This is a genomic window from Mesorhizobium sp. M1399 (genome assembly GCF_040317735.1).
Classification (GTDB): Bacteria; Pseudomonadota; Alphaproteobacteria; order Rhizobiales; family Rhizobiaceae; genus Mesorhizobium.
This window is the reverse complement of record NZ_JAMYKZ010000010.1, coordinates 162,068-277,410: the sequence shown is the minus strand read 5'-3', so window position 1 is coordinate 277,410 and position 115,343 is coordinate 162,068. Positions and strand designations below refer to the sequence as shown.

General features: G+C 63.4%; 100 protein-coding genes, 1 other RNA gene and 2 pseudogenes (1 of these 103 cut by a window edge). 33 read left to right on the top strand and 70 right to left on the bottom strand.

What is annotated here, in order from left to right; translation table 11 throughout:
* Window positions 1-990, bottom strand: partial view of an autotransporter assembly complex protein TamA gene (locus tag NKH05_RS19665; protein WP_352788499.1) — the 5' portion only. The gene continues 939 nt to the left of window position 1, outside the view; only the first 990 of its 1,929 coding nucleotides appear in the window; it begins with the start codon at window positions 988-990; its stop codon lies beyond the left edge, outside the window.
* Window positions 991-1,263: 273 nt separating this feature from the next.
* Here NKH05_RS19665 and NKH05_RS19660 point away from each other — a divergent pair, with 273 nt between their 5' ends.
* From NKH05_RS19660 to NKH05_RS19630, 7 genes are all read left to right on the top strand, one after another.
* Complete coding sequence (locus NKH05_RS19660; RefSeq protein WP_353025908.1) at window positions 1,264-6,744, top strand: alpha-2-macroglobulin family protein; 5,481 nt, start codon at window positions 1,264-1,266, stop codon at window positions 6,742-6,744.
* Between the two features lie 163 nt (window positions 6,745-6,907).
* Complete coding sequence (pbpC, locus tag NKH05_RS19655) at window positions 6,908-9,004, top strand: penicillin-binding protein 1C (protein WP_353025907.1); 2,097 nt, start codon at window positions 6,908-6,910, stop codon at window positions 9,002-9,004.
* A gap of 54 nt (window positions 9,005-9,058) precedes the next feature.
* Complete coding sequence (locus NKH05_RS19650; RefSeq protein ID WP_353025906.1) at window positions 9,059-9,745, top strand: M15 family metallopeptidase; 687 nt, start codon at window positions 9,059-9,061, stop codon at window positions 9,743-9,745.
* 219 nt (window positions 9,746-9,964) lie between these two features.
* The gene (locus NKH05_RS19645; protein WP_023720879.1) at window positions 9,965-10,993 is read left to right on the top strand and encodes a sulfate ABC transporter substrate-binding protein; all 1,029 of its coding nucleotides are present in this window, start codon (window positions 9,965-9,967) and stop codon (window positions 10,991-10,993) included.
* 18 nt (window positions 10,994-11,011) lie between these two features.
* Window positions 11,012-11,863, top strand: coding sequence for a sulfate ABC transporter permease subunit CysT (gene cysT / locus NKH05_RS19640; protein WP_023720880.1), 852 nt, complete (start codon window positions 11,012-11,014; stop codon window positions 11,861-11,863).
* Window positions 11,856-12,740, top strand: coding sequence for a sulfate ABC transporter permease subunit CysW (gene cysW, locus NKH05_RS19635; protein ID WP_353025905.1), 885 nt, complete (start codon window positions 11,856-11,858; stop codon window positions 12,738-12,740). Before cysT ends, cysW begins: the two co-directional genes overlap by 8 nt.
* Before the next feature lie 73 nt (window positions 12,741-12,813).
* Window positions 12,814-13,854 (top strand): sulfate/molybdate ABC transporter ATP-binding protein, encoded by a 1,041-nt coding sequence (locus NKH05_RS19630; RefSeq protein ID WP_352482922.1) that lies wholly within the window; start codon window positions 12,814-12,816, stop codon window positions 13,852-13,854.
* 14 nt (window positions 13,855-13,868) lie between these two features.
* On the opposite strand, the gene NKH05_RS19625 is transcribed toward NKH05_RS19630, so the two are convergent.
* A complete protein-coding gene (locus tag NKH05_RS19625; RefSeq protein WP_502913243.1) occupies window positions 13,869-14,267 on the bottom strand; it encodes a type II toxin-antitoxin system VapC family toxin in 399 nt (132 codons plus the stop codon).
* Entirely contained in the window at window positions 14,267-14,539 is a 273-nt protein-coding gene (locus tag NKH05_RS19620) for an AbrB/MazE/SpoVT family DNA-binding domain-containing protein (RefSeq protein WP_023721148.1), read from the bottom strand. Before NKH05_RS19620 ends, NKH05_RS19625 begins: the two co-directional genes overlap by 1 nt.
* A 278-nt stretch (window positions 14,540-14,817) precedes the next feature.
* On the opposite strand from NKH05_RS19620, the gene NKH05_RS19615 reads away from it, so the two are divergent.
* Both NKH05_RS19615 and NKH05_RS19610 read left to right on the top strand, forming a co-directional pair.
* Entirely contained in the window at window positions 14,818-15,804 is a 987-nt protein-coding gene (locus NKH05_RS19615) for a sulfate ABC transporter substrate-binding protein (RefSeq protein WP_353025902.1), read from the top strand.
* Window positions 15,805-16,054: 250 nt separating this feature from the next.
* Entirely contained in the window at window positions 16,055-16,504 is a 450-nt protein-coding gene (locus tag NKH05_RS19610; protein ID WP_006202816.1) for an RrF2 family transcriptional regulator, read from the top strand.
* A gap of 8 nt (window positions 16,505-16,512) precedes the next feature.
* Here the strand turns inward: NKH05_RS19610 and NKH05_RS19605 are convergent, their stop codons facing one another.
* Window positions 16,513-16,992 carry an Lrp/AsnC family transcriptional regulator gene (locus NKH05_RS19605; RefSeq protein WP_352483074.1) on the bottom strand — a complete coding sequence of 160 codons (480 nt, stop codon included), beginning with the start codon at window positions 16,990-16,992 and terminating at the stop codon, window positions 16,513-16,515.
* A gap of 90 nt (window positions 16,993-17,082) precedes the next feature.
* Here NKH05_RS19605 and NKH05_RS19600 point away from each other — a divergent pair, with 90 nt between their 5' ends.
* Complete coding sequence (locus NKH05_RS19600; RefSeq protein WP_352482917.1) at window positions 17,083-17,991, top strand: EamA family transporter; 909 nt, start codon at window positions 17,083-17,085, stop codon at window positions 17,989-17,991.
* Here NKH05_RS19600 and NKH05_RS19595 read toward each other — a convergent pair whose 3' ends face one another.
* Window positions 17,992-18,885 (bottom strand): dienelactone hydrolase family protein, encoded by an 894-nt coding sequence (locus NKH05_RS19595; protein ID WP_352788511.1) that lies wholly within the window; start codon window positions 18,883-18,885, stop codon window positions 17,992-17,994.
* 217 nt (window positions 18,886-19,102) lie between these two features.
* On the bottom strand, window positions 19,103-21,415 hold the full coding sequence (locus tag NKH05_RS19590) for a glucose/quinate/shikimate family membrane-bound PQQ-dependent dehydrogenase (RefSeq protein WP_352495137.1): 2,313 nt from the start codon (window positions 21,413-21,415) through the stop codon (window positions 19,103-19,105).
* A 252-nt stretch (window positions 21,416-21,667) separates the two neighbouring features.
* Here NKH05_RS19590 and NKH05_RS19585 point away from each other — a divergent pair, with 252 nt between their 5' ends.
* A complete protein-coding gene (locus tag NKH05_RS19585; protein ID WP_353025900.1) occupies window positions 21,668-24,352 on the top strand; it encodes an ATP-dependent helicase in 2,685 nt (894 codons plus the stop codon).
* A 9-nt stretch (window positions 24,353-24,361) separates the two neighbouring features.
* On the opposite strand, the gene NKH05_RS19580 is transcribed toward NKH05_RS19585, so the two are convergent.
* The 5 genes from NKH05_RS19580 to NKH05_RS19560 form a co-directional block, all read right to left on the bottom strand.
* Complete coding sequence (locus tag NKH05_RS19580; protein ID WP_352482912.1) at window positions 24,362-25,405, bottom strand: ABC transporter permease; 1,044 nt, start codon at window positions 25,403-25,405, stop codon at window positions 24,362-24,364.
* Window positions 25,402-26,193, bottom strand: a complete 792-nt coding sequence (locus NKH05_RS19575) for an ATP-binding cassette domain-containing protein (RefSeq protein ID WP_352857844.1) — start codon at window positions 26,191-26,193, stop codon at window positions 25,402-25,404. Before NKH05_RS19575 ends, NKH05_RS19580 begins: the two co-directional genes overlap by 4 nt.
* A gap of 65 nt (window positions 26,194-26,258) precedes the next feature.
* A complete protein-coding gene (locus NKH05_RS19570; RefSeq protein WP_352482909.1) occupies window positions 26,259-27,266 on the bottom strand; it encodes a substrate-binding domain-containing protein in 1,008 nt (335 codons plus the stop codon).
* A gap of 104 nt (window positions 27,267-27,370) precedes the next feature.
* Window positions 27,371-28,276 (bottom strand): sugar phosphate isomerase/epimerase family protein, encoded by a 906-nt coding sequence (locus NKH05_RS19565; RefSeq protein WP_352858084.1) that lies wholly within the window; start codon window positions 28,274-28,276, stop codon window positions 27,371-27,373.
* On the bottom strand, window positions 28,276-29,310 hold the full coding sequence (locus NKH05_RS19560; protein ID WP_353025898.1) for a Gfo/Idh/MocA family protein: 1,035 nt from the start codon (window positions 29,308-29,310) through the stop codon (window positions 28,276-28,278). The genes NKH05_RS19565 and NKH05_RS19560 overlap by 1 nt, the downstream gene beginning before the upstream one ends.
* A gap of 196 nt (window positions 29,311-29,506) precedes the next feature.
* On the opposite strand from NKH05_RS19560, the gene NKH05_RS19555 reads away from it, so the two are divergent.
* A complete protein-coding gene (locus tag NKH05_RS19555; RefSeq protein ID WP_352589918.1) occupies window positions 29,507-30,532 on the top strand; it encodes a LacI family DNA-binding transcriptional regulator in 1,026 nt (341 codons plus the stop codon).
* Between the two features lie 9 nt (window positions 30,533-30,541).
* On the opposite strand, the gene NKH05_RS19550 is transcribed toward NKH05_RS19555, so the two are convergent.
* From NKH05_RS19550 to NKH05_RS19525, 6 genes are read right to left on the bottom strand one after another with little or no spacing between them, the layout of a single operon-like run.
* A complete protein-coding gene (locus NKH05_RS19550; protein ID WP_352788522.1) occupies window positions 30,542-31,459 on the bottom strand; it encodes a ribokinase in 918 nt (305 codons plus the stop codon).
* A 30-nt stretch (window positions 31,460-31,489) separates the two neighbouring features.
* Complete coding sequence (locus NKH05_RS19545; protein WP_023721163.1) at window positions 31,490-32,365, bottom strand: MurR/RpiR family transcriptional regulator; 876 nt, start codon at window positions 32,363-32,365, stop codon at window positions 31,490-31,492.
* Window positions 32,362-33,339: an ABC transporter permease gene (locus NKH05_RS19540; RefSeq protein WP_352855203.1), complete on the bottom strand. Its 978-nt coding sequence runs from the start codon at window positions 33,337-33,339 to the stop codon at window positions 32,362-32,364. The genes NKH05_RS19545 and NKH05_RS19540 overlap by 4 nt, the downstream gene beginning before the upstream one ends.
* A 16-nt stretch (window positions 33,340-33,355) precedes the next feature.
* Window positions 33,356-34,882, bottom strand: coding sequence for a sugar ABC transporter ATP-binding protein (locus NKH05_RS19535; protein ID WP_352589909.1), 1,527 nt, complete (start codon window positions 34,880-34,882; stop codon window positions 33,356-33,358).
* A gap of 56 nt (window positions 34,883-34,938) precedes the next feature.
* Window positions 34,939-35,997, bottom strand: coding sequence for a sugar ABC transporter substrate-binding protein (locus NKH05_RS19530; RefSeq protein WP_352482899.1), 1,059 nt, complete (start codon window positions 35,995-35,997; stop codon window positions 34,939-34,941).
* A gap of 41 nt (window positions 35,998-36,038) precedes the next feature.
* On the bottom strand, window positions 36,039-37,028 hold the full coding sequence (locus NKH05_RS19525) for a TIM barrel protein (protein ID WP_352495131.1): 990 nt from the start codon (window positions 37,026-37,028) through the stop codon (window positions 36,039-36,041).
* A 246-nt stretch (window positions 37,029-37,274) separates the two neighbouring features.
* Between NKH05_RS19525 and NKH05_RS19520 the strand changes: the two genes are divergently transcribed.
* Window positions 37,275-38,753: an esterase-like activity of phytase family protein gene (locus NKH05_RS19520; protein WP_352482897.1), complete on the top strand. Its 1,479-nt coding sequence runs from the start codon at window positions 37,275-37,277 to the stop codon at window positions 38,751-38,753.
* 147 nt (window positions 38,754-38,900) lie between these two features.
* Here the strand turns inward: NKH05_RS19520 and NKH05_RS19515 are convergent, their stop codons facing one another.
* The gene (locus NKH05_RS19515; protein WP_352481524.1) at window positions 38,901-39,689 is read right to left on the bottom strand and encodes a L,D-transpeptidase; all 789 of its coding nucleotides are present in this window, start codon (window positions 39,687-39,689) and stop codon (window positions 38,901-38,903) included.
* 199 nt (window positions 39,690-39,888) lie between these two features.
* Here NKH05_RS19515 and NKH05_RS19510 point away from each other — a divergent pair, with 199 nt between their 5' ends.
* A complete protein-coding gene (locus tag NKH05_RS19510; protein ID WP_352481525.1) occupies window positions 39,889-41,361 on the top strand; it encodes an MATE family efflux transporter in 1,473 nt (490 codons plus the stop codon).
* Between the two features lie 9 nt (window positions 41,362-41,370).
* Here NKH05_RS19510 and NKH05_RS19505 read toward each other — a convergent pair whose 3' ends face one another.
* Window positions 41,371-42,558: an MFS transporter gene (locus NKH05_RS19505; protein ID WP_352481526.1), complete on the bottom strand. Its 1,188-nt coding sequence runs from the start codon at window positions 42,556-42,558 to the stop codon at window positions 41,371-41,373.
* Between the two features lie 175 nt (window positions 42,559-42,733).
* On the opposite strand from NKH05_RS19505, the gene NKH05_RS19500 reads away from it, so the two are divergent.
* A complete protein-coding gene (locus NKH05_RS19500; RefSeq protein ID WP_023721173.1) occupies window positions 42,734-43,309 on the top strand; it encodes a TMEM175 family protein in 576 nt (191 codons plus the stop codon).
* 122 nt (window positions 43,310-43,431) lie between these two features.
* Here NKH05_RS19500 and NKH05_RS19495 read toward each other — a convergent pair whose 3' ends face one another.
* Window positions 43,432-43,713, bottom strand: a complete 282-nt coding sequence (locus NKH05_RS19495) for a hypothetical protein (protein WP_023721174.1) — start codon at window positions 43,711-43,713, stop codon at window positions 43,432-43,434.
* Window positions 43,714-43,842: 129 nt separating this feature from the next.
* Between NKH05_RS19495 and NKH05_RS19490 the strand changes: the two genes are divergently transcribed.
* Window positions 43,843-44,706 (top strand): SDR family NAD(P)-dependent oxidoreductase, encoded by an 864-nt coding sequence (locus NKH05_RS19490; RefSeq protein ID WP_352481527.1) that lies wholly within the window; start codon window positions 43,843-43,845, stop codon window positions 44,704-44,706.
* Between the two features lie 40 nt (window positions 44,707-44,746).
* Here the strand turns inward: NKH05_RS19490 and NKH05_RS19485 are convergent, their stop codons facing one another.
* The 3 genes from NKH05_RS19485 to NKH05_RS19475 form a co-directional block, all read right to left on the bottom strand.
* On the bottom strand, window positions 44,747-45,178 hold the full coding sequence (locus NKH05_RS19485) for a low affinity iron permease family protein (protein ID WP_031194582.1): 432 nt from the start codon (window positions 45,176-45,178) through the stop codon (window positions 44,747-44,749).
* Between the two features lie 87 nt (window positions 45,179-45,265).
* A complete protein-coding gene (locus NKH05_RS19480; RefSeq protein WP_023721177.1) occupies window positions 45,266-45,907 on the bottom strand; it encodes a DapH/DapD/GlmU-related protein in 642 nt (213 codons plus the stop codon).
* Window positions 45,908-46,003: 96 nt separating this feature from the next.
* Window positions 46,004-46,492, bottom strand: coding sequence for a CreA family protein (locus NKH05_RS19475; RefSeq protein ID WP_023721178.1), 489 nt, complete (start codon window positions 46,490-46,492; stop codon window positions 46,004-46,006).
* A gap of 207 nt (window positions 46,493-46,699) precedes the next feature.
* Here NKH05_RS19475 and NKH05_RS19470 point away from each other — a divergent pair, with 207 nt between their 5' ends.
* Both NKH05_RS19470 and NKH05_RS19465 read left to right on the top strand, forming a co-directional pair.
* Complete coding sequence (locus NKH05_RS19470; protein ID WP_352495129.1) at window positions 46,700-47,278, top strand: SCO family protein; 579 nt, start codon at window positions 46,700-46,702, stop codon at window positions 47,276-47,278.
* A gap of 11 nt (window positions 47,279-47,289) precedes the next feature.
* Window positions 47,290-48,162 (top strand): 50S ribosomal protein L11 methyltransferase, encoded by an 873-nt coding sequence (locus tag NKH05_RS19465; protein ID WP_023721180.1) that lies wholly within the window; start codon window positions 47,290-47,292, stop codon window positions 48,160-48,162.
* A gap of 31 nt (window positions 48,163-48,193) precedes the next feature.
* On the opposite strand, the gene NKH05_RS19460 is transcribed toward NKH05_RS19465, so the two are convergent.
* Complete coding sequence (locus tag NKH05_RS19460; RefSeq protein ID WP_353025895.1) at window positions 48,194-48,538, bottom strand: hypothetical protein; 345 nt, start codon at window positions 48,536-48,538, stop codon at window positions 48,194-48,196.
* Between the two features lie 36 nt (window positions 48,539-48,574).
* Between NKH05_RS19460 and NKH05_RS19455 the strand changes: the two genes are divergently transcribed.
* Complete coding sequence (locus tag NKH05_RS19455; protein WP_023721182.1) at window positions 48,575-50,419, top strand: aminopeptidase P family protein; 1,845 nt, start codon at window positions 48,575-48,577, stop codon at window positions 50,417-50,419.
* Here the strand turns inward: NKH05_RS19455 and NKH05_RS19450 are convergent.
* Complete coding sequence (locus NKH05_RS19450; RefSeq protein ID WP_352589890.1) at window positions 50,409-51,299, bottom strand: LysR family transcriptional regulator; 891 nt, start codon at window positions 51,297-51,299, stop codon at window positions 50,409-50,411. The two genes, NKH05_RS19455 and NKH05_RS19450, sit on opposite strands and share 11 nt — an antisense overlap.
* A gap of 114 nt (window positions 51,300-51,413) precedes the next feature.
* On the opposite strand from NKH05_RS19450, the gene NKH05_RS19445 reads away from it, so the two are divergent.
* Window positions 51,414-51,653 carry a hypothetical protein gene (locus NKH05_RS19445; protein WP_353025894.1) on the top strand — a complete coding sequence of 80 codons (240 nt, stop codon included), beginning with the start codon at window positions 51,414-51,416 and terminating at the stop codon, window positions 51,651-51,653.
* A 141-nt stretch (window positions 51,654-51,794) separates the two neighbouring features.
* Here the strand turns inward: NKH05_RS19445 and NKH05_RS19440 are convergent, their stop codons facing one another.
* Window positions 51,795-53,312, bottom strand: coding sequence for a winged helix-turn-helix domain-containing tetratricopeptide repeat protein (locus NKH05_RS19440; RefSeq protein WP_023721185.1), 1,518 nt, complete (start codon window positions 53,310-53,312; stop codon window positions 51,795-51,797).
* 154 nt (window positions 53,313-53,466) lie between these two features.
* On the opposite strand from NKH05_RS19440, the gene NKH05_RS19435 reads away from it, so the two are divergent.
* Window positions 53,467-53,913, top strand: coding sequence for a cupin domain-containing protein (locus NKH05_RS19435; RefSeq protein WP_502895805.1), 447 nt, complete (start codon window positions 53,467-53,469; stop codon window positions 53,911-53,913).
* 42 nt (window positions 53,914-53,955) lie between these two features.
* Here NKH05_RS19435 and NKH05_RS19430 read toward each other — a convergent pair whose 3' ends face one another.
* Both NKH05_RS19430 and NKH05_RS19425 read right to left on the bottom strand, forming a co-directional pair.
* A complete protein-coding gene (locus NKH05_RS19430) occupies window positions 53,956-54,252 on the bottom strand; it encodes an AzlD family protein (RefSeq protein ID WP_023721187.1) in 297 nt (98 codons plus the stop codon).
* On the bottom strand, window positions 54,249-54,977 hold the full coding sequence (locus NKH05_RS19425) for an AzlC family ABC transporter permease (RefSeq protein ID WP_023721188.1): 729 nt from the start codon (window positions 54,975-54,977) through the stop codon (window positions 54,249-54,251). The genes NKH05_RS19430 and NKH05_RS19425 overlap by 4 nt, the downstream gene beginning before the upstream one ends.
* Window positions 54,978-55,218: 241 nt before the next feature.
* Here NKH05_RS19425 and NKH05_RS19420 point away from each other — a divergent pair, with 241 nt between their 5' ends.
* Window positions 55,219-56,016, top strand: coding sequence for a class I SAM-dependent methyltransferase (locus NKH05_RS19420; protein WP_352495125.1), 798 nt, complete (start codon window positions 55,219-55,221; stop codon window positions 56,014-56,016).
* A 16-nt stretch (window positions 56,017-56,032) separates the two neighbouring features.
* Here NKH05_RS19420 and NKH05_RS19415 read toward each other — a convergent pair whose 3' ends face one another.
* From NKH05_RS19415 to mraZ, 21 genes are all read right to left on the bottom strand, one after another.
* Window positions 56,033-56,725: a DUF2461 domain-containing protein gene (locus tag NKH05_RS19415; protein WP_352894163.1), complete on the bottom strand. Its 693-nt coding sequence runs from the start codon at window positions 56,723-56,725 to the stop codon at window positions 56,033-56,035.
* Window positions 56,725-58,932, bottom strand: a complete 2,208-nt coding sequence (gene ligA, locus NKH05_RS19410) for an NAD-dependent DNA ligase LigA (RefSeq protein WP_023721191.1) — start codon at window positions 58,930-58,932, stop codon at window positions 56,725-56,727. The genes NKH05_RS19415 and ligA overlap by 1 nt, the downstream gene beginning before the upstream one ends.
* 229 nt (window positions 58,933-59,161) lie before the next feature.
* A complete protein-coding gene (recN, locus tag NKH05_RS19405) occupies window positions 59,162-60,835 on the bottom strand; it encodes a DNA repair protein RecN (RefSeq protein WP_352495123.1) in 1,674 nt (557 codons plus the stop codon).
* Window positions 60,836-60,848: 13 nt separating this feature from the next.
* Entirely contained in the window at window positions 60,849-61,718 is an 870-nt protein-coding gene (locus NKH05_RS19400; protein ID WP_352456160.1) for an outer membrane protein assembly factor BamD, read from the bottom strand.
* A gap of 204 nt (window positions 61,719-61,922) precedes the next feature.
* Window positions 61,923-62,870 carry a UDP-3-O-acyl-N-acetylglucosamine deacetylase gene (gene lpxC / locus NKH05_RS19395; RefSeq protein ID WP_352481535.1) on the bottom strand — a complete coding sequence of 316 codons (948 nt, stop codon included), beginning with the start codon at window positions 62,868-62,870 and terminating at the stop codon, window positions 61,923-61,925.
* A 279-nt stretch (window positions 62,871-63,149) separates the two neighbouring features.
* Window positions 63,150-64,820 carry a cell division protein FtsZ gene (ftsZ, locus tag NKH05_RS19390; protein ID WP_023721195.1) on the bottom strand — a complete coding sequence of 557 codons (1,671 nt, stop codon included), beginning with the start codon at window positions 64,818-64,820 and terminating at the stop codon, window positions 63,150-63,152.
* Window positions 64,821-64,887: 67 nt separating this feature from the next.
* On the bottom strand, window positions 64,888-66,195 hold the full coding sequence (gene ftsA / locus NKH05_RS19385; protein ID WP_023721196.1) for a cell division protein FtsA: 1,308 nt from the start codon (window positions 66,193-66,195) through the stop codon (window positions 64,888-64,890).
* Window positions 66,192-67,133 carry a cell division protein FtsQ/DivIB gene (locus NKH05_RS19380; RefSeq protein WP_023721197.1) on the bottom strand — a complete coding sequence of 314 codons (942 nt, stop codon included), beginning with the start codon at window positions 67,131-67,133 and terminating at the stop codon, window positions 66,192-66,194. The genes ftsA and NKH05_RS19380 overlap by 4 nt, the downstream gene beginning before the upstream one ends.
* On the bottom strand, window positions 67,121-68,047 hold the full coding sequence (locus NKH05_RS19375; protein ID WP_023721198.1) for a D-alanine--D-alanine ligase: 927 nt from the start codon (window positions 68,045-68,047) through the stop codon (window positions 67,121-67,123). The genes NKH05_RS19380 and NKH05_RS19375 overlap by 13 nt, the downstream gene beginning before the upstream one ends.
* 314 nt (window positions 68,048-68,361) lie before the next feature.
* Window positions 68,362-69,327 carry a UDP-N-acetylmuramate dehydrogenase gene (murB, locus tag NKH05_RS19370; protein ID WP_031194586.1) on the bottom strand — a complete coding sequence of 322 codons (966 nt, stop codon included), beginning with the start codon at window positions 69,325-69,327 and terminating at the stop codon, window positions 68,362-68,364.
* Window positions 69,324-70,730: a UDP-N-acetylmuramate--L-alanine ligase gene (gene murC / locus NKH05_RS19365; RefSeq protein WP_023721200.1), complete on the bottom strand. Its 1,407-nt coding sequence runs from the start codon at window positions 70,728-70,730 to the stop codon at window positions 69,324-69,326. The genes murB and murC overlap by 4 nt, the downstream gene beginning before the upstream one ends.
* Window positions 70,730-71,854: an undecaprenyldiphospho-muramoylpentapeptide beta-N-acetylglucosaminyltransferase gene (murG, locus tag NKH05_RS19360; RefSeq protein ID WP_023721201.1), complete on the bottom strand. Its 1,125-nt coding sequence runs from the start codon at window positions 71,852-71,854 to the stop codon at window positions 70,730-70,732. The genes murC and murG overlap by 1 nt, the downstream gene beginning before the upstream one ends.
* Window position 71,855: 1 nt before the next feature.
* The gene (ftsW, locus tag NKH05_RS19355; protein ID WP_023721202.1) at window positions 71,856-73,007 is read right to left on the bottom strand and encodes a putative lipid II flippase FtsW; all 1,152 of its coding nucleotides are present in this window, start codon (window positions 73,005-73,007) and stop codon (window positions 71,856-71,858) included.
* Window positions 73,007-74,407, bottom strand: coding sequence for a UDP-N-acetylmuramoyl-L-alanine--D-glutamate ligase (gene murD / locus NKH05_RS19350; protein ID WP_023721203.1), 1,401 nt, complete (start codon window positions 74,405-74,407; stop codon window positions 73,007-73,009). The genes ftsW and murD overlap by 1 nt, the downstream gene beginning before the upstream one ends.
* Before the next feature lie 8 nt (window positions 74,408-74,415).
* Window positions 74,416-75,498 carry a phospho-N-acetylmuramoyl-pentapeptide-transferase gene (mraY, locus tag NKH05_RS19345; protein WP_023721204.1) on the bottom strand — a complete coding sequence of 361 codons (1,083 nt, stop codon included), beginning with the start codon at window positions 75,496-75,498 and terminating at the stop codon, window positions 74,416-74,418.
* 24 nt (window positions 75,499-75,522) lie between these two features.
* Entirely contained in the window at window positions 75,523-76,956 is a 1,434-nt protein-coding gene (locus tag NKH05_RS19340) for a UDP-N-acetylmuramoylalanyl-D-glutamyl-2,6-diaminopimelate--D-alanyl-D-alanine ligase (RefSeq protein ID WP_352855188.1), read from the bottom strand.
* Window positions 76,953-78,407, bottom strand: coding sequence for a UDP-N-acetylmuramoyl-L-alanyl-D-glutamate--2,6-diaminopimelate ligase (locus NKH05_RS19335; protein WP_023721206.1), 1,455 nt, complete (start codon window positions 78,405-78,407; stop codon window positions 76,953-76,955). Before NKH05_RS19335 ends, NKH05_RS19340 begins: the two co-directional genes overlap by 4 nt.
* Before the next feature lie 54 nt (window positions 78,408-78,461).
* On the bottom strand, window positions 78,462-80,189 hold the full coding sequence (locus tag NKH05_RS19330) for a peptidoglycan D,D-transpeptidase FtsI family protein (RefSeq protein ID WP_352481539.1): 1,728 nt from the start codon (window positions 80,187-80,189) through the stop codon (window positions 78,462-78,464).
* A gap of 14 nt (window positions 80,190-80,203) precedes the next feature.
* The gene (ftsL, locus tag NKH05_RS19325) at window positions 80,204-80,581 is read right to left on the bottom strand and encodes a cell division protein FtsL (protein ID WP_023676771.1); all 378 of its coding nucleotides are present in this window, start codon (window positions 80,579-80,581) and stop codon (window positions 80,204-80,206) included.
* A gap of 4 nt (window positions 80,582-80,585) precedes the next feature.
* Window positions 80,586-81,617: a 16S rRNA (cytosine(1402)-N(4))-methyltransferase RsmH gene (gene rsmH / locus NKH05_RS19320; protein ID WP_023721208.1), complete on the bottom strand. Its 1,032-nt coding sequence runs from the start codon at window positions 81,615-81,617 to the stop codon at window positions 80,586-80,588.
* A complete protein-coding gene (gene mraZ, locus NKH05_RS19315) occupies window positions 81,614-82,072 on the bottom strand; it encodes a division/cell wall cluster transcriptional repressor MraZ (protein ID WP_352481541.1) in 459 nt (152 codons plus the stop codon). Before mraZ ends, rsmH begins: the two co-directional genes overlap by 4 nt.
* A gap of 406 nt (window positions 82,073-82,478) precedes the next feature.
* Here mraZ and NKH05_RS19310 point away from each other — a divergent pair, with 406 nt between their 5' ends.
* Window positions 82,479-83,594 (top strand): cystathionine gamma-lyase, encoded by a 1,116-nt coding sequence (locus NKH05_RS19310; protein ID WP_352495118.1) that lies wholly within the window; start codon window positions 82,479-82,481, stop codon window positions 83,592-83,594.
* A 9-nt stretch (window positions 83,595-83,603) separates the two neighbouring features.
* Here NKH05_RS19310 and NKH05_RS19305 read toward each other — a convergent pair.
* The 7 genes and pseudogenes from NKH05_RS19305 to NKH05_RS19275 form a co-directional block, all read right to left on the bottom strand.
* Window positions 83,604-83,896, bottom strand: a pseudogene (locus NKH05_RS19305) (type II toxin-antitoxin system RelE/ParE family toxin).
* Window positions 83,893-84,177 carry a type II toxin-antitoxin system ParD family antitoxin gene (locus tag NKH05_RS19300; protein ID WP_352481543.1) on the bottom strand — a complete coding sequence of 95 codons (285 nt, stop codon included), beginning with the start codon at window positions 84,175-84,177 and terminating at the stop codon, window positions 83,893-83,895. Before NKH05_RS19300 ends, NKH05_RS19305 begins: the two are co-directional and overlap by 4 nt.
* A 151-nt stretch (window positions 84,178-84,328) precedes the next feature.
* Window positions 84,329-84,726: RNase P RNA component class A (rnpB, locus tag NKH05_RS19295), an RNA gene on the bottom strand.
* Window positions 84,727-84,785: 59 nt separating this feature from the next.
* Entirely contained in the window at window positions 84,786-85,529 is a 744-nt protein-coding gene (locus NKH05_RS19290) for a lytic transglycosylase domain-containing protein (protein WP_352481544.1), read from the bottom strand.
* Between the two features lie 185 nt (window positions 85,530-85,714).
* On the bottom strand, window positions 85,715-86,482 hold the full coding sequence (locus NKH05_RS19285; protein ID WP_352481545.1) for an N-acetylmuramoyl-L-alanine amidase: 768 nt from the start codon (window positions 86,480-86,482) through the stop codon (window positions 85,715-85,717).
* On the bottom strand, window positions 86,479-87,198 hold the full coding sequence (locus NKH05_RS19280; protein ID WP_023721214.1) for a J domain-containing protein: 720 nt from the start codon (window positions 87,196-87,198) through the stop codon (window positions 86,479-86,481). Before NKH05_RS19280 ends, NKH05_RS19285 begins: the two co-directional genes overlap by 4 nt.
* Before the next feature lie 319 nt (window positions 87,199-87,517).
* The gene (locus NKH05_RS19275; protein ID WP_023721215.1) at window positions 87,518-87,724 is read right to left on the bottom strand and encodes a hypothetical protein; all 207 of its coding nucleotides are present in this window, start codon (window positions 87,722-87,724) and stop codon (window positions 87,518-87,520) included.
* 172 nt (window positions 87,725-87,896) lie between these two features.
* Here NKH05_RS19275 and NKH05_RS19270 point away from each other — a divergent pair, with 172 nt between their 5' ends.
* From NKH05_RS19270 to NKH05_RS19260, 3 genes and pseudogenes are all read left to right on the top strand, one after another.
* Window positions 87,897-91,778 carry a hydantoinase B/oxoprolinase family protein gene (locus tag NKH05_RS19270; protein ID WP_353025893.1) on the top strand — a complete coding sequence of 1,294 codons (3,882 nt, stop codon included), beginning with the start codon at window positions 87,897-87,899 and terminating at the stop codon, window positions 91,776-91,778.
* Window positions 91,779-91,809: 31 nt separating this feature from the next.
* Window positions 91,810-93,103 (top strand): annotated as a pseudogene (locus NKH05_RS19265) (BtaA family protein).
* On the top strand, window positions 93,100-93,765 hold the full coding sequence (locus tag NKH05_RS19260) for a class I SAM-dependent methyltransferase (RefSeq protein WP_023721217.1): 666 nt from the start codon (window positions 93,100-93,102) through the stop codon (window positions 93,763-93,765). Before NKH05_RS19265 ends, NKH05_RS19260 begins: the two are co-directional and overlap by 4 nt.
* Window positions 93,766-93,974: 209 nt before the next feature.
* Here the strand turns inward: NKH05_RS19260 and NKH05_RS19255 are convergent, their stop codons facing one another.
* Window positions 93,975-95,354 (bottom strand): serine hydrolase domain-containing protein, encoded by a 1,380-nt coding sequence (locus NKH05_RS19255; protein ID WP_023721218.1) that lies wholly within the window; start codon window positions 95,352-95,354, stop codon window positions 93,975-93,977.
* A gap of 318 nt (window positions 95,355-95,672) precedes the next feature.
* Between NKH05_RS19255 and NKH05_RS19250 the strand changes: the two genes are divergently transcribed.
* Together NKH05_RS19250 and NKH05_RS19245 are read left to right on the top strand one after the other, a co-directional pair.
* Window positions 95,673-96,470 carry a glycoside hydrolase family 25 protein gene (locus NKH05_RS19250; protein WP_352481550.1) on the top strand — a complete coding sequence of 266 codons (798 nt, stop codon included), beginning with the start codon at window positions 95,673-95,675 and terminating at the stop codon, window positions 96,468-96,470.
* Between the two features lie 80 nt (window positions 96,471-96,550).
* Entirely contained in the window at window positions 96,551-97,723 is a 1,173-nt protein-coding gene (locus tag NKH05_RS19245; RefSeq protein WP_023721220.1) for a lytic murein transglycosylase, read from the top strand.
* 94 nt (window positions 97,724-97,817) lie between these two features.
* Here the strand turns inward: NKH05_RS19245 and NKH05_RS19240 are convergent, their stop codons facing one another.
* A complete protein-coding gene (locus tag NKH05_RS19240) occupies window positions 97,818-98,711 on the bottom strand; it encodes a LysR family transcriptional regulator (protein WP_023721221.1) in 894 nt (297 codons plus the stop codon).
* A gap of 123 nt (window positions 98,712-98,834) precedes the next feature.
* Here NKH05_RS19240 and NKH05_RS19235 point away from each other — a divergent pair, with 123 nt between their 5' ends.
* Window positions 98,835-99,566, top strand: a complete 732-nt coding sequence (locus NKH05_RS19235) for an SDR family oxidoreductase (protein WP_352589852.1) — start codon at window positions 98,835-98,837, stop codon at window positions 99,564-99,566.
* A gap of 129 nt (window positions 99,567-99,695) precedes the next feature.
* Here the strand turns inward: NKH05_RS19235 and NKH05_RS19230 are convergent, their stop codons facing one another.
* Window positions 99,696-100,916: an alanine racemase gene (locus NKH05_RS19230; RefSeq protein ID WP_352786644.1), complete on the bottom strand. Its 1,221-nt coding sequence runs from the start codon at window positions 100,914-100,916 to the stop codon at window positions 99,696-99,698.
* A 226-nt stretch (window positions 100,917-101,142) separates the two neighbouring features.
* Here NKH05_RS19230 and NKH05_RS19225 point away from each other — a divergent pair, with 226 nt between their 5' ends.
* Window positions 101,143-102,060 carry a DMT family transporter gene (locus NKH05_RS19225; protein WP_352680281.1) on the top strand — a complete coding sequence of 306 codons (918 nt, stop codon included), beginning with the start codon at window positions 101,143-101,145 and terminating at the stop codon, window positions 102,058-102,060.
* Window positions 102,061-102,096: 36 nt separating this feature from the next.
* Here NKH05_RS19225 and NKH05_RS19220 read toward each other — a convergent pair whose 3' ends face one another.
* From NKH05_RS19220 to NKH05_RS19205, 4 genes are all read right to left on the bottom strand, one after another.
* Window positions 102,097-102,786 (bottom strand): RES family NAD+ phosphorylase, encoded by a 690-nt coding sequence (locus NKH05_RS19220; RefSeq protein WP_352855178.1) that lies wholly within the window; start codon window positions 102,784-102,786, stop codon window positions 102,097-102,099.
* Entirely contained in the window at window positions 102,787-103,224 is a 438-nt protein-coding gene (locus NKH05_RS19215; RefSeq protein WP_023721226.1) for an antitoxin Xre/MbcA/ParS toxin-binding domain-containing protein, read from the bottom strand.
* Between the two features lie 585 nt (window positions 103,225-103,809).
* Window positions 103,810-104,727, bottom strand: a complete 918-nt coding sequence (gene metF, locus NKH05_RS19210) for a methylenetetrahydrofolate reductase [NAD(P)H] (protein WP_023676795.1) — start codon at window positions 104,725-104,727, stop codon at window positions 103,810-103,812.
* Entirely contained in the window at window positions 104,727-105,749 is a 1,023-nt protein-coding gene (locus NKH05_RS19205) for an ArsR/SmtB family transcription factor (RefSeq protein ID WP_352495782.1), read from the bottom strand. The genes metF and NKH05_RS19205 overlap by 1 nt, the downstream gene beginning before the upstream one ends.
* A gap of 139 nt (window positions 105,750-105,888) precedes the next feature.
* On the opposite strand from NKH05_RS19205, the gene tsaA reads away from it, so the two are divergent.
* Together tsaA and NKH05_RS19195 are read left to right on the top strand one after the other, a co-directional pair.
* The gene (tsaA, locus tag NKH05_RS19200; RefSeq protein WP_352495781.1) at window positions 105,889-106,413 is read left to right on the top strand and encodes a tRNA (N6-threonylcarbamoyladenosine(37)-N6)-methyltransferase TrmO; all 525 of its coding nucleotides are present in this window, start codon (window positions 105,889-105,891) and stop codon (window positions 106,411-106,413) included.
* A complete protein-coding gene (locus tag NKH05_RS19195; RefSeq protein ID WP_353025891.1) occupies window positions 106,410-106,721 on the top strand; it encodes a DUF2293 domain-containing protein in 312 nt (103 codons plus the stop codon). The genes tsaA and NKH05_RS19195 overlap by 4 nt, the downstream gene beginning before the upstream one ends.
* A 108-nt stretch (window positions 106,722-106,829) precedes the next feature.
* Here NKH05_RS19195 and NKH05_RS19190 read toward each other — a convergent pair whose 3' ends face one another.
* From NKH05_RS19190 to NKH05_RS19160, 7 genes are all read right to left on the bottom strand, one after another.
* Window positions 106,830-107,375, bottom strand: coding sequence for a gluconokinase (locus NKH05_RS19190; RefSeq protein ID WP_352495780.1), 546 nt, complete (start codon window positions 107,373-107,375; stop codon window positions 106,830-106,832).
* A 5-nt stretch (window positions 107,376-107,380) separates the two neighbouring features.
* Window positions 107,381-108,367, bottom strand: coding sequence for an ABC transporter permease (locus NKH05_RS19185; RefSeq protein ID WP_353025890.1), 987 nt, complete (start codon window positions 108,365-108,367; stop codon window positions 107,381-107,383).
* Complete coding sequence (locus NKH05_RS19180) at window positions 108,364-109,344, bottom strand: ABC transporter permease (RefSeq protein WP_023675830.1); 981 nt, start codon at window positions 109,342-109,344, stop codon at window positions 108,364-108,366. The genes NKH05_RS19185 and NKH05_RS19180 overlap by 4 nt, the downstream gene beginning before the upstream one ends.
* The gene (locus NKH05_RS19175) at window positions 109,341-110,882 is read right to left on the bottom strand and encodes a sugar ABC transporter ATP-binding protein (protein ID WP_352595379.1); all 1,542 of its coding nucleotides are present in this window, start codon (window positions 110,880-110,882) and stop codon (window positions 109,341-109,343) included. The genes NKH05_RS19180 and NKH05_RS19175 overlap by 4 nt, the downstream gene beginning before the upstream one ends.
* A 79-nt stretch (window positions 110,883-110,961) precedes the next feature.
* Complete coding sequence (locus NKH05_RS19170; protein ID WP_352855176.1) at window positions 110,962-112,086, bottom strand: sugar ABC transporter substrate-binding protein; 1,125 nt, start codon at window positions 112,084-112,086, stop codon at window positions 110,962-110,964.
* A 301-nt stretch (window positions 112,087-112,387) separates the two neighbouring features.
* A complete protein-coding gene (gene gntR / locus NKH05_RS19165) occupies window positions 112,388-113,416 on the bottom strand; it encodes an HTH-type transcriptional regulator GntR (RefSeq protein WP_352481561.1) in 1,029 nt (342 codons plus the stop codon).
* A gap of 168 nt (window positions 113,417-113,584) precedes the next feature.
* Window positions 113,585-114,817 carry an MFS transporter gene (locus NKH05_RS19160; protein WP_352495777.1) on the bottom strand — a complete coding sequence of 411 codons (1,233 nt, stop codon included), beginning with the start codon at window positions 114,815-114,817 and terminating at the stop codon, window positions 113,585-113,587.
* Between the two features lie 176 nt (window positions 114,818-114,993).
* Between NKH05_RS19160 and NKH05_RS19155 the strand changes: the two genes are divergently transcribed.
* Window positions 114,994-115,281 (top strand): DUF3175 domain-containing protein, encoded by a 288-nt coding sequence (locus tag NKH05_RS19155; RefSeq protein ID WP_352481563.1) that lies wholly within the window; start codon window positions 114,994-114,996, stop codon window positions 115,279-115,281.
* Window positions 115,282-115,343 lie beyond the last annotated feature (62 nt).

Here is a 115,343-nt window from a genome sequence, read left to right as displayed (position 1 = left end):
GTTTGAGAAGCTGCCGCCAATGCCGAAATAGCGCGGCTTACGTTCGCTTACCTGGACACCGATCGGGATGTTGCCCTCGACGTCGAGGGCGTCGGCTTCCTTCACCGTCACGCTGTTGAAGACCTCGAGCCCGAGCAGCCGGTCGCGCGCATCGTCGATCTCATCGGGCGAATATTGGCGGCCGCGCTTCAGGCCGGTCATATATTCGGTGAAGTCGCGGTCGACCTTTTCGGTGCCCTCGACAGTGGTGTCGCCATAGCCGGCGACCGGCCCGGCCGCGACGGTGAGCGTCACGTCGAGCGTCGACCCGGCGTGCTCGGCGACGATCTCGCGGCCCGTCACCTTGGCCAACGGCCTGCCTTCTTGCTTGAGTGCCCGCACGATCGCCGCCTCGGCCTTGAGCACGGCGCCCGAACCGGCGTCACCGCCGGCGATCAGGCCGAAATCGGCACTTGCCAGCCCCGCTGCATCGCCTTTCAGTCTGATGTTGCCAAGCGTGAATTTCGGCCCGGCTGCTATGCTTATCACCACCGGAATCGGCTGCGGGCCGGAAAACTCGGCATCGGGCGGCAGATCGTCGAGCGGCTTGCCCTGAATAGTGATGGTGACGACACCCTCGTAGCGCGCGTCCGCGTAGAGCGCGGCGACAAGTTGCTCACGGTCGCTGCGCGCCTTGGCCAAAAGACCCAGCGAACCTGATACCGGGTGTTCCTCGTCGGCTTTCAGCGCCGAGGCGTTTTCGAGCTTCTCGGCGAGATCCTCGTCGGCGTCGGGCGCTTCTATCGTCACGGCATAGCGCAGTGGGTCGACGATGTCGGCATCTTCGTCCTTTGACGACCCCCAGAGCTTGATGCCGAAAATCTCGAAGGCTGCCGCACTTCCGGTTTCGGCAACAAGTGCCGTCGAGCACAACAAAGCGAAAAGCAGGGCGCGCGAAAGCGCGCGCTGTGGCGCGGTTCCTCCCGACATCTGCCTTTCATACGCCGGCATTATGCTCCTAGCCTAGCTCGCAAACCTAAAATTGGAATGAAGTTCTGAAGCACTCGTAAAGGGGCCACAATCCAATTGCTGAAATAGACAGGGCTTGGAACTCACACCTTCTGCGTCGCCGCAAGAAAGCGTGATCCCCTGTCCTATGGAGCTACTACCGGTCACCGACCGGAAAGCAAACCGTTGGCAGGCGGATCCTGCCGCGTCCTGATGTTGACAAGCGCGACTGAAGCTTGAAGATTTCTGGACGTAAGCACTTGTCTGGAGGGGTTTATGGCAATGCGCGCGGCTCGTGGTCTATCGATTCTTTTCCTTCTCTTTTTCGCCTGGAGCGGTGTCGCGCAAGCGGCCGAAGCCCGGCGGGTGGTGACATCGGATAATTCCGACTATTTTGGTTTCGATCTCAGATCCGACCAGAATGTCAGCCTCGATCAGTGCAAGACCACCTGCCTCGGCGACCCGGCCTGCCGTGCCTTCACCTACAACCTCAAGGCCAAATGGTGCTTCCTTAAATCCGATTACAACTCGTTGAAACCCTTCGGCGGCGCCGTCGCCGGCAAGGTCGTCAACATCGATGGCGATCCCGACATCGGCGCGCCACCCGAACTCGCCTTCTTCCCCAACTGGATGGCCGACCAGGCCCAGCAATACCGCAACAAGCTCACCGGCCCGACCTACACCAAGCCGACAGAGGGGCTGACGGCGCTGAGGGCCGCCGCCGAACAGTCGGCGCTGACGGGCGATCATCGCTCGGCCATGCACAAATACGAAGCGGCGGTTTCGGTGCTGCCGGACGATGGCCAGCTCTGGCTCGAGCTGGCGCGCGAAACGCTTGCCGTCCATCCGACCGCCAACAGTTCGGAGCCGTCGACCCTACCGGCGAACGCCACTTCCGCCGCCTTCAACGCCTACAAATTGCTGCGCACCACCAAGACGCGCGCCGACGTGCTGGCGCTGCTCGGCGACGGCCTTGACCGCCGCGACCTCTACAGGCCGGCCCTGCAGGCCTACGAGGCGAGCCTCGCTTTGGTCAATTCGCCGGCGGTCAGGGCCGCCTATCAGGATCTCAAGGCCCGCAAGGGCTTCCGCGTCATCGATCATACCGTCGATGCCGACACCAGCGCGCCGCGTATCTGCGCGCAGTTCTCCGAGGAGTTGGTCAAGACCGGCGTCGATTATTCCCAGTTCGTCACCGTCGACAACGCCGCTCCCAAGGGCGTCGAAGCCAAGGACAAGCAGATCTGCGTCGAAGGGCTCGAGCACGGCCAGCATTATGACGTGACCTTCCGCGCCGGCCTGCCGGCCGCCATTGGCGAGGTCACCGCGGCACCGGTGGTACTGTCGATCTACGTGCAGGACCGCGCGCCTTCGGCCCGCTTCACCGGCGACAGCTTCGTGCTGCCCGCCGGCGCACGCCGCGGCATACCGGTCGTCACCGTCAACATGAATGCCGCCGAAATGAAGCTCTTCCGCATCGGCGACCGCTCGCTGGCCCAGCTTCTGTCGGGGTATCAGTTCCTGCGCCAACTTGACGGCTACGACATTTCGAACATCTCCGAACAGATGGGCGAGCCGGTCTGGCAAGGCCAGCTCGACATCGCCAACGACCTCAACAAGGAAGTCACCACCTCCTTCCCCATCGACGAGGCGTTGCCGAAGCGCAAGCCCGGCGTCTATGTGCTGACCGCACAAGCCGTCAACGATCGCAACGACGACTATGATTCGCACGCCACGCAATGGTTCGTCGTCTCCGACATCGGCCTGTCGACCTATACCGGACAGGATGGGCTGAACGTCTTTGCCCGTTCGCTCGCAACCGCCAAGCCGATTGCCCGCGCCGAGCTGACGCTGCTGGCCAGGAACAACGAGATCCTTGGCACCGCGACCACCGACGCGGAAGGGCGGGCGGTGTTCAATCCCGGCCTGACGCGCGGCGACAGCGGCATGGCACCGGCGGTGCTGATGGCCAAGCAGGGCGACGACGACTTCGTCTTCCTCGATATGGGCCGCGCCGGGTTCGACCTGTCCGACCGCGGCGTCGCCGGACGTGCGGCGCCGGGCGCGCTCGACGTCTATGCCTGGACCGAGCGCGGCATCTACCGCGCCGGCGAGGACGTCCACGTCTCGGCTCTTGCCCGCGACAGTGCCGCCAAGGCGGTCGAGAACCTGCCGCTCACCTTCATCTTCTCGCGGCCCGACGGCGTCGAGGACCGCCGCATCGTCAGCGACGGAGCATCGGCCGGCGGCCACGCCGTCGACCTGCCGCTGGAACCCAACGCCATGCGCGGCACCTGGACAGTGGCGATCCACACCGATCCCAAGCAGGCGGCGGTTGCCAGCCAGATGTTCCTGGTCGAGGACTTCGTCCCGGATCGCATCGAGTTCGACCTGTCCGCCGACAAGCAGGAGATCGCCCAGGGCGAGACCGCCAACATCACCGTCGACGGCCGCTTTCTCTATGGCGCGCCGGCCGCGGGCCTCGCGCTCGAAGGCGAATTGACGCTGTCGACCGCCCGCGACTGGGACCGCTTCAAAGGCTATTCCTTCGGTCTGGCCGACGAACAGTCGGCCGAACCAACGGTGACGCCCTTCACCGGCCTGCCGGTGGTCGGCGACGACGGCAAGGCGACTTTCCCGGTTTCCGTCGATCAATTGCCATCCACCACCAAGCTGGTCGATGCCAAGGTCACGGTCCGGTTGCGCGAGACCGGCGGCCGTGCGATCGAGCGCTCGCTGAATATCGGCATCCGCCCGCAGGGCCACATGATCGGCATCCGCCCCGATTTCGACGGCGACGAGGTGCCGCAAGGCGGCACGGCCAAGTTCAGCCTGATCGCCGTCGACCCCGACGGCAAGCGTGAGGCGCTCAAGGGTGCGCAGTGGTCGCTGGTCAAGGTCGAGCGCAGCTACCAGTGGTACCGCTCGAGCAATTCCTGGAACTATGAGCCGGTCATCTTCACCAAGGCGGTGGCCAACGGCCAGGTCGACCTGAGCGCCGATGGCGAGGCTACCATGTCGCTGCCGGTCGACTGGGGCCGCTACCGGCTCGATATCGAGACAGCCGATCCGGAAGGCCCGGCGACCAGCTATGAGTTCGACGCCGGCTGGTATGTCAGCTCGACGACCACCGAAACGCCTGACGGGCTCGAGATAGCGCTCGACAAGGACACCTATGCGGCGGGCGAAGTAGCCAAGCTCAAAGTGTCGCCGCACTTTGCCGGCGAATTGCTCGTCACCATCGGCGCCGACAAGCTCTTGAGGACGGTCACGGCCAGCGTGCCGGCCGGCGGCAGCACTGTCGACATCACGGTCGGGGACGATTGGGGTGCCGGCGCCTACGTCACGGCAACGCTGTTCAGGCCGGGCGATGCGCAAGAGACGCGCATGCCGGCGCGCGCCATCGGCGTCAAATGGCTGAAGCTCGATCCCGGCTCGCGTAAGCTTGCCGTCAGCTTGGCGCCGCCGGACAAGACCATGCCGCGCCAGCAGCTGTCGATCCCGGTCGCCGTTGCCGGCGTGCAGCCCGGCACCAACGCCTATGTCATGGTCGCGGCCGTTGACGTCGGCATCCTCAACCTGACCAACTACAAGGTACCGGATCCGGAGAACTGGTTCTTCGGCCAGCGCATGCTCGGTCTCGAGGTTCGCGACATCTATGGCCGGCTGATCGACGGCTCGCTGGGCACGACCGGCAAGCTGCGCACTGGCGGCGATGGCGCCAACATGCAGTCGCAAGGCAGTCCGCCGACCGAAAAGCTGGTCGCCTTCTTCTCCGGCCCGGTCCAGCTCGACGCCGACGGCAAGGCGCGGATCGACTTCGACATACCGCAGTTCAACGGCACCGTGCGCGTCATGGCCGTCGCCTGGACAAAGGAAGCGGTCGGCCATGCCCAGTCAGACGTCATCGTGCGCGATCCGGTGGTGATCACCGCCGGCCTGCCGCGCTTCCTGGCGCCCGACGATTCCGCCGTCATGCGGCTCGACGTCGCCGACACCGATGGCCCCGCTGGCGACTACAAGCTGACCATCGACACGACGGGCGACCTGTCTACCGGCAGTGCCGCCTTGCCTGAGAAGCTGACGCTCGCCAAAGGCAAGCGGCAGACGCTGACCGTGCCGTTGATTGCGCAGACCGCGGGCAACGCCTCGATCACCATCAAGCTTGCGCATGCCGATGGCACCGCCGTCGAGCAGACGCTCTATGTGCCGGTGCGCCCGGCGCAACTGCCGGTGACCACCCGCATGGTCGTCGACCTCAAGGGCAATGGCGGCGCGCTGCGCGTCGACAAGGAACTGTTGGCGGCAAGCCTGCTCGATGGCGCTTCGGTGAGCGTCGGCGTTTCGCAGTCAGCTGCCTTCGATGTGCCGTCGCTGCTGATGACGCTCGACCGCTATCCCTATGGTTGCGCTGAGCAGACCACCAGCCGCGCCATGCCGCTTCTATACGTCAACGAGATGGCTTCCGGCATCGGCATGGCCAGCGACCCCGATCTGCATGGCCGCGTCCAGGACGCCATCTACAAGGTGCTGAGCTACCAGGCCTCGGCCGGCAGCTTCGGCCTGTGGGGTCCGGGTTCCGGCGATCTGTGGCTCGACGCCTATGTCACCGATTTCCTGACCCGGGCGCGCGAGCAGAAATACGACGTGCCGGCCCTGGCGATGAACCAGGCGCTGAGCAATCTGCAGAACGCGATCGGCTACGACCAGGACGTCCAGGATCGCGGCAGTGAGATCGCTTATGCGCTCTATGTGCTTGCCCGCAACAAGAAGGCCTCGGTCGGCGATCTGCGTTATTACGCCGACACCCAGCTCGAAGCCTTTACCAGCCCGATGGCCGTCGCCCAACTGGCGGCCTCTCTCGCTCTCTACGGTGACACGCAGCGCTCGGAGGCAACCTTCCAGGCCGCGTTGCAACTGGCCAAGTCGACGCCGGAATATGACTATTACCGGTCCGACTATGGCTCGCCGCTGCGTGACGGTGCGGCGATCCTGGCGCTTGCCGCGGAAAGCAAGCCGGTGCCGACCATCGTGCCGGCGCTGATCCAGCTGGTGACCAGGGAACGCGCCGACGCCAGGTGGACCAGCACCCAGGACGAGTCCTGGATGCTGCTGGCGGCCCGCGCGCTGAAGGCCGGCAATGATTCGATCGCGCTGACCGTCAACGGCGCACCGCATGCCGGCGGCTATTCGGACCAGATCGCCGGTGGCGAACTGGCCGACAGTCCGCTGACCATCGTCAACACCGGCAGAAATCCGCTGCAGGCGGTCGTCACCACCGTGGCCTCGCCGATCCAGCCTCTGCCGGCCGGCGGCAACGGCTTTACCATCAGCCGTACCTACTACAAGCTCGACGGCACAGAGGCCAACGTGACGGAGGTCAAGCAGAACGAACGCTATGTCGTCGTGCTCAAGGTTTACGAGCAGAACACCTGGCCTTCGCGGCTGCTGATCACCGACCTGTTGCCGGCCGGCTTCGAGATCGACAATCCGGGCCTGGTCTCCAGCGCCCAATTGACGAACTTCTCTTGGCTGGCGCAGACCGATGCTGCCCATCTCGAATTCCGCAACGACCGTTTCGTCGCGGCCTTCAATCCGAACGACGGCGACGGCGACCGCAACATCACGCTCGCCTACGTCGTACGCGCGGTGACGCCGGGCACCTATGCCCACCCGGCAGCAACGATCGAAGACATGTACCGGCCGCAATATTCGGCCCGCACCGCCACCGGCATGATGGAGGTCAAGGCGCCGTAACGATGGAGAGGGACGCAAACTGGTTGGCTGTAGCTAACGACGTGACGCCGCGCCGCCCCTTACCCTTACCCTCTCCCCGTGAAGGACAGGGAGAGGGGGTCGCCAGCGTTGCGGCCATTCACCTTCTCCCCGTCCTCCACGGGGAGAGGGTGCCGGCAGGCGGATGAGGGGCGGCGCCGTGCTCTCCAAAAGATTCCTCCGCCGAGCGGCCATTGCGGGCATTTCCTTCGCCGCAATCACCGCTGTCGCCCTCTGGCAGCTCGACCGCGCTTTTCCGCCGCCGCTGCCGGCTGCGCTGACGGTCTCGACCGAGGTGCAGGACCGTGACGGCCAGCTGTTGCGGGCCTTCGCCACGCCGGACGGCTATTGGCGGCTTGCGACCAACCTGGACCAGGTTGACAACCAGTTCGTCGACATGCTGGTCACCTATGAGGACAAGCGCTTCTGGGATCATCAAGGCGTCGACGTGCTGGCACTGGCGCGTGCGGCCGGCCAGTTCGCGACCAGCGGCCATATCGTCTCCGGTGGTTCGACGCTCTCGATGCAGCTCGCCCGGCTGATCGAACCGCGCGACAGCCGCAGCCTCGGCTCGAAGATCAAACAGATGCTGCGCGCCGTCCAGATAGAACGGCGGCTGTCCAAGCGCGAGATCCTCGAACGCTACCTGACGCTGGCGCCCTATGGCGGCAATCTCGAAGGCGTGCGCGCCGCTTCGCTCGCCTATTTCGGCAAGGAGCCGAAGCCGCTGACGGTCTCTGAGGCGGCCCTGCTCGTCGCTTTGCCGCAATTGCCGGAAAAGCGACGCCCTGACCGCAACCTCGAAGTCGCTCATGCCGCCCGCGACCGCGTGCTGACCCGCATGGTGTCGGCAGGCCTGCTCGGCGAACGCGAGGCCGCGCGAGCCGCGCTCGACGATGTGTCGGGGCTGCGGCGGACCTTGCCGGCGCTCGCTGCTCATGCTGCCTATGCAATGCTGCCCAAGGCCATTCCCGGCCAGAAGCTGCAACTGACGATCCGCAAGAGTGTCCAGGAAGGGCTGGAGCAGGTGGCCAAGGATGCCGCCGCCAAGCTCGGCCCTCGCCTCTCGGTGGCCATAGTGCTGGCCGATGCCCGCACCGGCGATATTCTTGGCGAGGTCGGCTCTGCCGATTTCTTCGATGCCAGCCGTTCGGGCTGGATCGACATGACCAAGGTCGTTCGCTCGCCTGGCTCGACGCTGAAGCCGTTCATCTACGGCCTCGCCTTCGAGCAAGGCCTGGTGGCGCAGGAGATGCTGATCGAGGACAGCCCGGCCGATTTCTCCGGTTACCGGCCGAAGAACTTCGACATGGGCTATCAGGGCGATGTCAGCATCAGGCAGGCGCTGCAATTGTCGCTCAACGTGCCGGCGATCCGCGTGCTCGACGCGGTCGGCCCGGCCCGGCTGATGGCGCGCTTTCGCCAGGCAGGCGTGATGCCGATCCTGCCCGTCAACGAAGCGCCTGGCCTGGCGATCGGCCTCGGTGGCGTCGGAGTGACGCTGCGCGACCTCGTCCAACTCTATGCCGGCCTTGCCAATGGCGGCAAGGCACACACGCTGCATGACGGCACCGAGCCGGCGAACACCGAACGCTCGACCACCACCATCCTCGATGGTCAGGCGAATTGGCAGATCACCGACATCCTGTCGGGCGTCAAGCCGCCCCAGGGTGCCGCCCAACGCGGCATCGCCTACAAGACCGGCACCTCCTACGGCTATCGCGACGCCTGGTCGGTCGGCTTCGACGGCCGTTATGTGCTCGGCGTCTGGGTCGGCCGCCCCGATGCCGGCGCGGTGCCCGGTCTGTCCGGCTATGTCTCGGCCGCGCCCATTCTGTTCGAAGGCTTTGTCCGTTCCAGCCTAGCCGCCGTGCCGCTGCCAAGCCAACCGTCCGGCGTCCGCCGGCCAAAGCGCGAAGAATTGCCGGTGACGCTGACGCGCTTCGGCGCCGGCGTCGACGGGCTGGTGCAGGCGACGCCGACCGAACCTGCACCAACCATCGTCTTTCCGCCTGACGGCGCCCGTGTCGATCTCGGCACTTCCTCGGCCGACGCCTCGCCGCTGGTGCTCAAGCTGCAAGGCGGCCGCGCACCGTTCCGCTGGCTGGCCAACGGCAAGCCGCTGGTCGGCATCGACCGGCGGCGCACCGCGACCTGGCAGCCGGACGGCGCCGGCTATTCCACCCTGACCGTAATCGATGCGGCGGGGCGCGCGGCCAGTGTGAAGGTTTTTGTCGAGTGAAAGTTTCCCTTGAATAGTTTCCGGCAGGTGATTCAGCGGATTGGGTTTTACGCCTTGCTTTCGGCCGCCGGTATTTCCTCGGCCTCTGCTGACGCCCTCCCCGCCGGCTTTGTTCGGCTGGCCGACATCGATCCCAGTATCCGGCAGGATATCCGCTATGCCGGCCTCGAAAACTTCCTGCATCGCAAGGTAAGCGGTTACGATGCGCCGGTATGCGTCCTCACCAGCCAAGCGGCGCAAGCGCTTTCCGCAGTGCAGAAAGCGATTGCTGCCGGAGGGCTGACGCTGGTCGTGTTCGACTGCTACCGCCCTGCGCGTGCTGTCTCCGACATGGGTGACTGGACAAAAACGAGCGGACCACCGGACCCGCAATGGTACCCAAAGGTCAAGCGCAAGGATCTCATCGCCAAGGGCTATATCGGCGAACTGTCCACCCATTCGCGCGGATCGACGGTCGATGTCGCCATCACGCGAGCGGACCGCAAGAGCGCTCCGAAACCGGCCTGCGGCGCGACCGATGCCGACACGCTGGATTTCGGCACCGGTTTCGACTGTTTCGATCCGACGAGCGAAACGGCTCACCGACCGACCGCCAGTGAAGCGGCGGCAAACCGCAAAAAACTTGTCGAGGCGATGCGCGCCGGCGGCTTCAAGAATTACGCACGCGAATGGTGGCACTTCACGCTGGAAAACGAGCCGTTTCCAAGAGAGCGCTTCAACTTTCCCGTCACCGCCGAATAGTCCGCCAAAACCTCGTTCGGACGCGACGCCGCCATTGCCGAAGAGCTAGCCGTCTCTAGATAATCGCGTCGGGAGCGTAGGTCCCGTGCAAGGGAAAATAGTTCCTCCCATCGCCGAAAGTAGGCGAAAAATTGCTTCAATAGGCCAAAAAAGGCAACATTGAATGCATCTAAATTCTATCAATTCGGTAGATTTGGCGCGAGTTCAACGGAGGCGGAAATGACCAAACCTCATTTCAGGAAACTGCTCGGCGCACTGGTCGCCACATCGGTCCAGTTCGGCACGCTCGGTTTCGCGTTTGCCGACACCACCATTCTCAACGTGTCCTATGACCCGACGCGTGAGCTCTACAAGCAATTCGATGAGGCCTTTGTCGCCCACTGGAAGGCCGAGACAGGCGAGACGGTGACCATCCAGCAGTCGCATGGCGGATCCGGCGCCCAGGCGCGCGCCGTGATCGACGGGCTCGACGCTGACGTGGTGACGCTGGCGCTCGAAGGCGATATCAACGCCATTGTCTCGAAAACGAAGAAGATCAATCCCGACTGGCGGACGAAATTCGAAAACAATTCGGCGCCTTACACCTCGACCATCATCTTCCTCGTCCGCAAGGGAAACCCCAAGGGCATTCATGATTGGGGCGATCTGGTCAAGGATGACGTCCAGGTGATCACGCCCAATCCGAAGACCTCCGGCGGCGCGCGCTGGAACTATCTTGCCGCCTGGGCCTATGCCAGCGCCAAGGATGGCGGCGACGAGGCCAAGACCAAGGGATTCGTTGGCAATCTCTATGCGCATGTCCCGGTTCTCGACACCGGTGCGCGCGGCGCCACCGTGACCTTTGCGCAAAAAGGGCTAGGCGACGTGCTGCTCGCCTGGGAAAACGAGGCCTATCTGGCGCTCGACGAGTTCGGCGCTGACAATTTCGATATCGTCTACCCGCCGACCTCGATCCTGGCCGAGCCGCCGGTCGCAGTGGTCGACGCCAATGTCGACGCCAAAGGCACACGCAAAGTTGCCGAAGCCTATCTGAGCTACCTCTATTCCAAGGAAGGCCAGACGATCATCGCCAAGAACCATTATCGCCCTTCGAAGCCCGACCTGGTGCCGGCGGAGGACCTGGCCAAGCAGCCTGAGATCAAGCTGGTCACCATCGACGACCCACTTTTTGGCGGCTGGAAGAAGGCACAGCCTTATCATTTCGGCGACGGTGGTATATTCGACCAGATCTATAAGCCGGCCCAGTAGCATTTAGATCAGGACGACATGACCACAGCACCCGCCAAGGCGGGGTGGCGGTTCAGGCAGCCGAGCGTCATTCCGGGTTTCGGATTGACGCTCGGCTTCTCGCTTGCCTACCTCACCCTCATCATCCTCATTCCCCTGTCCGGGTTGATCTGGCGCTCGGCGGCGCTCGGCTGGACCGACTTCTGGGCGATCGTCACCGACCGCCGCACCATCAACGCGCTTGAAATCAGCTTCGGCACCGCCTTCATTGCCGCCGCCGTCAACGTCGTCTTCGGCACGATCGTCGCCTGGGTGCTGGTGCGCTACAGCTTTCCCGGCCGCCGCATCGTCGATGCCATGGTCGACCTGCCCTTTGCGCTGCCGACGGCGGTTGCCGGCATCGCGCTGACCACGCTTTACGCACCGAACGGCTGGATCGGCAGCCTGCTGACGCCGCTCGGCATCAAAGTCGCTTATACGCCACTCGGCATTGTCATTGCGCTGATCTTCATCGGGCTGCCCTTCGTCGTGCGCACCGTGCAGCCGATCATGGAGGAGATCGACAAGGAGGTCGAGGAAGTGGCCGCAACGCTCGGCGCCAATCGCTTCCAGATCATCAGCCGCGTCCTGCTTCCAGGACTGGCGCCGGCCATCGTCACCGGTTTCGCGCTGGCCTTCGCGCGCGGCGTCGGCGAGTACGGCTCAGTCATCTTCATCGCCGGCAACCTGCCCTATAAATCCGAGATCGCACCGCTTCTGATTGTCATCAGGCTCGAGGAATATAATTACGCTGCGGCGACAGCGATCGCGGCGATCATGCTGGCGCTGTCCTTCGTGATGCTGCTGGTCATCAACCTGGTGCAGACGTGGAGCCGCAAGCGCTATGGCTGACCCGGAGATCAAATCCTACGCGCCGCACCACGAAAGCCAGTCGCCGGCGGTGACCGAAAGCCGCACGGCGAGAACCGTGCTGATGATCGTGACCTTTGCCTTCCTCGGCATTTTCCTGCTCTTGCCGCTGATCATCGTCTTCAAGGAAGCTTTCGCCAAAGGCATCGAGGCCTACACACAGGCGCTGTCGGAACCGGATACGCGCTCGGCGATCCGCCTGACGCTTCTGGTCGCGGCGATCTCGGTGCCGCTCAACGTCGTCTTCGGCATTTCCGCCGCCTGGGCGATTGCCAAGTTCGAGTTCAAGGGCAAGGCGTTCCTGACCACGCTGATCGACCTGCCGTTTTCGGTCTCCCCGGTCATTTCCGGCCTGGTTTATGTACTCCTCTTCGGCGCGCAAGGCCTGCTCGGCGCCTGGCTCAAGGCGCATGGCATCGTCATCCTGTTTGCCGTGCCGGGCATCGTGCTGGCCACCATCTTCGTCACCTTCCCCTTCGTCGCCCGCGAATTGATCCCGCTGATGCAGGAACAGGGCAATGGCGATGAGGAGGCGGCCCTGTCGCTCGGCGCCAATGGCTGGCAGGCGTTCTGGTACGTGACGTTGCCTAACGTCAAATGGGGATTGCTCTACGGCGTCCTGTTGTGCAATGCCCGCGCCATGGGTGAGTTCGGTGCGGTCTCGGTGGTGTCGGGCCACATACGCGGGCTGACCAACACCATGCCGCTGCATGTCGAAATCCTTTATAACGAGTACAATGCCGCCGCCGCCTTTACCGTCGCTTCGCTGCTTGCCGGCCTGGCGCTCGTCACGCTGGTCTTGAAAACACTTCTCGAGATGCGCTACGGCGCCGAGATCGCCGCGACGCGCGGACACTGACAAAATGCATGTCGCCCAAAAGTGGGAACCGGTTTTGAGATAACGACATGCATCAATTACAAAAGGGATTTGCATGGAAGTTCGCGTTGCCAACGTGCGCAAGGAGTTTGAGCGGTTTCCGGCCCTCCACGACGTTTCGCTCGACATCAAGTCGGGTGAGTTGATCGCGTTGCTGGGGCCATCCGGTTCCGGCAAGACGACGCTGCTCAGGCTGATTGCCGGGTTGGAACGGCCGACCCGCGGAAAGATTTTCTTCGGCGAAGAGGATGCCTCGCAAAAGTCGATCCAGGAGCGCAATGTCGGCTTCGTCTTTCAGCATTACGCGCTGTTTCGCCACATGACGGTCGCCGACAATATCGGCTTCGGACTCAAGGTCCGGCACGGGCCGTCACGCCCGTCGGCGAAGGAAATCCGCCGGCGCGCCTCGGAACTCCTCAACCTCGTTCAGCTTTCCGGTCTGGAAAAACGCTATCCGGCGCAGCTTTCGGGCGGCCAGCGCCAGCGCGTGGCACTGGCCCGCGCGATGGCGATCGAACCGGCCGTGCTTTTGCTCGACGAGCCGTTCGGCGCGCTCGATGCCCAGGTGCGCCGCGAACTGCGCCGCTGGCTGCGCGACATCCACGACGCCACCGGCCACACCACGGTCTTCGTCACCCATGACCAGGAAGAGGCGCTGGAGCTTGCCGACCGCGTCGTGGTGATGAGCCAGGGCCGCATCGAGCAGGTTGGCACCGCCGACGAGATCTACGACACGCCGAACTCGCCCTTCGTCTATGGCTTCATCGGCGAATCGAGCTCGATCCCGGTCAAGGTCGAGGACGGCCAGGTCTGGATCGCCGACCGGCCGATCGGGCTTTCCGCGCCGCACGCACCGCAAGGTGAAGCGACGCTGTTCTTCCGCCCGCACGACGTCGATCTGGTGGAAGAATGCAACGGCTGCATCGCCGGCACGGTTGTCGCCAGCCGCCGCGTCGCCGGCACCAGGCGGGTCGAGCTCGAAATCGGCGGCGAACGCCAGCGGGTCGAGATCGAGTTGCCAGTCGACCATCCGGCGGCGCAGAAAAGCCGGGTGGCTTTCAGGCCGCGGCGCTGGAAGCTTTTTCCGGCTGCTTGATCCTCTTTTAGGCGCTACACCAGCCAGTTCTCGACCTTCAGGCCTTTGATCCGGTTGAACTCGCCGGTGTTGGCGGTCACTAGGGTAGTTCCCAGTGCATAGGCGTGGGCAGCAATAAAAAGGTCGTTTTGGCCGATGGTCTGGCCCCTGCCTTCCAGCTCTGCGCGAATCGCGCCGTACTCGGCATCTACCGGCACATCGAGCGGCAAGACAGGAATCTCAGCCAGCAATTCCTCGACCTTCTTGAGCAACTTGGCCGACTCTTTCCTGGCGCAGCCATATCGCAGTTCCGAGGCGACCACGATGCTGGTACACACGGCGGCGTCTCCCACGCGCAGGACGGCGGCGGCGGCTTTCCCGGCCGGATTTCGGATCATGTCGCTGACAATGTTCGTGTCCAGCATGAACCGCATCAAAAAAATTCCTCGGATTTGACAGGCATATCCTCGACTTCGGGAAAGTCCTCCTCGGAACCGGGGGGCGGCTCTTTCGCCCATTGCGCGAGCAGCGCGGTGAGGCCGGGTTTGCGAACCGGCTCGATGATCAGGCGGTCGCCTTCACGACTGATCAAGACCTTTTCGCCGGGAAGTTCGAACTCGACAGGAATGCGCACCGCCTGACTGCGATTGTTACGAAACAGCTTCGCCTCTTTCGGCGGGGTTGTTGAATGGCGGCGTTGAGGCATGACGATAGCTCCTTGTATATACCATTTGTATATGCCAGACCGCGCGGCGATGCAATCGCCATCGCGTTGGCCGGCCGGGAACCATCGTGCACGCCGACGGCATCGGCACCGCTGCCAAGCTGCCCGGAAGACTCTGCCTGAAAGAAAAAACTAGAAATCCTCCACAGCGGGAATATTTCTTCTATCGACAACGTGGAGCGGCCGCTCTGCGTGCCTCGTCGCGCACAATGCCTTGCCGCTATGGTCCGGCAATAAGCACGCATTGGAGCCTTGTTTTCATGAAGCGATTTTTGCTTGGCCTCGCCACATTGGCCGGGCTGTTCCTCGCATCCTCCCAAGCCTGGTCGGCCGACAAATTGCTGAACGCTTCTTACGATGTCGGCCGCGAGCTGTTTGCGCAGGTCAACAAGGCGTTCGTCGCCGGCCACCCAGGCGTCACCATCGATCAGTCGCATGCCGGGACGTCTGCGCAGGCACGTGCCATCGCCGAGGGCCTCGGCGCCGATGTGGTCACCTTCAACCAGGTCCTCGACATCGACTTCCTGGTCAGGAAGGGTCTCATCTCCGCGGATTGGCAGAAAGATTTTCCCGACAACGCCTCGCCCTTCTATTCGCTGCCCTCCTTCCTGGTGCGCGCCGGCAATCCGAAGCACATCAAGGATTGGAACGATCTCGTGCGCGACGACGTCCAGGTGATCTTCCCCAATCCGAAAACCTCCGGCAATGCCCGTTACACCTACCTTGCGGCCACCGCCTACGCCAAGGAAGCCTTCAAGGGCGACGACGCCAAGGTGAAGGAATTCGTCACCAAGCTGTTCAACAACGTACCGATCTTCGACAGCGGCGGACGCGCCGCGACCACCACTTTCGTGCAGCGCGAGATCGGCGACGTGCTGATCACCTTTGAGTCGGAAACGCGCGGCGTCCGCAAGGAGTATGGCGAGGACAAATTCGAGCAGGTGACGCCCTCGGTCAGCCTTTTGGCCGAGTTTCCGGTGGCGATCGTCGACACGATCGCCGACGAGCATGGCACGCGCGACCTCGCCAAGACCTATCTCGACTTCCTTTATACGCTGGAGGGCCAGGACATCGCCGCCCGCAACGGCCTGCGGACCCGCGACGCGACGGTCGCCGCCAAGTACAAGGCTGAGTTTCCCGATGTCCGCCTATTGACGGTGGAGGATGTCTTCGGCGGCTGGGCCAAGGTCCAGGCCGAGCATTTCGCCGCTGGCGGCCTGCTCGACCAGACTTACGGCAGCCGCTGACGTCTGCAACCTCGTGAACTGATTGAAAGCGGGCGTTTGCCGGCTTTCTTCATTTGCTCGCCGAAAACGTGGCCTCCGCCCGTTCCGGACGCCCGCCCTCCAAAACGTTACGAAGAATCAACGCGTTTGCGCGCAATATGTCTTCGGGCGGCCTGTCTGCGCGAACGGCATCGCACGGCCAAACCGTCATTATTTGCACACAAACAGCCGCCAGATGCGGGTGGTTGGGGCTTAATGGGTTGACTCGGGCATGCTTACCAAAAAAGGCAAATACGGCCTCAAGGCTCTCGTGCATCTGTCCGGCCTGCCGGTCGGCCAGCTCGCATTCGTCAACGACATTGCGGTCGCCAACAACATCCCCAAGAAATTCCTGGATGCCATCCTGGGCGAGTTGCGCAATGCCGGCTTCGTCCAGAGCCGCAAGGGCAAGGAAGGCGGTTACCGCCTCGCCCGTCCCGCTTCCGAAATCAAGATCGGCCATGTCGTGCGTGTCCTCGACGGGCCGCTGGCGCCGATCCCTTGCGCCAGCCGCACACAATACCAGCGCTGCGAGGATTGCGACGAGGCGACCTGCCAGGTCCGGCACATGATGCTGGAGGTGCGTCAGGCGATCGCAGAGGTGCTGGACAACCGCAGCCTCGCCGCCATGCGCGACGCCGACAATGACGATTTCCCGGTCGAGCTGACGTCGCAGATTTAAATCTAGCATCAGGCCGGGCGCTTCACCGCCCCTAGCGGCGAGCGTGCCACTACCGGCGTCGACTGGATGATCGCCGTATTGGTCATCGCATGGGGAATGATCCGGTCGATCACCCGCTCGAGCTCGGCGACCGAGCCGACATGCGCCAGCGCGATGAAACAGTCTTCGCCGGTGACCCGGTCGCATTGGGCGATTTCCGGCAGGTCGCGGATGATTTCGGCCACGACGGCGAGTTGCCCCGGCACCGGCCTGATGCGCAGCCATGCCGACAGCTTCATGCCGAGCGCGGCCGGATTAATCCGCACCGTATAGGCCTCGATCACGCCGCTTTCCTGCAGCCGCTTGATGCGCTCGGCGACGCTCGGCGCCGACAGGCCGACTGAGCGCGCCAGTTCGGCAATACTGGTGCGCGCATCCTCCTCCAGCAGGCGCAGGATTTTTAGATCCGCCGGATCCAGATCGGTATTTTCATTTCGAAGGCGTTTCAGCGGAATACTCCTTGCTTTCGAAAAGGGAATAGCCGCAATGCCCGGCCATCATCCATATCAACGGCAAAAATCGCCTGCGATACTGACCCCATGGAAGATCGGACGCAAGCCCCAGCAGCAAGTCCGGCACTCGCCGGCCCGGCTTTTACCTTGGCAAGCTCGGTGCCGCCCCATCTGTGGTTCGGCGTCAGCGCCGTGTTCCACTATCTCGGCCCCGCTTTCGCAGTCCTGCTTTTCTCGCATGTCGGCGTGCTCGGCATGGCGTGGCTGCGCATCGCCACCGCGGCACTGGTTTTTGCCCCGCTGACCCGACCATGGGCGGTCTTCGCCCGCGCCGATCGCTCGACGCGGTTGTTGCTTGTGGGTTTCGGCGTCTGCCTTGGGGTGATGAATTGCTCGTTTTACCTGGCGCTCGACCGGCTGCCGATCTCGCTGGTAGCGGCGATCGAATTCGTCGGCACCATCGGCGTCGCGCTTGTCGGCCTCAGAAGCCCGCGCAATCTCGCCGCCCTTGCAATCGCCGTCGCCGGCACCTTGCTGCTCATCGACGTCAAATGGTCGAGCGATCCTGTCGGCCTGTTCTGGGCCTTCCTCAATGGCGCGCTGTTCGTCTTCTATATCGTGCTCGGCCACCGCGTCGCGCGCGCCGACGCTGGCGATGGCATCGCCGGGCTGGGTGCCGCCATGGCGGTCGCCCTTCTCGTCGTTCTGCCGATCGGTCTTGCCGATGCGCTGCCGGCGTTCTCGACGCCGCCGCTGCTGCTTGCGGCGGTCGGTGTCGGCATCTGCTCGTCGGTCATTCCCTATATTTGCGACCAGCTTGCCATGTCGCGGCTGCCGCGCTCCAGTTTCGCGCTGATGCTGTCATTGCTTCCGGTTACCGCGACGTTTATCGGCGTCATCGTGCTGCGGCAGGTGCCGAGCCTCACTGACTGCCTCGGCATCGCGCTGGTGGTGGCCGGCGTCGCCCTTCACAAACCGGCGCTGGCGCCCGCCTGATCAGGCCAACTTCTCCTTGAGGAAAGCGATCGTCCGCCCCCAGGCGAGGTCAGCCGCCTTCTTGTCGTAACGGGCCGCCGATGTGTCGTTGTTGAAGGCATGGTTGGCGCCTTCATAGACATAGACCGAATATTCGATATGGGCCGCGTCGAGTTCCTTCTTGAAGGCGTCGATGCCGGCATTGGTGCGGGTGTCGAGCCCGGCATAATGCAGCATGAGCGGCGCCTTGATCTTCGGCACGTCCTCGGCCTTCGGCTGCATGCCGTAATAGGCAACGGCGGCTGCAAGATCCGGCGCGTTGACGGCCAGCATGTTCACCGTGCCGCCGCCCCAGCAGAAGCCGACGGCGCCGACCTTGCCGTTGCCGTCCTTGTGGCCTTTGAGGTAGGCGACCGTTGCGACGGCATTGGTGGCGACCTGTGCTGGATCGAGCTGGGAAAACAGGTCACGTGCCCTGTTTTCATCGGCCGGCGTGCCGCCGAGCGGTGTCATGAAGTCCGGGGCAAGCGCCACGAACCCCTCCAGCGCCACGCGCCGCGCCACGTCGCGAATATGCGGGTTGAGCCCCCGGTTTTCGTGCACGACGATGACCGTGCCCAGCCTGCCGGTCTGACCCGCCGGCTTGACCAGATAACCCTTCATCTCGCCGCCGCTGCCTGGATAGCTGATGTCCTCGCCTTTCACGCGCGGATCGTTTTCCGCGACGATTGCCGCCTGGGCCGAATTCGCCGCCAGCAGCGGCGCGATCGCGGCCGCTGCCGCACCCGACCCGGCAAGCCTGGTCAACTGCTCCATGAAGCGCCGCCGGTCGAGCGTCAGATGCGTGTATTCATCATAGGCATCGATCATCGCCTGGGTAATGACAGGCTTGGCGGGGCCGGCAGGTGTTGTCATGGCGCGCTCCTAGGTCTTCGGCCCCCGGCAGCAACATAGGGTCGAAGCCTGGCTGGTCCAGTCACGGCTGAGTGAGGGCTGCCATAAGTCTCTGCACGATGGCCTTGATGCCGCGTTGGTCCAGCAGGCCGAGACAGCCGCCGGCCCGCAGCTGACCAACGAGGTACTTGCATCGGTACCCGACCTGAAAGGGCATCTCGGGCTCTGAGGAACTTCTCTATTTCGGCAGCGTATAGGCCATCACATAATCGCCCGGCTTGGTGCCGACCGAGCCGTGGCCGCCGGCAACGATGACGACGAACTGGCGTCCGTCGGCTACCGTGTAGGTCATCGGTGTCGACTGCCCGCCGGCAGGCAGCCGCGCCTGCCAGAGCTGTTTGCCGGTCGTCAGGTCATAAGCGCGCACATAGTCGTCGACCGCCGCACCGAGAAAGGCGACGCCGCCGGCAGTGATCATCGGCCCGCCAATGCCCGGCACGCCGACCTTGAACGGCAGCGGCAGCGGCGTCATGTCGTAGACGGTGCCGTTGCGATGCTTGTAGACGATCTTGCCGGTCCGAAGGTCGGCGCCGGCCACATAGCCCCACGGAGGCGCCTGGCAGGGAATGCCGAGCGGCGACAGGAATGGCTTCAATATCACTGCGTAAGGCGCACCGTCATTGCGGTTCAGGCCTTGTTCGCTGCCCTTGGTATCGCCCGGCGGCGGCACGTCGGCGCGCGGCACCAATTTGGAGATGAACGCCAGGTATGTCGGCATGCCGAACATCACCTGCCGGACCGGATCGACTGCCACGCCGCCCCAGTTGAAGGTGCCGAAATTGCCAGGATAGATCAGCGAGCCTTGCAGCGACGGCGGCGTATAGCGGCCCTCATACCGCAGCTTCCGAAGCTCGATCCGGCAGGCCAGCTGGTCGAACATGGTGATGCCCCACATATCCGCGCCGGTCAGTGGCTTCGGACTGAAGCTGAGGTCCGAGACCGGCTGCGTCGGCGAGGTATGGTCGCCTTCGATCGCGCCGCCCGGCGCCGGCACTTCCTTGACCGGAACGATCGGCTCGCCGCTGCGCCGGTCGAGCACATAGAGGTCGCCCTGCTTGGTCGGCCCGACCAGCGCCGGCACCACACCACTGGCCGTGGTTATGTCGACCAGCGTCGGCTGCGCCGGCACGTCCATGTCCCAGAGATCGTGATGCACGGTCTGCCGCACCCAGCGCAATTGTCCGGTGTTGAGATCGAGCGCGGTGATCGAGGAAGAGAATTTCTCGTCATTGGCGCTGCGTCCGGCGCCGAGCTGGTCCGGCGTCTTGTTGCCGAGCGGCACATAGAGCAGGCCGAGCTTCTCGTCGGCGCTCGCCGTCGACCACATATTGGGCGAGTTGTTGGTGTAGGTCTGGCCCGGCGGCAGCGGCGTCGTCTGGTCCGGATTGCCGGAATCCCAATTCCATAACAGCGCGCCGGTGTCGGCATCGTAGGCACGGATGACCCCGGACGGCTCCTGCGTCGAATAATTGTCGTTGACCGCGCCGCCGACGATGATCTTGTTGGCGACGATCAGCGGCGCGGAAGTCGAATAGTAATAGCCCGGCTTCGGATATGGCATGTTGGCGAGCAGGTTCAGCGTGCCGCCCTCGGCAAATGTCGGACAGACCTGGCCATTCGCCGCGTCGAGCGCGATCAGCCGGGCGTCCGATGTCGGCAGATAGATGCGCGTGGCGCAGGGCTGGCCGGCGGCGATCTTGGCATCGGCATAGTAAGCCACGCCGCGGCAGGTCTGGTGCTGGCGGTCCTTGTTGAGCTTGACCTGCGGATCGAAACGCCATTTCTCCTTGCCGCTCGCGGCATCGATGGCGATGGCGAAATTATGCGGCGTGCAGATGTAGAGCGTGTCGGCGATTTTCAGCGGCGTCACCTGATAGGTCGTCTCGCCGATGTCGTCGGGCCCTTTCACGTCGCCGGTGCGATAGGTCCAGGCCGGCTGCAGATTGGCAACGTTTTCGGGGGTGATCTGGTCGAGCGGCGAATAGCGCTGGCCATATTGCGTGCGACCGTAATAGTGCCATTCGCCGGCCGGCACATTGCCGCCGAGTTCGGCCGTCGGCGTCACCTTGTCGGTGTTGAGTTGGCCGGCAATATCCTTTGGGTCCGTCGTCATCGAATAACCGGCGACGCCGAGCGATGCCAGCACCGCGAGGATCAGCGGCGCTCGTCCGTCGGGACCGGTAAGCCCGCGCCGCGCCCATGGCGTCAATAGCCACAGCGCGACAAGCACGATGATGCCGCCGCGCGGGCCGAGCTCCCACCAGTCGAAGCCGGTTTCCCAGACAGCCCAGGCGAGCGTGCCGAGCACGATCGCCGCGTAGAGCCACAGCGCCGTGGATCTGCGCCTGTAGAGCAGCCAGGCAGCGATCAGGAAAGCTATGCCGGCGATGACGTAATACCAGCTGCCGCCCAGCGTCACGAGCCAGATGCCGCCGCCGCCAAGCGCCAGGCCGATGAGGAAAAGGATCAGGGAGGTGATGACCACAGCCAAGACGGTGCTCCTTCGACTGGTGCGCTCCGCGACGCGTCCATGGGCAACCCCGCATTGCGTGCCTGCCCCCACGCAACTTTCTCCGGCCCGCTTCCCCTGTCAAGCAAGCTCGGCGTTTTACGGCGTCGACCCACGGCAAGCTCGGCGTTTTGGTTAGCGGACCCATTCAGATTGTGAGTCTACCGACTGGACAGAGAACAAAACGGAGACACTTCTGGCCTTTCGCTGCCGAATCACTACATTCGGGGAGAGATGTCCGGCTTTTCGGAAGACATGCCCTTTTTTGACGAACCGAACGCGCGGCCCGTGGCCCCGTCGGGCATCGCCGCGCGCGCCATGGCTGCCCGCAGCAATCAAAACAACGCGCCCGATTATCTCAACGGCCTCAACCCCGAGCAGCGGCTGGCGGTGGAAACCACCGAAGGCCCGGTGCTGGTGCTGGCCGGCGCCGGCACCGGCAAGACGCGCGTCTTGACCACCCGCATCGCCCACATCCTTGCCACCGGCAAGGCCTTCCCTTCGCAGATCCTCGCCGTCACCTTCACCAACAAGGCGGCGCGCGAGATGAAGCAGCGCATCGGCCTGTTGATCGGCGAAGGCAATGTCGAGGGCATGCCGTGGCTCGGCACCTTCCACTCGATTGGCGTGAAGCTGCTGCGCCGACATGCCGAGCTGGCCGGGCTCAAATCCGACTTCACCATTCTCGACACCGACGATGTCGTGCGGCTGATCAAACAGCTCATCCAGGCGGAAGGGCTGGACGACAAGCGCTGGCCGGCCAAGCAGTTCGCCCAGATGATCGACGGCTGGAAGAACAAGGGCCTCGGTCCCGCCGACATCCCCGAGGGCGATGCCCGTGCCTTCGCCAACGGCAAGGGCCGCGAACTCTACAAGGCCTATCAGGAGCGGCTGCAGACGCTGAATGCCTGTGACTTCGGCGATCTCCTATGTCACCCGATCCGCATCTTCCGCGCCAATCCGGACGTGCTGAAGGAATACCACAAGCGCTTCCGCTACATCCTCGTCGACGAGTACCAGGACACCAACACCGCACAGTACATGTGGCTGCGCCTGCTGGCCCAGCGGCCTCAAGGCAAGCCAATCTCCCCCCTCGCGGGGGAGATTGGGCGCTCTTCGGCCGAAGGCCGCAAGCCCGACCGGGCGTCGGCCGGCCAGGCCGCCCCCGCGGAGGCCAGCGAGCGAAGCTCGCGCGCGGCCGTGAGCGAAAGCAAAGTTAACATCTGCTGCGTCGGCGACGACGACCAGTCGATCTATGGCTGGCGCGGCGCCGAAGTCGACAACATCCTGCGCTTCGACAAGGATTTCCCCGGCGCCACCATCATCCGGCTGGAGCGCAACTACCGCTCGACCGCGCACATCCTCGGCACCGCCTCGCATCTCATCGCCCACAATGAGGGCCGCTTCGGCAAGACGCTGTTTACCGAGAAGATCGCCGAGGACGACGAGAAGGTGCATGTCCACGCCGCCTGGGATTCCGAGGAGGAGGCCCGCGCCGTCGGCGAGACCATCGAGGCCTACCAGCGCCAGAAGCACAATTTGAACGATATGGCGATTCTCGTCCGCGCGTCTTTCCAGATGCGCGAATTCGAGGACCGCTTCGTCACGCTCGGGCTCAATTACCGCGTCATCGGCGGCCCGCGCTTCTATGAGCGGCTCGAGATTCGCGACGCATTGGCCTTCTTCCGCGTCGTCGCACAAGGCGCCGACGACCTCGCCTTCGAGCGCATCGTCAACGTGCCGAAACGCGGGTTGGGCGAGGCCACCATCCGCCAGGTCCACGACACCGCACGCGCGCTGCGCATCCCGATGCTGGAGGCGGCGGCAAAACTGGCCGAAAGCGACGATCTGAAGCCGAAGCCGCGTGCCGCACTTCGCGAGGTATCAGCCAATTTCGAGCGCTGGCAAAAGGCTCTCGAAACCACCCCGCACACCGAACTCGCCGAGACCATTTTGGAGGAGAGCGGCTACACCGACATGTGGAAGAACGACCGCTCGGTCGAAGCGCCCGGCCGGCTGGAGAACCTAAAGGAGCTGATACGCTCCATGGAGGAGTATGAATCGCTGCGCTCCTTCCTCGAACATGTCGCGCTGGTGATGGACGCCGAGCAGAACGCTGAGCTCGACGCCGTCAACATCATGACGCTGCATTCGGCCAAGGGCCTCGAATTCGAAACCGTGTTCCTGCCCGGCTGGGAGGAAGGCCTGTTCCCGCACCAGCGTTCCCTCGACGAGGGTGGCCGGTCCGGGCTCGAGGAGGAGCGCCGCCTTGCCTATGTCGGCCTGACCCGCGCCAAGAAGAACCTGCATCTCTGGTTTGTCTCCAACCGCCGCATCCACGGCCTCTGGCAATCGACCATCCCGTCGCGCTTCCTCGACGAGCTGCCGGAAGCCCATGTCGAGGTCGCCGAGAGCGGCAACTCCTATGGCGGCTACGGCAATGCCTATGGTGGCGGCTCGTTCGCTCCCGGTCGTGGCGGCCAGGGGGCTGGAAGACAGAATCCTTATGGGGCGTCGCGCTTCGATAACATCGGTGGCAACAACGGCGCCGAGAAATCCGGCGCCTTCTCCAGCACCTATGCGACACCGGGCTGGCAACGTGCTCAGGCCAACCGCACCGAAGCGACCGACCGCAATTGGGGCACGCGCTCCGGCCACCAGGTCGAGCGCATCGGCTATGGCGAAACCGACTCGGGCTACGGTGCCGGCCGCACCTCGATCAAGGGCCGCACCATCGACGGCGAGCTGGTCGCCAAATCCGTCGCCGACACGCCCTCCCCCTTCAGCGTTGGCGACCGCGTCTTCCACCAGAAATTCGGCAACGGCAACATCTCGGCCATCGAAGGCAACAAGCTGACCATCGACTTCGACAAGGCCGGCCAGAAACGCGTGCTGGACGGGTTTGTCACGGGGGTTTGAGGCCGCCGGTCACCGATACCGCGCTTGGTTCCACTTATGGCCGAGCAGCGACAGGATGATGATCAGCCCGTTGAAGAACTGGACGTAGAAGCCGCTCAGTCCCGCCGCGACGACGCCGGTCTGGATGAAGGACACCGTAACCGCGCCGATCGCGCCGCCGACGACGGTGCCGATGCCGCCCCAGGTCGGCGTGCCTCCGACGAACACCGATGCCAGCACCGGCAGCAGGTATCCGTCGCCCGCCGTCGGCCACCAGGTGAAGTTGATCATTACCGAGAACGTGCCGGCGATCGCCGCGCCGATACCGACGAAGACGAACACTTTCACCCTGACGCGCTTGACATCGATGCCCATCTGCTGGGCGCTGTCGGGATTGTCGCCGACCACCTTGACCTGGGCACCGAAGCGATGGCGGTTGTAGAGCAGCGCCGACAGCACGACGAAGGCGATGGCCCAGAATATCTGCACCGGGATGCCGTAAAGCTGGCTGGAGAAGATCTTGTAGGCCCAGCTGTCGGCAAGGCCGGTCAGCGCGGTCGACCTGCCCTCGTTGATGATCTGGATCAGGCCGCGCAGCAGGAAATTCATGCCGAGCGTGGCGATCAGCGACGACAGCCCGCCATAGACGACCAGCGAGCCGACCAGGAAGCCGAGCAGCATGCCGGTGACGATTGCGGCGGCGATGCCGACGAACGGGTCGTAGCCGGCCTGCACGACCAGCGCGAAGACCCACGAGGCGAAGCCCATCGTCGCCGGAAACGACAGGTCGATCTCGCCACAGGTGACGACGAAGACGAGCGGCACCACCACGAACAGCGCCACAGGCAGCGTGGTAAGCACGGAACTATAGAGATACCAGCTGGTGAAGACCGTCGGATTGGCGATCATGAACACCGCCATCATCACGATGAACACGGCAAGCGTGCCGAGTGCGGCGCGGTTGTCGAGGACAAAGCCGCGCAGCCAGTTATCGGACGGGTGTTTCCATGCCTTTCGGGCGGCATCGCTGCTGCCTAGAGGGGTCTGCAGATCGGGATCCATGGTCTTGCTCATCGCGCTATCTGCTCCCCGGCGTCGCGAAGTCCCGGCAATCCGCCGGGATGTGCCACGTCTTCCATGAAATTGATGAGGTCTTCGGCCGACTTGACCTCGCTGCGGTCGGCGCTGAGCGCGACCTTGCCGCGGTCGAGCACCACGAAGCGGTCGGCGATATCGAAGACGTGGTGGATGTTGTGGCCGATGAACAGGATCGACCGGCCGCTCGCCCGCACCTGGCGCACGAAATGAAAAACCTTCGCGGTTTCGGTCAGCGACAGCGCCGTCGTCGGCTCGTCGAGGATGATCAGGTCGGCCTGCTTGTAGATGGCGCGGGCGATCGCCACGCCCTGGCGTTCGCCGCCCGACAGCTGGCCGACGATCGACTGCGGCGTGAACACCTTCGAGGTGAAGCCGATCTCGCGCATCAGCCGGCTCGCCTCCGCGATCTCCTTGTTGACCTTCAGCCATCCAAGCCAGCCGGTGAGCTCGCGGCCCATGAAGATGTTGCGCACGATCGTCTGCTGCACGGCGAGCGCCCGGTCCTGGAACACCGTTTCGATGCCGGCGTCGCGCGAGCGCGCAGCACTCCACCCGGTCACCGGTTTGCCGCGAATGAGGATTTCGCCGCTGGTCGGCTTGACCACGCCGGAAAGGATCTTGATCAGCGTCGATTTGCCGGCGCCGTTGTCGCCGATCAGGCCGACGACCTCGCCGCGGTCGACGCTGAGACTGACGCCGCCAAGCGCATAGACCTGGCCGTAGGACTTGCTGATTTCACGCAGTTCGATGAGGCGTTCGGCCATGGCGGTCCTCGCTTGTTTGTCGGTCGTCGCCGGCCGGGATTCAACCCGGCCGGCAGATCGGGCGATCAGCGCAACGCCTGCTTGGCGAGTTCGGAAACGATCTCATAATTCTGCGGCGTGACGAAGCCGGCACCGGTGTCGACATTCATCGGCGCCAGACCCAGCACCACCTGCTGGCAGAGGCTGAGGATTGGTAGGTAGCCTTGCATGAACGGCTGCTGGTCGGCCGTCAGCTGCACCCAGCCGCCCTTGAAGCCCTCGACGATCTGCGGGCTGGTGTCGAAGCCGAAGTTGAAGATGTCGCCCGGCTTTCTGCCCGCCGCCTGCATGTAAGTCGGCACATTGCCTAGCAGCTGCCCGCCGGGATAGCCGACCGCCTTGACGTCGGGATTGTTGAGCAGTGCTGCCGTGATCACCGGAATGGCCAGATTGGGATCGGCTGCCCACTCGGTTTGAGAATTGATTTGAACGACGTCGATGCCGGCCTCTTTCAGTGCGGCGACCGTGCCGCGTTCGCGCGCGCCGCGGCTCTCGTTCTCGAACGGGCCGATCATGATCGCCTTGTCGCCGGCCTTCAGCCCGGCCAGCTTGAACGCCTCGGCGCCGAGCGCCCGGCCCTGCTGCTCCTGCTGGGCGCCGACATAGCCGCCGCCGAACGCCGCCGTGACCGTCGGCACCGGCACGTTCTGGTACATCATCTTGATGCCGTCCTTGTGCGCCTGTTCGGCCAGCGGCATGATGGCGGCGTCGCCCGGGTGGCCCATCATGGCGATGCCTTGGGGCTTGACCGCAACAGCCTCGCGCAATTGCTGGACCATCTTCTCCACGTCCCACCCAGAGAAGATATAGTCGACCTTGGGCCCGAGATCGGCGGCCGCCTGCTTGGCGCCATTATAGACGATGGTGCCGAACGCATCGCCCTCCGCCCCGCCGGCGAAGAAACGGATATGGACATCCTTGCACCACTGGGCATCGAGCGCCTGCGCCGGCAAGGTCGAGAGTGCGGCGGCGAACGCCATCGCGGCCGCCGCGACGGTCGAGCGCAGAACTGTCCTTCTCATCGTAATGCTCATGCACGTTCCTCCCTTTGTTCCCTCGCTAGCCGAGGGGTTTTGACGATCGCTTCGGCAACGCGCCGCAATCTTTCGCTGGCCGGCACCTCCCGCCGGCCGACTTCTCACACCGGGTTCGGCAGATAGCTCGCGCCTCCCCGGCATTGTTTGAGATAATCCAGTGCCCGCACCTGGCCGGTGATCTCGAGATCGCCACGATAGACGGGGTCGTGCCAGCCCTCGATGTCGATGGCGCCCTTGTAGCCGGCCAGCCGCAGCTCGCTGATCACTCGCGTCCAGTCGCTGTCGCCGAACCCCGGTGTGCGCATCTGCACGAACGGCAGGCGGCCGAACACGCCATGTTCGCGGATCACGTCCCAGCGCACCGTCGCGTCCTTGCCGTGGACGTGGAAGATGCGCGGCGCCCATTTGCGGATCTGCGGGATCGGGTCGATCAGGTAGACCAGCTGGTGGCAGGGCTCCCACTCCAGGCCGAGATTGTCGTCCGGCAGTTCGTTGAACATCAGCTCCCAGGCGTCTGGATTGTGGGCGATGTTCCAGTCGCCGCTGGCCCAGTTGCCGTCCATGGCGCAGTTCTCGAAGGCGATGCGCACGCCCTTGTCGGCAGCCCGTTTTGCCAACTTCCCCCATACCTCGTGGAAACGCGGCAGGCTGTCTGGCAGCGGCTTGCCGCGAATGCGGCCGGTGAAGCCGCTGACCATGTTGGTGCCGAATAGATGCGCGTTGTCGATGATCGTTTCCCACGCCTGGAGCACGCCGCGATCAACTTCACCGCTCTCCAGCGGATTGCCGAACACCCCGATCGACGAGATGACGACATCGGCATCGCCGATCGCCTCGCGGATCTCGCCCGCCAGCCGTGGAATGTCCTTGCCGCCCAGCGTCTGCCAGAAGAACGGCTGGATGCTCTCGAAGCCGAGCGGCAGGATCTGCCTGACATAGGCGGCCGGGTCGTCGAGATTGGCGCGCACCATGGTGCCGATCCTGATGTCGAGCAGCGGGTTTGGCATCATGATCCTTCCTGTGCAGTGATAGCGACCCGATGCCCGGTCTCGGCGCTCTCGATCGCAGCGAAAACCATGGCCAGGCTCTTGATGTTGTCGGCACCGCGCGTCTCCGGCTCGGTGCCGGTTTCGACGGCGCGGACGAAATCCTGGATAATGCCGAGATGGCCGCCGACGCGATCGGCCGGGTCGAGCGGCGGCACGGCGATCGGTTCGGTGCGGTCGAACAGGCCTTCACGGACCGGCCGCACGACTTCCGCCTTCAGCCCATCCTCGCCGTCCCAGACAATGCTGCCGCGCTCGGCGACAATACGCCATCTACTGTCCCAACTGGTACGGAAGCCGGCCGCGCACCAGCTGCCGGCATAGGTGAACAGCTTGCCGCCGCCGAGGTCGAAGCTTGCGGTTGCCGACGACCCTTGCCGATACCAAGAATTGGCCGGCTCCCACTCCTGGCAATGGACTCCGGTCGGTTCGCCGGCCACCATGTAGCGGGCCGCGTCGAATGTGTGGATCGCCATGTCGAGCAGCAGCACATGGCGCATCTCTTCGCGAAAACCGCCGAAATGCGGCGCAACGAAGAAATCGGCGTGGATGCTGGTCGCAGCACCAATGACGCCGGAATCGAGAAAGCGCCGGATGCGCCTGACATTGGCGACATAGCGGCGGTTCTGCACGACGGCATGGATGCGCCCGGCGCTGCGGGCGGCCTCGACAATGGCACGCGCATTGCCCGGGCTGTCGGCCAGCGGCTTTTCGGTCAAGAGGTGGCAATTATGGGCAAAGGCGGAAAACGCGACCTCGCGGCGGGCGGCGGGAACCACCACGTCGAATACCGCGTCGGGCCTGGTCTGGTCGAGCACGGCGTCGAGGTCGGTTCCGATGACAGCGCCGGAAAGCTCGTATTCGCGCGCCCTCGCCCGCGCCCTTTCGGCGTCGATATCAACCAGGCCTACAATGGCGAGCCCGTCGATCTGCCTGGCCGCATCGAGCCAGGCCTTGCTCATCGCGCCGCAGCCGACCAGGACGACATTGATCATCCAGTGTTCCTCCCTCTCGGCCCCTCCAGACCGATCCTCACGGCATTCACGGCAGGGCCGTGAATGTTTTTCCGTAAACGTTTACGAGAACACACCCGATGGCGTAGAATGTCAATTGGCCGGTTGCGAAAAATCGTGGTGTCGGCTTGGCCCGGAGAGCAGCCGGTGCTAGCCAAGCAAGGGGGAGAACTGTCCTTTGGCGTCCAGCATTCACGACCTTGCGCGTCACCTGAACATTTCGATCGGCACGGTGTCGCGCGCGCTCAACGGTCGCGCCGACGTCAATGCCGACACACGCCAGCGCGTGCTCGATGCGGCCAAGAAACTGAACTATTCACCGAACCAGTCCGGCCGCAGCCTGCGGCGCGGCGCCACCCATTCGATCGCCTTCATGCTGCAGCCGCATCCGGGCGACCAGGAGTATGGCGAGCCGTTCTTCATTCCATTCCTGACCGGGCTGCAGGCCAAGCTCGCCGAAAGCGGGCTCGACCTGATCGTGGTGATGGGCGCGCCAGGCGACTATCAGCAGGAGCGCCTGCGCCGTGTCGTCGAGACCCGCCGGGCCGATGCCGTGGTGCTGGCCTGGACGCGGCGCGAAGACGAGCGCATCGACTATTTGACCCAGGCCGGTTTCCCGTTCGCGACGCTCGGCCGCAGCCGTTCCGGCGGCGATGCCTACCCCTCGCTCGACCTCGACTTCGAAAAAGCCGGAGCTGACGCCGTCGATCGTCTCGTCGCGCGCGGCCACCGGCGCATCGCCGCCATCCGCCCGTCGCTCGACCTCAATTTCGGCTATCTGTTCCTCGCCGGCTATCGCAAGGCGTTGCGGCGGCACGGCATCGAATTCGACCCCGAGTTGATCGCCGACGGCTTCATCAACGAGGCCGGCGGCTACGCGGTGACACCGAAGGTCATGCGCTCCAAGGACCCGCCGAGCGCCATCATCTTCAACAACGACGCGATGGCGCTTGGCGGCTGCAAGGCTCTGGCCGAGGCGGGAATCAAGCCCGGCCACGACATCGCGGTGATCGTCATCGTCGACACGCCGCTCTGCCGCTATTTTTCGCCGGCGCTGACCGGCTTCCGCCCGGCGCTGGAGCCGATGGGCGAGCGGCTGGCCGAAATGCTGCTGGCATCGATTCCGGCCTTCGCCGGCACCGAAGGCGCTCGCATCATCCGCGAAGTCTGGCCGCTGGAGCTTATCGCGCGCGATAGCGATTGAGCGCGGCGGTCACTGAGCAGGCTCAGATTGATCAAGCCGGCCGCGCTCGCGCTCCGGCGTTGCGACCAGCAAGGCCGCTGCGGCATTGGCGGCGGCAAGTGCCGCCTCGACAGGCTGCCCACGCGCAAGCCCCGCCGCGAAGGCGCCGACGAATTCGTCGCCGGCACCGTGGGTGCTGATGACCTTCACCGGCATCGCAGGCAAGGCGAACGCCTGGCCGTCGCGGTCGCGATAGGCGACCCCCTCCCCGCCGGCGGTGACGATGGCAGCCGGGTAGGAGCCGACGAGCATACCGGCCGCCTTCGCAGCAGCCTCGAGTGTGTCGACGACCGGAACACCGGCCAGGAATTCCGCCTCGATGGCGTTGACGATGACGATGTCGGTGAGCGCGATCAGCTCGGCGGACAGTTTCCGGGCGGGTGCGGCGTTGAGGAGGACGCGGCCGCCTTGCGCCTTCACCGCCCGCGCCGCGGCGATATTGGCGGCTTCCGGCACCTCGTTTTGCAGCAGCAGCACCGCCGTTTGCGCGATCAGCTCGGCCGCCTCCGCAATGTCCTTTTCGCTGAGAGTGAGGTTGCTGCCCGAGACGATCACCGCGCCATAGTCGCCGCTGTCGTCGAAAATCGCTACGCTCATGCCCGAGCCGGCGCCGGAAGCCTCCCGCACGGAGCGCCGGTCAACGCCCCAGCGATCGAGATTGTCGAGAAGCGTGCGGCCGAAATCGTCATCGCCGACAGCTCCGATCATTGCCGCACGCACGCCGGCCCGCGCTGCCGATACCGCCTGGTTGCCGCCCTTGCCACCGCATTTTGGATGCCAGGCATGACCGGTCACCGTTTCGCCCTTGCGTGGGCGATCGGGGGCTTCGACCATGATGTCGTAATGCAGGCTGCCGAATACGGTGACCAGCGGCGGGGAAGCCGTCATGTGCCCCTGACTTTCACGAGCCGCTGCCTTTCATGAGTTCTTGTCTTTCCGTTTCGACGTCACCGCGGACATGGTGCGGCCGAGATTGCGCTCCGCCGCCTGGTAGTCGCGTTGCGCCACCGCGACGAACAGCGCGTCGAGGATGTTGAGCTGGGCAATGCGCGCCGCGGCGTTCTCACCCATCAACGGCGAGCCTTGCGCGGTCGAGCAGAGCACGATGTCGGCGACGGCTGCCAATGGCGAGTTATCGTAGTTGGTGATGGCCAGCGTGCGTGCGCCGCTTTTGCGCGCAAGCTGTATAGCGTCGATGACGGCGCTGGTGTTGCCGGAATGCGAAAAGCCGACGGCGATGTCGTCGGCGCCGAGCAACGAGGCCGACATCAGCATCATGTGCGAATCGTCGTAGACAGAGGTGCGGATGCCGATCCGAAGGAATTTGTGCGAGACGTCGCGTGCGATCTGCGCCGAACCGCCGACGCCGTAGAAATCGCGGTTCCTGGCGCGGTAAAGCAGATCGGCGGCGCGGTCGAAATCGTCCATGTCGAGGATGGCGAGCGTCTCCTCCAGCGCCTGGATGGAGGTGCGGAACACCTTCTGCACGATTTCGGCCGAGCTGTCGTCCACCGACAGCTCCTGATGCATCTCGGCGGTCGGCAGGCGGCTGTATTCATAGACCGCCGTGCGGAAATCGCGATAGCCGGAAAAACCCAGCTTCTTCGCGATTTTGACCACCATCGCCTCTGAGACGCCGGCCTCCTCTGCGATCTGCTTGAGCGGGATAGTCTCGTCGAAGCCGCGCCTGCCGAAGACGGTTTCCACCACCTTCGCCTCGAGCGGCGTCAGATGCGGCATCATCATGCGGATGCGCGGCCCTACTGCTTTCAGATCCAGCCCGGTCAATGTCATCCACGTCCCCTCGTCACGCGATCGATAAGCATCGCGGCGAGGATTATAAGGCCAGTTGCCAGGAGCTGATAGAAGGACTGCACGTTCATCAGCGTCAGGCCATTGCGCATGCTGCCAAGGATGACGGCACCCAGGATTGTGCCGACGACGCTGCCCTTGCCGCCCATCAGCGAGGCACCGCCGATCGCCGCCGCTGCTATGGCGTCGAGCTCCCAGAGATTGCCGAGAATGGGTTCGGCCGCACCCAACCGGCCGATCAGGATCTGTGCGGCAAGCGCCGCCAGCAGGCCCGAGATCATATACGCGGCGATCTTGGTGCGGGCGATCGGCACGCCGGCTATATAGGCCGCTTCCTCATTGCCGCCGACGGCGAGCAGATATTCGCCGAACGGCGTCTTCTTGAGGATGATCCAGGCAATCAGCGCGACCACGGCCACGATAATGACCGCCAACGGCAATCCGAACAGCGAGCCATTGAAGATGGCACGGAAGCCGGCAGGCAGGCCGAGCACCGGATTGCCGCCGGTATAGATCAGCGCCAGCGCCCGGTAGGTGCTGAGCGTTCCCAGCGTGACGATGAAGGGCTGCAGCCCGACATAGGCGACCAGCACGCCGTTGAGCAGGCCGCAGGCAAGGCCGATGGCGAAGCCGGCGGCGATGGCCAGCGGAAACGGCACGCCGGCAACCAGCATCGAGGCCGAGATGACTGCCGAAAGAGCTGCCGTCGGCCCGACGGACAGATCGATGCCGCCCGAGATGATGACCAGCGTCATGCCCAACGCCAGGCAGGCATTGATGCTCGACTGCTGCAGGATGTTGATCAAATTGCGCTCGGCAAAGAAGCCGGGGACCAGCGCCCCGAAGACAGCGAGGATCACCACCAGGCCGATCAGCGTGCCAGCGTCGCGCACCGAAAACCGGTGCAGGAAATCTGCGCTTGGGCGCGCTGCTGTGTGTTGGGTTATATCGGTCATCCGCTGGTCCTGTCCGTTATGCACCGGCCCGACGGCCTTGCGCCTTGCCGGCCTCAATCTCCGTTTGGGGTATGGCGTGCGCGGCGATCGCCTGTTCGCTGAGACTTGCGCGGCCCAGTTCGGCGGCGACCGTGCCGTCGCGCATGACCAGCACCCGGTCGGCGAGCCGGATCACCTCGGGCAACTCGGACGAAACGACGATTGCCGAATGGCCTTCGGCGGCGAGCTCCTCGATCAGGTGGTAGATCTCCGCCTTGGCGCCGACATCGATGCCGCGCGTCGGCTCGTCGAACAGAAGGATCCGCGTTCCCGCCGCCAGCCAGCGGCCGATGATCGCCTTCTGCTGGTTGCCGCCGCTGAATAGGCGGATCGGCCGGTCGAGCAGGAACGGTCTGAGATTGACGCGTTTCATCTTCTCGGCTGCCACGCGCTTCAGCCGGCGGTGGTCGATGACGCCGCGCGGCGCGAACACGCCCATCGACGCCAGCGCCATGTTGCTGGAGATCGACCGCAACGGCACGATGCCTTCGCGCTTGCGCTCCTCCGGCACAAGGCCGATGCCGGCGGCGATGCCGCCGCGCGGACTGGAAAGTTTTATCGCCTTGCCGTCGATCTCCATTGTGCCTGATGACGCCCGGTCGGCGCCGGCCAGCAATCGCAGCAGCTCGGTGCGGCCCGAGCCGACCAGGCCGGCAATGCCCAGCACCTCGCCGCGATGCAGGTCGAACGAAACGTCATGGACCTTGGTCGCCGAGGCCAGGCCACGCACGCTCAGCCTGATCTCGCTGGAAGCATGCGAGCGGTGCTGTTCCTGCGCAAGTTCGCGGCCGACCATCATCGAAACGACGGCCTTTTCCGACACCTGCGCGAGATCAACGGTTTCGACCACGACACCGTCGCGCATGATGGTGGCGCGCTGGCAGATGCCGAACACCTCATCCAGCTTGTGCGAGACATAGACGACCGTGACACCGTCGCGCGCCAGGCCCGCAATCACTTCGGCCAGCCGTTCGAACTCGCTCGGCGTGAGGCTCGATGTCGGCTCGTCCATCGCCACGATCCTGGCGCGGTCGAGCAGCGCCCGGGCAATCTCGACGATTTGCCGCTGCGCCACCTTCAGCGAGCCAAGCGGGGCTGCCGGATCGATGGTCGGGTCGATGGCGGCCAGGGCTTCCGCAGCGCGGCGCTCCTGCTCGCGCCGTGCGACGAAGACGCCGCCGCGCGTCAGCGGATGGCCCAGGAACATGTTCTGGGCAACGCTGAGACGTGGCACCTGCTGTAATTCCTGATGGATCATCGCGACGCCCGCGGCCCGCGCCTGGACCGGGTTGTTCAGCGTCACCGGCCTGCCGTCGATGAAAACGCTTCCCGCTGTCGGCCGGTAGACGCCCGACAGGATGCGCAGCAGCGTCGACTTGCCGGCGCCGTTCTCGCCAAGCAGGCCATGGATTTCGCCGGCGCCGACCGAAAAGGACACGTCGCTCAGCGCCCGCACGGCCGGAAACAGCTTGGAAATGCCCTCGAATTGCAGCCGCGCTGACATTGCTTCGGTTCTCCAAGCAAGGGTGCCGACCCAAGGCCGGCACCCGCCGCCCTGCTCTATTGGCCTGCTGCCGCGTCCTCGAGCAGCGCTTTGCGCACGGCGTCGCCGCCGCCCGAGTAACGGTCGGCATTGTCCTTGGTGATCAGCGCCTGCGGGGTGGCAACAACACGCGGCAGCTTCTGCCCAGCCACCAGTCGCAGCGCCGATTCCAGCGCCACCTCGCCGGTCAGCACCGGGAAGCTGTCGACGGTACCGGTCAGCTCGCCGGCCCGGATCGAGGCATAAGCGTCGGAAATCCCGTCGGTGCCGAAGACGGCCACCTTGTCCTGCAGACCGGCCGCCTTGACCGCTTCGACGATGCCCAGCGCCATGCCGTCATTATTGGCATAGAAGCCGATCAGGTCGGGGTGCTGCTGCAGGATATTGGTGGCCGCGTCGTAGGAGGTCTGGCGATCCCAGTTGCCCGGCACGCTGGCGACGACCTCGAACTTGCCGCCTTCAGTGATCGTGCTCTTGAAGCCGTCGGTGCGCTGGACGGCGGCGTAGACGCCGGCCTGGCCTTCGACGATGGCAACCTTGCCGCCATCCGGCCGGTTCTTGATGAACCATTTGGCGACACGCACACCATTGTCGCGCTGGACATTGCCGACATAGTACTCGGCCTGCGGGATGACCGCGTCATTGACGTTGACCACCGGCACGTTGGCGGCCCTGGCCTGTTCCATGATCGGCTGCAAATTGGAGTCGGTCTGCGGTGAAACGAGCAGCACGTTGTAGCCTTGCGTGACCAGGCCTTCGGCGATGGTGAGCTGGCCGAGCTGGTCGCCCTCGCTCTGCGCCGCCTGGTAGACGACGGGCACGCCGATGCGGTCGCCGAACGACTTGTAGCCCTCACCCAGCGAGCGCCAGTATTCGTTGGTCAGCGTCTTGGAGACCGCACCCGCCTTGGTGCCCTCGGGCAGCTTGGGGAAAGCCCCGAACTTGGCCTCGAGCTGCGACCAGTCGATGCGATCCTTCTCGGTGTCGGAATTGAGCGGCGCGAGATCCGCGGAAAACACCGAGCCGATGGACAGCGTCATCAGGGCAGCGGTAGCGGTGACGAGCAGAAATTTCATGGTCTTTCCTCCCTTGTTGAAAAACGGTGATGGCGCCGGCCTCAGCTGTCCGGCCCGAGCATGGCTTCCTGGATGATGGCCTGCGACGCGACCGCGTCCTGACGATCGACGGCGGCTGACAGGCGGTTGTCCTTTTCCAGCCGCTCGACGACGCGCAGCATGCGCTTGACGGTGGCGATGTTGACTTCGCATTCGTGGACGGGATCGAGCCCGGTCATGTCGGGGAACGTGTCGAAGTAGATGGCCCCGGCATAGCCGTCGCGGCGGATCTGCCTGAGCAGCTCGATCGTCTGCAGCGTGTGCACGGCACCGACCATCAGGCCGTCGTCGCGCTTGGCGTAGCCGTCGTTGAGGTGCACGCCGAGCAGCTTGCTGTGCCGTGCTATGAGGGCGGCAGCGAAAGCCGGCTGCTCGTCGGCATAGAGCACGTGAGCGAAATCGAGCGTCACGCCGAGATTGGGCAGGCCGATCTCGCGGATCGCCAGCAATGTCGTCGCCGCATCGGGCATCAGGCTATAGGAGCGCGGCTCGTTGGGTTTGTATTCAAGGCTAATCTGGCAGCCCGGATCATGCGCCGCTACTTCACGAATGCCATCGATTTCGTGTTGCCAAAGTGTTGCGTAGTCAGCCTGGAAGGCGTAGTCGAAGCCATCCTGCCCGAGCCACAATGTCATCAGGCTGGCGCCGGCCTCGCGCGCGGCGTCGATGCCGGCCTTGGTCAGGTCGATGGCCTCGCGGCGAACGGAAGGATCCGGATTGGTGAAGGCGCCGAGCTTGAAGGCCGGATTAGAGTAGTAGCGCATGGCGAAGCCATTGATGGAAAGCCCGAGATCGCCGAGTTTGCGCGCCATTTCCGCAGGTTTTTCATCGACATGATCGGGGAAGTTGAGGTCGAGATCGGTCAATTCCGCAACCTTCGCCGCACGCGCCGCCATTTGCAGCATGGACGGTTTACCAACAAGATCAGGCCACTCGGCCTGTGGCCGCGAGGCAAAGGAATTGAGGCGGGTGGCGAAACGACAGACTGTCATCGGTGATCTTTCATTGTCATAACTTCACACAAGAATGGTTATTTGTAAAGTTATTAATTGCTCTTTCGATAGCAACGATTCGCCATGCACAGGCCAGTTGCGACCACACGAGGCCAGGCAAGCGCAGCACTGTCACGCAAGTATCATGTTCGCGTCCTAGATCGCTTCTCCGAAGGCTTTCGCGGCATTCTCGATGCGACGCGGCGCTTTTCAGATCCCGGCAGCTTTGTCTCAAAGAGGATATCCATGAAAAACCTGCACCGAACCGCGCCCCTCGCTGTCGCGCTCGCGATGTTCACCGCCTTGAGTCCGGCCTTGGCGGAAAACGCCGCGACCGTCGGCGGCGCCAACTTCGTCAACAAGGGCCTGGTCGGCGTCGGCCGCATCCCGGCCAGCCAGAAAGACAGGTTCGGCGAGACATTTGGCTCCGGCTCGGGCATGGCGATTGACGCTGCCGGCTGGACGCATGGCGCCGATGGCTACAAGGGCTCGCTATGGCTGCTGCCGGACCGCGGCTACAATGTCGTCGGCACCACCGATTACCGTCCGCGCCTCAACACGATCGCCCTCGAGTTCGCCCCGATCGCGCCGGGTGCAGTGCCAGCCGCCGGCCAGGAACAGTCGGGCCTCAAGGCAACGCTAGCCGACACCATGCTTTTGACCGACGACAAGGGCATCGATGCAACCGGCCTAGATCCGCTCAACGGCGTGCGCGCAGCGACCGACGACATGCCGATCCTGCCCGAAGCCAACGGCAAGCTCGCGCTCGATAACGAGGCGATCGTGCGGCTGCCCGACGGCACCATGTTCATCTCGGACGAATATGGTCCGAACATCTACCACTTCTCCGCCGATGGGCGTCTGATGTCGGCAACGCAGCCACCGGCGGCGCTTGTCCCGATGCGTCATGGAACGCCGAACTTCGCGTCCAACAATCCGGGACCTGGCGCGGCAGACCCAGATCCGAAGGATCCCGAAACCGGCCGCCAGAACAACCAGGGCCTCGAAGGCATGGCACTGACGCCCGACGGCAAGTTCCTGATCGCGGTGCTGCAATCGGCCCCCAGGCAGGATGGCGGCGATTCCGCTTCGACGCGCCAGAACACGCGCGCGCTGGTCTACGATGCCTCGGATCCGGCCCAACTCAAGCTTGCGCATGAATATGTTGTGCCGCTGCCGGTGTTCACCGATGCCAAGGGCAAGACCAAGATTGCCGCGCAGAGCGAAATCGTGGCTCTGTCGGACAAGACCTTCCTGATGCTGGCGCGCGACAGCGGCAACGGCCAGGGGGTGAAGGGCGACACCTCGCTCTATCGCGAGATCAGCGTCGTCGATGTGTCGGTGGCAACCGACATCGCCGGCACCGAGTTCGACAAGGACAAGCCGGTTGCGCCCAAAGGTGAGCTCGATCCCTCGGTGACGCCGGCCAAGCTGACGCCGTTCATCGACATCAACGACAAGACCGAGCTCGGCCGCTTCGGGCTGCACAATGGCGCGCCCAATGACCGCAACAACCTTTCGGAGAAGTGGGAGGCGATGTCGGTGGTGAGCGTCCTCGATCCAACACGGCCCGACGACTATTTCCTGTTCGTCGCCAACGACAATGACTTTCTCACCCAGGACGGCTTCCAGGTCGGCGCGGCCTACAAGGCCGAAGATGGCGCCGATGTCGACACGATGTTCCTGGTCTATCAGGTCACGCTTCCAGGCCTCGCCGGGAAGTAGCGACACCCCCAGGCAGGGGGCCGCGCCTAACGCGTCCGCCTGCCTGGCACGATCGAACGGTCGGGCCCTTCAGTTGCGGCTCGCCGGCACAAGGATTGTGTTCTAGTGGGTTTGCAAAACCTAAGACTGACGATCCGTCGAAGGCACTTACCTCAACATCTCCGCGTCCTTTGGCACGCCCGCATCGATCGGCTCGGCCGTCCTGTCCGACACGGCGGCGATCTTCCCGGCGGCCGACAGGTTCGGGCGCACGAAGACCGGCGCGACGCCGTCGACGCGGCTGTAGAGGTCGATAATGTCCTGATTCATGAAGCGCACACAGCCGGAGGAAGCGTTCTTCCCGATGGAATCCCACTCCGGCGTGCCGTGCAGCCGGTACATCGTGTCCTTGCCGTCGCGGAAGAGATATAGCGCGCGTGCGCCCAGCGGGCTGTGCGGGCCGGGCGGCATGCCGTCCTTGTATTTCGCCAGTTCCGGCCGGCGCTGGATCATCTCTGGCGGCGGCGTCCAGACCGGCCACTTCTTCCTCGCCTGAACCACAGCGCTGCCGGTCCATCCGAAACCGGCCTTGCCGAGGCTGACGCCATAGCGAATTGCCTTGCCGCCGTCGCGCACCAGATAGAGGAAGTGCTCGGAGGTATCGACGACGATCGTGCCGGGTTTTTCTCCGGTCGGATCGGACACGATTTGGCGCACGAATTTCGGATCGACCTTGGCTACCGGGATTGCCGGCAGTTGATAGCCCTCGTCGACGCGCGCCGCATACATACTTGCGGCATCGCCGAAAGCCGGATCGCTTGGCGCCGCGGTCACTGGCGGCGCCGCTACGTCCGTCGTGGTGCACGCCGAAAGAGCCACGGAGGCCGCGCCCAAAGCGGATGCACCAAGAAACGCACGCCGGTTCAGGCGCTCAAAAAACAGCGGAATATCGGACATGAACCCCCGGCTTGCCCATGAGATCCAGGAAAGATGCGGCCCCACGCGTGCAGGATCAATATACGATTCCGGAAGCTTTGAGAACATGATTGGATCAAGGCACGCCAGGCGGAATTCGCAACGCTGCGTCGACCTGTCTCGTTAAATCGGCAATCATTGCGGACCGGACTCAAGATAAGCCTTCGCCGAGTTGCCTGCCATGGACGACAAGATGCCCGCACGCCGGCGGACCAGCGACCTCACCAGTGGACCTATCCCGCGTACATTGCTGCTGTTCGCCCTGCCGGTGCTCGGCTCCAATGTTCTGCAGTCGCTCAACGGCTCAATCAATGCCGTCTGGGTCGGTCGTTTCCTCGGCGAAGCGGCGCTGACCGCCACGTCCAATGCCAACCTCGTGCTGTTTCTCATCCTCGGCACCGTCTTCGGCATCGGCATGGCGGCGACCATCCTGGTCGCGCAATCGGTCGGCGCCCGCGATCTGCCCGAAGCCCGCCGCATCGTCGGCACCAGCGCCACCTTCTTCTTCCTTGTCTCGGTGGTGTTCGCGGTCTGCGGCTGGATCTGGGTCGATACAATCCTCAATGCGCTCGGCACGCCGGCCGATGCGTTGCCGCTGGCGCGCTCCTATCTGCGTATCATTTTTCTCGCCGTACCGATGATGAACCTGCTGTCCTTCGTCATGACGGTGCTGCGCGGCGCCGGCGATTCGCGCACGCCTTTCCTATTCATGGCGCTGGCCGTCGTGCTCGACGTCATTTTGAACCCGTTGCTTATTCTCGGCATCGGCCCGTTCCCCGAACTCGGCATCGCCGGCTCGGCCACCTCGACGCTGATCGGCCAGACGGTAAGCGTGCTTGCCATCCTGATCGTGCTTTATGCGCGCAAGCACCCGCTGCGGCTGGCCGGCGCCAATCTTGCTCTGCTGCGGCCGGACCCGGCGCTGCTGCGCATTGTCGTCTTCAAGGGCGTGCCGATGGGCCTGCAGATGATCGTCGTCTCGTCCGCGGCGCTGACTGTGATGGGCATGGTCAATGCCTACGGCTCGCAGGTCGCGGCTGCCTACGGCATAGCCGCCCAGCTCTGGACCTATATCCAGATGCCGGCGCTCGCCATCGGCGCCGCGGTCTCGTCCATGGCGGCGCAAAATGTCGGCGCCGGGCGCTGGGACCGGATCGGCCGCATCGCCGCGTCCGGCGTCGGCTTCAACCTTGTGCTTACCGGCGTGCTTGTCGCGCTGCTGTTCGTATTCGATCGCGCGGTGCTCAGCCTCTTCCTCAGCAGCGACAGTGCAGCGATCGACATCGCCACTCACATCAACAAGGTCGCATCCTGGTCCTTCATCCTGTTCGGCATCACCATCGTGCTCTTCGCCACTGTGCGTGCCACGGGCGCGGTGATGCCGCCGCTGATCATCCTGGTGATCTCGGTACTTCTGGTGCGCACCAGCTTCGCCTATTTCTTTCGAAGTGCGATCGGTGAGGAAGCGTTGTGGTGGAGCTTTCCGGCCGGCTCGATAACCTCGCTCGTGCTGGCCACGGCCTATTATCGCTTCGGCGGTTGGCGCAGCGTGCACATGATCGAGAGCCGGCCGGCTGCCGGCGAACCGCCGGATACCGGCCTCGGCGTGCCGCGCCAGCGCGCGCATCTTTCGCCCGAGACGCCGAACGGCTGAAAGGCCGGCTCAGCGCGCGTATTTCGCGCCAAACCCGAGCGCCACCAGGGAAAAGACGACAATCATGCCGGCAAAGGCCAGGCTCGCCACGGTCGCGCTTGCCACGGTCGACAGGATGCCGATGCCGATGACCGGCAGCGCGTTGCCGCAAAAACAGCAGATGAAGAAGGCCGAGACCACTTCGGCGCGCCGGTCCGCCGGCGCGATCTCGTTCACCACTTGCAAGCCGCCGCGATAGCCGAGCGCTGCCGACACGCCACACAGAGCACTTGCGGCGACCATGATGGCCATCGAGGCGAAGACCTGCGCCGCAACGATCAGTGCGACGCTGGGGATCATCAGCGCAAGTGCCGCAAACATCGCGGCCCGGCTCGAAAGACGCGTCGTCGCCACGATGGTGCCGGCCGCCACGATCGACAATTCAAAGAACAGAGCGCCGGCTACCGCATGGTTGGCTACCTGCAGTTGCTGCGCCAGGATGCTCGGCGCGAGTGCCGCATAAAAGCCGACGAGCGCCATCGCGCCAAAGCCGGTCACCGCCGGCGCAACGAAATTTGCGCGGATGTCATCAGGCACGGAAAGCCGCGGCCGCATCGAGACGTCAGCCAGTTTTCCCGGCCGCGAAACGGTTTCCTGCGTACGCCAGATCAGCAGGGTTACGATCGCTAGCATCGCCAGGTGGACGACGAATATCAGCCTGAGCGGCCAAGGTGCGTATTCTGCGAGCAACCCGGCCCCCAGCGCACCAATGCCGAGGCCGAGAAAATTGGTGCTGGTGGCAATCGTCGCCGCCTGTGACTTGTCGTTGGCCGAGAGCAATTCGGCGAGCCAGGCCGTCCCAGTCCCGGCGCCGACGCCAATTCCCAATCCGCTCAAAATCCGGGCGATGTCGAGCCACGCGACATTTTCTGCGAACAGGAAAAACACCGCGCTGACGACGGCCACCGCCATCCCGGCCAATGCCATCGGACGGCGCCCGATAACATCGGACACACGGCCCAACATCAGCAGCGCTGCCAGATTGCCGATGACATAGACGGCGTAGACCAGCGTCAAAGTGATCTGCGAGAAGCCGAAGACCTGCTTGTAGATGATGTAAAGCGGCGTCAGCGCCGTGCTGCCGGCGAAAAGAGCCGCGATCATGGCAGCCACGGCAGCCGCTGCGGCGCTGCCGCCGAGTTCGTGATCGCGCGTCATGACTTGAGCGTGAGCTGTCATTTTTCGACCTTTTGCTGTTCGGGATCTGACACCAAACGCCTTTTTCGCGTCAGCCGTTCCCCCTTCCCGACTTGCTCCTGACAAGTTTGGCAGCTTTGCCGATGGCGCTGAGCGAGATCCTCTTTTAACCTCAGCGGATTGTCAGGGGAGATTCATGGGCAAAGGACGGGTCGAGGCATTCACCGATGGCGTGGTCGCCATCATCATCACCATCATGGTGCTGGAATTGAAGGTGCCGCATGGCGAGGATTTTTCCGCGCTGGCACCACTCTGGCCGATATTCCTCAGCTATGTGCTGTCCTTTATCAATGTCGGCATCTACTGGAACAATTTGCACAACATGTTCCATACCGTGCAGCGGGTTGACGGCCGCGTGCTGTGGGCGAACCTCAACCTGCTGTTCTGGCTATCGCTGATGCCGGCGACGACAGCCTTCATGGGTGAGAACCATTTCGCGCCCGTGCCGGTCGCCGTCTATGGCGTCGACCTGGCGCTCTGCGCCATCGGCTTCAACATCCTCACCATGGCCCTGCATCGACTGCACAGCAGCGAAACCCTTTTCGCCAGGGCATTGGGCAATGACCTCAAGGGAAAGATCTCGCTGGCCCTCTATATCGCCGCCGTCGCACTGACCTTCGTCAATCACTGGATCGGTGTCTCGATCTATGTCCTGGTAGCGCTGATCTGGTTAGTGCCGGACAGGCGCTTCGAGCGGCTAATCGAGAAATAGACAGACCATGATCCCGAACCGAAGGACCGCGTCAGCGAAAAGTGGATGCCGGTTTTCGGAAAAGATCATGGTCCAACGAGAAGATAGAGCCCATCCCGAATTTTATCGGGATGGAACAGGCTCTAGCCTCGCATTTCCTTCAGCTTTTCCGCTACCGAGGCGGCAAGGTCGGCGTAGCGCTCCTCCAGCCGCTCGGCCGCCTTGATCACTGAAAAATCATGGCCGAACTTTTCCAGCGCCATACGCAGCTTTTCGACGAACTCCGCCTGTTTTTCGAGCGCCGAAAAAAGCGTTTTCACTTGCGCTTCGCTGATGTCGGGATTGGCAAGCATTTGCGGCACTTCGCGGCTCATCTGGTCGCCGGTTGCGGTCTGTTCTTTCAGGATCTCGATCCAGTCGGTCAATCGTCAGTCTCCTTTTTCGATATCAGCATGCGCAGCGCCCGCCGACGCGGTCAACCCGAAGATACCGGCATCGGCTTGCGCGAGCCTCGTTCCGCGCTAAGTTCGCCGCGGCCAGAACAGGAGAAAATCATGACCACCAACGCCGAGATCCAGACCGCCCTGCCCGCACTTGCCTCCGGTAATGTCGCCGTCATCACCGGCGCGGCCAGCGGCATCGGCCTTGCCGCGGCCAAACGACTAGCGGCGATGGGCATGAAGATCGTGCTGGCCGACATCGGCGGCGCACGCCTCGATGAGGCCCGACACGCCGTCGCCGCCATCGCCGGCGAGAGCGCCGTGCTTGCCGTTGCAACTGACGTCTCGAAAGCCGACGAGCTCGACCGACTGGCCGAACGGACATTCGGCGCCTTCGGCGACGTCTCGCTGCTGATGAACAATGCCGGCGTCGGCAACAACCCCGGCAAGCCCTGGGAGAACCGCGAGGCCTGGAAGCAGTTGCTGGACATCAATTTCTGGGGTGTCATCCATGGCGTCGAGGCCTTTGCGCAGCGCATGCTGGCGGCGGGAAAGCCGGGTCTGATCGTCAACACCGGCTCCAAGCAAGGCATCACCACGCCGCCCGGCAACCTCGCCTACAACGTCTCCAAGGCTGGCGTGAAGACCTATACCGAGGGCCTTGCACACGCGCTGCGCAACGAGCCCGGCGCCAATGTCGCGGCGCATTTGCTCATTCCCGGGTTTACCTTTACCGGCCTGACCGAAGGTGCGACCGAAAAGCCGGCCGGCGCCTGGACCGGCGAGCAGGTCATCGACTTCATGCTGGCCTCGGTGCTGCGTGGCGATTTCTACATCCTGTGTCCCGATAACGAGGCGACCCGGTCCATGGACGAAAAGCGCATGGCTTGGGCGATTGGCGACATCATCGAGAACCGCCCTGCCCTGTCGCGCTGGCACCCGGACTACAAGGAAGCCTTTGCAGCATTCATGAAATGATCCGGCGAACGTCGCGCAGGAACCCGGACAACAGGCTCCCTCACGCCGAAGCGTGCTTCTTCGCGTTGCGCTTCTTGGCCACGGCTTTGGGTGCGGCCATGTCGGCAACCTGTTCGTCGTGCCGCTTCGCCGCGCGTTCACATTTGGCCCGGATTTCCTCGACTTCGGATTCGGTCAGGTGCTCGATGCCGATAAAGGTATTCTTGGCTTTGCTGACGCGGATCAACTCGTCGAGCTTGGCCTGGATCGCTGCACTGTCGCGGTTCTGGGTGTTCTGGATGAGAAACACCATCAGGAAGGTGACGATCGTGGTGCCGGTATTGATGACGAGCTGCCACGTGTCGGAAAAGCCGAAGACCGGACCGCTTGCCGCCCAGACCACAATGATCAGGAAACAGACGGCAAACGTCGGCGGCAGACCGGCAAGATGGGCGATATGGTTGGCGATCCTGGTGAACAGCTTTTCGATCATGGCAGGGAGAAACAATCGGCAACTGCTTCGAGTTCCCTGCGAGGAGGAATTCACGGTCAAACAGCGCACGCGCCGCGCTCGCAACGATCAGGCGGCGTCGTTTTCCCAGCGGTCGAGGAAAGCCTCGATAGGCAAGGCCTGCATGTCGGGGACTGCCCTGGCCAGTTTCTCGACCGGCCAGTCCCACCAGGCAAGACGTTCGATCCGTGCCGCAGTTTCCGCGCTGAAGCGCTGGTACAATGGCTTGGCCGGAACGCCGGCGACGATTGCATAGGCCGGCACGTCGCGCGTCACCACCGCGTTGGCACCGACGATCGCGCCATTGCCGATCACTATGCCAGGCATGATCACCGCGCCATGGCCGATCCAGACATCATGGCCAATGCTGACGGCTTTCGCCCGCCGCCGGTCGCGGAACGCCTGATCGACACCCAGCCAGCGGAAGTACTCGTTGGGCCGGTAGCTGATCTTGTGTTGCGTCAGCCGCTCGACCGGATGCTCCAGCGCATTGATGCGGCTGTTGGCGGCGATCGAGCAGAACTTGCCGATCGTCGTGTAGATCGCCTCGGCGTGGCGCTCGAAGTAGGAGAAGTCGCCGACCACCACCTCGCGCAGGATGACCCGCTCGCCGATCGACGCATAGCGTCCAAGCTTGCAAGCCTTCAGCTCCGCCGTCGGATGGATGCGCGGCTCGGGATCTTTCAGGACAAGGTGTTCGGGACGGTCCATGCGCGCGCTTTACGCCGGCACGCATAGTCTCGCAAGCCGAGTGCAGCGCCGCGCATCCGTTTGGATGCGCCAAGGACCCTGTAGCACCTTCAGTCTCTATTTCGGCTTGCCGCTGGTCCACACCACGTTCTGGCCGTAGAGCGGCACGGTGGTGACCGACATTTTTGCCGAGCCATCCTGCACTTGGCGCGAATGCGAGAGGTAGATCAGCGTCTCGTTGGCCTTGTCGTAGATCCGGTTCACCACCTGCTTTTTCCAGATCAGGCTGATGCCTTGCTTGAACACCTCCTCGCCGGCCTCGCTCATGTCGATATCGCCAATGGTGATCGGCCCGGTCTGGCGGCAGGAGATCGAAGAATCGGACGGGTCCTCGAACCAGTTGCCTTTCTGCAGGCGGTCGATCATGCCACGGTCGAAATAGGAGACGTGGCAGGTCACGCCCTCGACCTTCGGATCCTTGATCGCCTCGACGATGATGTCGTTGCCGAGCCAATCGACGCCGACCTTGCCGACTTCCTCGGCGACGGCCGCGCCGGCACCAATGACCAGGCATGCGGCCAACGCGCCGCCAATCAATTTTCGCAAAGAGGCCTCCTGCGGTTCGAATTTTGCCGACCTCAGGTGGGACGAACGGCAGCGCTTTGCAAGCAGATCGCCTTCCCACTGGATTGCCGGTTGCGGCAACGCGACATCTTTGCGTCGGCGCGACCGAACCGCTAAGAGTGTTCGCCAAGCCAGGGCCTTCACGGCGCCAATATGGCGGCCGATGGAAATCACGACGGACTTTCACTGATGATGCGTTCAATTCTGGTCGGCATTCTGCTCTTGATGGCCGCAGGCATCGGCTGGCTCACCTTCGACTGGTACCGCGGACATTATGGCGGCGAGCCGTTCGGAGCGCCGTTTACGCTGGTCGACCAGAAGGGCGCGCCGGTCACCGAAGCCGCCTTTCGCGGCCACCCCAGCGTCGTTTTCTTCGGCTTCACGCATTGTCCGGAAGTCTGCCCGACCACGCTTTTCGAGTTGGCCGGCTGGCTGAAGACGATGGGCGACGACGGCAAGAATCTGCGCGCCTATTTCGTTACGGTCGACCCGGAGCGCGACACGCCCGAAATCATGAACACCTATGTCAGCAATTTCTCCGATCGCATCCTCGGCATCACCGGCGATCCCGACAAGGTCCACGCCATGGCCAAGTCCTTCGGTATCTACTGGAAGAAAGTCGACACGAACGACGGCGACTACACGATGGACCACACCGCTTCGGTGCTGCTGCTCAATGCCAAGGGCGATTTCGCCGGCACCATTGCCTATGGCGAAAGCCCGGACGCCGCCATCGCCAAGCTCAAACGGCTGGCGGCGGAAGGTTGACATATCCGGTAATGACGCAGACGCGTTTGTATTTCACCGCGGGCAAGATCGAGGCTGATCGCATCTTCGCGGCGCTCGGTGCGGCGTTCGACGATGAGGGCCTGCCGGTTGCGGTGCTCGAGGTCGACGAGGACCGCGACATCCACGAAGTATCGCTCTATGCGGACGACAACGTCGATGCGGTCGAGGCGCGGCTTAGGGACATCCTTGCCGGACTGTCGCTGTCGAAATCGATAGAGCGCGAAGCGCTGCCCGACATCGACTGGGTGGCGCGCTCGCTGGAGGGGTTGAAGCCGGTGCGGGCCGGGCGCTTCTTCGTCCATGGCGCGCATGACCGCAGGAAGCGCCACAGCGGTGAGCTCGCCATCGAGATCGAGGCCGGCCTTGCCTTCGGCACCGGCCATCACGGCACCACCGCCGGCTGCCTCGAAATGCTGGAGCAGGTCATAGAGCGCGAGCATCCGCGCAACGCGCTCGACCTTGGCACCGGCAGCGCGGTGCTCGCCATCGCGGTGGCCAAGCTCGCTCATATTCCAGTGCTGGCGACCGACATCGACCCGGTCGCCGTCAAGGTGGCCGCCGCCAATGCGCGGCTGAACCATGTCAAGGCGCTCATTGAAACGGTGGCTGCACCCGGTTTTCATCATCCGATCTTTGCCGCGCGTGCGCCCTTCGACCTGATAATTGCCAATATATTGGCGCGGCCGCTGATGCGGCTGGCGCCGCAAATGGCCGGGCATATCGCGCGCGGTGGCTCGATCGTTTTGTCAGGCATTCTCGAGCGCCAGCGCGACGCGGTGATCGCGGCCTATGTCGGCCAGAAATTCCGGCACGTCCGCACCTTGCACCGCGAAGGCTGGGTGACGATCCATCTCAAGCGCTGAGGCGCCGCGCCTTCAACGCATCCGCTCGGACCTAGCGAGAGTTCGCCGCTTTCTTCAGCTCTTCGCGATCGTAGCCGTGAGCTTTCAGCGTTTCGTCATCAAAGCCAAGCAAAACGCCGCTCACATACCGGCTCGCTTCGCGCTGGCGAGCTTCGATCAGCGCGTTCACAGCGCTTCTGAAAAATCCGCGTCTGGCTGAAATCGTGGACATGATGGTCTCCTTTGCAGGCAATAAGACACGTTCCTCCACGTTAAGAAGGTAAGCCTTGCTGACGCTTTTTGAAATCGCCGATTCTGCATGGCCTCCATGCGCAAAAAGAGGCTGTCGCGACCAGGCATGATCGTTCCGAAAATCGATTCCGATTTTCGAGGCCATGCGCTACGGTCGCGCCAGCATTCGAGGAGAGCCCACATGTTCCAGACCTTCGATTCCGCCGGCGATCCGGCCGTTGGCAAGCCGCGCGTGGCAATGCTACGCCAATGGTTGGCGGCGAATGGGCTGGACGGCTTCATCGTGCCCCGCGCCGACGAGCACCAGGGCGAATATGTCGCCGACCGCTCGGCACGGCTGAAATGGCTGACCGGCTTCAGCGGCTCGGCCGGCGTCGCCATTGTGCTTGGCAAGCGCGCCGCCATGTTTGTCGACGGGCGCTACACGCTGCAGGTGCGCCAGGAGGTCGATCTCGACATCTTTTCGATCGAGAGCCTTGTCGACAACCCGCCGGCCAACTGGATCAAGGACAATCTCGGCAAGGGCGTGCGGTTGGGCTTCGATCCATGGCTGCATACGATCAGCGACGTCAAGGCGCTGAGGGCCTCGGCCGTGAAGTCCGGCGCGATACTGGTGCCGCTCGAACAAAATCCGATCGACGCCATTTGGCAGGACCAGCCCGGGCCGCCACTGGCGCCGGTCGAGATCCACCCGATCGGCTTTGCCGGCGAACTGGCCAAGGACAAGTTGGTCCGGCTGGCGGCAGCCATCGAGAAGGAGGGCGCCACCCATGCCGTATTGACCGACCCCTCCTCCATCGCCTGGGCCTTCGACATCCGTGGTGGCGACGTGCCGCACACACCGCTGGCGCTCGGCTTTGCCGTGCTCGCCGCCGACGGATCGCATCTGCTTTTCATGGACCAGCGCAAGTTCTCACGCACCGTCGCAGCCTATCTGACGCAGCTCGCCGAATTGCACGAACCCGGTGAATTCGAAACAGCGATCGTCACCCTGGCCAAGGGCGGTGCAAAAATCGCGCTGGACCCCGCTCTGGCGGCGGAGAAGCTCAGCATGCTGGTCGAGGACAATGGCGGCACCGTCACTGCCGCACCGGATCCGGCCCGCATCCCACGCGCAACGAAGAACAAAGCCGAGATCGCCGGCGCCCGCGCCGCGCATCGCCGTGACGGAGCCGCCGTCGCCAAGCTGCTGTGCTGGCTCGACCGTCAGGAACCCGGCACGCTCGACGAGATCACCGTTGTCACCAGGCTCGAGGAGACGCGCCGGCAAACCGGCGACGAAACACAGATGCCGCTGCGCGACGTCTCGTTCGACACAATCTCCGGCGCTGGTCCCAACGGCGCCATCATGCACTATCGCGTCTCCCGCGCCACCAATCGCAAACTGGAGCATGGCGAGCTGTTCCTGCTCGATTCCGGCGGACAGTACCAGGACGGCACCACCGACATCACCCGCACAGTGCCGATTGGCGCGCCGACGGAAGAGATGCGCGAGCGCTTCACGCTGGTGCTGAAAGGCATGATCGGCATCTCCATGCTGCGCTTTCCACTGGGCACGCGCGGCTCCGAACTCGATGCCGTAGCGCGCCTGGCGCTATGGAGACACGGCTGCGATTTCGCCCATGGCACCGGGCACGGTGTCGGCTCCTATCTTGCCGTACATGAGGGCCCGCAGCGTATCGCCAAGACCGGCACCGAAAAGCTGCTGGCCGGCATGATCGTCTCCAATGAGCCCGGCTATTACAAGGAAGGTTCTTACGGCATCCGCATCGAAAATCTTGTCCTGGTCACTCCGGCTGAGATGGTCGAAGGCGGTGACATCGCCATGCATGGCTTCGAGACGCTGACGCTGGCGCCGATCGACAAGCGGCTGATCCGGTCGGATCTGTTGACGCGTGACGAGTTGCATTGGCTCGACGAATACCACGCGCGGGTGCTGGCCGAGATCGGACCGATGCTCGACGGCGAGACGCTGGCCTGGCTGGAAAAGGCAACCGCCCCGCTGCCGCACGACTTCAAGCAATAGCGGCGGCGGCAACGCCGGTTGACAGGCTTTGCTCCGCAAGCAGTTCTTGCAAAGCCGTGACGTTGGGAGAACCGGCTCCCTTGCGCCAGAACAACACCGTGACGGCGTTGTCTTCGTCAGAGGGCAGTTCGTGCAGCTTTAGCCAGCGGCTCTCCGGGAAACCCGAAAGCACACTTTTCGGCATCAGCGCTATGCCCATGCCAGCCACCACGCAACCAAGGATGGCATGGTATGAACCAAGCTCGATGGTTTTCTCGGCCATGAACCCTCTGCGCGCGTACCATTGTTCCAGCCGCTTGCGGTGCGGGCAGCCGTGCTCGAAGGCTATCATGGTTTTGGGCATGTCCAGGCGGTCGTCGATCGAAACGCGCGATGCCGCCGAGACAATGATCAGCTGCTCCTGGAATGCGGGCAGCTTTTCGAACGGAGCGTCGGCGATGGGCTCGGCGGCGAACGCCGCATCGAGCTCGCCGGCAAGCATGGCGGTCGCGAGAACCTGAGGATTGCCGGTGCGCAACTGGATTTCCACTTCGGGATAACGTGCGTGATAGTCGGCGAGCAGACTTGGAAGCCGGGCCGCGGCGGTGCTCTCCATGGCACCTAGGCGAAGCGTGCCGCGCGGGCGTGGATCGAGCATCGCCGTTCGCGCCTCCTCCGCAAGCGCCAGCAGCCGATCCGCATAGCCGACCAATTTGTGACCGGCCGGCGATACGTGCAGGCGCTTGCCCTCCCGGATAAACAGCTGCACGCCGAGATCCTCCTCGAGCTGCCGGATGCGTGTGGTCACGTTCGATTGCACGCGAAACAGTTTTTCCGCTGCCCTGGTGATTCCGCCCTCGCGCACCACCGTGCGGAAGATGCGCAGATCGGCCAAATCCATACATCTCTCCTGGAGAACGTAACGATCTTAATTATTCATTTTAGCTGATTAGCCCTTTCCCGTAAATCGTCGGTGTAGCTGCCTATCAAAACGGCAAACCAGGGGGAGATGGAAATGTCGCCCGAGCCCTTCGGCATCCAGCCGATCGATCTAAGCGCATTGACGCCAAAGCAGCGTGAAGCGCTCTATAGCGGCGCCGTGCGGCGCGCCCACCAGGAGAGAGCGGAGGCGATCCGGCTGAGCCTGTCGCAGGTCGCGTCGATATTCAAGAAACCTGCTGGCTGGGCAGGAGCTATTACATGGTTTGCAGCGCAGATGAGCACTGCGGCGAAGCCGCACGATCAGAAGTGGTGATTTTCGCAATGGCGGTGGGTCGGCTATCGACCGGACCCCAGCATCACCCTGAGTGCGAAGCCGACCTGGCTTGTGCTGCCCAACAACTGCGTGACCGACATCACACAGACGACGCCAATCTGCAGGGGATTGACCGCAGCCTTACTGCTGCCAACCGGCTTTCTTCAACAGATCCGCCATCTGGTCTGCCCAATGTGGATTGCGCAGCCTGAGCGGCGCCAAGGCATCGCCTGTAGGGTTCTCCATCTCCCGCATCAGTTCGACGCAAGATCTTGCCTCCGGCAGACGGCCAAGCGAGACGTAGCAGCAGGCGAGTGTTTCATAGGTGGGTCGCCACGTGGGACCGACCTTGCGAGCCTCAATCGCCGCGACGAGCCCCTCGTTTGCCTGCCCCGCAAATAGATAAGCGAGCGCCAGGACATTAAACCAGACGAAGTTCTGCGGATCGTACCGGTTCAACATAAGGCCGTGTTCGAGCGGCGCTATCGCTTCGGATGCGCTGCCGCGGAAAAGCTGCCCCATTCCCATAGCCAGATGACCAAGGGCGAAACTTGGGCTGATCTCGATCGCTCTTTCCGCAGCAAGAACGGCTTGTTCCTGCGCATTGGCATATATGCTGCAGATGGCGAGCGCATAATGCGAATAGGGATTTTTCTCGTCGAGCCGAACCGCCTTCAGGGCTGCATCCAGGCCTTCTCGGATATCCTGTGCCGGCTTGTCGCTCCAGCCGTAAGCGACGATGCCGGCGCTCACCCGACCGAGCCAGAGATGGGCCTCTGCGAGTTCAGGATCGAGCTTGCACGCCAGCCGAAATAACTCGCGGCCACGCAAGTGAGTTTGACGGCCGACGTGGTGAAAATGCCAGGTACCTTGCCGCACCAGGTCCCAGGCCGTCGCATTTCCGCTGTTGCGTCCAACGGCTGGGAGCGACTCCGTCTTGAGCAGTTCGGGTTCGATCGCACCAGCCACCCGCTCGGCTATGGCATCCTGGACGGCGAACGCCTCCGTCAGTTCCATCTCGTATCGTTCGGCCCAGATCTGATTGGCCGAGGCGGCATCGACCAGTTGCGTCGAGACCCGGATCTGCTGGCCGGACCGGCGCACACTTCCTTCCAAGACATAACGGGCGCCAAGCTCGCGGGCCACCTGTTTGGAGTCGACCGACTTGTCCTTATAGACGAAGCTGGAATTGCGCCCGATCACCCGGAACCATCGGAACCTTGTCAGCGCGGTGATGATGTCCTCGGTGATGCCGTCAGCCAGATAGGCCTGTTCCCTGTCGCCGCTGACATTGGCGAACGGCAACACCGCAATGGACGCCCTTTCGGAGAGACCCGCCAGTTGGCTCGGAAGCGCATCGTCTGCAGCGGGGTCAAGCACATGAACACTGCCGGCGAAGCGATATCCGGTGCGGGGGACGGTGGCGATCCATTCGCTGCCGTCCGGCTGCGGGCCGAGTAGCTTGCGCAGGGCGGCAATCTGCACCGAAAGATTGCTTTCCTCGACGACGGCATCGGACCAGGCGGCCTCCATGAGGGCCGTCCTGCTCAGCGCCTGCGTCGGTGCCTCCACCAGGGCCTGAAGCAACGACAAGCCTTTTTGCCCGACCGCAACTGGCTTGCCCTCGCGAACAAGCGTCCCGCGCAGCAGGTCGAGCACGAACGGCCCGAACGCGAAGCGTCGCGGTGCTGAAGCATCTCGCTTTCCGGCTTCGGAAGAATTCGGAACTTTTCGCCTCCTGTTAAGGACTTCGGACGGGGGACTGATCATTCTGGCCGTCCTTCGCACAGACTAACACAAATGGAGGTTCAAGATGATGATGTTGAAACAGCCGGCCGCAATGGACAGTGCTGCGCCCAGCGAGGGAAAGGCTTTGGTTGTTAGGGGCGGCGAGGCTTATCGGGCCGAACAGGGGTCGGACTATCTGCCGGGAATAAGTGCTGAGACCGTCGGAGCGAAGGCCCTTTGGCTGGGCGTCGCCTCAATCCCGCCGGGCAAGCGGACCAAAGCCCATGTCCATGCGCGCCACGAAACAGCATTTTATATGCTGAGCGGAGACGAGTTGGAGATGTGGAGCGGGGACGAACTGCAGTTTCGCGACCTCGTGCATCCCGGCGACTATCTCTACATTCCCGCCAACGTGCTTCACGTTGCCGTGAACCGGGCAAGCACGCCGGCCACCTTTATTGGCGCCCGCAACGAACCGACCGCACAGGAGAGTGTCATTCTCTTCCCGAAGATGGACGGCAAAATACCATAGAGCGGCGATCTGGCAGGAAGACAGGCGTACTCCGTCGGTCCACTACCCGACGAGCTGCCGCGCAAGGATCAGCACGGCAGCACCCGCCAGGAACATCGCCATCAGCCCGCCGCGCAGCGAGACCAGGCCGGCAACAATCAAGGCTGCCCATTCCGCCGGTCCGGCGCTGAGCGCCGCCGGCGCCACCAGCGTGGTCAGCACCGCCGCCGGCACGGCGCTGAGCCCGGCCTCGACGCGCGGATGGATATGGTCGAAGCGTGAGATCACCAGATGACCGCCGATGCGGGTCAGATAGGTCGCGATCGAAGCGGCGACGATGATCCACAAGGTCGTGCTCATGGCCGTGTCTCCACGCCGCTGTGGCGGGGCGGCAGGATGACGGCGAGCAGCACGCCGGCCAGCGCACCTATGGAGACATGCCAGGGCGAGCCGACGGTTTTGTACGCAATGATGGAGGCGGCAGCGCTGGCGATGACCACCGGCAGCCACAGCGGCCGCTTGCGGAAGCTCATGACCAGGCCGAGAAAATAGATCGGCAGCAGGAAGTCGATGCCCAGCACATGGGTGTCGGGAATAAGCTTGCCGAACATCGCGCCGAGCGCGCTTTCGATGACCCAGAACACATAGACCGGCAGCCCAAGCCCCATATACCAGGTAAACCCGACGGTTTCGCCGGCCTCCGCCTTGCGCTCGGCCATCGCGAACTGCGGATCAGTGAGCACGAAATAGCCTATCGCCTGCTGGATCAGTGGCCAATGCGCGATGCGCCGGCCGATACCGGCCGAATAGAGCACGTGGCGAAAATTCACCGCGAAGATCGACAGCACGATCAGCCACGGCGCGACATGCTGGCCGAACAGCTCGATGCCTACCATCTGGCTGGCGCCGCCGAACACCGTTGCGCTCATCAGGAACGCTTCGAGCACGGAAAACCCGTTGTCGACTGCGAGCGCCCCGAACAGCAATGCAAACGGCGCCGATGCCACCACGACGGGCATGCTGAGCCGCACGCCGTCCCAGAAATCGCTTTTCGCACTGTTTTCGGAGATTGCTTCCGCCGACATCAATCGCCTCCTCGGGACGGTCGTATGTAGGGAGGGCCGCCCTGCTTGTCACACCAATTCGATTGAGGCAAATGATCAGCGGAAGTGATGGCTGAGGCGGGCGGCAAGGCGCTCCAGTGCCAGTGGATAAAAATCAGACGCTTGGCACCTGGGAGGGCATATCCGTTTGCGCCCATCGGTCCTTGCCAAAAGTGGCGGCCACAGACCCAAGGCCAGAGGTGCTTCCCCAGAGGTGGTTGCAATGAGCGAATTTTTCATCGATCCAAAATTCGGCCGCCTGGCCTTCGGCGCCGATCCCGGCAGCTATCACGCGACGCGGCCTGGCTATCCTGATTGGGTATTCGAAATTCTATGTGAACGGTGCCGTCTCGCCCCTGGCACGGCGACGTTCGAGATTGGCGCAGGTACAGGAACTGCTACGCGCCGCTTACTCGAACTGGGCGCGAGCCCGATGCTCGCCATCGAGCCGGATTCTCGCCTCGCGACTTTCCTTTGCGAGACTATTCAGGACAAGGCGCTCTCGGTGAGCGTCTCTGCGTTTGAGGATGCCGTCCTTGAGAAGGCCGGTTTTGATCTCGGCGTCAGCGCCACTGCCTTTCATTGGCTGGATGAGGACACCGCGCTGGTCAAGGTCGCCGAGCTGCTTCGGCCGGGCGGCTGGTGGGCAATGGTCTGGAATGTATTCGGCGACAACAGTCGCCCCGATCCCTTTCATGATGCGACGAAGGCACTGCTTGAAGGGCCTTCGAGCCCTTCGGCGGGCTCAAATGGTATTCCGTTCGCCCTTGATGCCGAGGCCCGCGTGGCGGCGCTGGAGCGAACCGGCGCGTTCGATTCCATCGAACATGGGACAAGTGTCTGGTCGCTCGTCCTCGATCCTGACCAGACGGTCGCCCTCTATGCCACTTTTTCCAACATCAACATCCGCAGCGACCGCGAAGCAATCCTGGCGGAGCTGGGTCGCATCGTCCGCGACGAGTTCCAAGGCTCCATAACCCGCAACATGACCACCAGCCTCTACACTGCGCGGCGCATTTGACTGTCTGATTTATCCGCTAGCGCGGCGAAGCCTTGCCTTCGATCGCCCTGCCCCAGTCGAGCAGCGGTTTTGCCCGCATGACGAAGCCGACGAGTTCGTCGACCAATCCAGCTCCATAAATATCCGCCGGCTCGACTGCGTGCCGGACGGCAAAATGCCGATTGCGGATCGCGGCAGCGAGATCGGGCTCGGCGATATGCTCGAAGCCGCGCGGCGTGCGCTTCATGCAGCCGTCCGGGTCGAGCTCGAGGCCGTTCTTCTTCAGCGCCGCGACGAGGGTGCGGAATTCAGCCGGCCGCTTCGCGATCGCGTTGCGCAGCGCCAGCAATAGCTCCGGTCCGGGCTGCCACCAGGCAACGGCGGCAAAGCAGCGATCGAGCCCGATATGGACGTAAAACACGCCCTGTTCCATCTTGGTGCCGTCAGGCGAAAGGATCGCCGACAAATGCCGGTTATAAGGCCGTTTGTCCTTGGCGAAACGCACATCGCGATTAATCCGGAACAGCGACTTCTTGCGGTCGCCGCGCAGGCCGAGCCCCGCGGCCGTGAAGCGCTCGGAGAGCGTTTCGACCAGATCGCCGAAGGGGTCGCGCAGATCCCGTTCGAAAAGGTCGCGGTTTTCCAAAAACCACTCCCGGCTCTGATGAAAATCCAGCGCCTTGAGGAAGGGAATGGCCTTTTGCCCAAAACCGTTGAACGCAGCCGCCATCACGCGCCCTTGCCGATCCGCTGCAACCAGGTGTCCTCGTCGATCACCTCGATGCCGAATTTGGTCGCGTCCTTCAGCTTGGAACCGGCGCCCGGCCCCGCTACCAGGAGATCGGTCTTCGCAGAAACCGAGCCGGCGACCTTCGCGCCGAGACGTTCGGCCATCGCCTTGGCCTCGGGGCGCGTCATCTTTTCCAGCGTGCCTGTAAACACGATTGTCTTGCCGGCGACCGCACTATCGGCTGAGACGTTCACGATGTATGGCTTCGGGTGGACCTGTGTGAGCAGCGCTTCAAGCACGGCGTCGTTGCGTTCATTGCCGAAGAAATCGCGAAGCGCACCTATCACCGTATCGCCGATGCCGTTGATCGAAGGAAAAACGGTGTGTGGATCGGCTGCCGCTGCTGTCTCCTTGCCAATGCGGATCAACTCCTCGATCGTCGAGAAGGTTCGGGCAAGCACAGCGGCCGTCGTTTCGCCGATATGGCGGATGCCCAGCGCAAAGATGAAGCGATCGAGTTCCGGTTCGCGGCGAGCGTCGATGGCAGCGAAGAGCTTGTCGAGGCCGTCGTAGTTGCGTTCCTCGACACTGCGTACATTCTTGCGCGTCTTGCCCGACGCGGCCTCACGCTGCCTGGCCTGCTCTTCCCGCCGCTCGGCCAGCGCCTTGGTAACGGCGGGACGACGATCCCTGAGCGTAAAGATATCGGCGGCTGTCTTGATCAACCCGGCGTTGAAGAACAGATCTATGTTTTCAGCGCCCAGGCCTTCGATATCCATGGCGCCGCGTGACACGAAATGGCGCAATCCTTCCACGGCCTGCGCAGGGCAGATCAGTTCGCCGGTGCAGCGGCGGCGGGAATCCTCCTTGCCGGTCTTCTCGTTGATCTCGCGCGTTGCGGGTGAGCCGCAGATCGGACATTTGTGCGGGAATTCGTAGGGCACGGCATCTGGCGGACGCTTATCGGCTACGACGCTGACGATCTGCGGAATGACGTCCCCTGCCCGCTGGATGACCACTGTGTCGCCGATACGCACGTCATAGCCGTCGCGGATCGGCTGGCCGTTGCTGTCCAGACCCTTGATGTAATCTTCGTTGTGAAGCGTGACGTTTTCGACCACTACGCCGCCGACCGTGACGGGTGCAAGCCGGGCAACGGGCGCCAGCGTACCGGTACGGCCCACCTGAATGTCGATCCTGAGCACGGTTGTCATCGCCTGTTCGGCCGGAAATTTGTGGGCGATGGCCCAGCGCGGTTCGCCAGTGACGAAACCCCATCTGCGCTGCAATTCCAGCTGGTCGACCTTGTAGACGACGCCGTCGATGTCGTAGCCCAGTGATGAGCGCTGGGTCTCGATCAGGTGATAATGCGCGACCAGTTCCTCGACCGATCTTGCCCGGACCATCAGCGGGCTGACCTTGAACCCCCACTCCGCGAATTTCTGCACGGAATCGTACTGGGTCGGAGCCGGATCCTTTGTGGTAAAGCCCCAGGCGTAGGCAAAGAACTTGAGGTTGCGGCTGGCGGTAATAGACGGGTCCTTCTGACGGAGCGACCCGGCCGCGGTATTGCGCGGATTGACGTAATCCTGGCCGCCGATCGCCGCCGAGCGCTGCTTCAACGCCTCGAATTCCGCGTAGGTCATATAGACCTCACCGCGTATTTCGATGACCTCGGGCCAGCCCGATCCCTTCAAGGTCTTGGGAATGTCGGCGATGGTCCTCAGATTGGCGGTGATGTCCTCGCCAACGGCGCCGTCGCCGCGCGTTGCCCCCTGCACGAACACACCACCTTCATAACGCAGCGAAGCCGACAGCCCGTCGATCTTCGGCTCAGCCGTGAAGGCGATGTCCAGATCCTTGTCGCGATCAAAGAACCGCCGGCCACGTACGATGAAATCGGCGACATCCTGGTCGGTATAGGCCTTGGCGAGGCTGAGCATCGGCACCGCATGACGCACCTTGGCAAAGCCTTCCGCCGGTGGCGCGCCGACCCTGCGTGAGGGGGAATCCTCACGCAGCAAAGCAGGGAAGCGCTGTTCGATGGCGAGATTGCGCCGCGTCAGCGCGTCATATTCCGCGTCCGTGATTATCGGCGCGTCCTCGCCATGGTAGCGCCGGTCGTGCTCGGCGATCTCCTGCGCCAACCGCTTCAACTCGCTTGCCGCCTCGCTTTCGCTGAGCGAATCGACTGGTTTTTCGTCCATACACTGCTCCCTCCACGGTGGCGCGACACAATAGAACAGGATTCTCTCATGAGGGAGAGATCAGACACGGAAATCATTCCTGAACAGCAGGATGGAGCCAGACCCTGACTCAGGTCACGAGCGCCGGAAACGAACTCGTCTAGAGCAATTCCAGGAAAAGTGTGAAACGGTTTTCCGTCCGGAATTGCGCAAAACAAAGAGGTAGAGCGGTTCGGCGTGATGAACCGCTCTACGCTGCCGCGATGTTCTCCCGCAGCAAGCGCTCGGCCGCCGCGCGCGCCTCGTCGGTGATGGTGGCGCCGGCGAGCATGCGCGCGATCTCCTCCTGCCGCGCCGCCCGGTCCATCTCGGCGATGCCGGTCGACACCCGGTCGGCCCCGCCTGACTTGGAGATCAGGAAATGCGTCGCGGCGCGCGCCGCCACTTGCGGCGCGTGCGTGACCGAAAGCACCTGCACGCGCTTTGCCAGCCGCGCCAGCCGCTGGCCGATGGCGTCGGCAACCGCGCCGCCTACCCCGGTGTCGATTTCGTCGAAGACCAGGGTCGGCGCCGAGCCGCGATCGGCCAGCGCCACCTTGAGTGCCAGCAGAAAGCGCGAAAGCTCGCCGCCGGAAGCGACCTTCATCATTGGGCCGGGCCGGGTGCCGGGGTTGGTGCGCACCCAGAACTCGACCTGGTCGATGCCTTCTTCCATGCGGCTCCCGGCATCGCTTGCGATCTCGACGATGAACTCAGCCCGTTCGAGCTTCAGCGCCGGCAGTTCGGCCATTACCGCCTTGGTCAGCCCTGCGGCCGCCGCATGGCGAAGCGACGACAGCTGGGCCGCCGTAATGTCATAGGCCTGACGCGCAGCTGCAGCCTGTCTCTCCAGCGCATGCAGGCGCTCTTCGCCAGCGTCGAGATCGGTAAGGTCGGCCGCCATGGTGTCGCGCAGTTGCGCCAGATCGTCGACAGCGACGCTGTGCTTGCGCGAGGCGGCACGCAGCGCAAACAGCCGCTCCTCGGCCTTCTCCAGCCGCTGCGGATCATATTCAGTGGCGCGAAGTGCTGCTTCCACGCCCGACTGCGCCGCGTCGAGCGACAGCATCGCCTCGTCGAGCGATTTGACGACCTCTTCAAGCAAGCCGGGCGCTTCCGTCACCTTGCGCTGCAGCCGCCTGAGCAGGCTGGCCAACTGCGGCAAGGGTGAGGACGGGCCCGAGAGCACATCCTGCGCATCGTGGATTTCCGAGGCGATCTTTTCGGCACGCATCATCGAGGCGCGCAGTTCGGCGAGCTCGGTCTCTTCACCCGGTTGCGGATCGAGCCTGGTCAATTCGGCGACCGCCGCACGCAGATAATCGGCCTCGCGGGAAGCCGCCTCGACTTTGGCCCGGTGCCGTGAAAATTCCTGCTCGCAGGCGCGCCAGTGCCGCCACGCCTCGCCTGTTGCACGCGCGGCGCCCAGATGACCGCCGAAGCTGTCCAGCAATTCCCGATGCGCACCGGGATCGACCAAAGCGCGCTCGTCGTGCTGGCCGTGGATCTCGACCAGCGCATGGCCGACGTCGCGCATCAGCGTCACGCTGGACGGCTGGTCGTTGACGAAAACGCGCGTGCGGCCGTCCGCCGTCTGGACGCGGCGCAGGATGATGTCGCCGTCGTCCTCGATGGCGTTCTCGGCGAGCAGCATACGGGCCGGGTGGTTGCGCGGCACGTCGAACACAGCGATGACCTGGCCTTGTGCCGCGCCATGCCGCACCAGCGAGGCGTCGCCGCGGGCGCCAAGCGCCAGCGACAAGGCGTCGAGCAGGATGGACTTTCCGGCGCCGGTTTCGCCGGTCAGCACCGAAAGGCCGGACGAGAAGTCGATGTCCAGCTTCTCGATCAGAACGATATCGCGGATCGACAGCCTGGAGAGCATGGTGACGCGCCGCTCAGGCGCCGGTGATCAGCTTCCCGGCCTTGGAGATCCACGATCCGGCATTCTCGCGCGGCTCGAGCCCACCACTCTGCAGGAGCTTATAGGAGTCCTTGTACCACTGGCTGTCGGGATAGTTGGTGCCGAGCACGGCCGCGGCGGTCTGCGCTTCCGACGTCAGCCCCATCGCGTAGTAGCTCTCGGTCAGACGCGCCAGCGCCTCCTCGACATGGCGTGTGTTGGAATAGTTCTCCACCACGTTGCGGAATCGTTTGACGGCTGCGATGTACTCGCGGCGCTCGAGATAATAGCGGCCGATCTGCATCTCTTTGCCGGCGAGCTGATCGTTGGCGAAGCGGATCTTCTCCTTGGCGTCGTCGGCATATTCGGACGTGGGCCAGCGCGTCACCAGGTCCTGCATCGTCTGCACGGTAAGACGCGCTTCCTTCTGGTCCTGGGTGACGTCCTTGATCTGGCGGTAGTAGCTCAGCCCGATAATATATTGGGCATAGGCTGCATCGTCGGTCGACGGGTAAAGGGTCAGGTAGCGCTTGGCCGAACCGATCGCCTCGTCGTAATTGCCCTGACGGTAGTCGGCAAAGGCGCCCATCACCATCGATTTGCGGGCGAATTCCGAATACGGATGCTGGCGGTCGACGGCATCGAATTTGCGGCTTGCCTCCTGCAGGCGCCCGGCATTCAGATTGGCGAGACCCTGATTATAGAGCACGTCGGCCGGCTCGGTCTGATCGACATAGGTCGATAGATCGACGTCCTTCTCGGACGACATGCAGGCCGACAGAAACAGCGATGGAACGACGACCGAAAGCGCCAGGAAAACAGCCCGCCGCGGCGCCTTCGATTGACCAACTCGCTTGAAAAACATGATTGGATTCCGCCCTTTCGGCGTCATTTCAGTCGACGGCAGCAGCCATAAACCATAACCGCCTTGCCCGGCAACGCTATCCCCGGCCAATCGCACATTTTTGTGGCGGTTTGGCGCCACCTGGAAAGCTGTGCGATTTGGCCGGCCAGTGATGCATCCTTGCAACACAGCTGATCGCAATAAGAGCCGCAAAAACGTTAAGAATCAGATCATCCAGGGCGCAAAGAGGGGGGCATTGACAGCGCTCATCTCGGCGGCACGGCCGCGCTCGCGGCGCGTCGTCTCGACGATCTCGAAAGCCGAACGGTCGGACAAGAGACGGCGCAGCGCCGCGGCGTTCAGCCTGTGGCCACCACGATAGGAGCGGAAGCAGCCGATAAACCGGGCACCGGCGAGCGCCAGGTCGCCCATTGCATCCATCGTCTTGTGCCGCGCGAACTCGTTGGGATAGCGCAGGCCTCCCATGTTGATCACGCGGTTGTCATCGCCGATCACCAGCGAGTTCTCCAGCGAGGAGCCGAGCGCGTAGCCAGCTGCCCATAGCCGCTCGACGTCCTTCATGAACCCGAAAGTGCGGGCCCGCGCGACGTCGCGGCGGAAAATGTCGGCATTCATATCGGATGCGAAAAGCTGGCGGCCGATCGCCGGGCTTTCGAAATCGATCTCGATCTCGAAGCGCGTGCCATCATAGGGCCTGAACTCCGCCCAGCAGGCGCCGTTCTCGATGCGAACCGGCTTGACCACCCTGATGTAGCGACGCTTGACCGGCAGCGTTTCGATGCCTGCCTGGTCCATGGCCTCGATGAACATGACCGCGCTGCCGTCGAGGATAGGCACCTCACGGCCGTCGATTTCAATGACGAGATTGTCGATCCCAAGCCCAAAGAGCGTCGCCATCAGATGCTCGACCGTGGCAATGTGCTCGCCTTGCGGATCGCCAAGCATGGTGCAGAGGTCGGTGGCACCGACCTCGGAAACGAGCGCGCGAAATTCGTGGCTTCCGCTTGCATTCGAAAGCTGGAAGACGATACCCGTATCGGCATCTGCCGGCAGGAAATGGACGGTGACCGGATTGCCGCTATGGACGCCGATACCAGTCAGCGTCGCACGCGATTTAAGTGTCGTCTGATAGTCGTGCAAAACAATCCCCATAGCCCGTACTGCCTAGGTCCGCTTCATCTGCCCTGAGGGCGCGGCTCTTGATTGATCGGCAGGCAGGGCCACTTCCCCGAGACTCCCAGCAAACCGACTTTGGTCGGTGGCGAAGATAATGGTCCCACAGGGAGACTCCAAATCACGGTTTCTTACTCTTTGTAACTGCGGTCCAGCGCGGGATTGCCCCATAAGTCCTTGTTTTAAAATCGCTTTTAATATTAACAGGCGAACAGTTTCCTGCTCGCCTGTTAACAACTGTTACGAACCGTCAACAGATCAATTGGCCTGCCGGCGCAGGAAGGCGGGAATCTCCAGCTGATCGTCTTCCTGGACAGCCCGGCTCTGCGGCGTCAGTCGGCCCTGCTCGTCCAGCTGGCCGCGGCGCGGCGCGTAAAGCTGCGGATCCTGGCTGGCTAGGCGGCGCACTTCCGCCGGCGCCTGGCGCAGTTTCGGTTCGCGCGGCTGCGCCGGCTGCAGCCGTGCAGGTTCCTCTTCGCGGCGGGTTAGGCCGTTGGTCAGGCGCTTGAGCAAGCCCATCGGGCCGCTGTTCTCGTGGTCGGCCGGGCGGGCCTTGGCTTCCACTTCAGCCTTCACCTGCGGCGGGAAATCCTCTACCCGCGGCATGCGCTGGGGTGCCGCGGCAATCGGCTGCGGCATTTCACGATGCGGAGCCGGCTGCATCGCTTGCTGAACCACTGGCTGCATCATCGGCTGCGGCTGAGCGGGAGGCGCCTGGAAGATCTTGCTCTGCGGACGGAAGTCTTCCGAATGCGCGACCGGTGCCGGGCGGGCCTGCGCCATCGCTGCCGCATTCGCCTCGGCGAGCTGAATGGCCTCGGCGACCGGATCGGCAGCACGTGGTTCATAGATCGGCTGCTGGACAGGCGCCGGGCGCATTTCCGTGACCTGAGCCGCCGGGCGGCTGACCGGCTTCGGCGGAGCCGTGCGGATGGCGATCGGCGCTGCAGCGATTTCGGCCGCCGATTTGTCGATGCCGGTGGCGACCACCGACACGCGGATAACGCCTTCGAGTTCCTCATCGAAGGTGGCGCCCAGAATGATGTTGGCGTCCTGGTCGACCTCTTCGCGAATGCGGGTTGCGGCCTCGTCGACTTCGAACAGTGTCAGGTCGCGGCCGCCGGTGATCGAGATCAGCAGGCCCTTGGCGCCCTTCATCGAGGTCTCGTCGAGCAGCGGGTTGGCGATGGCGGCTTCCGCGGCGGCCATTGCGCGGCCCTCGCCCGAAGCCTCGCCGGTTCCCATCATCGCCTTGCCCATTTCGCGCATGACCGAGCGGACGTCGGCGAAGTCGAGATTGATCAGGCCTTCCTTGACCATCAGGTCGGTGATGCAGGCGACACCCGAATAGAGCACCTGGTCGGCCATGGCGAAGGCGTCGGCGAAGGTCGTCTTGTCATTGGCCAGCCGGAACAGGTTCTGGTTGGGAATGACGATCAGCGTATCGACACATTTCTGCAGTTCCTCGATACCCATGTCGGCCGTCTTCATGCGGCGCTGGCCTTCGAAGTGGAACGGCTTGGTGACGACGCCGACGGTAAGGATGCCCTTTTCGCGGGCAGCGCGCGCGACCACGGGCGCCGCCCCGGTGCCGGTGCCGCCGCCCATGCCGGCGGTAACGAAGCACATATGCGTGTTCGAGAGATGATCGATGATCTCGTCGATGCACTCTTCCGCCGCCGCGCGCCCGACTTCAGGCTGCGATCCGGCGCCGAGACCCTCGGTGACATGCGCACCGAGCTGGATCAGCCGCTCGGCCTTCGACATCGTCAGTGCCTGCGCGTCGGTGTTGGCCACCACGAACTCGACGCCGCGCAAGCCGGCGGTGATCATGTTGTTGACGGCATTGCCGCCGCCGCCGCCGACACCAAACACGGTGATGCGCGGCTTGAGCTCGGTGATGTCCGGCTTCTGCAGATTGATGGTCATTGTCTTCGTCCTTTGCCTTTCCCGCCGCTTCGCCGCCGCGGCCGCCTATGGGGCTGTCCCCGTCAAATTAAAAACTGTCTCTCAACCACTGACTCATTCGATGCAGTTTTCCGCCTGTTCCGGTCATCCGAAGACCGGAAATTCCCTTCGCCGGGCGGCTCTCGAAGCTCGCCATCTGCGGGTAGATCAGAAGTCCGACCGGGGTCGAGAAAGCCGGCCCCTTGGCCGCCTCGGGCAGGCCTGCCACGCCGAGCGGGCGGCCAATGCGCACATTGCGGCCGAGAATGCGGCGTGCGGCTTCGGGCAGGCCGGCAAGCTGGCTGGCGCCGCCGGTCAGCACCACCCGCTTGCCGACGGCATTGCCGTAGCCGGACTTGTTCAGCCGGTCGCGCAGCAGTTCCAGCGTCTCGTCGATGCGGGCGCGGATGATGCGCGTCATCACCGAGCGCGGGATCTGCAACGGCACCTCGCCGTCTTCGCCGATCGGATGGATCGAGACCAGGTCGCGGTCGTCGGCGCTTCCTGGCAGCGCCGAGCCATGCATCACTTTCAGCCTTTCAGCGGCATCGAGCGAGGTCGACAGGCCCTTGGCCATATCCAGCGTGACGTGGTTGCCGCCAATCGCGATGGCGTCGCCGTGGACGAACTTGCCTTCCGAAAATACCGAGATCGTCGTCGTGCCGCCGCCCATGTCGATGCAGGCCGCGCCCATTTCGAGCTCGTCGTCGACCAGGGCGGCTAGCCCGCTGGCATAGGGTGTCGCCACCATGCGCTCGACCGAGAGATGCGAGCGGTTGATGCAGAGCTCCAGATTGCGCAGAGGCGCCGCGTCGCCTGTCAGCACGTGCATGTCGACGCCAAGCTGGTCGCCAACCATGCCGCGCGGATCGCGCACACCGCGCTCGGCATCCAGCGAAAAGGCCACGGGAAGCGAATGGATCACCTCGCGCTCAGCCCGCAGCGCCTGCTTGGCGCCGGCGGCAAGCACGCGTTTGATGTCGGCCTCGTCTGCTTCATGACCGCCGAGATTGATGGTGGCCGAAAAAGCCTCGCTCTTCAGCCGGCCGGCGGTCATGTTGACGATCAGCGAATCGACCGTCAGTCCCGCCATGCGTTCGGCGGCGTCGACGGCAAGACGGATGGCGTGCTCGGCACGGTCGAGATCGATGACGACGCCCGATTTCACGCCTTGCGATTTCTGGTGGCCGATGCCGATCACCTGGATGCGATGCGAGCGTCCGCGCAGCAGCTTGCCATCGTCGCGCGGCTTGAGCTTGGCCACCACGCAGCAGACCTTGCTGGAACCGACATCCAGCACCGTCAGGATGCCGGACCGGCGCGACGAGGCATCGCTGTTGCCGCCAAGCCAGCTCATATCTTCGTCTCCGGCTTGCGCTTCAGCATCTTGGGCTTTTCGTTAAGCGCAGCCTCGCGCTGCGTCGCCGCTTCCGGCGTCAACTGGACGACCAGACGGTCGGAAAGGCGCATGTCGACGGCTGCGATGTCGCGCGTCAAAAGCCCGTTCTCGTGGTCCATCCTGACCAGGTCGGCAATCGCCTGGTCCTCACCGTCTTCGGGAAGCTTGACGGTGATGCCATTCTCAAGCTTGAGATCCCAGCGCCGTTCGCCGATGCGGATATAGCCTTTGATCCGCGCGGCAAGCTCCGGATAATTCTTGATCCTGGCCAGGAAATCCGGCGCCTTGGCCGGTGCGCCGGTGCCGATGATCAGCGGCAGCAATATCTGCTTGCCGCCGGAGAACGGCGCGATCACGGTGCCGGATTTCTCGATGACCGAAAGCGCGCTCCCTTGCTGCCACAGCGCGAACGGCTCGCGCTCCTCGACGCGCACTTCCAGCGTATGCGGGTAGACTTTGCGCACTGCCGCGGCTTCGACCCAGGGCAGCGTGGTGATGCGTTCGCGCGCAGCTTCGGCATCGAAGCCGATCAGCGAGGTCCAGCCGTCGAGTTCCAGCCTGTCGAGAATATCGATCTCGGAGGTTTCGCGGTTGCCGACGACCTTGACCTGGTCGACGGCAAAACCGGTGCGGGCGGTGACACTCTGGACGATGGCGTCGGCATGCCCGCCGAGATAGGCGCCATAGGCGCTGCTCGAAATAAGCAGTGCCGCCGACAGGATGGCAGCGCAATAGGGCGGCGCTTCGAAATCGCCCTCGCCGAGGCGCGCCAGCACACGCACCGGCCGGCGGAGCAGGCGTGGCAGCACGAAATGGTCGAACGACAACGGCATGCCGAACAGCACCGGCCCGGCCGCGCCCTTCCCCTTGCCCTGTCCCCACTTCAACGCAGACACGAAGCGTCCTCCACCATCCAACTCAACAAATCGCCGAACGAGTGTCCCGCTTGCGCGGCGATTTCCGGCACCAAAGACGTCGGCGTCATACCCGGCTGGGTGTTGACCTCGAGCCAGACAATTTCACCGTTTTCGGAGTGACGATCGTCATAACGGAAGTCCGACCGGGAAACGCCCCGACAGCCGATAGCTTGGTGAGCCTTGAGCGTCAGTGTCTGTATTTTTTGGTAAATATTCGGTGAAAGTTTTGCCGGGCATTCGTGTTTTGATCCGCCCGCGACGTATTTTGAATCATAGTCGTAGAAGGAATGGCCGGTCGGGATGATCTCGCAGACACCGAGCGCCACATCGCCCATCACCGCGCACGTCAATTCTCGCCCGTGCACATAACGCTCGACCATCACCGTATCGCCATATCTCCACTCGGACGAGCCGATGATCTGCGGTGGATGCGACTGGCCTTCATGCACGATGACGACGCCGAAGCTCGATCCTTCGTTGACCGGCTTGACCACATAGGGCGGCTTCATCGGGTGCTTGTTCTGGATGGCGAAGCGATTGGCCACCTTCGATTCCGCTACCGGAATGCCGGCCGCCTTGGCGACCTTCTTGGCCTGTTCCTTGTTCATCGCGAGCGCCGAGGCAAGCACGCCGGAATGGGTGTACGGAATGGCCAGATACTCGAGGATGCCCTGGATGGTGCCGTCCTCGCCGAAGGGGCCGTGCAGCGCGTTGAAGACGACGTCGGGCTTGAGCTCGACGAGCACCGAGCTGATGTCGCGCGAGACGTCGACCCGGGTGACCTGGTAGCCCTCCCCCTCGAGTGTATCGGCGCAGGCTTTGCCCGACGACAGGGACACGGGCCGCTCGGACGAGAATCCCCCCAGAAGGACGGCCACGTGCTTGCTTGTCATTCCCCGTCATTTCCTCTCACAGCAGGCCTGCACCATCGTGCATGGCCCGAAAAGCATCGCGCGCACTCAAATACGCCGAGCAGCTTTGCTCCCGTGTTTCCGCAACATTGAGTCCGAGTCTCCCGGCAGGTTGCCCCCCAGACGGAAACGCGAGTAACGCGTCGAAACGACTCAAATCAGGAAACGCTTCAGGGCAGAGAATCAGAGAGTTGATTCGCTGGCAAGTGCTTACGATTCCGATGGATTCACTTTCCGCAAAAACGGCAGCAAAATGTGAATTCATGAGGTCCGGAGGCAACGGTCTTCGACTTGCGCTAAAGCAGCTGCCCGAGAAATTCCTGGACGGCATGGCCCGGCCGAAAATTGCCGATGCGCTTGATCTCCCACTGCAGCCGGATGCCCGATCTTTCGAGCACGCGCGCACGCACCGTCTCACCGAGATATTCAAGCTCGTAGCCTGTGGCGGTCCCGGTGTTGATCATGAAGTTGCAATGCATCGGCGACATCTGTGCCCCGCCGACCATCAGGCCGCGGCAGCCGGCCTTGTCGATTTCCTTCCAGGCCGAGGTGCCCTCGGGATTCTTGAAGGTCGAGCCACCGGTCTTTTCGCGGATCGGCTGCACGGTCTCGCGATGGTTCTGGACAGCATCCATCGCGGCCTTGATCGCCGCCTTGTCCTCCGGAACGCCTTCGAACAGCGCCGACGTGAAGATCAGCCCGGACGGCGCAGCTGAATGGCGATAGGCATAGCCCATGTCGGCGTTGCTCAGCACATGCACATTGCCCTTGCGGTCGAGCGCCCGCACCTCGACCACGCGCTCGCGCGTCTCGACACCGTTGGCGCCGGCGTTCATCCTCAGCGCTCCGCCGATGGCGCCGGGAATGCCGTGGTAGAAATGAAAGCCGCCGATGCCGGCCTCGTAGGCAACGGCCGCAACGCGCTTGTCGGGTGTCGCGGCCCCCGCCTTGATCGTGGTCGGCGCTATCACTTCGGTCTCGCCAAAGCCTTTGGCCGAAAGCCGGATGACGAAGCCCGCAATGCCGCCGTCACGGACAAGCAGGTTTGAGCCGACGCCGACGATGGTCAGCGGTATTTCCTCGGGCACCGCCTTCAGGAACGCGGCAAGATCGTCCTCGTCGGCCGGCTGGAACAATGCCTCCGCGAGCCCGCCGGCTCGAAACCAGGTGATCTTGTCCATCTCGGCATTGGGCGTGATGCGGCCGCGCAATCCGGCAAGCCGGTCGCCAAGCTTGTCGATCAACGCCTGGCCGCGCATCATGAGATAGTCCCGCCGAGTTCTTTGGGCAGCGCATAGGCCCATTGGGTGATGTTGCCAGCGCCGAGGAAGACGACGAAATCGCCCGGCTTCGCCACCTCGCGCACGATCGGCGCAATCGCCGCCGGACCTTCGATGTAGCGTGCGTCGCGATGGCCGCCGGAGCGGATGCGCGACACCAGTGCGTCGGACGTAACGCCGTCGATCGGTTCCTCGCCGGCCGCATAGACGGGCGCCACCATTACCGTATCGGCGTCGTTGAAGCAGACGGAAAACTCGTCGAACAGATCGCGCAGCCGAGTGAAGCGATGCGGTTGGGTAACGGCGATGATGCGGCCCTTGGTGGCGCTGCGCGCCGCCTTCAGTACCGCCGTGATCTCGACCGGATGATGACCGTAATCGTCGAACACATCGACACCGTTCCACGAACCGGTATGGGTGAAACGCCGCTTGACGCCGGCGAAGGACGACAGGCCCTTCTTGATCGCCTCGGCCGAAAGGCCGAGCTCATGCGCGACGGCAATCGCCGCCGTCGCATTGGAAACGTTGTGGCGTCCGGGCATCGGCAGCCGCAGACCGGCAATCGTTATCTGGCCGTGCGTCTTGCGGTCGCGGATCACCACGTCGAATTCCGAGGTTGGGCCGTCCATGCGGTGATTGGTGAAGCGCACGTCGGCCTGCGCATTTTCGCCATAGGTGATGACGCGCCGGTCCTCGATGCGGCCGACCAGCGCCTGCACCTCGGGATGGTCGGTGCACATCACGCCAAAGCCGTAGAACGGCACGTTCTCGACGAACTGGCGAAACGCCTCGCGCACTTTGTCGAAGGAGCCGTAATGGTCGAGATGTTCGGGGTCGATATTGGTGACGACGGCAATCTCGGCCGGCAGCTTGAGGAAGGTGCCGTCGCTCTCGTCGGCCTCGACCACCATCCATTCGCCGTCGCCCATGCGGGCGTTGGTGCCATAGGCATTGATGATGCCGCCATTGATCACCGTCGGGTCGAGCCCGCCGGCATCGAGTAGCGTCGCCACCATCGAAGTCGTCGTTGTCTTGCCGTGCGTGCCGCCGATCGCGACCGCCTGCCGGAAGCGCATCAGCTCGGCTAGCATTTCGGCGCGCCGCACGATCGGCAGCAACTTCTCTCTCGCCGCCTTCAGCTCCGGGTTGGATTTCTTGATTGCGGTGGAGACGACGACCACTTCGGCCTCGCCGAGGTTCTCGGCCTGGTGGCCGACGAAGCATTCGATGCCCTTGTCGCGCAGCCGCTGCACATTGGCGCTGTCGGCCTGATCGGATCCCTGCACCTTGTAGCCGAGATTGTGCAGCACCTCGGCGATGCCGCTCATGCCGATGCCGCCAATGCCGATGAAATGCACGAGGCCGATCGTCTGTGGCATCTTCATCAATGCGTCTCCTTCCTGAATTCCGAAACGGATTTCCTGGACGCAATAGCCTCTGTCAGATCGGCGAGCAACCGCGCGGCATCCGGTTTACCGGACGATTTCGCCGCCGCAGCCATTGTCGCCGCCCTGCCTGGATCATCCATTAGCCCGCCGACAAGCGCAGCGATCCGCTCCGCCGAAAGCGTGGATTGCGGATGCACCTCGGCGCCACCCGCTGCGGCAAGGGCGGCCGCATTCGCCGCCTGGTCGTGGTCGAGCGCGTGCGGATAAGGGACCAGCAGCGCCGGCCTGCCGATCACCGCGATTTCCGATACGGTCGACGCGCCGGAGCGCGACATCACCAGATGCGCCGCCGCGAGCCGCGCCGCCATGTCGGTGAAGAAGGGCGACACCTCGGCCTCGATGCCAAGCGCGGCATAGGCGGCTTCCACCCGCGCCACATCGTCGGCGCGGGCCTGCTGCGTGATCGCCAGTCGCCTACGCTGTGCATCGGAAAACCGGGCGATCGCCGCCGGCACCGCATCGGAAAAGAACTGCGCGCCCTGGCTGCCGCCAAACACCAGAAACCGGAACGGCTCTTCGCCGGCCGATGCAGCATAGGGTGTATTCGCTGCTTCCAACACTTGCGGCCTGACCGGATTGCCGGTGGTCACCGTCTTGGCGCCAGTGGCACTGATGTCTTCCGGCAGGAACCCGCCGGCAACGGCGTCGACGCGGCCGGCGAGCGCCCGATTGGCGCGGCCCATCACCGCATTCTGCTCGTGGATCAGCGTCGGCACCTTGCGCCGGGTCGCCGCGTAAAGCGGCGGCAGTGTCGGATAGCCGCCGAAGCCGACCACTATGGCGGGCTTGATGCTGGCGATGACGGCCGACGCCTGCCGCACCCCGCGCCAGATTTTCCAAAACGCGGCGAGCATGGCAAAAGGATTCTTCGAGCCCATCGTCGCCGACTGGATCGGATGGATGGCGGTCGCCGGGAACTGCCCGGCAAAGCGCTCGGCGCGGTCGTCGGTGGCCAGATGTACCGCCCAGCCGCGCGCCTTGAGCTCATGTGCCAGCGCCTCGGCCGGGAACAGATGTCCGCCCGTTCCGCCAGCAGCTAGAAGGATGACCCCCTTCGCCATCTCACTCCGCCGGCATCGCACGCGGCGACGGCATGAAGCCCAGCTGCTTGCGCTTTTCCGGGCGCTTGCGCGTCAGCGCCAGCACCATGCCCATCGAGATGGCGATCGCGATCTGGGAGGAACCGCCATAGGAGATGAACGGCAGCGTCATGCCCTTGGCCGGCATCAGTTGCAGATTGACGGCCATGTTGATGACCGACTGCAGGCCGAAGACGGTGACCAGGCCGCCAACCGCGTAGCGTGTGAAATCGTCCTGCTCCTTGAGTGCCGTGTTGAGGCCGCGCAGCACGATGAAGCCGAAGATGGACATGATGAAGAAACACATGATCAGCCCGAATTCCTCGCCAGCGACCGAGAAGACGAAATCGGCATGGCTGTCGGGGATGACCCGCTTGACGGTGCCCTCGCCCGGCCCGACGCCGAACCAGCCGCCATTGATCAGCGCCTCGCGGCCCATGTCGACCTGGAACGTGTCGCCCTCGCCGGTCATGAAGCGGTCGATGCGGCCGGCAACGTGCGGGAACACCGCATAGGCGGCGAACACGCCGCCGACGCCGGCAGCACCCAGCGCGACGATCCACAGCCACGGCAGCCCGGCCATGAAGAACATCACCCCCCAGGTGCCGAGCACCAGCATGGTCTGCCCCAGGTCAGGCTGCGCCACTAGCAGCGAGATGACCAGCGCAAGCAGCAACATGGCGAACAGATTGCCCGGAATGTCGGGCTGGCGCTTGTGCTCGGCGAACAGCCAGGCGCAGATGATGACGAAGCCCGGTTTCAGGAACTCGGACGGCTGTATCGACAGGCCGGCAAGCGATACCCAGCGCCGCGCGCCTTTCACCTCGACGCCGATATAGAGCACCGCCACCATCAAAAACAGCGTGATGCACAGCATGACCAGCGCCATGCGCCGGATCTGCCTGGATTCAAGGAACGAGACGGCAAGCATCACTCCAAGTGCCGGAATGGTGAAGATGATCTGGCGTGTGGCGAAGTGGAAACTGTCTAGTCCGATGCGTTCGGCCACCGCCGGGCTTGCGGCGAAGGACAAAACGATGCCGAGGCCCATCAGCGACAGGAACGCCGCCAGGAACCAGCGATCGATCGTCCACCACCAGGTCGCCACGGGGCTTTTGTCGAGACGGCTTTGCATTATCGTGTCCCTCCGATGGGCTTCACGCCATCAATGGCGGTTGCGGCTTGCCTGAACGCCTCACCGCGGACTTCGAAATTCTTGAACTGGTCGAAACTGGCGCAGGCCGGCGACAGCAGCACCACCGCCTCGCCGCTACTATCCTTGGCCGCATCGCGGGCGGCGTGTTCGACCGCCGCAGCCAACGTGCCTGATATCTCGTAGGGCACCGCTTCGCCCAGCGTCGCCGAAAAGGCCGGTGCGGCTTCGCCGATCAGATAGGCCTTGGCGATACGCGGGAAGAAGCCGCGCAACGGCTCGATGCCACCCTCTTTCGGCAGACCTCCGGCAATCCAGTAGATACGCGCAAAGCTCGACAGCGCCGGTGCCGCGGCATCGGCATTGGTCGCCTTGGAATCGTTGACGAACAGCACATGCCCTTTGCGGCCGACCTGCTCCATGCGGTGCGCCAGCCCCGGGAAACTCTCCAGTCCGGATTGGATCTCGCCGAGCTCGAGCCCGACCTTGAGGCAGGCGGCGGCGGCGGCCAGCGCATTCTGCGCGTTGTGCTGGCCGCGCAACGAGCCGATGCCTTCGAGAAAGGCGACCCGGCTGTAGCGGCCGTGCACGGCTTCCATCAGGTTGGTGCCTTCGGCGAAATAGCCGTCGGTCAGCGGCAGGCGCTTGGAGATGCGAATGATCTGCCGGCCCGCTCGCTCCAGCCGGTCGGCGATCTGGGCGCACCAGGAATCGTCGACACCGATGATTGCCGTCTCGCTGCCGGCCACCAGCCGCTCCTTGATCGAGGCGTAGTGTTGCATCGTGCCATGGCGATCGAGATGGTCCGGCGTCAGGTTGAGCAGGATGCCGGCCGTCGGATTGATCGAAGGGGCAAGATCGATCTGATAGGACGAGCACTCAACCACATAGTGCCGCTCGGGCTGCGGCGGATCGAGCGTCATCACCGCGCGGCCGATATTGCCGCCCATCTGCGTGTCGCGCCCGGCCGATTTGAGGATGTGCGCCGTCAATGCCGTGGTCGTCGACTTGCCGTTGGTGCCGGTGATGGCGATGAAGGCTGCTGCCGGCGCCCGCGCCGTCCGCTCGCGGCAGAAAAGCTCGATATCGCCGATGATCTCCACGCCTGAGCCCCGCGCGAGCTCGACGGTCCAGTGTGGCTTGGGATGCGTCAGCGGCACGCCGGGCGACAGCACGAAGGCGGAAAACCTCGCCCAGTCCGCGCCGCGCAGGTCTGCGGTGGCGATGCCGACCGCGCCGGCCTTGGCAACGCTGTCGGGATTGTCGTCCCAGGCGAGGACGTCCGCGCCGCCCTCGATCAGCGCGCGCGCCGTGGCAATCCCCGAGCCGCCGAGCCCGAAGAGCGAAACGCGCTTGCCTGAAAAGGATGCGGCGGGGATCAAGCGGCCTCCTATCTGAGCTTCAGGGTCGACAGCCCGACCAGCGCCAGAATGACGGCGATAATCCAGAAGCGGATCACCACCTGGCTTTCGGTCCAGCCGAGCTTTTCGAAATGATGGTGGATCGGCGCCATCAGAAAGACGCGCTTGCCGGTCATCTTGAAATAGCCGACCTGGATGATGACCGAGAATATCTCGACGACGAACAGGCCGCCGACGATGACCAGCACGATCTCGTGCTTGGTCGCCACCGCGACCGTGCCGATCAGCCCACCCAGCGCCAGCGAGCCGGTATCGCCCATGAAGATTGCCGCTGGCGGCGCATTGAACCACAGGAAACCGAGACCGGCACCGATCACCGCTCCGAGGACCACGGCAAGCTCACCGGTGCCGGGAACGAAATGGATCTGCAGATATTCAGCGAACACCGCATTGCCGGAGAGATAGGCGATGACGCCGAAGGACGCCGCCGCGATCATGATCGGCACGATCGCCAGCCCGTCGAGGCCGTCGGTCAGGTTCACCGCATTGCCGGCGCCGACGATGACGAAGCACGAGAACGGGATGAAAAACCAGCCGAGATTGACGAGAAACTCCTTGGCGAAAGGGAATGTCAACGATGACGAGAACGGCACCTGGCCGTTATGCATGATCACCCAGGCGGCGATGCCGGCAATGACGAATTCGAGCCCGAGCCGCGCCTTGCCGGAAAAGCCGAGATGCGATTGCTTCGTCACCTTGAGATAATCGTCGTAGAAGCCGATCGAGCCGAACCCCAGCGTCACCAGCAGCACCACCCAGACGTAGATGCTCGACAGGTTCGCCCACAGCAGCGACGAACCGACGATGCCGGACAGGATCATCAGTCCGCCCATTGTCGGCGTTCCCGCCTTCTTGAAATGCGTCTGCGGCCCGTCGGCGCGGATCGGCTGGCCCTTGCCTTGCCGCAGCCTCAGCGAATTGATGATGGTCGGTCCGAAGATGAACACGATCAGCGCCGCTGTGATCAGCGCTCCGCCGGTGCGGAAAGTTATGTAGCGGAAGACGTTGAAGACCGAGATCTTGTCCGCAAATTCGACGAGCAGTGTTAGCATGCGCTTGCGTCCCCCGGACCGATCCTAGGTCTGTCTGCTGGTTGTGGCTTCCGCCGGAAACTTGCCGAGCAACGCCTCGACCAGCTTTGAAAAGCCTATGCCCTTCGACGATTTGATCATGACCACGTCGCCGGGCTTCAATTCCGACAGAAGCACCGGTTTCAGATCTTCCGCGCCGGCGCGGTATTCCGTCTTGATCTCGCCCGGCAGCACGTCGGCCAGCGCCCGCATTTCCGGGCCGCCGAGGAAAACCGTGCGCGTATCGGTGCCGACGATCAGGTCGGCAAGCGCGGCATGCAATTTCGCCGAATGGCTGCCGAGCTCGAGCATGTCGCCAAGCACGGCAATGCGCCTGCCCTCGCCCGACACCGGTGTGGTGTTGAGCAGTGCCATTGCAGCGGTCATCGACGCCGGATTGGCGTTGTAGCTCTCGTCGATCAGTGTGATCGGCCCCTTGGGATGGCGCAACACATAGCGTTTGCCGCGTCCGCGTTCGGGCGAAAGATCGGCCAGCGCCTGCGCAACCCTGGTGACGTCGGCGCCGACCAGATGCGCGGCACCCAGCACGGCCAGCACATTCTGCACCATATGGCGGCCCGGCGCGCCGATCCTGGCGACAATCTCGTGTCCGCCAATCTTGGCGGCTATCACGGAGTGATCGGCATTGATCTCGCATTTGATCAGTTTGAAGGTCGCCCGTGCATTCTCGCCGAACCCGTAGACATGCTCGACGCCCGCTTCTTTCGCCATCTTCTCCAGCAGCTTCCAGCGCTGGTCGTCGCGGTTGAGAAGGGCGGCGCCACCGGGCTCCAGTCCCTCGAAAACCTCTGCCTTGGCCTTGGCGATCTCGTCCAGGTTGCGGAAGAAGCCGAGATGAGCGGCCGCGATCAGCGTAATGATGGCGACATGCGGCCGGACCATTTTGACGAGGGGCCGGATCTCGTCCGGATGGTTCATGCCGATCTCGAAGACGGCATAGTCGCAATCCTGCGGCATGCGCGCCAGTGTCAGCGGCACGCCCCAGTGATTGTTGAACGACTGAGCCGATGCATGCACCGTACCGACCGCGGACAGAGCGTGGCGCAGTGCTTCCTTGGTGGTGGTTTTGCCCGCCGAACCGGTCACGGCAATCACCCTCGCCTTCGAGCGTGCGCGCGCCGCAACGCCGAGCTTTTCCAGCGCGACGAGCACGTCCTCCACGACGATCATCGGTGCCGTCAGCCGCCCCAGCGACGGCAGCTTGCCCTCGGCGACGACAAGCACGCCGGCGCCCGCCTTGATGGCGGCGGTGACGAAATCATGGCCGTCCATCACCTCGCCCTTGATGGCGAAGAAGGCGTCTCCCGGCTGCAGGCTGCGGCTGTCGATGGAAATGCCGGCGATGCCTTCAGGCATCGGACCGAGCGGCCGGCCATCCATGGCGGCAACCAGCGCCTCGGAGGTCCACAGATAGCTCACGCCGCTTGCTCCCTGAGCGCCGAGCGAACTTCCTCATGATCGGAAAAATGCAGCGTCTCGGTGCCGATGGTCTGGCCTTCCTCATGGCCCTTGCCGGCCACGATCAGCGTGTCGCCAGCGTGAAGCATCCCGACTGCCTCGTGGATGGCCTTGCGCCGGTCGCCGATCTCGATGGCGCCAGGTGCGGCCTCCAGGATCGCGGCGCGGATCGTCTCGGGAACTTCCGAGCGGGGATTGTCGTCGGTGACGATGACGACATCGGCCAGCCTTGTGGCGATCTCGCCCATGATCGGCCGCTTGCCCCGGTCACGGTCGCCGCCGCAACCGAATACGACGATGACGCGGCCGGTGGTAAAGGGACGCACCGAAGCCAGCACGTTTTCCAGCGCGTCCGGCTTGTGCGCGTAGTCGACATAGACCGGTGCGCCATTGGCGGCCGTCCCAACGAGGTCGAGCCGCCCCGGCGCACCCTTCAATTTCTCTAGCGCCATCAACGCCTTGGCAACAGATGTTCCAGTCGAAATGGCGAGGCCCGCCGACACCAGCGCATTGGCGATCTGGAAGTCGCCCGCCAACGGCAGGTCGACTTCATGGAGAACGCCGTCAACTTCGACCTCGGCGCGTTGGCGGTGGCGCTCGTGCTCGACCCGCTTCAGCCGCAGGAAATCGCCGTGGCGGCCGACCGTCAGCACGTTCAGTCCCGCTGCCCGCGCCGCCTTGATTGTCGGCTCCGACCACGGGTCGTCGGCAAAGATGACGGCCGGCGCGCCCTTCGGCAGCAGCGCATCGAACAGACGCAATTTGGCGCGATGATAGTCCTCGACCGTCGGATGATAGTCCATATGGTCGCGGCCGAGATTGGTGAAGCCGCCGGCCGCAAGCCTGACGCCATCGAGCCGGCGCTGGTCGAGGCCATGGCTGGACGCTTCCATCGAGGCGTGGGTGACGCCGGCCTCCGCCAACTCCTTGAGCAGCCTGTGCAGTGCCACCGGATCCGGCGTGGTCAGCGAGCCATATTCATTGCGGCCCGGCGCCACCACGCCGGTCGTGCCGATCGAAGCGGCGACCAAACCCGCCTGCTCCCATATCTGTCGGGTGAATGCGGCGACGGAGGTCTTGCCGCTGGTGCCGGTCACCGCGACCATGGTTTGCGGTTGCTTGCCGAAAATACGGGCAGCACTCAGCGCCAGCGCAAGGCGCGGATCGTCTACGACAAGAACCGGAACTGGCAGCCCGGCGACCGCACTGCCCTTGCCGACAACAATCGCGGCAGCGCCGCGGCTCGCGGCATCGGCGGCATAGGCTGCGCCATCCGCCTTGGAGCCGGTGAGCGCGAAAAAGACAACACCCGGTGTTACCTGGCGGGAGTCCGACGAAATCCCTGTAACCTCCATGTCGAAGGAAGCTGTCCCCTCGACAGGCAGGATACCGGCTAGATTTTTCAGCTTCATCGAACCCCGTTCATCGCAACAAAATAGCGCGCAGTTGCCGGCGCGCCCCAAGAATCACTGATAGGAAACCAGCGTTGCACCATTTTCATGGCTGAAATCTGGCTTCACGCCAAGCATGGAAGCCGCACGTCGGATGATGTTTGCAGCCATGATGCCCGCATTCGAGGCAGCCGTGGCACCCATGCCGGGCTTTTCCGGCTTCGGTTCGTCGGCGATCGTAAGCACTATGTATTGCGGATCGTCCATTGGGAAAGCCGCAACGAAAGCGTTGAAATTCTTTTCCTTCGAGTAGCGGCCGTTGACGACCTTCTCCGCCGTTCCCGTCTTGCCGCCCACCCGGTATCCTGGCACCCGGGCATTGCGGCCGGATCCCTTTTCGGCATTGAGGGCATAGAGATAGCGCATGCCCTCGACGGTCTTGTCGCTGACCACTTTCTTGGCCACCGCCATCGCCTGCTCCTGGGTGCGCGGCAGGAAGGTCGGGTCCATCAGATAGCCGCCATTCATCAGCGCGGCGCAGCCGACCGCCGTCTGCAGCGGGGTCGTCGACACGCCGTGGCCGAAGGCGATGGTAATCGAATTGACCTGCTTCCAGACCTTGGGCTCGGTCGGCCGGGCGACTTCCGGCAGTTCGGTCTGCATCTTCTCGAGGATTCCCAGGCGATGCAGGAATTCGCGGTGTCCGTCAATGCCAACCGCTTCGGCTTCCTTGGCAGAGCCGATATTGGATGAGTAGATGAACACTTCCGGCACCGACAGCACCCGGCCCTTGCCATGGAAATCATGGATGGTCTGATGGCCGATCCTGATCGGGCGCGATGCGTCGAAGCGGCTTTGCAGCGTTATCTTGCCGGAATCGAGCGCCATGGCGGTGGTGAAGCTCTTGAAGGTCGACCCCATTTCGTACAGGCCGGCGGACATACGGTTGAGCCGGTCCTTGTCCTGCGCGTTATAGGGGTTGTTCGGATCGAAATCTGGAACCGACGCCATCGCCAGCACCTCACCGGTCTTGACGTTGAGCACGACGGCACCCGCCGCGATCGCATGGTACTTTTCCATGCCGGTGGCGACCTCGTCACGTACGATATGCTGGACGCGCAGATCGATCGAGAGCTGGACCGGCTTCAAATCCTTGGCCACCGCCAGGCCCGACGCCTGAAGATCGCTCAAGCCCTGTTCGTCGATGTATTTCTCCATGCCGGAGATGCCCTGATTGTCGATGTTGGTGAGGCCGACAATGTAGGACGAGGTTTCGCCGGCCGGATAGAACCGGCGCTTTTCGGTGCGGAAGCCGAAGCCGGGGATGCCGAGCTGCATGATATCGGCCTGCTGCTTCGGCGTCAGTTGCCGCTGCAGCCAGACGAAGCCGGCGCCGCTCTTCAGCTTGTTGTATGTCTGCTCGTAGTCGATCTCGGGAAGCACCGTCGACAGCTTTTCGATCGCCTCGTCGGCATCGACGATGCGGCGCGGTTCGGCAAACAGCGACGCCGTCTTGATGTCGGTCGCCAGCACTTCGCCGTTACGGTCGACGATGTCGGGCCGCGATGCCGTCACCCGGCTCTGCGGCCCGCCCGACAGGTCGGGGTTCTGGAAACCCAGATAGACCAGCCGCCCGGCAATGGTCGAATAGATACCGAAGAACACCGCCATCGTCATGACAATGCGGGTCCTGCCCTTGCCACCGGTTGCCTTGCGGGCACCTTCGACCACGATCGATCCGCCCGCGCCGGGCTTCGAACCGCGCTTCAGCAGCCTGCCAACCTGTGGAAATCTGGCGGCCATTGGAAATCCGGTGATCATTGGACGATGCCTCCGGTCACCACCGGATCCTTGCCGCCAATATCAGCCATGCCGCCCAGCCGCTGCGATGAAAGGTCCTCGATGTTGACGGGTTTGGCCGGCAGATCGTCCAGCCCGACGATCTGGCGCGCATTGACCGGCTCGAGTCCGAGTTGCGATTTGTAGATTTCGGTGAGCTTCTGCAGGCGCGACGGCTGGGTAAGCAGGCTCCAGTCCGCCTTGAGCAGGTCGATCGTGTCCTCTTCATAACGGATCTGCGCCTGGATCTTGTGCACTGCCGCCAGTTGCTCCTCGGCCTCGCGCTTGGTCTTGTAGGTCAAGGCAGCCGCCGAAACCATGACGGCGATCAGGACTATGTCGCTGGTACGAAACACGTGTTCACCTCTCTCCCGGTCGATCGGCACCGGGAAGCTTTGGGCCAGGCAGTTTTGGCAGGCCGAAAATCGAAAAATCACCAGCGCGCGCCGGCGCCTCTGTACGGATCGCAGCGCGCAGCCTTGCCGAGCGCGCCCGCGGATTGGCCGAAATCTCGGCATCGCCAGGCGTCACGCCGCTGCCCTTCTTGGTGAAGGTGGCGGTGCGCGCCTGCGCCTCGGGCAGGTGCCGCGATCCGGTCGCTGAATCAGCTCTGTCGGCGATAAAGCGCTTGACCATGCGGTCCTCCAACGAATGGAAGGTCACCACGGCAAGCCGCCCGCCCGGTTTCAGCACGCGCTCGGCGGCAAACAGCGCCTTTGCCAGCTCGCCGAGCTCGTCGTTGACGAAGATGCGCAGCGCCTGGAAAACCCGGGTGGCTGGATGGATCTTGTCTTTCGGCGCGCGGCCGATATGCGTCTCGATGGCATCGGCAAGGTCGAGCGTGCGCTCAAAGGGGCGTTTTTCGCGACGGCTCTCGATCATACGGGCGATGCGCCCAGCATGGCGTTCTTCGCCGAGAAAACCGAAGATGCGGGCAAGATCGCCCACCTTGAAAGTGTTGACGACGTCGGCGGCGCTCAGGCCCGCCTGCGCCATGCGCATGTCGAGCGGTCCATCGGCGCGGAATGAAAAGCCGCGCTCCGGCTGGTCGATCTGCATGGAGGAGATGCCGATGTCGAGCACGACGCCATCGGCACTTTCAACCTGCTCGTCGAGCGTTGAGAACGGTGCCTGGACAAGCCTGAGCCTGCCGCCGGACTGCTGTTCAAGGGTCCGCCCCGCCGCGATCGCATCCGGATCGCGGTCGATGGCGACGACCGAGGCTCCGCTTGCCAGAATGGCCTTCGTGTAGCCGCCAGCACCGAACGTGCCGTCGACGAGCACCTCGCCTTTTGTCGGCGCCAGCGCCTCCAGAACTTCGGCAAGGAGGACCGGAATGTGACGGGCTGGTCCGCCAACGGCATGAACTTCATCGCCGTCGCCCGCCATCATTCCGGCCGCTCCCCGGGCTTCGTCCCCTGCCGAAGCTGCAAAAGCCGGGCGCGAGCTTCCGTCCCATAGGCGCTGAGCCGTCCCGGCTCCCAGATCTGAAAGAAATTGCCGCGGCCAACGAAGGCCACTTCCGCTGAAATGCCGGTATGCTCGCGAATGAAATCGCTCATCGTGATACGGCCGTCCTGGTCGAGCTTCAGAAACGTTCCATCGCCATGGCAGAAGAACGACATGTCGTCCGCCGCCTGCAGGAACGGGTCTTCCTGCGCGATGCGCTGCTCGTAGCGATCGAGCAGGTCGAGCCCACCGACATCCATCGCCGGGCGATCCAGGCAGCGTAGCGCATAAAGTTCCGAATAGCCGCGTTTCTGCACAACGGCACGGAAATGCGCCGGCACGGACACCCGTCCCTTCGCATCGATCCTGTTCACCGCGTTCGACAGAAACCGGTCCATTACGCCTTACGGCCGCTTGCGCCGCCGCACCCCTCTGCATCTTCCTGTCCGCGCCGCCCCGGCCCGGTCGCCGTCCAAAACCCACTTCATTATGACGGGCGAACGCAGGCAAACGCGCAGCCGCCGCGGCTGCCCGATTGGCGTACGCTTCACCCTGACACGGAACGAAGGCTTGAGTATCGGAATGGGATATCATGGGGTGTTATGGGCGTCAACGGGAACAGTCTTCAAAACGCGCCTGCCACGACTGGGGAGAGCAGCTTTGACGGCACTCCGGTCTTTATCCTCCATTAAGCCTAACGAAGGGTTTAGAGCCGTGTGGTCCAACCGGACGCGGCTTGCTGCGGATCGTTGCCGCGCATAGCCTCGGCATCTCCTTTTCCGGTCAGTAACGAGGTTTGAAGCCATGTCTGAAACAGCCAAGTCGCGCGCCGCGGCACTTCCTCATCTGCGTCGCGCCGGGCTGGCCAAGGGCGACCCAATTCCCTTGCCCTTGACCATGGCCGCCATTTTCCACGCGCCGGGTGACGCCACCGGCTACGATCAATATGGCCGCTTCAGCAATCCGACCTGGGATGCAGTCGAGCACATGCTGGCGCATCTGGAAGACGCCCCATGCGTCGCCTTTCCCTCGGGAATGGCTGCCATCTCGGCGGTGTTTTTCGGCCTGCTCAAAGCCGGCGACCGTATCCTGCTGCCGTCCGACGGCTACCATACGACGAGAGCGCTGGCAGACCGTTTCCTGAAGTCCTTCGGCGTCGCGTACGACGTCCGGCCGACATCGAGCTTCCTCGACGGCGGCTTTGACGGATACCGGCTTGCCTTCGTCGAAACGCCCGCCAATCCAGGACTGGACATATGCGACATCGCAGCCGTCGCCGAAGCCGTGCACAAAGCGGGTGCGATGCTTGTGGTCGACAACACGACGATGACGCCTTTCGGCCAGCGCCCGCTCGATCTCGGCGCCGATATCGTCATTGCTGCCGACACCAAGGCGCCGAACGGCCATTCCGATGTGCTGTTCGGCCATGTCGCCAGCCGCAACGCAGATATTATCTCGAGGGTGACCGACTGGCGCGAGACGTCGGGCGCCATCCCCGGGCCGTTCGAGGCATGGCTGGTACATCGCGGCCTCGAAACGCTGGACGTGCGCTTCGACCGCATGTGCGCTTCCGCCGAAATGATAGCGCGACGGCTGAAAGACCATCGCGCAATCAGCGGCTTGCGCTTTCCGGGACTGGAGAGCGACCCATCACACAATCTTGCCCGCGCCCAGATGGAGCGCTTCGGATTTCTCATCTCGTTCGTGCTCGCCTCGGAGGACAAGGCCGAGGATTTCATCAACAACTGCGCGTTGATGCAGGCAGCGACATCGTTCGGCGGCGTACACACTTCGGCCGAACGGCGATCAAAAAGGGGAGATGCCGTTCCGCCCGGCTTCGTTCGCTTGTCGATCGGCTGCGAGCCGGTGGAAGAGCTTTGGCAGGCGATCGAGACGTCGCTAGACCGCATCGGCACCTGAGCAGCGCGACTACGAATTCAGATCGCCGGCGTCGATCTTGCGCCGGCCGTGGAGAACGCGAACGATTTCGATCGCCTCTTCGCGGACACGATACAAAGTGAGGTATTCGCCGACGATCAGGTGACGGATGCCGGGCGCAATGTCTTCGCGCGGTGCACCTGAGAAGGGATGCAGGGTCAGCAAATCCACCGCCTTTGCAAGAGATCCACGAGGCGAACCGCCGCATTTGGATTCTGTTCGGCAATGTAGTCGACGATGGCTTCGAGGTCGATCAATGCCTGAGGAAGCAGGCGATATTTCACTCCTCAAGGCCTTTGGCCTCGGCCATTTTCAGATATTTGGCGCGCAGCCGTTCCATGATTGGCGGCCCGTCCAGCGCCGGTCCGCTGTCGATCCCCTCCTGCGCCATCTTGCGCAATTCCTCGACCGTGTAGCCGAGCAGGTCGCGCCTGTCCTTCCATTGCCTCAGTGCGTCGCGGATCACCTCGCTCGCCGAGGCATATTCGCCGGCGGCGACCACGTCGTCGACTGCCGCGGCCAACTCCGGCGACAGCGTGATGCTACGTTTATCGACCTGTCCCATGACGCGCTCCTGAATATCGTCATCAACTGGTACGATTTAATCGCACCATTTTCAAGGAATGTCGCGCTCGATTGCGGGTCGAAAAGTGAATCAACGGCTGCGCCCGAAGACGTAACCTGCTGATATCAGGAGATTTCCTTTTATCGGGGAAACTGCCAGCTGGCCTGTAAGCCGGGTTCTGTATGGCCCTCGCCCCGTACGGGGCGAGAACGTGGCGGCCATTCATCTTGGGCGCATGTTGCCATGCGCCTCACGCAACCTACCCGGACGGTGAGCCGGAAACAGCCCTCGAGGGTTTCCCCTCGCACCGCCCCTATTCGGTCTTGCTCCCGGTGGGGTTTACCGTGCCGCTCCTGTTGCCAGTCGCGCGGTGGGCTCTTACCCCACCCTTTCACCCTTGCCACGATAGATCGTGGCGGTTTGCTTTCTGTGGCACTTTCCCTGGGGTCGCCCCCGCCGGCCATTAACCGGCACCGTGTCTCCATGGAGCCCGGACTTTCCTCACCCGCAGCCTTTCGGCTTCGCGGGTGCGGCCGCCCGGCCAGCTGGCAAGGCGTATAAAGGGGTTCAGGCCCGAAAACGCAAACGAAAAAGCAAGTTATCGCTTGTCAGGCGGGCGCTCCAAGTGCTGCCAGCTGCACCTTGACCTTGCCGCAATAGGCTGCGGACACCGGGTTCATCCGTGTGGCGCCGTGGCCGGCATTGTATTTCAGGATCGTGCCGCAGGTCGTGCCGCCGCCGAGATCCCGCGCCATGGCAAGGTACTTCATGCCGTATTTGATGTTGGTATCGGGATCGTAGAGACCCTGAACCGAACCGCTATAGCCCATCATTCTTGCCGTCGCCGGCTTGATCTGCATCAGGCCGATCTCGCCGGCGCTGCCGACCTGGTTCGGCTGGTAGTTGCTCTCGATCTTGATGACGGCATTGGCGAGCGACACCGGCACGCCGTAGCTGGCGGCATATCGCGCAATGATCGCCGAATACTGTCCGCTGCCGCCGACAACCGCCGCCTGGGGCGCTGGCCTGCTCTTCGGAGCGACTGACGCCGTTGCCATACGGTCGATGCGTTTGCGGTTACGCTTCACATGCTGTTTGGAGATTGTCTTTCTCGCAGCGGTCGGCCTTTTCGCGGAGACTGGCTTTTTCGTTCTTACCGCGGCCGCTTTTTCCACTTTTGCGGTGGTGGTCTTCTCTACTTTTGCACCACCTTTCGGCATGGCGGTTTTGCCGGCTGCGGCACTGAAGCCCTGATCGGCCCGTTGGCTCAGCGGTGCGCCGTTCGCCGCGCTGAAGGCAAAAGTCATTACGCCGGCAGCAATGGCTGCCGTTAAAACGGTCAATTTCTGCATGTGATCCTGTTCTGTTTGATCTGCACAAAGAACTTCGCGCAGATACCCTCAATCAACATCGGAACATCTGGGGGGATAGAGGTCCGACAATCTGTACGGATCGCCTTTGACGACGGAATTGGCGCCAAAGAAGGCGGCGCAAGTCACTTTAGGTAACAGATTGTAACTTTTAATCTGGGAAAAGATTATTTGAGAGAGGCTATCCTTGCGGAAGCGAGCAGCCTTTCCAGCGTGCGGATCGTCGATCCGTCAGCCATGCCATCGACCAGGCGCTGCCGGAAATGCCGCTGAAATGCCTCGACCACGATTTCGGTCTGCCGGTCGAAAGCGCCGGTGATCTCGACGCCATAACCATAGAGCGACAGCATCGACTGCAGCGCCTCGACCTCGGCGCCGGTATCATCTGGCTTCAGTACGGCGCCGCGCCGGATCGGTGCTGCCGGCACAACATGGCCGACACCGGCGGCAAACAAGGCTTTCCATGGAAATTTCTCGCCCGGATCGACCTTGCGCCCCGGTGCCACGTCGGAATGGGCGAGCACCCGCTGCGCCAGAATGGAATGGCGCTCGACAATGCCGACGCACAGGCCGATCACCGCGTCGATCTGCGGTTTTGGAAAATTGCGATAGCCGAGAGTATGCCCCGGATTGACGATCTCGATGCCGATCGAACAGGAGTTGATGTCGCTCTGTCCGAACCACCAGCTCTTGCCGGCATGCCAGGCGCGATCGCTTTCCCTTACCATCTGAACAATGCGGCCGTCCTCATGGACCAGATAGTGCGACGAGACCTCGCTTGCCGGATCGCACAACCATGCCTCGGCGCCGGCGCCGGTCGCCATGCCGGTGTAGTGCAGCACGATCATATCGGGTCTAAGCGTGCCGCGCCGCGGTCCGAAATTCGGCGATACCCTAACCTCGGCGCTCGGCTCGTCGGGCGGAAAGCCGCTCATGCGTGCCGCAGGCCTCGCTCGATCATCTCATAGGCCGCGTTGATCGCCGCCAGCCTGGTCGTCGCGATCTTGATGAATTCCTGCGGCAGGCCGCGTGCGATCAGCCGGTCCGGATGATTGTCGGAGACCAACTTGCGGTAGCGCCTGCGGACCTCCTCGAACGGCTTCCCACGCTCGATGCCGAGCACAACATAAGGATCGGCGGCGCCCAGATCGACATGCCGCGCCAGGATGCTCTGGTAGTGCGCCTCATCGATGCGGAAGATCTCGGCGATGCGATGCAGGAATTGGCGCTCGCGCTCATGCACCAGCCCGTCGGCCTTGGCGATGTGGAACAGCCCGTCGAGTATGTCCTCCAGCATCAGGCAATTCGAATGGCCCGAACCGCAAAGCTGCGCCATCCGCTCGGCATAGGTTTCGAAACCGGCAATGTCGCGTTTGGCCAAATCGTAGAGCCGCGCCACATTGCGCCTCTGTTCCTTCGGCACCTCGAATATTTCCTGGAAGGCGCGCACCTCGTCTTGGGTGACGATGCCGTCTGCCTTGGCCATCTTGGCCGACAGCGCGATCATCGCCACCGAGAAGGCGACGCGCCGGCGCAGATCGGCATCGCCGGAGAAAACCGTGCGCACGGCTTCGACCACTTCGGCGACGCCTGACGACGCTGAAGATGAAACGCGTGTGACGAAGTCGCCGAGGCGGTCCCAAATCGACATGAGGGTTTCATAGGGCCAACCGCCCATCGCTATCAAGCCAAGACAGTGCCGCAGGGGCTGGCCCAATCGATTTGGCGGAATGCCTGAGGCGGCTGGCGCTAGCGCTCACCCATGGAAAATCCGCAGACGGCAGCCTCGCCGCGCAAACGGCGAGCCTGGCGATTGGCGCCTTGGGTCGTCGTTTCGGCGCAAGTAAGGGGCGAGGCGTACTTTTCGCGTTGCGGTTACCTGCGTCGGCGCACTCGGCCGCAAAGCGCGGGCATCGTAAGCAGCAGAAAGGCCGGCGTGTGAGGCCGGCCTCTCTTGGTTGTCACATCAATTATTGCGCCGGGGCAGCCGGCGCAGGAGCGGGGGCCGGGGCCGGCTCGGCAGGTTTGTTGGCGTCAGGAGCAGCCGGCTTCATCGTCTGGTCGGATGCCGGCGGGTTAGTGCTCTGCGTCGTAGTGTTGTCGGTGCCGCTGTCGCTGCAGGCCGCAACGCCAAGCAAGGCAAGCGCCGAGACCGACGCAAGAATGAGTTTCTTCATGATATCTCTCCTCTAATCACGCCACCGTTACCGGCGACGATCGAGGACACAATGCATCAGGTCATGATGAGTTTCGTAACGTTGCGTTTCCGCGTGTAACATCAAGCGCTTGGCCGTACAAAGCGTTGAGCACTAACAGGATGCGTAAAATGAAAATGCCGGAGGCGCTGCCATGACCGCAAGATGGGATTTCTGGATCGACCGCGGCGGTACCTTCACCGACATCATCGGCCGGGACCCGGAAGGCGGGCTGTATCCCAGGAAACTCCTTTCGGAAAATCCCGAAGCCTATGCCGACGCTGCCATCCAGGGCATTCGCGAACTGCTCGGCGTCCAGCCCGGCGCCCCAATCCCTTCCGCTCTGATCGGCGACGTCAAAATGGGCACCACGGTCGCCACCAATGCGCTTCTCGAGCGCAAGGGCGACCGCGTGCTGCTGCTCATCACCAAGGGCTTCCGCGATGCGCTGAGGATTGCCTATCAGGCCAGGCCCGATATCTTTGCCAAGCAGATCATCCTTCCCGAACAGCTCTACGAGCACGTCATCGAGATAGACGAACGCGTGCGCGCCGACGGTCGTGTCGAACGCCTGCTCGACATCGCCTCCGTGCGTCCTGCCATCGAACAGGCCAAGGCTGACGGTATCGATGCGGTCGCGATCGTCTTCATGCATGCCTGGAAACATCCCGATCACGAAAAGGCGGTCGCCAAAGTCTGTCGAAAGCTCGGATTCTCGCAGGTCTCGGTCAGCCACGAGGTCTCGCCGCTGATCAAGCTGGTCGGCCGCGGCGACACCACGGTGGTCGACGCGTATCTGTCGCCGATCCTGGCAAGGTATGTGCAAAGGGTTGCGGCGGAACTGGGTGCCGCGCCAATCTCCCCCCTTGTGGGGGAGATGTCGGCGAAGCCGACAGAGGGGGGCGCTGTCCCGCCAACATCTCAGTCTGTCACGCCCCCCTCTGCCCTGCCCCCTTTGCCGCCACTTGGCATCTCCCCCACAACGGGGGAGATTGGCCAATCCCCCCGCCTTATGTTCATGATGTCGTCGGGCGGCCTCACCGCCGCCGACATGTTCCAGGGCAAGGATGCGCTGTTGTCCGGCCCGGCCGGCGGCGTCGTCGGCATGGTCGAGACGGCAAAACTCGCCGGTTTCGGCAAAGTCATCGGCTTCGACATGGGCGGCACCTCCACCGATGTCGCCCACTATGATGGCGACTACGAGCGCGCCTTCGACACCGAGGTCGCCGGCGTGCGCATCCGCGCGCCGATGATGCGCATCCACACCGTCGCCGCCGGCGGCGGCTCGATCCTGCACTATGAGGCCGGCCGCTTTCGCGCCGGGCCGGATTCGGCCGGCGCCAATCCCGGCCCGGCCGCCTACCGGCGCGGCGGTCCGCTTGCGGTCACCGACGCCAATGTCATGCTGGGAAAGCTGCAGCCCGACTTCTTTCCGGCCATTTTTGGGCCGGGCCAGGACGAACCGCTCGACGTGCGGACAGTTCGCGAGACGTTCACCGCACTTGCCGCCGAAATCGGCGACGGCCGCTCGCCGGAAGCCGTTGCCGAAGGGTTCGTCACCATCGCCGTCGAAAACATGGCCAATGCCATCAAGAAGATTTCGGTGCAGCGCGGCTACGACGTCACCGAATACCTGCTGAATTGTTTCGGCGGCGCCGGCGGCCAGCACGCTTGCCTCGTCGCCGATGCGCTCGGCATGGAGGCTGTGCTGATCCATCCCTTTTCCGGCCTGCTCTCGGCATACGGCATCGGCCTGTCCTCGGTGTTTGCGTCACGCCAGCAGGCGCTGCTGAAGCCGCTGGCGGACGATTCCGGGCCGGCGATCAACGAGCTCATCGCAACGCTGCGCAAAGCCGTCATCGACGAACTCGCCGCGCAAGGCATCACCGAAGACGCGGTCGCCTCGAAGCCGATGCTGCAGATCCGCTATGACGGCACCGATACCGCGCTGCCTGTGAACTTTGGGCACGGCTCGATTGCGCAGGCCAAGGCGGACTTCGAACTGGCGCACAAGGCGCAGTTCGGCTTCGTCTATGATGACAAGCCGATGATCGTCGAATCGGTCGGCGTCGAAGGTACCGATACCGGCAGCACCGGCCGCGACGAAAGCGATTCAGTTCTTGAACACAAGGCCGCAAGTCCTTCCGGGACGCGGAAAATTTTCGTCGACGGCATCTGGCGCGACGCCGGCATCTTCCCTCGCGAAACGCTGAAGCCCGGTAACAAGATCGCCGGCCCCGCTTTGATCATCGAGCCGAACCAGACCATCGTCGTCGAGCCCGGCTGGCAGGCCGAGATCACCGCCAAGGACCATGTACTGATGCGCCGCATCGAGAAGAAGCACCGGCAGGCCGCACTCGGCACCGAAGCCGATCCGGTGATGCTGGAGGTCTTCAACAATCTGTTCATGTCGATCGCCGAGCAGATGGGCGTAACGCTGCAGAACACCGCCTATTCGGTCAATATCAAGGAGCGGCTCGACTTCTCCTGTGCCGTTTTCGACCGGAATGGCGCGCTGGTCGCCAACGCGCCGCATATGCCGGTGCATCTCGGCTCGATGGACCGCTCGGTGGAGACCATCATCCGGCTCAATTCCGGCGACATTCACCCCGGCGACGTCTTTGCCCTGAACGCCCCTTACAATGGCGGCACGCATCTGCCTGATATCACCGTGGTGACACCGGTGTTTTCCCTCCCCCTCGAGGGGAGGGTGGCCGCGAAGCGGCCGGGTGGGGTCCTCTCAGAAGGCACCACAAATGCGTCGAGCACTGCCGCAACGACCCCCTCCGGCGGCTTCGCCGCCACCTCCCCCTCGAGGGGGGAGGAGATCCTCTTCTACGTAGCCTCGCGTGGCCACCATGCCGACATCGGCGGCACGGCGCCCGGCTCGATGACGCCGCTTGCCACTACCGTCGATGAGGAAGGTGTGCTGTTTGACAATTTCCGCATCGTCGATCGCGGCAGGTTCCGCGAGAAGGACCTGGAGACGCTGCTGACCGACCACCCCTACCCGGCGCGCAATCCGCACCAGAACATCGCCGACCTCAAGGCGCAGATCGCCGCGAACGAAAAGGGCGTCGCCGAGCTGCGCAAGATGGTCGCGCATTTCGGCCTTGGCGTCGTCGAAGCCTATATGGGCCATGTCCAGGACAATGCCGCCGAAAGCGTGCGTCGCGTACTGGAGCGGCTGCCCGACAGTTCCGAATACGAATATCCGACCGACACCGGCCAAATGATCAAGGTGAAGATATCGGTCGACCGGCGCAAGCGCGAAGCGACCGTCGACTTCACCGGCACGTCGCCAGTGATGAAGAACAATTTCAACGCGCCAGAGCCGGTCGCCCGTGCCGCGGTGCTTTATGCCTTCCGCGTCATGGTCGAAGACAACATCCCGATGAATGCCGGATGTCTGCGGCCGATCAACATCGTCATTCCCGACGGCTCGATGCTGAAGCCCGCCTATCCCGCGGCAGTCGTCGCCGGCAATGTCGAGACCTCGCAGCACGTCACCAACGCGCTGTTCGGCGCGATGAGGGCAATGGCCAATGCGCAAGGCACGATGAATAATCTCACCTTCGGCAACAAGCAGTACCAGTATTATGAGACGATCTGCTCCGGTTCGCCGGCCGGCCGCATGAACGACGGCCGCGGCTTTCACGGCACCTCCGGCGTCCACACCCACATGACCAATTCGCGCCTGACCGATCCGGAAGTGCTGGAACTGCGTTTCCCGGTATTGCTCGAAGATTTCCATATCCGCGAAGGTTCCGGCGGCAAAGGCAAATGGAATGCCGGCGACGGCACCAAGCGCACCATCCGCTTCCTCGAAAAAATGGAATGCGCGATCCTGTCCTCGCATCGCAACCGCCCGCCGCAAGGCCTGGACGGCGGCGGCGATGGCGAGGTTGGCTCGACCAAGATCCGCCGCAAGGATGGCCGCGTCGAGGTCCTGAAGGCCTGCGATCAGACCATCCTCGACGCCGGCGAGGCAGTCATCGTGACGACGCCGACGCCTGGTGGATTTGGCAAGGCCTGAACTCGCGTCAACAGGCTGTCACCGGCCTGTCATGACCCTGCGCTACCCGCTTGCGGCAAAGCAAACGGGGAATCGCCTTGCCATGACGGACATTTCTGGAGAACTGGTTTTTCGCCGCGGCAAGGAAGTTGGCAAAGCCGTCTACCAGAACCGCCCGCTGTCGAAAGCCGGCATCTCCGAGCGCTTGTTCGCCTTCCTGTTCTCCGGCCTTGTCTACCCGCAGATCTGGGAAGACCCCGAAATCGACATGGACGCGATGCAGCTCGGCAAGGGTCATCGTCACCATTGCCTCGGGCGGCTGCAACATCCTCGCCTATCTCACCCGGTCGCCGGAAAGGATCGATGCCGTCGACCTCAACACCGCCCACATCGCGCTGAACCGTATGAAGCTCGAAGCCGTCCGTCACCTGCCGTCGCAGGGCGACCTGTTCCGTTTCTTCGGCGCGGCTGAGACCGGGCACAATTCGCAGGCCTACGACCGCTTCATCGCACCGCATCTCGACCCGGTCAGCCGCCATTATTGGGAGCGCCGCAGCTGGCGCGGCCGTCGCCGCATCGCTGTCTTCGACCGCAATTTCTACCAGACCGGCCTGCTTGGCCTGTTCATCGCCATGGGCCATCGCACCGCAAAATTCTTCGGCATCGACCCGGCCGACATCATGGACGCCAAGAGCATCGCCGATCAGCGCCGCTTCTTCGACGAAGAGCTGGCGCCGGTCTTCGAAAAACCGCTGCTGAAATGGGCGACTTCGCGAAAAGCTTCGCTGTTCGGCCTCGGCATTCCGCCGGCCCAGTACGATTCGCTGATCACCTCGGGTGACGGCACCATGGCCAGCGTGCTCAAGGCGCGGCTGGAAAAGCTCGCCTGCGATTTTCCGCTGAAGACCAACTATTTCGCCTGGCAGGCTTTTGCCCGCCGCTATCCCAATCCCGGCGAGGCCGCCCTGCCCGCCTATCTCGAAAAGCGCAACTACAAGACGATCCGCAACAATGTCGATCGCGTGGCAATCCACCATGCCAATCTGATCGAGTTCCTTGCCGTTAAGGATGCCGGTTCGGTCGACCGCTTCGTGCTGCTCGACGCACAGGACTGGATGACGGACGACCAGCTCAACGGGTTGTGGGCCGAGATCACCCGAACCGCCTCCACCGGCGCCCGCGTCATCTTCCGCACCGCAGCGGAACCCAGCCTGCTGCCCGGCCGCGTCTCGAATTCGCTGCTCGACCAGTGGCGCTACGAGAACGACGCCTCGCGCGAGTTTTCGGCGCGCGACCGCTCGGCGATCTATGGCGGCTTTCATCTCTACGTGAAGCAGGGCGCATGAGCACGACCGAGTTGCCGGCCAGCCATGCCGAGCTGATGGACGGCGTTTACCGCTGGCAGCGTCATATCTACGACCTGACCCGCAAATATTATTTGCTCGGTCGCGACCGGCTTATCGCCGGCCTGGATGTGCCGGCCGGCGGCACCGTGCTCGAGCTCGGCTGCGGCACCGGCCGCAACATCATCCTTGCCGCCCGCCGCTATCCCGGCGCGCGCTTCTTCGGCCTCGATATTTCGGCCGAGATGCTGGAGACGGCCACCGCCGCCCTTGCCCGCGAAGGCCTCTCCGGCCGCGTCACGCTGGCGCGCGGCGATGCCACGGATTTCGACGCAAAGGCGCTGTTCGGCGTCGAAAATTTCGACCGCGTCTTTGTCTCGTATTCGCTGTCGATGATCCCCGGCTGGGAGAAGACGGTATCCGCGGCTCTTGCTGCCCTGTCATCTGGCGGCTCGCTGCATATCGTCGATTTCGGCCAGCAGGAGGCCCTGCCCCGCTGGTTCCGCACGCTGCTGCGCGGCTGGCTGAAAAAATTCCATGTCGAGCCACGTCAATCGCTGCGCGCGGTTCTGGATTCGGAATCTGCAAGAACCGGTGCAAGCTTCCGTTTCCAAGCGCTTTATCGCGGCTATGCGTGGCTCGCTGTGATCGGCCTAGGTCGATAGCCAGGGTGTGTTGAGATTCAGGTCAGGCCGAGTCGAAAACGGTGGGCTCCGAGAACCGGCGCGGGGTGTACTTTTGGGTACGTGAGCACCGGCCTACGCCGGCCGTAGCCTTAACTGCCACGACCGCTCATGAGTGCTTTGGCCGGCGAAGGCCGGAAGCGCAGGAAACCGCCGTTTGCAGGCCGGTATCACCTGAGTATCGATACAGCCTAATGCAGCGCCTTGACCAGCGCCGCCACCATTACCTGCGGCCGGTAGCCGAGCCTGGCCGGCGTCAGCCCGAGCCGCACCACAACCAGCTGCTCGGAGGGAATGATGGCGACCGTTTGCCCATCATGCCCCTCCATCCAGTAGGTGTCCTTGGGCAGGCCGGCGGCAATGCCGGCGCCGGGATTTTCCTCGTCGCCCGGCCCTTCGATCCATAATTGCCCCTTGCCGTAGACCTTCGAGGCAGTTGCCGGTTCCCGCATCCAGTCGACGAAGCCGGCGGGCAGGATCGCCTTGCCGTTCCAGACGCCACCCTGCAGCAGGAATTGGCCGAAGCGCGCCCAGTCGCGTGCCGTGGCATAGAGATAGGACGAGCCGACGAAGGTGCCGTGCTCGTCGGCCTCTAGCACCGCGCTCCGCATGCCGAGCGGATCGAACAGCGCGACCCTCGGCCACGCCAGCGCCTTGTCCTTGTCGCCGATCGCGTCCTGCCACAATCGGGACAGCATCACCGCCGTGCCGCTCGAATAGGAAAACACCTTGCCGACCTCGCCGGTCAGCGGCTTGGATCCGGCAAAGCCTGCCATGTCCGGTTCGAGATAGAGCATGCGCGTCACATCGGCGACGTCGCCATAATCCTCGTTGAATTCCAGTCCGCTCGACATTGCCATCATGTCGGCGAGGCTGATCACGGCACGGCCATCTGCTTGCCAGGGTCGAAACAGGCCCTGGTTGGTGATCGCCAGCTTGCCGTCCTTCATCAGCGTGCCGACGATCGCCGCATTCACCGTCTTGGTCATTGACCAGCCCAGTAGCGGGGTCTTTTCGGAAAAGCCGTCGCCATAGCGCTCTGCGACGATGCGGCCGTTCTTGACCACCACCACCGCCCGCATGCCAGCACCGGTCAATGCCGGATCGTCGAGGATTGCCGTGACCTCGGGATCCTGCGAGGCATCGGCCTTGTCGCCCTCCGGCCAGATCGCATCGGGCAGCGGCGCCGGCGTCGGTGCAACTCCCGCGACAGCCTTGGCGGCGGCAATATCGCTGTCGGGAACCGAGGCGCAGCCGAGCCCGTCGCGGGCGACCGCGACACTCTTGCCGAGCCCGCCGAACAGGCCCGCCGAAACCGTTCCCTTCTCCTTGTCCACCGACACTCTCATCAGCTTCAGCAGCGGATGGCCCGGCGCCTGCACATCGACGGCGAGCACGTCGTCGGCGTCTCGCCCTGCGATGAAGACGTTCGAACAGACGATCTTGGCCGAATAGCCGGAACCGACGCGGATCAGTTCCGGCGGCGCGAAATACAGCCAGCCGGCGAGCATCGCAGCGGCCAGCACAGCCAGGCCCAGCAGCCATTTGACGAACTTCAGAAGGATCTGCATTTTTTTCGAATTCCCCCCGAGCGCGATCTATGTCATCGATTTGCCGCCATTGTTTCGGCAAAATCGCGGCTCTTGTCGAGCGCCGTCAACCGAATATCAACCATGATCGGCGATCACGAGGGACTGGGCGATTCTGTGGGGTGATCGTCCGGCTGGGCTTGCATGCATGTGTCCCAAACTGCGCAACGGTTTGGGAATGCATGAAACGAAGATCCAGGCGCTTCGCGTAAGTCAGTTTCAAACGCGTCGCGCCCGGTCGAGGGGCCACCCGCGGAAAGACCCATCAGCGGCCGGCTGAAACCGGCTCGGGAAGTAGCGATGCGCCGTTTCGCGGTCCTCATCACGCTGATGCTGCTTGGTGCCTGCTCGACGGTCGATGATCTGACGCCATCGCTGTCGTCGTCCAGCGCCCCGACGGTTGCGGTACGCGCGCCCCGTTTTGCCGATTCCGACCCGCATGAATGGGATAGCGGCGCACCGTGGAGCTACGCCGTCCACGGCACCGACGTCTCCAAATACCAGACATCGATCGACTGGCCGGCGGCCAGGGCCAGCGGCATCTCCTTTGCCTTTATCAAGGCTACCGAAGGCGGAGACCGGTTCGATGAAGCTTTCAACGAGCATTGGAGCCGCACGAAGGCCTCGGGTATCCCCCGTGCCGCCTATCATTTCTTCTACTTTTGCACGCCGGCCGCTACCCAGGCGCGCTGGTTCATCCAGAACGTGCCCAAAGACAGTTCGGCGATGCCGCCCGTTCTCGACATGGAATGGAACCCGAAATCGCCGACCTGCAAGCTGCGGCCAGATTCCGCCACGGTACGCAGCGAGATGAGCACATTCCTCAAAATCGTCGAAAAACACTACGGCAAGAAGCCGATCATCTACACGTCGGTCGACTTCTTCGAAGATAATGGTCTATCGGGTTTCCGGGGCTACCCCTACTGGCTGCGCTCCGTCGCCGGGCACCCGCGCCAGAAATACGGCAGCCATCCATTCACCTTCTGGCAGTATACCGGAACGGGCGTCGTGCCGGGCATGGCCGGAAACGCCGACATCAACGTCTTCAACGGCTCCGAAGCCGCCTGGAAGAAGTGGTTGCGGCAGAACACCCGTTGACACCAGGCCTGCCGCCTGCTTTTCGACACAGCCAATGACGAATACCCGCAACCGCTGGTAATCTTCTCGGAAGGATGGCGATGCGATCGCGCTTTGGAATTCTCGCGGCGCTGCTCCTGACCGCCGTGCCGGCCGCGGCACAGCAATGCGGCGGCGATTTCGAGGCATGGAAGCAGGGCGTGGCGGCGGAGGCCAGGGCGGCCGGCGTCGGCGCTGCCGGCCTTGATGCGCTGGAAAACGCCACCCTCGATGAGAAGGCGCTGGCACGCGACCGCGCCCAGGGCGTCTTCACCCAGACCTTCATCGAATTCTCGAACCGCATGATCTCGTCGCATCGACTGAAGCAAGGCGCGGCCAATCTGCAAAAATATGCCGAGATCTTTGCCCGCGCCGATCGCGAATTCGGCGTCCAGGCGCCGGTCATCGCTGCTTTCTGGGCCCTGGAAACCGATTTTGGCGCCGTGCAAGGCGATTTCCACACACTGAACGCACTGGTCAGCCTCTCGCATGACTGCCGCCGCCCGCAGTTGTTCCGGCCGCAGATCGTGCCGCTGCTGATGCTGATCGATCGCGGCGTGGTGCCGGCCGACGTGACCGGTGCCTGGGCCGGCGAGATCGGCCAGACGCAGATGTTGCCTTCCGACTATCTCGGCCACGGCGTGGACGGCGACGGCAATGGCCTGGTCGACCTGCGCGGCAGCGCGCCTGATGTGATCATGAGCACGGCCAGCAAGATCCAGTCGCGCGGCTGGAAGCGCGACCAGCCCTGGATCGAGGAAGTCCGTGTGCCCGACGATTTGCCGTGGGAGCAGACGGGACGCACCAACAAGCTGCCGTTGATGCAATGGACCCAGTGGGGCGTTACCAGGCCCGACGGTACGCCGCTTCTCGACAACGGCCTGAAGGCCGGCCTGGCGCTGCCCATGGGTCGCAAGGGGCCAGCCTTCCTGACCTACGACAATTTCGACGTCTATCTCGAGTGGAACCAATCCTTCACCTATGCCCTGACCGCGGCAAATCTTGCCGCCCGGCTGGGGGGCGCGCCGCGATTCGATCCGCGCAACCCGGAACCCGGCCTCAACGGCGACCAGATGAAGGCGCTACAGACCAAGCTCGAGGCGAAAGGCTATGACGTCGGCACCGTCGACGGCATTCTAGGCACCAACACCCGCGAAGCGATCCGCAAGGAGCAGATGCGGCTGGGCCTGCCGGTCGACGGCTGGCCGACGCTCGAGCTGCTGGCGGGGCTGTGAGGGCGGTGAATGGTGAATGGTGAATGGTGAAAAGAATAGCACCGGAGCCGCACTGAACACCAGAGCTACTACTATTCACTATTCACTATTCACATCACCGCCTGGCAAGCAAGAAATCGATGAAGGCTCGCAGCGGCGCGGGAACCTGCCGGGAACTTGCGTGATATAGATAAAAACCCGGAAATCTCGGCGACCAGGCTTCGAGAAAGCGGATGAGCTTTCCCGCTTCGATCCACGGCCGGACCTGGTATTCCAGCATGTACGCCACGCCGACCCCATCCAGAACCGCCCCGATCATCAGGTCCGTATCGTTGACCGTCAGGCCACCGCTGACGGCCACTTCCAGGGCACGTTGGCCTCGGGCGAACTCCCACCGGTAGAGATTGCCGCCGCTCGGCCACTGGAAATTGATGCACTGGTGCTGATGCAGGTCCGCGGGGTGACGGGGTATCGGGTGATGCTGCAGATACCTCGGCGCCGCCACTGCAGCCATCTCGAGCTCCTCGCTGAGCTTCACAGCCACCATATCCTTGTGCAGCCGCTCACCCAGTCTGATTCCAGCATCGAAGCGGCCCTCGACGATGTCGGTGAGCATGTCGTCGACAATGATTGTGAGGGCGATATCGGGATAGGCGCGGCGGAAATCGCCGAGGATCGGCGCGATGAAACGCGTGGCGGCGATGCGCGGAACATTGATGCGCAGCGAGCCTGCTGGCCGGCCGCGTGATGCATGCGCGTCCGCGACGGCGCCTTCCAGTTCGCCGAATGCCGGTGCGATGCGGGCAAACAGCTTCTCGCCCTCAGCGGTCGGCGACATGCTGCGCGTGGTGCGGTTAAGCAGGCGGACACCGAGACGCTCTTCCAGCCCACGTATCGTCTGGCTGAGTGCTGGAGGCGAAATCCTGAGCTTGGCCGCGGCGCGGACAAAGCTTCCCTCTTCGATGATTGCTGCAAATGCCGTGAGTTCGGAAAACTCGCTTCCTCGCATTATGTACCTCAGGCTTAACAAGTCAGTTAGATAATAGGCTATTCTCTGAGCAATAGCATGCCCCTAGCTTTTCCCCGGAACGCCGCTCGATCGAGGCGGCCGTAGCCAGACGAAGGAACAGCCATGCATCGTCCACTCGAAGGCAAGACCGCACTTGTGACCGGCAGCTCGCGCGGCATCGGACGCGCCATCGCCGAGGGGCTCGCGGCCAAGGGTGCTGCCGTGGTCGTCAACTATGTCGGCAACGAGAAAGCAGCCAGGGAAGTCGTTGCCGCCATTGAAGGGATTGGCGGAAAAGCCGTCGCCATCCAGGCGGACGTCTCCAGCATCCCCGACATTCGCAAGTTGTTCGACGAAACCGAACGGCAGATGGGGCCGATTGACATCGTCGTAGCCAATGTCGGCGTCGCCGTCATAAAGCCGCTCGTCGAGGCCACCGAAGCGGACTTCGATCATGTGTTCGGGGCCAATGCCAAGGGCACCTTCTTCACGCTTCAGGAAGCGGCGCGCCGCGTTCGCGACGGTGGCCGCATCATTGCCGTCTCCACCGGTGGAACGAAGATGTTCTTCACGCACACGGCGCTTTATCTCGGCAGTAAGGGAGCCGTCGAGCAGTTCGTCCGCGTCCTCTCGCGCGAACTCGGCCCGCGCGCCGTTACCGTGAATGCGCTTTCGCCAGGCTTCACCGACACCGACCTGCTTCCGGAGCGGGACCGGGCCGTGGCCGCCGGCATGTCGCCCTTCGGCCGGATCGGAGCGCCGCGCGACGTCGCCGATGTCGCGGTTTTCCTGGCTTCGGACGAAGCTCGCTGGCTGACCGGCGAGAACATCCAGGCCGGCGGCGGAGTAGCCTGACGCGGGTGAATGGTGAATGGTGAATGGTGAATGGTGAATGGTGAATGGTGAATGGTGACGATTCACCGGAGCGGACGGAACGCAAGAACTACTTCCATTCACTATTCACTATTCGCTATTCACCATCAACTAATCCGCCATCGTCTCCAGGCTGGCAAACCCCTGCGGGGCATCGCCTTCGTCGAATGGCGTCGCCACCTCGACGAAAGTGTCGGGATAGAAGCCGTTGAACCGTGTTCGGAGCGACAACGAATAGGCGCCGATATGGCCGATCTCGATCCAATCGCCGGTATCGACGGTTTCGGGCAGCCAGAACGGCCGCGACAATATGTCGACGGAATCGCAGGTCGCGCCACAGACCTTGAACGGCACGATGGTCTTGTCCTCGCCATTGCGCGAGCGGATCGCCGGATCGGGGATGAAGCGTGCCGGCAGCGTGATCTTGCCGGTCCATGAATCCGACAGCGACGCCCAGATGCCGTCATTGATGTAAAGCCTTTTGCCCTTGCGCAGCAGCACGCGCACGATCAGCGACAGGCAGCGCGCCACGATCACTCGGCCGGGCTCGGCCACCAGCGGCATCTGGTCGAATTGGTACTCCTGGAGGTCGCCCGATAACCGCGACATGATCTGGCCGAGCGACGGCATTTCCGGTTTGCGGCTGTTCGGGTCATGGCCATATTCGGCCGGAAAGCCGCCGCCGACATCGAGCCCGGCAATGTCGAAACCGACGCGGTTGCGCACCCAGTCGGCGGAGGCCAGCGCCCGCTCATAGGTGTCGGGATCCTCGATCTGGCTGCCGACATGAAAGCACAGCCCGACCTTGTAGCCGGTCCGGTTCAGCCGTTCGGCGAGTTCCACCGCATTGGCCGGTCCGGCGCCGAACTTCTTCGACAGTTCGTAGGCCGCCGAGCCTTTCGTCTGGATGCGCACGAACACGGTGATCGCGCCCGGATCGATGTCGAGCGCCCGCACCACCCTGGTCAGCTTGGTGATTTCGTCCTCATGGTCGAGCGAAATGACGCGAATGGCGTACTTTTCCAGCGCCAGCCTGATGTCCGACTGCGCCTTCACCGGGTGCATGTAGAGCATCTCGGCGTCCGGCGAGACGGCGCGCACGGCGGCGAATTCGCCGGGCGAGGCCACATCGAAGGCACTGACGCCGGCCTCGACCAGGGCGTTGAGCACGATCCGCTCGCCATTGGTCTTGACCGCATAGGCGGTCTTGCCGGGAAACATGCCCATGAACTGTTTGGCGTCCGCCTTCAGCACCTGCGGGCGGAAGCAATAGATCGGATCGTCCGGGCGAAGCGCCAGCGCTGCCTCGCGGGCATTTTCGAATCGCTGCATGGACGAATCCCTTGACTGAGGCTGCGCACAATTAATCCAAGCTAGCGGCTAATGAAAACAATTCTATGTCTCGCCGCCCTGGCTTCGCGGCGCTACGCCGGTGCTGCACGCCGAGTTATGAGCGAGCTAGGCCATCGCTCAGGTTTCGGGTGGCCCTTGCGGCCGGATCGGGTATGGCGTGAACAGACGCCTGAAGAGCAAGGCATCTCGTCTGGGAGGACGACCAATGGCGATAGCTGCCACCACCACGATGCGCGGGCCGATGGTGCTCAAGGACTGGGCGCAGCTTCTGCTGCTCGGCGCCGTCTGGGGCGGTTCGTTCTTCTTTGCCCACATTGCGGTGGCGGAACTTCCGCCGCTGGTGCTGGTGCTGTTTCGCGTCACCATCGCTGCGATCGCGTTGCAGCTCTATCTTGCGGTCCGCGGCCCGTCGTTTCGCCTCGCCTTGCCGCATGCCGGCCTGTTCTTCCTGCTGGCGCTCGCCAACAATGTCATTCCTTTCTCGCTGATCTTTGCCGGCCAGACCGAGCTTGGCGCCGGCGTCGCCTCGGTGCTCAATTCGACGACGCCGTTCTGGACGCTGATCCTCGCCAACGCGCTGACCAGCGACGAAAAACTGTCGTGGAACAAGCTTGCCGGCATCGGCCTCGGTATCGTGGGAACTGCGGTGATGATCGGTCCCGGCCTTGTCGCCGGGCTCGGCGGTCCGGTCTGGGCGAAATTCGCGCTCATCGGAGCATCGCTATCCTATGCGGTTGCGCTGATGATCGCCCGCCGCTTCAAGGGTGTGCCGTCACCGGTCATTGCCACCGGCCAATTGACCTGCTCGACCATCATTATGATCCCGGTCGTTCTGTTCACCTATGACGCCGCCAATCTGTTTTCGGCCTCGCCGCCGGTGTGGGCGGCGGTGCTGGCACTGGCTCTGCTGTCGACGGCCTTCGCCTACATCCTCTATTTCAATCTCGTCGCCTCGGCCGGCGCCACCAACGCCTCGCTGGTCACGCTGATCGTGCCGGCCAGTGCCATCCTGCTCGGCTTCCTGTTCCTGGGCGAGCGGCTCGAACTGTTCGAACTCGGCGGCATGGCGCTGATCGCCCTCGGCCTCGTCACCATCGACGGTCGCCTGTTCGGGCGGCGTTAGAGATGGCGCAGCGAAGTTGTCGCTCCCGATCGTGCGCTATATGGGCGTGATCGCGGGAACAGATGAACCCTGCCATTCCAGACGCCAGATACCGCCTTGCCGGAGATTCTGAACGAGATCGGGAAGGAAGGCGGCAAGGCAGGTCCCGCCAACATGTCTCACGGAAGGATACACAAGACCGGTCGCGGCGTCTTGCTTGCGAAGTTGCTTCGCCAGCGCCTGACCGGCAGGATAGGCTAAGACAGTGTCCGGATCGAGAACCGGGTCCTTGCTGAACTCAGCACCGCGCAGATCGTGAAACGAGCCTATGAAGTCGGCAACGAGCTCCGCGTAGTCGGTGACGTTTTCGAACCGTTCGATCGCGGCAAGCTCGCGCGTCAGATGAAAAGAGACCTCGCCGAGCGCGGTTTCCGCATCGAACGCACAGTACCAGACGCCCCTGGCATCATCGTTGAAACGATTGCCGCCCGGACGGGTGTAAGCGAACGCCGCATTGATGAAGGTGTAGCCCGGTCTCCCGAAAACCAGTTCGCGCGGATCGAGGTCGGGCAATCCCCTTTGCTGCGCCTGAAGGCGGCCGCTGGTGGCCCCTTCGAGCTCCGCAAGGTCCTCCAAATCTCCATGATTCCTGGCCAACGGCATCAGGACCGGTTCCTTGAGCCTGCCTGTCGAAATCAGCCGGATCGTGTCGCGCTGGGAAATGTCAGCGCGTGGTGGGATCTGCATTCAAAGTCCACCGCGCAAAGCGTCGATATGTTGGCGAACCTGCAGCAGCTTCGGAATGCCGCCCTCGATCATCACGTCCAGGGGGCGCCGGCCACCATAAAGAGGCCCTTTGTTCGGCAACCGCACCCATTCATCGGCAAGCCCTTCGGAAAACAGAAGCCGCAGTCCCTTGAAGATGCCGATCAGGGCGCTGATGCGTGTCAGCGAATCCTGGGAGAGAACGCCCTCCCACTCGCCTTTCTTCATGCGGAACCAGGTTCTCTCCGACACGTCGCCGATCAAGGTACAGATCTCGGTGCTGGTCAGATGCCAGATGGCTGCGAGCCTGACGATGCCGGCAACAGCAGCTGGCGTGATCCGCGCCCGTGCCGAGGCATCCGCCAGATTTGCCGGCAAAGCCTGATTTGCAGGATCGCGAACCGCATAAGCGACACTCATTCCAGCCTCCATCAATTGGCAGGCAATATACTGCCAATTGGCAGAAAATTCAAGTCCTGGCTATCTCACAACGCTGCTGGTTGCCCACCGCATTCGTATAGCGTGCAGCACCCGGTTGGACATGGAAAGGACGCTCTGACGCTCCGAACCTTCAGTCGGTCCGAAAATCGAATCCGATTTCTGGAGCGGTAGCGCTGCCATTCTCGTTACTGCCCCGGCTTTGCCACAGATTATTCACAGGTCCCGAGCCGGCTTTTGACAAAGAGTTTCAATGCCTAACGGCAAACGGCAGGTCGCAAATTCCACAATCTCGTCGCATTGCAGCAAAGTTTCTGCTTGCCTGTGGCACAAATGACCCTAGACTCTCGCCATAGCTCTTTAAGAGGAGGCTATGACATGGGACTGACGAGGCCGATCAACGCATTGATGATTTGTGCTGCGTTTGCATTCATCGGCGCCCTCATTATGGGCGTCCTTCCATAAGGCCGCTAAGCGGGGGAAGACCAGCACCGAATACTACAACCATTGAAAGGGCCGGGCATTTTGCCCGGCCTTTTGCATTCCCCCGATCTTTGACATTTCGCATTACGCCGCGGCCGATCCAGCTGCCTCGACTTCGTGCGACCTGATGCCGATCATGTGGCAGATGGCAAAGACCAGATCGGCCCGGTTCATCGTGTAGAAGTGGAAATCGCCGACGCCGCGCTCGACAAGGTCCAGCACCTGCTCGGCCGCAACCGCGGACGCCACCAGCGCATGCGTTTGCGGGTCGTTCTGCAGCCCATCGAAGCGCTCGGCCAGCCATGCCGGCACCAAGGCGCCGCAACGCGCCGAGAAGTTGGCGACCTGGGTGAAATTGTGCACCGGCAATATGCCCGGCACGATCGGTATGTAGATGCCGGCCCGCCGTGCCCGCTCGACATAGCGTTCATAAAGATCGTTGTCGAAGAAGAACTGGGTGATCGCCCGCGTCGCTCCATTGTCGGCCTTGCGCTTCAGCATGTCGAAGTCGGTGGCGAAATCCGGGCTTTCCGGATGCTTTTCCGGATAGGCCGAGACCGATATGTCGAAATCGCCGGCGCCCTTCAACGCGTCGACCAGCTCGGCGCCATTGGCATAGCCTTCCGGATGCGGCCGGTAGGCCGCGCCGACGCCCTCGGCCGGATCGCCGCGCAGGGCGACGAAACGCTTGACGCCCATATCGGCGAACTCTCGGATCACCGCATCGACCTCGTGACGCGCCGCATCGACGCAAGTCATGTGCGCCGCCGGCGTCAGCGTCGTTTCGTTGAGGATGCGCTTGACGGTGCGGGCCGTGCGCTCGCGGGTCGAACCACCGGCGCCATAAGTGACGGAGACGAATTTGGGCTTGAGCGGCTCCAGCCGGGTGACCGTATCCCACAGCCTTGCTTCCATCTCGTCGTTTTTCGGCGGAAAGAACTCGAACGAAACCCTGACCTTGTCGCCGATGTCGGGGCGGCGGGAGAAGCGGAACTGGTTCATCAGGCGGTTTCCCCTATCGGATACGCATTGGCCGGTTGTCTGTCGTTGGAAGGCTCGGCAATCAGCATGCGCCGATCGCGGCCGAGCCAGAGTTTGACGGTGAGCTTGGCCTCGTTGCCGCCGTGCGGCTCGAATTCCTGGCTGTCCTCGAGATTGAGGCCAGCCTCGGAAAACCAGTCGCCGATTTGCCGGTCGGAAAAGCCGAGACGCATATGCGCGTGCTCCTCGCGCAAGAACTCCAGCGTGTGCGGCGCGAAATCGACGATCACCAGCCGGCCGGCCGGGCGCAACAGCCGTGCCGCCTCGCGGATGGCGCGGGCAGGATCGTCGAGATAATGCAGCACCTGATGGATGGTAACGAGATCGAAGGCGTCGCGCTCGACCGGCGGCGCAAAAATATCGCCCTGCCGCACCTGCGCATTCGAAACGCCGGCCTTGTCGAGATTGGCGCGCGCCACCGTCAGCATCTCGCGCGACATATCGATGCCGACACCGCGCCGATAGAGCGGCGAAAAGATCTCGAGCAGGCGCCCGGTGCCGGTGCCGAGATCGAGCATCGACTGGAACGGCCGCTTGCCGACGAGCTTTACGAGTGCTGCTTCGACCGCGCGGTCCGGCACGTGCAGCGAACGGATATGGTCCCAGCTTGCGGCGTTGACCGAGAAGTATTGGGCGGCCCGGTCCTGCCGCTTGCGCTTGACCGCGGCCAGCCGTTCGAGATCACGCTCGACCTGTGGATCGGCGCCGCGGATGCCGGAGACCAGCCTGAGCACGAAATCGCGCGACGTGTCGGAATCCGAAAGCCGGAAGAAGGCCCACGAGCCCTCCTGGTAGCGGCCGATCAGCCCGGCCTCCAGCAGCAATTTCAAATGGCGCGAGACGCGGGGCTGCGACTGGCCGAGGATTTCGGTGAGATCGGAAACGGTTAGATCGCCGCGCGACAGCAGCGCCAATATACGCAGCCGGCTGGATTCGGCTGCCGCCTTCAACGTATCTACCATCGTGTCGAGAGCGACATGCATGCGAGCATTCTCTTTGAAAAGATATAAACATATGTTTATGTCGATTTTGATAGGCTTGCAAGCGCTATGTCGCTTCCGGACAAGAAAATGACGCATGCGTGGCGGATCGCGCAAAGCCGCAAGCATCGAGGCGAGAACCATGTTCGAAACGCGCAGCGGCGAAAAGCTTCTGGAAACCGACCCGGAAACGATGCCGCCGGATGGCCATGTCGTCTTCATCGGCCGCATCGCTTCGCCTTGGACGACACGGGAAACCTGCCCCAAAAACATGAGGGCCGCGCGGGAGACAGGACAGCCGGCGCACTTGGTCATCGACCCGCTCTACCGGGATGGCCTGCTTGGGCTGGAACGCGCCAGCCACGTGATCATCCTGTCCTGGCTGCACCATGCGCCGCGGCAACTGATTGTCCAGAAACCCCGCCATGCAGTTGAACCGAAGGGCGTCTTTTCACTGCGCTCCCCTGCCCGGCCGAACCCAATTGGGCTGCATGTAGCCAGGCTGGTTGCCGTCGACATCGATATCGGCCGCATCGATCTCGACGCCATCGACGTGCTCGACGGCACGCCGGTCATCGACATCAAGCCCTATTTCGCTTCGACCGATGCCTTCGCCGAGGCGACCATGGCCGGGCGGGACGAGTCACCCAGATCGGATGAGCAGTGAGCGCCCCGACCGGCCGCCGCCGCGCCATCGCCAAGGCACTGACAGCGCTCCTGCCGCTGGGGCCCTATGCCGACATGGAAAAAATCCGTGCCGATGCCGGCGCCGTGCATATGAAGACCTTGCCACCGAGCATTGCCGTATGGCTGGCGACAATAGCCCACATCCGCCATATGCACACCGACTACGAAAAGCTGCTGGCCGAAGGCTATGACCGCGATTCCGCGCGCTTCTTCGTCATCGAACAGACCAACATCGTGCTCACCCGCTGGCGCGCCACCCGCTTGCTCGACGATGGCGATGAGGCATAGAGCGATGCAAGCACACGCGTCGAGTTCTACGCTCTTCACCATTGTGATTGGCGAAATCCAGGGATGACAGCCAATCTCGAAAGTTGCAGGACTGAACGAGGCGCTAAACTAGCGTGCCAGCAAGCTCAAGGCAGTCGCGACGATGTCGGCGACCGGACGCGTGCCATCCAAGGTTATTGCCGCCTCGTCCGTCGCTGGCGCCTCCAGCGTGGCGAACTGGCTGTCGACCAGGCTTGCCGGCATGAAGTGGCCCTTGCGATTGCCGACGCGCCGCATCGCCGTTGCCGGGTCGATCTCCAAATAGACGAAAACGATATCCGGGCAAAAGCCGCGCAGGCGATCGCGATAGCTGCGCTTCAGCGCCGAGCAGGCGGCGACCACACGTTGCCCGCTTGCGATCGACGCGGCCATGCGCTGGCCGATCGCGTCGAGCCAGCCTGCGCGCAGCGCGTCGGTAAGCGGTTGTCCGCTCGCCATGCGCGCGACGTTTTCGGGCGGATGCAGCCTGTCGCCTTCGATAAAGAGGGCGCCCAATGCCGCTGCAAGCGCTTCGCCGACGACCGACTTGCCGCAGCCGGCAACGCCCATCACCACGATGGCGGGTATCGTTCGAACAGTGCTCGCCGGCTTATATGACACGTCGTTCCCGGTCATGCAGGTCAGCGGCTTGCCGGCGCGCGGCCATAGAGCAGCAGCATGGCGACGATGACGACGCCGTAGATGATCTGCCGCCCCGCCTCCGGCATCTGCATGACGGAAAGGATGGATTGCAGGAGCGTGATCAGGATGACGCCGGCGACGGTGCCGAGATAGGAGCCGCGCCCGCCGAGGATCGAGGTGCCGCCGAGCACCACCGCGGCGATCGACGGCAGCAGATAGGCATCGCCCATCGACTGTGCCGCCTTGGAGGCATAGCCGGCCAACAGCACGCCGCCGAAGGCGGAGAGCCCGCCCGAAACCGCAAAGGCGATCATCACCACGCGCCTTGTATCGATGCCGGAAAGATAGGCGGCACGCTCGCGATTGCCGATGCCGTAAACGGTGCGGCCGAAGCCGGTGCGGGTCAGCACGAACACCATTGCGGCGCCGATCAGCGCCCAGATGAGAACGGCGTTGGGCACGGCAGGAACGGCAAAGCCGGTCGCCAGATAGCGCATCGCACCGGTCGCCGAATCCTGCGGCGAGAAACCGCCCGTGTAGACCACCATCAGCCCCTGCGCGACGGCGTTGGTGGCAAGCGTGATGATCATCGAGGGAATGCGCAGATAGGCGACGCCGATGCCGTTGACGATGCCGATCAGAACACCGCAGAAGATGCCGAACGGAATGGCAAGCGCCACGCCGACGGTACCGTATGCGGCCGCGGCGCAGGCCATCATGGCGCCGGCCGCCACCGACCAGGGCACCGACAGGTCGATCTGGCCGAGCAAGATGACCAGCATCATGCCGATCGCGATGACGCCGAGAAACGACGCCACCTTGAGCTGCTGCAAAAGGTATTCAGGCGACAGGAAGCTGCGCGAATAGAGGCTGCCGAGGAACAGCAGCAGCACGATACAGGCGAACGCCGTCAGCACCGCCGGGTCGGCGCGGCGGAGGAATTTCGGCATGCGGCCGGCGAGACCACTCACAGTCGTTTCGCTCACAGGAACCACTCCAGCCGGTTGCGGACCCGAAACAGGGCGAACGCGCCGAGGCTGACCGCGATCAGCAGAATGACGCCCTGGAACAGGGGCTGCCAGAGCGGATCGAAATCGAAGACGAACAGCAGGTCGCCGATGGTGCGGAAGGCAAGCGCGCCGAAGATCGCGCCGATGGCGCTGCCCTTGCCGCCGAACAGCGACACGCCGCCAAGCACAACCGCGGCAATCGAAAACAGCGTATAGGCGTTGCCGCTGGCATAGGCCGCATCACCGGTATAGGTGAAGAACGTCAGGAACAGCCCGCCGATCGCGGCAAGCAGACCGGCAAGCGCATAGGCGGCGAACTTTCCACGCCGGATCGGCACGCCGGACATGTAGGCCGCCATCTCCGAGGAGCCGGCTGCATAAGCGGCGCGGCCTAGCACCGACCGGCTGAACGGCACCCAGACCACGAGCACGACCGCCAGCAGCGTCACCAGACTCGCCGGCACAAAACCAAACAGGCGCCCGGTCAGCGCATCGGCGAGCCCTTCATTGACCGAGCCGCCGGGAAACGGCCGAAGCAGCAGCGCGATGCCGAAATAGACCGCGCCGGTGGCGATGGTGGCGACGATCGGCTGCAGGCGTCCATAGATGACGATGGCGCCGTTGATTGCCCCGCACAGCAGCCCGGTGCCGAGCACGGCGAGGACGCCGAAGGCGGTCTCGATGCCGGTGCCGACGACCAGCCACGAGGCCAGGCAGTTGGTCAGCGTGAAGATCATGCCGACCGAGAGATCGATGCCGGCGGTGATCACCACCAGCGTTTGCGCCATGGCGACGAAGGCGAGCAGCACGCCCTTGTTCGAGGCCGTCTGTACGACGTTGGCGGTGAAGCCCGCCGGATGGTTCGAGGTGTAGATGACGAACATGACAACGAAGATGCCGAACGCCAGCAGCGTTCCGCGCTGTTCGGCAAGCCAGTAGCGCCAATCCTTCACGCGTCCGCTCCTTGCCTTGGCATCTCTTCGTGAATGTTGAGCGCGCTGGCGATCAGCGCCCGCTCGGTGATTTCGGCGCCGACCAGTTCACGCTTGACCGCGCCGTCATAGAGCACCAGCACGCGGTCGCAGCAGCCGATCAGCTCGTCATAATCGGTCGAATAGAAGAGGATCGCCGCACCCTGGTCGGCAAGCTTGCGCATCAACTGGTAAAGCTCCTGCTTGGTGCCGACATCGATGCCCCGCGTCGGGTCGTTGAGCAGGATGATGCGCGGCTGCCGCATCAGCCATTTGGCGATGACGACCTTCTGCTGGTTGCCGCCGGATAGCGCGCCGACCGGAATGTCGAGCCCGGCGGTCTTGATCGCCAGGAGACCGACCATATCGTCGATCAGCCGCTGCTCGGCGGCGCGATCGATGATGCCGGCCCTGGACAGCCGGTCAAGGGCGGCGAAGGAGAGGTTTTCGCGCACCGTCATCGGCAGCATCAACCCTTCGGTCTTGCGGTCCTCCGGGATCAGCGCCATGCCGATCCGGTCATCGCGCGCCGCAGCCGGACTGGCGATCGCCACCGGCCTGCCGTCGATCAGTATCTGGCCTGACAGGCCGCGCAGCACACCGAAGAAGGCGAGCAGCAATTCGCGCTGGCCCTGGCCGTCGAGGCCGCCAAGCCCTACCACCTCGCCCGCCCCGACCGACAGCGAGACATCGTGCAGCCGATCCGTCCATGACAGGCTGCGCGCCTCGAGAACCGGCGTGGCTGCGGCAGCCGCCCGCGCGGGCTTGGGCGGAAAGATGTGGCTGTATTCGCGCCCGATCATCAGTTCGACGACCTCATTGTCGCTCTTGGTGCCGGCCGCATAGCTGGCGACATTGCGGCCATTGCGGAACACCGTGCACTGGTCGGCCAGCTCGGCGATCTCGTTCATGCGGTGCGATATGTAGAGCAGCGCCAGCCCTTCCGAACGCAACCGCTTCAACACGGCAAAAACCCTGGCGACGTCAGCCGCGGTCAGCGCCGAGGTCGCCTCGTCGAGGATCAGGATGCGCGGCTTGCGCGCCAGTGCCTTGGCGATCTCGACCATCTGCCTTCTTGAAAGAGGAAGATCCTTGACCAGCGCCAGCGGATGGATATCGGAAGCGCCGGCGCGAGCCAGGGCTTCTTCGGCGATGCGGCGCTGCGCCTTGCGGTCGATCATGCCGAAACGCTTCGGCGGATCGGAAATGACGATGTTGTCGGCGACGCTGAGTTCGGGGACGAGCGACAGTTCCTGGAAGATGCAGACGATGCCGGCCTGGTTGGCAGCGGCCGGCGAAGCGAAGGTAACTTCGCTTCCGTCCAGCATCATGCGGCCCTCGTCGGGCGCAACGACCCCCGCCATGACCTTGATCAGCGTCGATTTGCCGGCGCCGTTCTCGCCGAGAATGGCGTGGATGCTGCCTGGAGTGACCGACAGTTCGGCCTTCTCCAGCGCCCGCACGCCGCCATAGCGCTTGGATATGCCTTCCATGCGGAAGAGCGGAACCGCACCGTCCATCGGCCCTCCCCAGGCGCTTGGCAATCAGGATGTCGAGCGCCGACGCCGCGGGATTCCCGCGGCGTCGGGCTGTCGGAGTTTACTGGTTTTCCTTGCTCTGGCCCATGATTTCCTGCGCCGTGAAATTGATGCCGCAGGTCGGGAAGGAATTGCCGACGAAGAAATTGTCGGACTGATCGGGGAAGAAATCCTGGCCTGCCTTGAAGTTCGGATCCTCGACGATCGCCAGCGGCAGCTTGACCGCTTGCGGCACGACCTGGCCTTCAAGTGCTGCAATCGCCGTCTTGATGGCAACCGCGACCTGAGCCGGGCCGGTGCCGGCCGACGAGCATTTCAGGCCGTCAGCGGCGAACTTGGCGCAGAATTTGCGGAAGCCGTTCTCCGTCTCGCCGCCGAACGGCACGAACGGATGCTTGGCATCGATCATCGCCTGCACGATGCCGGTATCGCCGCCCTGTCCGGTAATGCCGTCGAAGGGGCCGTTGGTGGCAATGGCATCGGCCGTAGCCTTTTGAGCAACGCCGTCATCCCACTTGCCGACGACCTCGGTGACATCCCATTTCTTGCCGGAAGCGTCGAGAACCTCGTGGATGCCGTTATGGCGATCGGTGTCGACGGACGTGCCGGCGACGCCGCGCACTTCCAGCACCTTGCCGCCGTTCGGCACGTGCTTGACCAGCCAGTTGGCCCACAATTCGCCAAGGCCTTTCTGGTCGACATTGACGTTGATGGCATCCTTGGTGTCGAGGATGTTGTCGAAGGCGACCAGCACCACGCCGGCTTCCTTGGCCCGCTTGATGACAGGACCGAATGCGGTCGGGTTCTGGGCGTTGACGACAATCGCGTCATAGCCGGAATCGATGAAATTGTTGATTGCCGAAATCTGGGCCGGCACGTCTTCGCCGGTCGAGACCACCTTGAATTCCTTGAGCTTGGCCGCGACCTCCGGCTGCGCCGCATAGGCCTTCGCCGTCTGCACCATCTGGATGCGCCACGTGTTGGCGATGTAGCCGTTGGCCAGAGCGATGCGGTACGGGCCGTCTTTTTTGGGGAACTTGAAGAACTGCGTATCGGCAGACCAGGGCGCGAAGCACTCAGGCTCGGCCGATGGCCCCTTGACGATTTCAGGATCGGCGATCGCCGACGAGCTCAGCATGACAAAAGCAGTGGCGGCAACGATACCGCCAACGAGTGACTTGATCATCGATATTCCTCCCAGTTGCAGTTTTGTTTGTTGTTACGTCGATGAATTTGCGCGTTCCCGGCCCGGCACCTCCCGCCTTACCCGTTGCGCGTTCAGGTGGCCGAATGCCGACCCGATTTCCTCCTTTATTGCCCGGCTAATCCCGCAAAAAACTATCATATTATACATAATAAACAAGCATGAGCTGTCGCTTATGTATAATAAACAGACTCCGCTCTTCGAGGCGAAATTCCGACCGTGGAAAGTGGTAGCGCTACCATGACGTTATGTAAAGCGCCATTTACATTGCGTTGAGCTCGCTTCAGCGCGCCGTGCTTTCACGTCGCTTGAGTTCGAAGCCGAGGTCGACGACCCGCTGCTCCGGCCTGTTGCCCTCGATAGCCGCAAGCGCCATAGCGACAGCCCGCCGGCCGATCTCGTAGCGATAGGTCCGAACGCTGGTGACCGACGGGAAAGCAACCTCCATCATGTCCAGATCGTTGAAGCCGACGATGCCGATCGTCTTCGGCACGGCGATCGAAGCGCGATGGCATTCGAACAGCACGCCAAGCGCGATATCGTCATTGTTGCAGAATACCGCGTCGAGGCTCGGCACCTTGGCCAGCGCGTCGCGGAACAATTCGCGGCCGAGTGTCACGCTGGAGGGCACCGGCGTCGTGGTCGTGAGCCTCGGATCGAACAGGCCGGCCGCCTCCATCGCCGCGCGATAGCCGGCAAGCCGCCGCTGCGAACGCGGATCCATGCGCGCGCCGATGAAGCCGATCCGGCGATAGCCCGCCTCGATCAGATGTTCCGCCGCCGCCTTGCCGCCCTCGAAATGTGAGAAACCGACCATCATGTCGACCGGATCGGGCCCGGTCTCCATCACCTGCACGACCGGACAGCCTGCCGTTTCCAGCAGTTTTCGCGAGGCCGGCGTCTGGTCGATGCCGGCCACGATCAGCGCCGCCGGGCGTTGCGGACCAAACACCTGCAGCAGCCGCTCTTCCTCGAGGCCGGAATAGTGGGTGTTGCCGAGCTGGATGCGGAAAGGGCCGTCCGACAGGCTGTCGTAGATGCCGCGCACCACTTCGGCAAAGACGTTGTTGGTAAGCGACGGTACCAGGACGCCAAACACCTCGGCGCGCGCCGACGCCAGCGCCCGCGCATTCGGGTCGGGCACATAGCCGAGCTCGTTCACCGCAGACTCGATCTGGCGGCGCAGATCTTCCGAGACGCGCCCCGGCTCACGCAAGGCGCGCGATACGGTAATGGCGCCGACGCCGGCCTTGCGGGCGACGTCGGCGATGGTCGGGCGGCCGCCGCCGCGGCGCGAGCGCGGCTTGATCACTATACTCGTCCCGACGCCGGGCAACCGCCCAGACGCGACCGTGAGACGATGTTCAGGGTCTTTGCCACTGCTGCCTTGCCAACCCGTTGCCACACCTTGTCTGGCGTCGCGCAGCCCTCGGCTATTGTCAAGCGACCGCCGGAGAGACTGTGCCCGTGTCGCCGTGCTTCAGGCCGTCACAGCAGCGCTCCACCGGGCCTTCCACAGCAGCAGCACCATGGCCAAAATGTTCAGCAGGTTCCAGGCAATGCCGTTGAGGAACGCGGCGGCATACGAACCGGTCAAATCGTAGATCCAGCCCGACATCCAGCCGCCGATTGCCATGCCGAAGATGGTCGCCATCATGACGATGCCGACGCGCTGGCCAGCCTCTTTGGCAGGCATATATTCGCGCACGATGATCGCATAACAGGGCACGATGCCGCCCTGCGACAGGCCGAAGACCAGCGAGACGACATAAAGCGAGGCAAGCCCGTCGAACGGGATGTAGAACAACAGCGACAGGCATTGCAGCACCGAGCCGATCAGCAGGGTTTTGACGCCGCCGATGCGATCGGCAAGGAAGCCCGAGCCAAGCCGACTGACGACGCCCGCCGCCAGCATGATCGACAGCATATCGGCGCCATGCGCCACGCCGTAGCCGAGATCCATGCAGTAGGCGACGATATGGACTTGCGGCATCGACATCGCCACGCAGCAGCCGAGTCCGGCGACGATGAGCAGCGCCTGCAAGGCCGCCGGCGACAGCGAGATCGGCTGGACCACGCGGCTGCCCGGCGATCCGGGAGCCGCGTGGGGCGGTGCGCCGCGCCGGAGCAGCAGGATCAGCGGCACCATGGTGACCAGGCAGACGACGCCGATCGCGGCATAGGTGAAGCGCCAGCCTTCGGTCTGCATGACATAGGGCATCGCCGTCGGCCAGATCGCTCCGGCGAGATAGTTGCCGGACGCGGCAGCCGTCACCGCAACGCCGCGGCGCCGGTTGAACCAGTGCGAGATGTCGGCAATCAGCGGCCCGAAGATCGCCGACGAGCCGACGCCGATCAACAGGCCCTGGACGAGGGTGAACTGCAGGATCGAACTGGTCAGCGACGCCAGCAGGAAGCCGGCGCCAAGTGTAATCGCGGCAATCAGCGCCGGAACCCAATACCCCACGCGGTCGATGGCGCGGCCGAACAGCACATTGCCGGCGGCAAAGCCGACCATGGTCGCAGTATAGGGCATCGAGGCAGCGGCGCGATCGACGCCGAATTCTGCCTGCACGGCGGGCAGCACCACGACCACCGCCCACATGCCGACCCCGCCTATGGTTGCCAGCAGCATCGAGACGCCGAGCCGTATCCAGGCATAGGCACTGTCGATGCCGGAACTTGCTGCCTGGTTTGAGACGATGGGGGTCAAGAACGTTTCCTGTCCGCAGTTCTTAAATCGGCGGTTCTGACCACTATCAGCGCATTCGCATCGCGGAGCAGCGCCACGACGGGCCAATCCGTGGCTCCAGGGATGCGGGCCGAAGTGGAACAGTGGCGCACCATAGGGCGTTTTCTTTTCGAACGAGCTTGTGGAAGGAGTTTGCCATGACCGCGCAACGGAAATGGTCTGCCGACGTCACCGAGCATAGCGACGCGCTGGATCTCGAGGAGCACATCTTCGAATCCCACGATCCGAGGAAGATCGCCGCCTCGCTGAGGCGGTCGGCCGAGCACAGCGACCGGCGCAAGGCGGGGCCGTTTCAATCCGCCATGTCGATGCTGAATTTCTACATCAACCGCGCCGGCAAGAACCTGCCGGCGGCGCAGAAGAAAGTGCTGGAGGACGCAAAGGACGAACTGCGCGTCCTTTTTGGCCGCCCAAAGGAAGACTAGAATCGGTCACTATTGATTGGTTCTGCCAAATCAGGCTGAACTGGACCTAGTGACAGGGCCTC

Bases quoted from the DNA above. Each gene is read 5' to 3' on its own strand.
- NKH05_RS19660 (WP_353025908.1), top strand. From the start codon at position 1,264: ATGGCAATGCGCGCGGCTCGTGGTCTATCGATTCTTTTCCTTCTCTTT.
- pbpC (WP_353025907.1), top strand. From the start codon at position 6,908: ATGAGGGGCGGCGCCGTGCTCTCCAAAAGATTCCTCCGCCGAGCGGCC.
- NKH05_RS19645 (WP_023720879.1), top strand. From the start codon at position 9,965: ATGACCAAACCTCATTTCAGGAAACTGCTCGGCGCACTGGTCGCCACA.
- cysT (WP_023720880.1), top strand. From the start codon at position 11,012: ATGACCACAGCACCCGCCAAGGCGGGGTGGCGGTTCAGGCAGCCGAGC.
- cysW (WP_353025905.1), top strand. From the start codon at position 11,856: ATGGCTGACCCGGAGATCAAATCCTACGCGCCGCACCACGAAAGCCAG.
- NKH05_RS19630 (WP_352482922.1), top strand. From the start codon at position 12,814: ATGGAAGTTCGCGTTGCCAACGTGCGCAAGGAGTTTGAGCGGTTTCCG.
- NKH05_RS19625 (WP_502913243.1), bottom strand. From the start codon at position 14,267: ATGCGGTTCATGCTGGACACGAACATTGTCAGCGACATGATCCGAAAT.
- NKH05_RS19620 (WP_023721148.1), bottom strand. From the start codon at position 14,539: ATGCCTCAACGCCGCCATTCAACAACCCCGCCGAAAGAGGCGAAGCTG.
- NKH05_RS19615 (WP_353025902.1), top strand. From the start codon at position 14,818: ATGAAGCGATTTTTGCTTGGCCTCGCCACATTGGCCGGGCTGTTCCTC.
- NKH05_RS19610 (WP_006202816.1), top strand. From the start codon at position 16,055: ATGCTTACCAAAAAAGGCAAATACGGCCTCAAGGCTCTCGTGCATCTG.
- NKH05_RS19600 (WP_352482917.1), top strand. From the start codon at position 17,083: ATGGAAGATCGGACGCAAGCCCCAGCAGCAAGTCCGGCACTCGCCGGC.
- NKH05_RS19595 (WP_352788511.1), bottom strand. From the start codon at position 18,885: ATGACAACACCTGCCGGCCCCGCCAAGCCTGTCATTACCCAGGCGATG.
- NKH05_RS19585 (WP_353025900.1), top strand. From the start codon at position 21,668: ATGTCCGGCTTTTCGGAAGACATGCCCTTTTTTGACGAACCGAACGCG.
- NKH05_RS19580 (WP_352482912.1), bottom strand. From the start codon at position 25,405: ATGAGCAAGACCATGGATCCCGATCTGCAGACCCCTCTAGGCAGCAGC.
- NKH05_RS19575 (WP_352857844.1), bottom strand. From the start codon at position 26,193: ATGGCCGAACGCCTCATCGAACTGCGTGAAATCAGCAAGTCCTACGGC.
- NKH05_RS19570 (WP_352482909.1), bottom strand. From the start codon at position 27,266: ATGAGCATTACGATGAGAAGGACAGTTCTGCGCTCGACCGTCGCGGCG.
- NKH05_RS19565 (WP_352858084.1), bottom strand. From the start codon at position 28,276: ATGCCAAACCCGCTGCTCGACATCAGGATCGGCACCATGGTGCGCGCC.
- NKH05_RS19560 (WP_353025898.1), bottom strand. From the start codon at position 29,310: ATGATCAATGTCGTCCTGGTCGGCTGCGGCGCGATGAGCAAGGCCTGG.
- NKH05_RS19550 (WP_352788522.1), bottom strand. From the start codon at position 31,459: ATGACGGCTTCCCCGCCGCTGGTCACCGTATTCGGCAGCCTGCATTAC.
- NKH05_RS19545 (WP_023721163.1), bottom strand. From the start codon at position 32,365: ATGACATTGACCGGGCTGGATCTGAAAGCAGTAGGGCCGCGCATCCGC.
- NKH05_RS19540 (WP_352855203.1), bottom strand. From the start codon at position 33,339: ATGACCGATATAACCCAACACACAGCAGCGCGCCCAAGCGCAGATTTC.
- NKH05_RS19535 (WP_352589909.1), bottom strand. From the start codon at position 34,882: ATGTCAGCGCGGCTGCAATTCGAGGGCATTTCCAAGCTGTTTCCGGCC.
- NKH05_RS19530 (WP_352482899.1), bottom strand. From the start codon at position 35,997: ATGAAATTTCTGCTCGTCACCGCTACCGCTGCCCTGATGACGCTGTCC.
- NKH05_RS19525 (WP_352495131.1), bottom strand. From the start codon at position 37,028: ATGACAGTCTGTCGTTTCGCCACCCGCCTCAATTCCTTTGCCTCGCGG.
- NKH05_RS19520 (WP_352482897.1), top strand. From the start codon at position 37,275: ATGAAAAACCTGCACCGAACCGCGCCCCTCGCTGTCGCGCTCGCGATG.
- NKH05_RS19515 (WP_352481524.1), bottom strand. From the start codon at position 39,689: ATGTCCGATATTCCGCTGTTTTTTGAGCGCCTGAACCGGCGTGCGTTT.
- NKH05_RS19510 (WP_352481525.1), top strand. From the start codon at position 39,889: ATGGACGACAAGATGCCCGCACGCCGGCGGACCAGCGACCTCACCAGT.
- NKH05_RS19505 (WP_352481526.1), bottom strand. From the start codon at position 42,558: ATGACGCGCGATCACGAACTCGGCGGCAGCGCCGCAGCGGCTGCCGTG.
- NKH05_RS19500 (WP_023721173.1), top strand. From the start codon at position 42,734: ATGGGCAAAGGACGGGTCGAGGCATTCACCGATGGCGTGGTCGCCATC.
- NKH05_RS19490 (WP_352481527.1), top strand. From the start codon at position 43,843: ATGACCACCAACGCCGAGATCCAGACCGCCCTGCCCGCACTTGCCTCC.
- NKH05_RS19485 (WP_031194582.1), bottom strand. From the start codon at position 45,178: ATGATCGAAAAGCTGTTCACCAGGATCGCCAACCATATCGCCCATCTT.
- NKH05_RS19480 (WP_023721177.1), bottom strand. From the start codon at position 45,907: ATGGACCGTCCCGAACACCTTGTCCTGAAAGATCCCGAGCCGCGCATC.
- NKH05_RS19470 (WP_352495129.1), top strand. From the start codon at position 46,700: ATGATGCGTTCAATTCTGGTCGGCATTCTGCTCTTGATGGCCGCAGGC.
- NKH05_RS19465 (WP_023721180.1), top strand. From the start codon at position 47,290: ATGACGCAGACGCGTTTGTATTTCACCGCGGGCAAGATCGAGGCTGAT.
- NKH05_RS19460 (WP_353025895.1), bottom strand. From the start codon at position 48,538: ATGGCCTCGAAAATCGGAATCGATTTTCGGAACGATCATGCCTGGTCG.
- NKH05_RS19455 (WP_023721182.1), top strand. From the start codon at position 48,575: ATGTTCCAGACCTTCGATTCCGCCGGCGATCCGGCCGTTGGCAAGCCG.
- NKH05_RS19450 (WP_352589890.1), bottom strand. From the start codon at position 51,299: ATGGATTTGGCCGATCTGCGCATCTTCCGCACGGTGGTGCGCGAGGGC.
- NKH05_RS19445 (WP_353025894.1), top strand. From the start codon at position 51,414: ATGTCGCCCGAGCCCTTCGGCATCCAGCCGATCGATCTAAGCGCATTG.
- NKH05_RS19435 (WP_502895805.1), top strand. From the start codon at position 53,467: ATGATGATGTTGAAACAGCCGGCCGCAATGGACAGTGCTGCGCCCAGC.
- NKH05_RS19430 (WP_023721187.1), bottom strand. From the start codon at position 54,252: ATGAGCACGACCTTGTGGATCATCGTCGCCGCTTCGATCGCGACCTAT.
- NKH05_RS19425 (WP_023721188.1), bottom strand. From the start codon at position 54,977: ATGTCGGCGGAAGCAATCTCCGAAAACAGTGCGAAAAGCGATTTCTGG.
- NKH05_RS19420 (WP_352495125.1), top strand. From the start codon at position 55,219: ATGAGCGAATTTTTCATCGATCCAAAATTCGGCCGCCTGGCCTTCGGC.
- NKH05_RS19415 (WP_352894163.1), bottom strand. From the start codon at position 56,725: ATGGCGGCTGCGTTCAACGGTTTTGGGCAAAAGGCCATTCCCTTCCTC.
- ligA (WP_023721191.1), bottom strand. From the start codon at position 58,932: ATGGACGAAAAACCAGTCGATTCGCTCAGCGAAAGCGAGGCGGCAAGC.
- recN (WP_352495123.1), bottom strand. From the start codon at position 60,835: ATGCTCTCCAGGCTGTCGATCCGCGATATCGTTCTGATCGAGAAGCTG.
- NKH05_RS19400 (WP_352456160.1), bottom strand. From the start codon at position 61,718: ATGTTTTTCAAGCGAGTTGGTCAATCGAAGGCGCCGCGGCGGGCTGTT.
- lpxC (WP_352481535.1), bottom strand. From the start codon at position 62,870: ATGGGGATTGTTTTGCACGACTATCAGACGACACTTAAATCGCGTGCG.
- ftsZ (WP_023721195.1), bottom strand. From the start codon at position 64,820: ATGACCATCAATCTGCAGAAGCCGGACATCACCGAGCTCAAGCCGCGC.
- ftsA (WP_023721196.1), bottom strand. From the start codon at position 66,195: ATGAGCTGGCTTGGCGGCAACAGCGATGCCTCGTCGCGCCGGTCCGGC.
- NKH05_RS19375 (WP_023721198.1), bottom strand. From the start codon at position 68,047: ATGACAAGCAAGCACGTGGCCGTCCTTCTGGGGGGATTCTCGTCCGAG.
- murB (WP_031194586.1), bottom strand. From the start codon at position 69,327: ATGATGCGCGGCCAGGCGTTGATCGACAAGCTTGGCGACCGGCTTGCC.
- murC (WP_023721200.1), bottom strand. From the start codon at position 70,730: ATGAAGATGCCACAGACGATCGGCCTCGTGCATTTCATCGGCATTGGC.
- murG (WP_023721201.1), bottom strand. From the start codon at position 71,854: ATGGCGAAGGGGGTCATCCTTCTAGCTGCTGGCGGAACGGGCGGACAT.
- ftsW (WP_023721202.1), bottom strand. From the start codon at position 73,007: ATGCAAAGCCGTCTCGACAAAAGCCCCGTGGCGACCTGGTGGTGGACG.
- mraY (WP_023721204.1), bottom strand. From the start codon at position 75,498: ATGCTAACACTGCTCGTCGAATTTGCGGACAAGATCTCGGTCTTCAAC.
- NKH05_RS19335 (WP_023721206.1), bottom strand. From the start codon at position 78,407: ATGAAGCTGAAAAATCTAGCCGGTATCCTGCCTGTCGAGGGGACAGCT.
- NKH05_RS19330 (WP_352481539.1), bottom strand. From the start codon at position 80,189: ATGGCCGCCAGATTTCCACAGGTTGGCAGGCTGCTGAAGCGCGGTTCG.
- rsmH (WP_023721208.1), bottom strand. From the start codon at position 81,617: ATGATGGCGGGCGACGGCGATGAAGTTCATGCCGTTGGCGGACCAGCC.
- mraZ (WP_352481541.1), bottom strand. From the start codon at position 82,072: ATGGACCGGTTTCTGTCGAACGCGGTGAACAGGATCGATGCGAAGGGA.
- NKH05_RS19310 (WP_352495118.1), top strand. From the start codon at position 82,479: ATGTCTGAAACAGCCAAGTCGCGCGCCGCGGCACTTCCTCATCTGCGT.
- NKH05_RS19300 (WP_352481543.1), bottom strand. From the start codon at position 84,177: ATGGGACAGGTCGATAAACGTAGCATCACGCTGTCGCCGGAGTTGGCC.
- NKH05_RS19290 (WP_352481544.1), bottom strand. From the start codon at position 85,529: ATGCAGAAATTGACCGTTTTAACGGCAGCCATTGCTGCCGGCGTAATG.
- NKH05_RS19285 (WP_352481545.1), bottom strand. From the start codon at position 86,482: ATGAGCGGCTTTCCGCCCGACGAGCCGAGCGCCGAGGTTAGGGTATCG.
- NKH05_RS19280 (WP_023721214.1), bottom strand. From the start codon at position 87,198: ATGTCGATTTGGGACCGCCTCGGCGACTTCGTCACACGCGTTTCATCT.
- NKH05_RS19275 (WP_023721215.1), bottom strand. From the start codon at position 87,724: ATGAAGAAACTCATTCTTGCGTCGGTCTCGGCGCTTGCCTTGCTTGGC.
- NKH05_RS19270 (WP_353025893.1), top strand. From the start codon at position 87,897: ATGACCGCAAGATGGGATTTCTGGATCGACCGCGGCGGTACCTTCACC.
- NKH05_RS19260 (WP_023721217.1), top strand. From the start codon at position 93,100: ATGAGCACGACCGAGTTGCCGGCCAGCCATGCCGAGCTGATGGACGGC.
- NKH05_RS19255 (WP_023721218.1), bottom strand. From the start codon at position 95,354: ATGCAGATCCTTCTGAAGTTCGTCAAATGGCTGCTGGGCCTGGCTGTG.
- NKH05_RS19250 (WP_352481550.1), top strand. From the start codon at position 95,673: ATGCGCCGTTTCGCGGTCCTCATCACGCTGATGCTGCTTGGTGCCTGC.
- NKH05_RS19245 (WP_023721220.1), top strand. From the start codon at position 96,551: ATGCGATCGCGCTTTGGAATTCTCGCGGCGCTGCTCCTGACCGCCGTG.
- NKH05_RS19240 (WP_023721221.1), bottom strand. From the start codon at position 98,711: ATGCGAGGAAGCGAGTTTTCCGAACTCACGGCATTTGCAGCAATCATC.
- NKH05_RS19235 (WP_352589852.1), top strand. From the start codon at position 98,835: ATGCATCGTCCACTCGAAGGCAAGACCGCACTTGTGACCGGCAGCTCG.
- NKH05_RS19230 (WP_352786644.1), bottom strand. From the start codon at position 100,916: ATGCAGCGATTCGAAAATGCCCGCGAGGCAGCGCTGGCGCTTCGCCCG.
- NKH05_RS19225 (WP_352680281.1), top strand. From the start codon at position 101,143: ATGGCGATAGCTGCCACCACCACGATGCGCGGGCCGATGGTGCTCAAG.
- NKH05_RS19220 (WP_352855178.1), bottom strand. From the start codon at position 102,786: ATGCAGATCCCACCACGCGCTGACATTTCCCAGCGCGACACGATCCGG.
- NKH05_RS19215 (WP_023721226.1), bottom strand. From the start codon at position 103,224: ATGAGTGTCGCTTATGCGGTTCGCGATCCTGCAAATCAGGCTTTGCCG.
- metF (WP_023676795.1), bottom strand. From the start codon at position 104,727: ATGAACCAGTTCCGCTTCTCCCGCCGCCCCGACATCGGCGACAAGGTC.
- NKH05_RS19205 (WP_352495782.1), bottom strand. From the start codon at position 105,749: ATGCATGTCGCTCTCGACACGATGGTAGATACGTTGAAGGCGGCAGCC.
- tsaA (WP_352495781.1), top strand. From the start codon at position 105,889: ATGTTCGAAACGCGCAGCGGCGAAAAGCTTCTGGAAACCGACCCGGAA.
- NKH05_RS19190 (WP_352495780.1), bottom strand. From the start codon at position 107,375: ATGACCGGGAACGACGTGTCATATAAGCCGGCGAGCACTGTTCGAACG.
- NKH05_RS19175 (WP_352595379.1), bottom strand. From the start codon at position 110,882: ATGGACGGTGCGGTTCCGCTCTTCCGCATGGAAGGCATATCCAAGCGC.
- NKH05_RS19170 (WP_352855176.1), bottom strand. From the start codon at position 112,086: ATGATCAAGTCACTCGTTGGCGGTATCGTTGCCGCCACTGCTTTTGTC.
- NKH05_RS19155 (WP_352481563.1), top strand. From the start codon at position 114,994: ATGACCGCGCAACGGAAATGGTCTGCCGACGTCACCGAGCATAGCGAC.